The sequence below is a fragment of the Halomonas sp. NyZ770 genome, assembly GCF_020616575.1.
Taxonomy (GTDB): Bacteria; Pseudomonadota; Gammaproteobacteria; order Pseudomonadales; family Halomonadaceae; genus Vreelandella; species Vreelandella hamiltonii.
Genome location: NZ_CP085143.1, coordinates 3,152,993 through 3,267,352, shown reverse-complemented (window position 1 = coordinate 3,267,352; position 114,360 = coordinate 3,152,993). Strand labels below are relative to the sequence as shown.

The following is a 114,360-nucleotide window of genomic DNA, read 5'->3' as shown; positions in this document are numbered from 1 at the left end:
CCAACTGGTACATTAGTCATGACTCAACCCCCTCACCTGGTGGTATTGACCGGATCGGGTATTAGCGCCGAAAGCGGCATCAAGACCTTTCGGGCCAGCGACGGCCTTTGGGAAGATCACCCCGTGGAGGACGTCGCCACGCCCGAGGGCTGGCGGCGCAACCCCGAACGGGTGCTGGCCTTCTACGACCAGCGCCGTGAGCAGATCCGCCGGGCAAAACCCAATGCCGCCCACAAGGCGCTGGCCGCGCTGGAGCAGGAAGGCTTCCGAGTCAGCGTGGTGACGCAGAATATCGACGACCTGCACGAGCGTGCCGGTTCGCGCCACGTGCTGCACCTGCACGGCGAGATTCTCAAGGCACGCTCATCCGTCGATGCCCGGCTGCGCTACCCGCTGCCCAAAGGAGGAATCCGCCTGGGGGAGGTGTGCGACAAAGGCAGCCAGCTGCGCCCGGACGTGGTGTGGTTCGGTGAAGCCGTGCCGCTTTTCGAAGAGGCCTGCGAGCTGGTCAGCCAGGCCGATTTCCTGCTGGTGGTGGGCACCTCGCTGGCGGTGATGCCCGCCGCGTCGCTGTTGACCTACATCGACTACGACACCCCCTGTGCACTGATAGACCCCGATGCCGATGCGCTCAGCCCGCCTGGCGTGCTGGCGATCAACACCACGGCGGGGGAAGGCGTGCCAGCGCTGGTTCACCAGTGGTGCAAGCAGGGGAACTTGCTCTTGCCTTGAGTCAACGACGGGGCGGGGTGAGCGAACCGATGGATGGCAGATTACCGGCGCGCTTCCAGAAACCACGCTTTCATGGCTCCGGTAATCTGGATGAGCTCGACGTCCGTCGCAATATAGGCGGGCATGGTGTAGAGCCAGCGGCCAATGGGGCGCAGCCACACGCCCCGTGCTCTGGCAAACGCGGCCACGCCCGCCAGCGCCTCGCTGCCATGGGTCTCGATCACCGCTGTCGCGCCCAGCACCCGGACATCTGCCACTGCCGGGTGCGCGCGCAGCGCCGTGTCTTCCAGCAGCTCGCGCTGTAGTACTTGGCTGAGCGCGGCGATTTTCTCCAGGTAATACTCCTCTTCGAACACCCGCAGGCTCTCCAGCGCCACGCGGCAGGCCAGTGGGTTGCCCATGAAGGTGGGGCCGTGCATGAAGGCGTGCTGCTGACTGTCGCCAATGAACGCGTCGTGCACTCGGTCGGTAGCCAGCGTGGCCGCATGGCCCAGATACCCGCCGGTCAGCCCCTTGGAGAGCACCATGATATCCGGCGTGACGCCCGCGTGGTCGGCGGCAAACAGCCTGCCGGTGCGGCCAAAGCCGGTGGCCACTTCGTCGAAAATCAGCAGCACGCCAAACTCGTCGCACAGCGCCCGGGCGCCGCGCAGGTAGTGCGGCGAGGTCATGTTCAGCCCGCCTGCCGCTTGCAGCAGCGGCTCCATCAGCAGTGCGGCGATCTCCTGGTGGTGGCGCGACAGCACCTCTCGGAGCGCAGCGAGGTCATGCTCTACCTGGGCTGGCGTGGCATCGAACGGTGCCGTGGGGGCCGGGGCGAAGTGGTGCTGAGGCAGCAGGCTGGCGAACAGGCCGTGCATGCCCTCTTCGGGGTCGCATACCGCCATGCAGCCGGTGGTGTCGCCATGGTACGCCTTCATCAGCGAGAGCATCTTGCGCTTGCCGGGCTGGCCGGTGAGCACCTGATACTGCAGCGCCATCTTCATGGCCACCTCCATGCCCACCGAACCGCTGTCGGAGAAGAACACGTGGTTTAGCCCCGGCGGGGTAATGCGCACCAGCGCCCGTGCCAGCTGGTCGGCGGGGCCGTGGGTCAGGCCCCCCAGCATCACATGGCACAGCTCGCTGGCCTGTTCGCGGATGGCGGCCACCAGGCGCGGGTGGCCGTAGCCGTGAATCATGCACCACCAGGAGCAGGTGGCATCCAGCAGGCGTTCACCGCTTTCCAGTGTAAAGTGGCTGCCGCTACCGCCCACCACCTTGGGGGCCGGTGTCTGGGTCTTGAGGTGGGCGTAGGGGTGCCACACGGGAGAGTTCATGGCGTAGCCTCCTGAGCGGAGAGGGAGAGCAGCGTATCCAGGAAGATAAAGCGCTGCGCGATGTGGGCATCTGCCTGTACCAAATAGGGAATGAGCCCTAAACAGGGGATAGGCAGCGCGCGTTCGAGCAGCGCCACATTGGCCGCAAAGCGTGCGCTATCGCTGGCAAAGGCCGGGTCCACCACGCTGCCCACCCAGCCCGCCAGCGTCACGCCATCGGCGGCGATGGCCTCGGCGGTGAGCCGCGCATGGTTGAGACAGCCGAGTTTCAGCCCGACGACCAGAATCACCGGCAGGCCCAGCGCGCGAGGCAGGTCGGAAAAATCCTCCTCCTCATTGAGCGGCACTCGCCAGCCGCCGGCGCCTTCGATCAGCGTCAGGTCGCGTGGCGTTTGGCTCAGGATAGCGCGCAGCGCTTGAGTCACGCTTGCCACGCGCAGCACCATGCCCGCTTCCAGAGCCGCCAAATGGGGCGCAATGGCGGGGGCAAAGGCCCACGGATTGACCGTCGAGTAATCCACCGGCGGGAAGCTTTGTGCTTGTAACGCCAGGGCGTCACGATTGCGCAAGCCGCTGGGCGCGGCCTCGCTGCCGGAGGCAATCGGTTTCAACCCCAGCGTGGTGTACTGGCGCTGACGGGCAGCACACAGCAGTGCGCTGGCGGCCAGGGTCTTGCCCGCATCGGTGTCGGTACCGGTGATGAAATAGGTGTTGTTCATTTCGCGCTTTCCAGACATAGCGTCAGGCAGTGGTAGCTCACCGGCAGTCCCCGCAGCGTGCGTAGTGTTTCATAGCGCAACCGGGCATCGGTCAGTGCCTGGCGGGTGAGCTGCGCGTTGGGTCTTGCCACCTGAGCGCCCACGCCCTTGATGGAGGCCATGACGGCATTCAGGTCGGGGTAGAAAAAGCGCCGCTGCTCGCACACGTGGTGGGAAAGCCGCAAGCCGCTTCGTGCAATTGCCCGTTGCACGGTGCTGGCGTCCGGCGTTTGCAGCAGGGCCTCGGGCCGCTGCCAGGCGGTGGCCACCTCATGAAGCGTGCCGGGCAGCAGGGTGGTGATGCGCGCCTGCCCGCCAGGGGCAAGCACCCGCGCCAACTCCTGCATGACATCCTCGATGCTCGGGCACCACTGAATCGCCAGATTGGAGAACACCAGCTCAATGCTGGCGTCGTTTTGCGGCAGCGCCGCGGCGTCCCCCAACTGCCAGCGGATAGCCTCGCCATAGGTTGCCTGGGCGTAGGCGAGCATGCCCGGGGCCAGGTCGAGCCCGGTGATGGCGGCCTTCGGGTAACGGGTGGCCAGCCTCTGGGTCCAGTAGCCGGTGCCGCAGCCCAGGTCGAGCACCTGCTGGGCGCTCTTCGGCAGCGTTTGCCAGAGCGCTTCGCCGATATCGCGCTGGGCGCTGGCGAGCGCGTCATAGCGCGGCGCCGCTCGGGAGAAGGCCCGGGCAACGCGGGTCTGCCAGTGGGGGACGGGGGTAGAGAGCAATGGTGAGTTCATCGCGGCACCTGTGTCGCCTGCTCGGCCAGCCGAGCGGCGAGCTGGGCCGGGCGTGAGAGCATCGGGCAGTGCCCGGTGTCTTCCAGCCGCGAGGCCTGTTGGCGAGTGCGGTTTGGCAGCAGCGGGTCCTGGGCGCCTGCGAGCAGGTGGATAGGACAGGGCGGTGCCGCGAAGTGCGCGCGGTTGTCCAGCGTGGCCAGCCATGTCAGGCCTTGGGCCAGGGTGGCAGAGTCCGCGCAGGGCGCGTCGCCCAGCAACCCACGGAGTTGGCGGTGGGCCTCGCGAGCGTTGGGTTCGCCCTGGCACTGCCAGCGTAGAAAGTGGCGCCATGTGGCCATGGCGTCGCGGCGAAAGGCGCGCTGAAAGCTGGCAAGCTCGCCACTGGTCACGCCGCCGTCTTTCGCGTCGTCGTAAAAACGCTGGCCAATACCCAACAAGAGCAGGGCGTGAGGGGGTGACAAATGATCCAACAGTGCCGTGGCCAGCAATCCCCCCAGCGACCAGCCTACCCAAACGGCATCGCTGGGGAGTTGGCTGGCCATGCGCTCGGCCAGTGCGGCAAGGCGAGCAGAGGCGGGGAGCGCTGGCGAAACACCGTACCCGGGCCACTCGACGGTAATCGGCTCGACGGTGTTGGGCCAGTGCGCTTTCAGGGGCTGCCAGATACGGCTATCGATGCCCCAGCCCGACAGCAGTATGAGCTTCATCGCGGCTCCTCGTGCAGGCAGGTCGCGGCCACGTCCAGCAGTCGGTCGATATCGCTCTGGGTATGGCGGGCACTGAGCGTGATACGCAATCGCGCCTCGCCGTTGGCCACCGTGGGCGGGCGTATCGCGCCTACCTGAACGTTGTGTTTATCGCAACGGGCGGCCCAGGCCATGGTGCGCTGCTCGCTGCCCAGCAGCAGCGGCTGAATCGGCGTTTGGGAGTGGCCCAAAGGAAGCCCCAGGGCCGTGGCCTGCTGGCGGAAGTAGTCGATGTGGCGCGCAAGCCGCTGGCGGTGCTCCGGTTCCCGCTGGACGATGGTGAGCGCTTCCAGGGTGGCGGCGGCAATGCCGGGCGGTTGGGCGGTGGTGTACACATAGCTGCGGGCAAACTGAATCAAGTGCTCGATCAGTGCCGCATCCCCCGCCACGAAAGCGCCCGCGGTGCCCAGCGCTTTGCCCAGGGTGCCGACCAGGATTGGCACCTGCTGGCTATCGAAGCCTGCCACGCAGCCTGCGCCGTTTTCGCCGAGGACGCCAAGCCCGTGGGCATCGTCGATCATCAGCCAGGCGCCGTGTTGCTGGCTGAGGTGGGCGAGCTGTTCGATGTCGGCGATATCACCGTCCATGCTGAACACGCCGTCGCTCACCACCAGCTGATGGGTGGCCCGGCTGCGCGCCAGTAGACGCGCCAGATCCTGGCCATCGCGGTGGTGGTAGCGTCGGGAACGGGCGCCGCTCAGCGCGGCCCCGTCGAGTAGCGAGGCGTGATTGAGGCGGTCCTGAAAAATCGCGGTGTGGGAATCCGCCAGCGCTTGCAGCACGCCCAGGTTCGCCATATAGCCGGTGGAGAACAGCAGCGCCCGCTCGCGCCCGGTCCACTCGGCCAGCGCAGCTTCCAAGGCGTCGTGAATGCCCAGGTGGCCGCTGACCAGATGCGACGCCCTGGCCCCGGCACCAAAGCGTTTGGCGCCTTCTGCCTGGGCGGCTTGCACCCGTGGGTCCTGGGCGAGGCCCAGGTAGTCGTTGCCGGCAAAGTCCAGCGCATCGTGGGAGGCGACTCGGCGGGAGCGCCAGCGCTGCCGGCGCTCCCGCTGGTCGCGGGCGGTTGCCAAGCGCTGCTGCCACGCCTCAGACACTGGCATCCACCGCCAGTGCCGCAGCGCGTTCGGCCTGGGCATTGCGCTGAGCCTGCTGGGCCAGCCGCTCGCTATGCTGCGTGTCGTCTTCGCAGGTGTCGCGGCGCTCGGGGTGCAGGCCCAGCTTGGCAAACAGCGCGCGGTCGCGCTCTGCCTGGGGGTTGCCGGTGGTCAACAGCTTGTCGCCGTAGAAGATCGAGTTGGCACCGGCCAGAAAGGCAAGCGCCTGGGTGGATTCGCTCATCTGCTCGCGGCCTGCCGAGAGGCGCACATGGCTCTGGGGCATCATGATGCGCGCCACGGCAATGGCGCGGATGAACGTCAGCGGGTCCAGGTCCTCCGCGTTTTCCAGCGGGGTGCCCGGCACCTTTACCAGCATGTTGATCGGCACCGACTCAGGATGCGGGGAGAGCCTGGCCAGCTGTTGCAGCAGCGCGCTGCGATCCTGGGCGCCTTCGCCCATGCCGAGAATACCGCCAGAACACACTTTCATACCGGCGTCGCGCACGGTGGCCAGAGTTTCAAGGCGGTCGCTGTAGGTGCGCGTGGTGATGATCTCGCCGTAGTAGTCGGGGGAGGTGTCGAGGTTGTGGTTGTAGTAGTCCAGCCCCGCAGCGGCCAGCCGGGTGGCCTGTTCACCATCGACCATGCCCAGCGTCATGCAGGTTTCGAGCCCCAGCGCTTTCACCTGGCGCACCATCTCTTCCACCGCCAGCAGATCCTTGTCCCGGGGGCTGCGCCAGGCCGCTCCCATGCAGAAGCGGCTGGCGCCCGCCTCTTTGGCGGCCTTGGCCTGGGCCACCACTTTCTCTATTTCCAGCAGTTTCTCTTTTTCCAACTGAGTGTTGTAGTGACCCGACTGGGGGCAGTACTTGCAGTCTTCCGGGCAGGCCCCGGTCTTGATCGACAGCAGGGTAGACACCTGCACTGCGTTGGCATCGAAGTGTGCCCGATGCACCTGCTGGGCCTGAAACAGCAGGTCGTTGAAGGGCAACGCAAACAGCGCGTCGATTTCCTCGAGGGTCCAATCTTGGCGCGGAGCGGCATCAGCCGCGTGAGAAGCCGTCGTGTGAGTGGTCACGGGTAAACCTTTTTTAATTTGAAAGTTGACAGGACTCTAGCGGTGAGATGTCAAGGGTGTCAACTTTTAATGATTGGTTGGTTTACTGGAGGGCGGGGGAAGGGAACATTCGTCACGATGCACGGCCTGCTTTATACTCTGCGCCCTTTGATCACCACTGGAGCGCAGATGCCTGACGCGACCTCGCTGCCCCCTGAACATGACGCCTTGACCGACCGCGACCCGGCCACGGGGCACCCGCGACCGCCGCGGCGCGAATTCAAAGCGCGCGGCAGCTTCGTCAAGCGCTGCGAAGGGTGCAATCTGCCCGAGCTGAACTGCCTGTGCCCTTATCAGGTCAAGGCAGAGAGTGACGCCCAGGTGTGGCTGCTGACCCACTCCATCGAGCACTTCAAACCGACCAATACCGGCCGTCTGATTGGTGACGTGCTGACCAACACTCGGGTATTTACCTGGTATCGCACGGCGCCGGACGAGACGCTGGCCGCGCTGCTGCAAGACCCGCGCTATGCGCCGTTCGTGATTTTTCCTGATGACCAGCCGGATTACGCGGAGCGGGTGGTGGGGCTGGAGGCCGTCCAGTCGGTCAAGCAGCAGTCGCGTATTCCAGTCTTCATCATTCTGGACGGCACCTGGCGACAGGCCCGGCGTATGTTCCGCAAGAGCCCTTACCTGGACACGCTGCCGGTATTGCCGCTGCGCACCGAGCGCGAAACCCGCTACCGGCTGCGCAAGCCCGCCTCGAAAGCCCACCTGTGCACCGCCGAGGTGGCCATCGAACTGCTGCGTCAGAGCGGTGATGAAAATGCCGCCAGCGTGCTGGACGACTACTTCGACGTGTTCAACGACAGCTACGCCGAGAGCCGCTACTACCGCAAGATCGAGGAGCCAACGGCGGCCATGACTCGGCTGTTGGCCCGAAAGGCGGGGGATGCGCCGCGCTGATCAAGGCCTGGCGCCGGGGAGCCAGCGCAACAGCACCTTGCGCACCCAGTACCAGCGGTTGATCAGCAGGGCCGCGAAAATCAGCGCGCAGCCGGTGAGCTGAAGCGCCGACATGGTTTCGTTGAACCACCAGGCGGCCAGCAGCGCCGTCCAGACGGCCTCCAGCATCAGAATGACCGCTGCATGGCTTGGCGTGGTCATGCCCTGCGCCTTGATCTGAAGAAAGAACCGCAGTGAGCTGGCCAGCAGCACGCTGGCCAGAAACCAGCCCAGAATCGGGGCATCGAGGGAGAGCGTCTGCTCTTCCACGACCCATGAAACAGCGGTCAACACGATGCCCACGGAAAGCAGCTGCAGCGTCGTCAACGACAGGGCAGGCACATTGCGCACCACCCGCGTATTGACGTTGATCAGCAGCGCGAAGCACAAGGCCGCGCAAAGCATCAGCAGCTGGCTGGCCTCCACCCGAAAACCGGCATTCAGCGATAACAGCGCAAAGCCTGTCAGCGCGACGGGCAGGGCTACCCAGGTGCTGGTGGCGGGACGGTCGCCAAACAGCAGGCGGGCCACCACCGGCACCAGCAGAATGCCCAGGCTGTTGATGAAGGCGCTTTCTCCCAGATGCTGGGAGTGATGCAATCCCAGCACCCAGAAAGCGATGGCCGCACTGAACAGTACGCCTACCAGCAGGCCGCGCCGAATACGCCGGGCAGGCAAATGGCGCAGTGTCGGCCAGGCGAAGCCCAGTAGAATGCCCCCCGCGAGCAGAAAGCGGGTGCCGATGAACAGCAGCGGAGGCATGCCTGCCAGCGCTTCCTTGGAAAATATCCACCCGCCTGCTGCCAGAGTGGTCACCAGCAGCAGCAGGGCATCGGCCTGCCAGGGGGCTTGCCGGATGGTGCTATGGCTCACGCGGCGCCGCCAAACAGCGCCCCGGCAATTCTGAAGCCTGCCACCCAGGTGCCAATGGCCGAACCTATCGTGGCGAGAATGAACACCAGCAGCGTGCGTGACACGCGGTTTTTCCACCAGCCTTTCAGTTGCGTCACGTCATGGCGCAGGGTGGAGAAATCGCGCACCTTGGGTTTGCGCATGTAAAGCTCGACCCCGGCGGCCACGAAACCGGCGCCAATGGTGGGGTTGAGCGACGTCAGCGGCGCAGCAAAGAAGGTCGCGATCACGGTGAGCGGATGCGCCAGGGCAATCAGGGTCGCCCCCCCGGATAGCAGGCCATTGATCAAGAACCACTCCATCACCAGCTGCCAGCCCAGCTCGGTATTACGCGAAAAGCCCACCACGAAGCCTGTGAGGACCAGCGCGGTGATCAGCCAGGGCATGGCTTTCCATAGCTTGGAGGGCGGCGGAGTAGCTTCCAGCGATTCCCGCTCCTGGGTCGGGTTTTCCGGTAGCGGTGTTTCCAGGTGCTCGCCGGTGCCTTTCAGGTGGCCTGCGCCGAGCACGACCAGCACGTTCGAGTAGCGCCCGGGAGGTGCCTCTTCGGCCAGGCGTAGCGCCATGTAGCGGTCGCGTTCGCGGATCAGCGGGGTGTAGAGCGTTTCTGATTCCGCTGCGAATTCGCTGAAGGTGGCTTCCAGCATATCGCCCTCCTTGAGCTTTTCGATCTCCTCCTTGGAGACATCCTGGCGGGAGAGCACGCTGCCAATCAGCCCGGAAAACAGCGAGAAGCGCTGCCACCAAGGCACGTTGCTGTAGATGCGCTTGAGCGTGATGCCCACATCGCGGTCCACCAGCAGCAGCGGCAGTTGGCGAGCACGGCACTCATCCACCGCCGCGCGCATTTCGGCGCCCGGCTGGATGCCTGACTGCTCAGCGATACGCTGCTGGAAGGCACCCAGCGCCAGGCTGGCGGCGACCATGCCGGCCTTGCCCTGCTTGAACACTTGAAACAGGTCCTGCTCGCCCATGGCATCGGGGTTGTCCATGCTGTGATGGCGGGCGTCACACAGCTCGATGGCCACCGCATCGAAATGGCCGGTAGCAATCAATTGGCGCACGTCGTCGGCGCTTTCGGCCGAGACATGGGCCGTGCCCAGCAGGGTGTAGCAGGTGTCGCCCACGGTCACGGTTTTCAGCGGGCCGCTAGTGGAGGGCAGGGGCGGCGTCGGTGGCCGCGTAGTGTCATCGTGGGTCATTCAACAGTCTCGATGTATAAGTATAAAAAGGTGAAAACGTACACAAGCCGTCAATACCGGGGCTCAGTGGTGTATCAACGCCGCCAGAAGGCCGGAGTAAAGAGTACCAGGACGGTGAAAATTTCCAGGCGCCCCATCAGCATGGCCAGTACCAGAATCCATTTGGCCAGGCTGGGTAAGTCGCCATAGTGGCTGCTGGCTTCGCCCAGCGCAGGGCCCAGGTTGTTGAGCGCCGAGCCCACCGCCGACCAGGCGGTCACTTGATCCACGCCGGTGGCCATCACGCCCACCAGCATCAGGAAGAACAGCATGACATAGGCCGAAAAAAAGCCCCATACCGCCTGCGCGATGCTGTCGGGTACGCTGACCTTGCCGACCTTCACCGCAATCACCGCGTTGGGGTGAATCAGGCGCATGACTTCGCGCATGCCCTGCTTGAGAATCAGGATGATGCGGATCACTTTCATGCCGCCAGCGGTGGAGCCCGAGCAGCCCCCTACGAAGGCGGCAATGAACAGCAGAAACGGAATTGCCCCAGGCCAGCCTGAGAAGTCGGCCACGGCGAACCCGGCCGTGGTAGCCACGGAGACGACCTCGAACAGCGCGTGACGCAGGCCGGTGATGTCGTCATAGGTCTTGGTCAGCCACAGGGTAATGACGGTAATCACGGTCAGACCCGTCAGGAACAGCAGCAGAAACCGGGCTTCCGGGTCCTGAAAGTAATGGGTCAGGCGCTTCTCGCGCCAGGCCACGAAGTGGAGGCTGAAGCTCACCGCCGAAATCAGCATGAAGCTGATGCAGATCAGCTCGATGGCGGCGCTATCGAAATAGCCGATGCTCAGGTCATGGGTCGAAAATCCGCCGATGGCGACCGTGGAAAAGCTGTGGCCCAGCGCATCGAACCAATCCATGCCCGCGATCATGTAAGCCACGAAGCAGGCAAAGGTCAAGGTGGCGTAGATATACCACAGCGCCTTGGCGGTTTCGGTGATGCGCGGCGTCAGCTTGGAGTCTTTCAGCGGCCCCGGAATTTCCGTGCGGTACAGGGCCATGCCCCCGACCCCCAAGGTCGGCAGGATGGCCACCGCCAGTACCACGATGCCCATACCGCCCAGCCACTGCAGCTGCTGGCGGTAGTAGCGGATTGACTCGGGCAGAAAATCGATGCCGGTAATGACCGTGGCCCCGGTGGTGGTCAGGCCCGAAAAGGATTCGAAGACGGCATCGGTAATGCTCAGGGCGTCCTCGCCAAACAGCATCAGCGGCAGCGAGCCGAACAGTGCCAGCACGGTCCAGAACATGGCCGCGATGATGAAACCGTCCCGAATGCGCAGCTCCTTGCGCGCCCGGCGGTTCGGCAGGTAGATCAGCAGGCCGGTGATGACGGAAATCGCAATGCCGCTCATGAACGCATGCCAAACGCCGTCGCGAAACCATAGCGACATCAGCATGGGAGGCAGCATGGTGAGGCTGAACAGCATCAGCAGCAGGCCCAAGATACGTAGAATAATCCGCAGGCTCATGGCAGGGAGGGTCTCATTGCTGGCTGGTTCCTAGAAAAACGTCAATCCCACCTGGAAAAGCCGCTCGACGTCGCGGATACGCCGTTTGTCGATCACGAACAGAATCAGGTGATCACCGCTCTCCACGCGCACGTCGCCGTGGGCAATCATCACTTCCTTGCCGCGCACCACGGCACCGATGGTAGTGCCTTCGGGAAGCTCGATCTCATCGATGGTGCGGCCCACCACCTTGGAAGACTGCTTGTCGCCGTGGGCAATGGCCTCGATGGCTTCCGCCGCACCCCGACGCAGGGAGTGCACGTTGACGATATCGCCCCGGCGCACGTGGGTCAGCAGGCTGCCGATGGTGGCCTGCTGCGGGGAGATGGCGATGTCGATATCGCCACCCTGGACCAGGTCCACGTAGGCGGCGTTGTTGATCAGCGTGAGCACCTTCTTGGCCCCCAGCCGCTTGGCCAGCAGCGACGACATGATGTTCACCTCGTCGTCGTTGGTCAGGGCGCAGAAGATGTCGCAATCCTCGATGTTCTCTTCTTCCAGCAGGCGCTTGCTGGTGGCGCTGCCGTGCAGCACCACGGTGCGGTCCAGCCGCTCCGAGAGCGTGGTGCAGCGCTCCAGGCTGTGCTCGATGATCTTGACCTGATGGCTATGCTCCAGATGCTCCGCCAGGCGTTCGCCGATGTTGCCACCCCCGGCAATCACCACTCGGCGGAAGTCGCGCTCCACCTTGCGCAGCTCGCTCATCACCGCGCGGATATCCCGCCGTGCCGCCAGGAAGAACACTTCGTCGTCGGCTTCGATGACCGTGTCGCCCTGGGGGATGATCGGCCGATTGCGCCGGTAGATGGCGGCGACGCGGGTTTCCACGTTGGGCATGTGCTTGCCCAGGAAGGCGAGATTCTGGCCCACCAGCGGGCCGCCGTAGAAGGCTTTTACCGCCACCAGCTGCACCAGCCCCTCGGCAAACTCCAGCACCTGCAGGGCGCCGGGATGCTCGATCAAACGGCGCACGTGGTCGGTCACCACCTGTTCCGGGCTGATCAAGACGTCGATGGGAATGGCTTCGTGGGCAAACAGGCCCTTGCGGGTGAGGTAAGCCGTGGAGCGAACCCGCGCGATCTTGGTGGGGGTGCGAAACAGCGTGTGGGCCACCTGACAGGCGATCATGTTGATCTCGTCGGTGTTGGTCACCGCGATCAGCATGTCGGCGTCTTCACAGCCCGCCTGGCGCAGCACGATGGGGTAGGAGCCCGCGCCGGTGACCGTGCGGATATCCAGCTTGGTGTGCAGCTCGCGTAGCTTGGCGCCGTCGGTGTCGACGACGGTAATGTCGTTTTCCTCGCGGGCAAGGTGCTCCGCCAGGGTGCCGCCGACCTGGCCGGCGCCGAGAATGATGATTTTCATCGCTAAGCATCGGTTCCGTTATGAGCGCCAGCGTTTTATCAGCACGCGGTGTGCGCTGCAACAAAGACGGCGGCCAGTGTAAACCAGCCGCCGTCGAAAAGCAGGTGACGATTACTCCAGCGTGAAGCCGACCTTGATCGTGACCTGCCAGTGGGCAACACGCCCATCTTCTATGTGACCGCGCGTATCGGTCACTTCCAGCCAACGCATGTTGTGCACGCTTTCGGACGCTTTGGCCAATGCGTTCTGAACGGCTTCCTCAATACCTTTTTCGGAAGAGCCGGTAAGTTCGATGTGCTTGTAGGTGTGATGACTCATGTGTTCTCCATCCTTGTCATGAATTCACTGCCTAATGCCCCTGAGTCCAGGCGCTTGCCTTAGGCAGTCTGCTTCTCCAGTCTGGCATAAAAAAAGCCATCGTGACTGTTTTGTGCGGGAAACAGTTGCCTGCCCGGCCCGCTGGGCTCGCCCCAGGCCACATCGTTCGGCGTGGTGGCCCGGGCGTCGGGGGTGCGGGCCAGGAAGGCCTCGATCTGGCCGCTGTTCTCTTCCGGCAGCACCGAGCAGGTGGCGTAGAGCAGCGTACCGCCGGGGCGGAGCAGCGGCCACAGGTTGTCGAGCAGGCGCTGCTGCAGGCTGGCCAACTGACGAATGTCCTCCTTGCGGCGCAGGGCCTTGATGTCCGGATGGCGGCGAATCACGCCCGTGCCGGAGCAGGGGGCATCCAGCAAAATGGCATCGAACGGCGTCCCGCTCCACCAGTCGCGGGTGGTCGCATCGGCATGTTTCAGCTCTGCAGCGAGCCCCAGCCGAGCGAGGGTGTCATCGACACGGGCCAGGCGCTGATTGTCGCTGTCCAGCGCTGTCAGGGCGATATCGAACTGCTCCAGCAAATGGGCCGTCTTGCCGCCCGGGGCGCAGCAGGCATCCAGCACATGGGCGCCGGGCCTGGGCGCCAGGGCCGGGCCCAGCAGAGCGGCCGACAGCTGGGCAGCTTCGTCCTGCACGCTGACGTGCCCCTGGGCAAAGCCGGGCAGTACGGTCACGTCGCAGGGGGTGTGCAGCGTAATGCCGTCCGGGGCGTGCAGACACAGCTCGCCGCCCAACCCCTGCTCGGTGAGTCGAGTGAGGTAGGCTTCACGGTCGTTGTGACGCTGGTTGACGCGCAGCGTCATCGGGCCGGGCTCGTTGTTGGCCTGGGCGATGGCCCGCCACTGATCGGGCCAGGCGCTGCGCAGCTTACCCAGCAGCCACTGGGGATGCTCCAGGGCGACGCTTTCATCACGGTCCACCTCGGCCTGCAGCGCGTCGGCTTCGCGCTGCAGGCGTCGCAGGCAGCCATTGAGCACTCGTGTCGCCCACTCCTTGTCCAGCAGGCGGGCGGCTCCGGCGGTTTCGCCCACGGCGGCGTGGGCCGGGGTACGCATGTAGAGCAGTTGATAAATACCGATCAGGAGCAGGGCCTGAACGTCGGCGTCGCGCTTCTTGAACGGCTGCTTCAGCAGGCGTTGGGCCAGCGCCTGAAGGCGCGGCAAGCGGCGGCAGGTGCCATAGCACAGCTCCTTGAGCAGCGCGCGGTCCCTGGCCACTACGCTGTGCTCGTCCAGCCCCGCCAGGGAGCCCTTGTCGGTGAGGATCGGCACCAGGCTTCTGGCCGCCGCCGCACGCACGTCCAGTCCGCTCCCCGTGGGTGTGCGCGGCAGGTTCATTGGGCGGCTCCTTCCAGTGGTTGGGTTCCTTCCAGCGACTGGCCCAGGCAACGGCCCACGGTCAGCGGCGTTTGGCGAGCGTTCAACAAGTCACGGACGGCCATGGCCTTGCCGCCGGGCAGTTGCGCACGGCTGACGCACAAGACCTCCTGGCCCTGCACACCGCAGGCAATGCGCAGGTGATCTTCACCATGCGCCAGCAGTGTGCCTGGTGGGCAGGCGGGCTGCTCGCCGGGCTCGACGCTGGCCATCAGCAGGCGCAGGCGGTCGCTGCCCAGCGCGCACCAGGCCACGGGCCAGGGGTTGAAGGCGCGAATCTTGCGCGCCAGCTGCTCGGCGGGCTGAGAGAAGTCCAGTTCGGCCTCGGCCTTGCTGAGTTTGGCTGCGTAGGTGACGCCTTCGTCGGGCTGGGCGGTGGCTTGAAGGCTGCCGTTGTCGAGGTTGTCCAGCACGTGGATCAGCGCATTGGCCCCTTGAATGGCCAGGCGGTCGTGCAGGTCGCCGCCCGTGGTGCGCGGCGTGATCGGGGTGCGCACTTCGTGCAGCATGGCGCCGGTATCCAGGCCCGCATCCATCTGCATGATGGTGACGCCCGAGGCGCTGTCGCCCGCTTCGATGGCGCGCTGAATGGGCGCCGCGCCGCGCCAGCGGGGAAGCAGCGAGGCGTGTACGTTGATGCAGCCCAGGCGCGGCGTATCCAGCACTGCCTGGGGAAGCAGCAGCCCGTAGGCCACCACGACCATCACATCGGCGTTCAGTGCCGCCAGCTCGGCCTGGGCCTCGGCGTCTTTCAGGCTGATGGGTTGATACACCGGCAGTGCCTGGGCTTGAGCCAGCTGTTTGACCGGGCTGGGAGTGAGTTTACGTCCCCGACCGGCGGGGCGGTCGGGCTGGGTGTAGACCGCCACCACTTCGTGTTCGCTGTCGAGAAGGGCAGCAAGGCTGGAGGCGGCGAAGTCTGGCGTGCCAGCAAAAACAACGCGTAACGGTGACATGGTGGAGAGCCCTTGAGTGAAAAGAGAAAGTGCTGCCGATGAAACGCAGGAGGGCCGAGAGGCAGCGTTGTCGTCACAGGTAAGCTTGTGGGGCAACGTTGTCAGCTCGGCCCAGGGCCAGATGACGCAACCGGGGTCAGGCGTCGTTCATCTGCTTGTAGCGTTTCTGCATTTTTTTCATGACCCGGTCGCGCTTGAGCGGGGACAGATAATCCACGAACAGCACGCCTTCCAGGTGATCGTACTCATGCTGAATGCAGTGGGCCAGCAAGCCGTCGGCTTCCAGCTCGTAGGGCTCGCCGTGGCGGTCCAGCGCCGTCAGCTTGACCTTCAGGTAGCGCGGTACTTCGGCGTAATACTCAGGAATCGAAAGGCAGCCTTCCGACAGCGGCTCACGCTCTTCGCCGATAGGCTCATAGCGGGGGTTGATCATCACCAGCGGCTGGGAGTTGTCGTCGCTGACGTCCATGACCACCACCCGGCGGTGCACGTCGATTTGCGTGGCGGCCAGGCCGATGCCACGGGCGTCGTACATGGTCTCCAGCATGTCATCCACGAGCTGGCGGACCTCGTCGTCCACGGTTTCCACCGCGACCGCCTTGGTGCGCAGGCGCTCGTCAGGAAATACGAGAATAGGAAGTTTGGCCATGGCGTTACCGTCACCGTTTATGCAGAGTCTTGAAGATGAGCAGGCGCCGCGCTGTGTCGGCGGGCCTAAGTGCTTTATATTGACCACTATATCATGCCATAAGCGTTCCTGGGCACGCGCCGCGCCGTGGCGCCCCCGCAACTGCTTCAAACAATCACCAGGGGATAACGAGGGGAGAACGGATGGTGGCTAGGATGGTAGCTGGAAAGCCGTTTTATCACAGCGTGTTGGGAGTGCTGCTGGCCTGGCTGGCGCTGAGCCCGGCAGCGCAGGCCTGGGAGCGGCTGCGCAGCGATGCACCCGAGCGCTACGAAGTGGTCGCCGGGGATACGCTATGGGATATCTCCGCACGCTACCTGCGCTCCCCCTGGCAGTGGCCCGCACTATGGCAAGCCAACCCGCAGATTCGCAACCCGCATCTCATCTACCCAGGCGACGTACTGGTACTGGGCGATTGCCAGGGTCAGCCGTGCCTGACGCTGGAGCGTGGCCAAGGCGTGGTTCGGCTATCGCCACAAATGCGCAGCGTTCCCGAGCGGGAAGCGATCACGCCCATTCCCATGGACGTGGTGCGCTCTTTCTTGCGCGATCACCGGGTGGTCGAGCCGGGTGAGGATGTTCAGGAGCTGGCCTATGTGGTGGGTGGCGACAACCAGCGGCTGATCAGCGGTGCCGGGGATACGCTCTATGTGCGTGGCGAGCTGCCTGCCCGCCAGCGGCTGGGGATCTATCGCCCCGGCGAGCCTTATCTGGCGGCGGACGGCACCCTGCTGGGCGACGAGTTGATCAGTATCGGCGAAGCGCAGCGCATCAGCAGTGAAGGTGATATTTCACGTGTCGAAGTGCTGAGTGCCAACCAGGAAGTGCGCAACAACGACATCCTGCTGCCGCTGGAAGATATTCCGGTCAGCGAGGCCTTTACTCCCAGAGCGCCGCTGAACCAGGTGGCAGGGCGGATCGTGGCCGTGCCCGGCGGCGTTCGCTTCATTGGCCGGTTGCAGGTCGTGGCGTTGGATGTGGGCACCCAGGATGGCCTGCAGCCCGGCCATGTCTTGCGTGTCGATCAGCAGGGCGAAGTGGTCAACGACCCGCGCACCCAGGAGCTGATTCAGTTGCCCTCCACCGAAGCGGGTCTCGTGATGATCTTCAAACCCTACAGTCACATGAGCTATGCGCTGGTCATGCAGGCTTCCAATGTGTTGGCCGTGGGTGACGTGGTGAGAGCTCCCCAGCACTAGTTTTCGTACTCAGCCTGGTTTTCGTACATAACCTGGTTTTTGTACATAGCCTGGCAAGCCGCAGGGGTACTCGAACGATGAAAAGGAGGTGGCGATGGACGCCAGGGAGTGGCTGGTAATCAATGCATTGCCCGGCATGGGCGCAGCCCGTATTGCACAGCTGGTGGCCCGCTCGCCCCAGTGGCCACAGGGCTGGCTGGCGGCGCTGCCCAGTGCGGCGGCCAATGCCCTCAGATTATGGCTGGCGCAGCCTCAGCGCAGCCCGCTTCAGCAGGTGGTGGAAGAGACCGAGGCGTGGTTGGGCAAGGCGCCCCGTCGTCATCTGCTGCACCGCGACCACCCGGCTTGGCCTGCGCTGCTGAACCAATTGCCGGACCCGCCCGTGGTGCTGTGGGCACAAGGGGATTTGCAGGCGCTGGAGGGCCCGGGCCTGGCCATGGTGGGTACCCGCAAACCGACCGCCGAAGGCAGTGGCCATGCCCAGGCGTTTGCCCGTGAGCTGGCCAGCCGTGGCTGGTGCATCGTCAGCGGTATGGCGCTGGGCGTCGATGGCGTTGCCCAGCGCGCCGCGCTGGCCGCCGGAGGGCATTCGATCGCCGTGCTGGGGTGTGGGGTGGACGTCATTTATCCGGCGCGCCACCGCGAGCTGCACGAGCAGCTGAGCACCCAGCCCGGCGGGCTGCTGCTTTCCGAACACCCACCGGGCACCGTGGCGCGTCCGGCCTTTTTTCCACGCCGCAACCGCATCGTCACGGGGCTTTCGTTGGGAACCCTGGTGGTCGAAGCCACCGAGAAAAGCGGCTCGCTGGTGAGTGCCCGGCTAGCGCTGGAGCAGGGGCGAGAGCTGTTTGCCCTGCCGGGGTCGCTGCATAACGTTCAAGCCCGTGGTTGCCTGCAGCTGTTGCGCAATGGCGCGACGCTGGTGCGCCACGTGGAGGACATTCTGGCCGAGCTGCAGCACTGGGCACCGCATTATTGGCCGATGCTCACGCCCTCGGAGGCAGCCCCTGCCGAGAAGGCCTCGCCTGCGGCCCCCGCGCCGATGTCGCCAACGCCCTCTGCCCAGACAGACCCTGCCCAGACAGACTCTGCCCAGACAGAGCCGCCTGACCGCCTGCTGCACGCGCTGGGACCTTCCCCCACGCCCATCGACTGGCTGGTGCAGAGCACGGGGCTGTCGGTCAGTGAGTGTCAGCAGCGGCTGTTGATGCTGGAGCTGGAAGGGCAGGTGGCCCAGCGTGCGGGTGGCTGGGTTCGGCTGACGGCAGCATGGTAAGATGGAGCTTTCTCGATCTGATGGTTCGATAGCCAGTAGGAGCGTCCATGAAAACGGCGGTTGACGTGAAAGCAGCGGTGCAGGCGCTACGGGAAGGGGGAGTGATTGCCTGCCCTACCGAGGCCGTTTGGGGGTTGAGCTGTGACCCGGACAATGATGAGGCGCTGGCGCACCTGATGCGCATGAAAGAGCGTGACCCGGCCAAGGGCGTCATTCTGGTGGCGGCCAGTATTCAACAGTTCCAGCCCTGGCTGAGCCAGCTACCCCTGGCGCTGCATGCGCCGCTGGCCGCCAGTTGGCCTGGTCCCAATACGTGGCTGGTGCCCGATAACGGCCGTAGCCATGGCCTCGTGCGCGGCGCTCACCAAAGTGTGGCTCTGCGCGTCACCGACCACCCGCTGATGAAAGCGCTCTGTGAAGCCTTTGGCGGGCCGCTGGTGTCCACCTCGGCCAATCGAGCCGGTGACCCACCCGCCATGAGCGCCGACGAGGTTGCCACCACTTTTGGCGAGGAAGTCGCGGCCATCGTGGCCGGAGAGCTGGGAGGCAATGCCAAGCCCAGCACCATCAGAGACCTGCTGACCGGCAAGGTGATGCGCGCTTGAGTCATTAGCGTGCCACTAGTGCCTCGACATCAGCGTCTCGACATCAACGGTTGATGACTTACCATTCACGATTCATCTCACCAGGAGCTACCGTGGCCCACGAACACCTCGACGACGTCAAACACTACCTTCTGGATCTGCAGGATCGGCTGTGCGCCGGTTTGAGCGCCGCCGATGGCCAGGCCACGTTCAGGGAGGATAGCTGGCAGCGTGAAGAGGGCGGCGGTGGTCGCTCACGCGTCATGACCGATGGGCGGGTGTTCGAAAAGGGCGGCGTCAATTTCTCGCATGTTTTTGGTGCTCAGTTGCCCCCGTCGGCCACGGCCGCCCGCCCGGAGCTGGCAGGGCGCAGTTTCCATGCGGTGGGGGTGTCCTGGGTCATGCATCCTGAAAACCCGCATATCCCCACCAGCCACGGCAATGTGCGCTTCTTCATTGCCGAGAAGGAGGGCGAGCCGCCGGTCTGGTGGTTTGGCGGCGGTTTCGACCTCACGCCCTACTACCCTGTATTCGAGGATGTGGTGCACTGGCATCGCGTGGCGCGTGATGCCTGCGCTCCGTTTGGGGAAGGGGTGTACGAGCGTTACAAGGCGTGGTGCGATGACTATTTCTACCTCAAGCACCGGGAAGAGACCCGAGGCGTGGGCGGGCTGTTTTTCGACGACCTCAACGAAGGCGGCTTCGAGGAGTGCTTTGCCTTTCAGCGCGCCGTGGGGGACAGCTTCCTGGCGGCGTACTTGCCCATCGTCGAGCGTCGTCAGGCCGATGCCTGGGGTGAGCAGGAGCGCGATTTTCAGCTCTATCGTCGGGGCCGCTACGTGGAGTTCAACCTGGTATGGGACCGGGGCACCCTGTTTGGCCTGCAAAGCGGTGGGCGCACGGAGTCGATTCTGATGTCCATGCCGCCCCTGGCGCGCTGGGAGTATGACTTCACGCCTGCCCAGGGCAGCCGCGAAGCGCAGCTGCACGATTACCTGGTGCCGCGTGACTGGCTGGGTGAAGCGGGCCAGTCCCCGCAGTCTCAGGCCCAGCCTCAATCGCAACGCCAGCCCAGTGGAGAGGCCTCATGAGCGACCGTTACTGCGTGTTCGGCAACCCCATCGAGCACTCCAAGTCTCCGATGATTCACGCTGAATTTGCCCGCCAGACCGAGCAGGCCATGGAGTACGTCGCGCAGCTGGCCCCCACCGACGGCTTCGCTCGTGCCTGGCAGGCCTTCGTGGTGGCGGGCGGGCGCGGTGCCAATGTGACCGTGCCTTTCAAAGGCGATGCCTTTGCGCTGTGCGACACGCTCAGCCACCGGGCCAAACGCGCGCAGGCCGTCAATACGCTGATCGTCGGCGGCAATGGCCGCACCTATGGCGATACCACGGATGGGGTCGGGCTGGTACGTGACCTTGCCTATCAGGGCGTGACGTTGAAGGGTAAACGCCTGCTGGTGCTGGGCGCTGGCGGTGCCGTTCGGGGCGTGTTGGAGCCGCTGCTGGCGGAAAAGCCCGCCTGCCTGCAGGTGGCCAACCGGACGGCCGAAAAAGCCACTCAGCTGGCCGCTGCGTTCGCCGACCTGGGGCCGATCAGCGGCAGTGGTTACGCGGCCATCGAGGGGCCGTTCGATGTGGTGATCAACGGCACCAGTGCCAGCCTCTCTGGTGCGCTGCCGCCGCTGCCAGAGGCGCTGTTCAGCGAGGGTGCCTGGGCCTACGACATGATGTACGGGGCCGAGCCCACGGTCTTTCTGCGCTGGGCCGAGGCGCAGGGCGCACAGCCGCTGGACGGCCTGGGGATGCTGGTCGAGCAGGCCGCCGAGTCGTTCTTCCTGTGGCGCAACGTGCGCCCCGAGACGTCTCAGGTGCGCACGCGGCTTCGACAGTCATTGACGGGCGGCTAGCGGGGTTTGGTATAGAACCCCACCATGCACATCACCAGCCCCACCACGGAGAGCAGCATGCCTCCGTTCACCAGCAAGGGAGAGCGCTCCAGCCAGGAGACGAACGGCTGGGGCGTCTCGCGGCAGGCGCTTTCCAGGTAGTTCCAGTAGCCCCCTTCGAGATGGCAGGCGCGCACGTCGCCCAGTTCCCAGAAATAGACGCTCAGCAGCACCAGAATCGGCAGTACCAGCAGCAGTAAACCCAGTCGGATCATCTAAACCTCAATGTCAGGAGCGTATATCAGGGGCGTGGGCAGTTGGGCGTGCGGCCGCTTTGGCGAGCTTCTTCGAAGCTGGCCATGGCGGGCTCCATGTTGGCCTGCAGGCCCTGGATGCGCTGCCCCTGGCTTGGGTGCGTCGACATCCAGGCGGGGGGCGCGCCACCGCTGGACGCGGCCTGCATGTTTTCCCACAAAGTCACGCTTTCGCGGGGATCGAAGCCTGCCTGTGCCATCAGCTGCAGGCCGATGACATCGGCTTCGCTTTCATGGCGGCGAGAGAAGGGCAGCGAAATGCCGTACTCGGCGCCCATGCCCAGCACGCCCATCAACTGCTGGCCCGCCGGGGTTTGCATACCGGAGGCGCTGGAAATGACCGACAGGCCAAGCGAAGTGGCGCTTTGGGTCGAGGCGCGCTCGTTGGCATGGCGTGCCAGCACGTGACCGATCTCGTGGCCGACGACCGATGCCAGCTGATCCTGGTTGGTGGCCACGTTCAGCATGCCGGTATTGACGCCCATGTAGCCCCCGGGGAGGGCGAAGGCGTTGGGCTGCTCGGACTCGAACACGCGAATTTGCCAATCCAGATTACGCTGTTCGCCGGGCAGAATGTCGACGATGGCGTTGGTGATGCACTGGACATAGCGATGGCTCGCCTGGTTGGCCGTAGGCACGTCGCGCTGGTACTGCGCGAACGCCTGCTGGCCCATCTGATTGAGCTGGTCTTCCGAGAGCAGCAACAGCTGCGAACGGCCGGTGGGGGACGTGGAGCAGGCAGCCAGAGAGGCGCACAAAGCGGTGACGGCAAAGGGTCGAAGCCAGCGCATAGACGGTTTCCTAATAGACGAGAAGGGATCCTTGCACACAAGATAACCACTGACAGCGGTAAATCAACTCTTATCATAACCTACTCTGAGGGCCACCATGGATGCGCAATTAAGCCAGCGCTTGACGCAGCTACTCGATCACATCGACCACTGGTTGCCGCCAGTGCCCACCCCGGTGAACTGGCAGACCCATGTGGCGGCCATTTGGCAGCGCCACCCGCTGGGCGGCCAACTGGTGCCGGTGCCGCCCCGAGATGGCATGACGCTGGACGACCTGCTGGGCATCGAGAGGCAGAAACTGGCATTGGTCGATAACACCCGCGCCTTTCTGCAGGGGCTGCCTGCCAACCATGCCTTGCTGTGGGGCTCTCGTGGCAGCGGCAAGTCGTCGGTGGTGCGTGCGCTGCTCAACTCTCTGGCCAGCGAAGGGTTACGCCTGATCCAGGTCGACCGCCATGACCTGGCAAGCCTGCCACGGCTGGTCGAGCAGTTGCGCCATCAGCCCCACCGCTTCGTGGTGTACTGCGATGACCTGTCGTTCGAAGGCAACGATGATGCCTACAAGGCGCTGAAAAGCGTGCTGGACGGCGCCTTGACCGGCCCTCCCGAGAACGTGCTGCTGTATGCCACTTCCAACCGCCGACACTTGCTGCCGGAGTCGATGGAGGATAATCAGGGAAGCCGTTTGGTAGGCGAAGAGCTGCACCATGGTGACGCCGTGGAGGAGAAGATCTCGCTGTCAGACCGTTTCGGGCTGTGGCTGGGCTTTCACCCGTTCAACCAGGCAACCTACCTGGAGGTCTGTGAGCACTGGGTCAACCGCACAGGTAGCGGTAACGACTGGGACGATGGCGCGCGGGCGGAAGCCGTACGTTTTGCCACCCTGCGCGGTGGGCGCAGCGGCCGAACGGCGTGGCAGTTTGCGGCCCAGTACGTGGGCCGCAAGCGGCTGCAAGAGGAGCGTCAGCGCGCCGATCAGCGCTGAGGAATCAGCTGCCCATCGGCGCCGACGTTCAAGCGGATGGTCGGCGTCAGCAGGCCTGACGGCAGCGTCATGCCCAGGCCGCGCAGATCCCCAGGAGTGATGGCCAGCTCGCTACCGGGGGGCAGCTCACCCTGGCTTGCCAACTGGCTGGCCAGCTCGATCATGGGCGTCATGCGCTGGGTGTCGGTGGCCAGAATATCGAACGCCACCGGCAGGCGCAGGTTGGCGTCGTCGCCTGGGGTGAGGGTCACGTCCTGTTGATACTGCCCCTGCACGGGGTCGACGCCCGGCATGTCCAGCGTCCAGCGAAACCCGGACATTTCAACGGCAGGCATGCCTGCCGGTAGCCCCAGGCCCATGGCCAGGGTGGCCTGCACTGGCAGGCTGCCAGCGCCCAGGCTCGAAGCCAGCAGGCGAGTCATGTCGCTGGTATCCAGGCCGGCATTCACGCTGTATGGCCCGATGCGTACCTCTTCGACTCCCAGAGAAGTAACGGCCAGCCGGAAGGCAAACAGGCCGGTTTGTGGCAGCGCAAGGCAGCCGGTCAGTAGAGCAGCGAGCAGCAGCAGAATCAGGCTGCGGCCACGGCGAAGGGCATGGTGCATGTGTTTCCCCCAGAGAAAGGGCAAAAGGTCAGTGTAGCGGATGCTCGAAAGCGCCGCTATTTGAGGGCCACCGCCCATGGCTGTCAAGCGGATTCGTTGGCACCGAGCGTCGCGCCGGTCGCAAATCCCGAAAAGCCATCGCCCGCCATATAGGCGGGCGATGCAGGCAAGGCCAGTTTTCGAGCAGCGCCTAGCGGCGGCTCTTGCGGGCTTCCTTGGTGCGGTTCAGCTCGCGTTTCTTGGCTTTCTCCTTGTCGCTGGCACCTGCCATCTTGTCGAAAGGGTTACTGCCTGAACGGAACTCGAAGCGCATGGGCGTGCCGCGTACCTTCAGCACCTTGCGGAAGGTGTTGATCAGGTAACGGCGGTAGGCCTCGGGCAGCGATTCGGTCTGGTTGCCGTGGACCACGATGATGGGCGGGTTGCTGCCGCCCTGGTGGGCCATGCGCAGCTTGATCCGCCGACCGTTGACCATGGGGGGCGGATGCTGGCTGACCGCATCTTGCAGCAGCGTGGTCAGGCGGTTGGTGGACCAGTGGGCATTGGCTGCCTTGAAGGCCCGCTCGATGGAGGGGTAGAGGTCGCCAACGGCCGTGCCGTGCAGTGCCGAGATGAAATGCAGCTCGGCGTAGTCGGCGAAGCCTAGACGGCGCTTGATGTCCGCCCGCATCTTCTCCTTGGCTTCGCTTTCCAGCCCGTCCCACTTGTTCACTGCCAGCACTAGCGCCCGACCCGTGGTCAGGACGTAGTCCAGCAGGTGCAGATCCTGTTCGACCAGACCGCTGCGGGCATCCAGCACCATCACCGCCACATGGCTCTCCTTGATGGCGTCCAGCGTCTTGATGATGGAGAACTTCTCGGCAATTTCACGCACGTTCTTGCGTCGACGTATCCCGGCCGTGTCGATCAGCACATAGGGATGGCCGTTACGCTCGAAGGGGATCTCGATGGCATCGCGAGTGGTGCCTGCTTCATCGAACACTACAACGCGGTCTTCACCCAGCAGCCGGTTGACCAGCGTGGACTTGCCCACGTTCGGGCGGCCAATCACACCGATACGAATGCCTTTCGTGCCGGTGTCGGCAGGAATGGTCGGGTCGCGCTCGGGGAAGGGTTCCAGCACGGTATCGATGAGCAGCGACACGTTGCGCCCGTGGGCGGCGGCGATAGGCCACGGGTCGCCCAGGCCCAGCTTCCAGAAGTCGGCCATGGCAGAGTGCTCTTCGAGCCCATCGGTCTTGTTGACCACCAGCCAGGTTTTCTTCTGATTGACACGCAGGTGATTGGCGATGGCCTCGTCGGCCACGTTGAGCCCCGCCCGGGCGTCCACCAGAAACAGCACGATGTCTGCTTCGTCGATGGCGGCCAGCGATTGCTCTGCCATGGCGGCGTCGATGCCTTCCTCGTCGCCGCTGATGCCGCCCGTGTCGATCACGGTATAGGCCTTGTTACCCAGCATGCCGTTGCCGTATTTACGGTCTCGGGTCAGGCCGGGAAAATCCGCCACCAGCGCGTCGCGCGAGCGGGTAAGGCGGTTGAACAGGGTCGATTTTCCCACATTGGGTCGACCCACTAACGCTATGACGGGTGTCATGGAGTGACTTCCAGGGTTTCCAGGCGACCATTGTTGGCCTGGACATGAATGGTGCTGCCTTCAGTGACAGGGCGCACGCTGATACCGGAGCTGTGGACGCGGGTACGTCCTACCAGATTGCCTTCACGGGCATCCAGCAGGTGCACATAACCTTCGAAATCACCGACCACCAGACGGCCATCCGCAAAGGCGGGAGGCGTCAGCCAGCGATCTTCCAGATCCGTATTACGCCATACTTCCTGGCCGCTATTGGCATCCAGGGCAATGACGTGGCTATTGTCGCTCACCACCAGCAGCAGGTTGCCGACCAGAACGGGAGTATGGCGACTGGAAATGTTGGCTTCCCACAGCGTACCGCCCTGAGTAGCTTCCAGTGCCACCACACGGCCATTGTAGCTGGTGACGAACAGGCGACCATCCGGGCTCAATACCGGTTGACCAGAGAGGTCCACCAGACGTTCGACATCGCTACGGCCACGTGGTGTGGCAATCTGCATTTCCCAAAGGGGCTGGCCGCTGCGGTTATCCAGCGTTGCCAGGCGTCCGTTGGCCGTACCCACGAAGGTGACCGGGTCGATGACCATGGGCGTGCCGGTGCCGCGCAGTGTCAGCGCAGGCTGAGAGCTGGTGTAGACCCAGCGCTCTTCACCGCTGGCGCGATCAAGGGCCGTTATCTGGCCGTCGATGCTCTGTACCAGCAGCAGTTGCTGGTTGGCCTGGGGAGCGGCCAGCACTTCGCTGGACACGCGCGAACGCCAGCTCACGCTGCCGTCACGCTGGCTCAGCGCAATCACTTCACCGTTGCGGGTGCCCAGGTAAACTTGGCCGGCAATGGCGTTGAGTGCACTGGAGATGGGGGTATCCAGCTCGACTTGCCACTCACGCTCACCGCTCTGGGCATTGAAGGCGGCTATCAGGCCGTTGGCATCGGCGGCAAACACGGTATTACCCTCGCGCGCCGGTGCAATCGGGTAGCGGGCACGGCCAAAACCGTCGCCAACGCTGCGCCGCCACTGGCTATCCAGTGACGAGGTTTCGTTGAAGCTACGCAGCTCTTTGGGGGTGTAGGCAGGCTCACCCTTGCTGGCGCAACCCGCCAGCAAGGCCAGCGCAACGGCGCCCAGCGTGGCACGCATCAGCGAAGTGGAAAAACGTGGTTTTAACAGGCTGTTGGTCATCACTGATTCGCCTCCTCGGCGCCGATATCGTCGAGCTTGAACTGCACGCCATAAAGCGGCTGGTTCTGCGTTTGGGCAATCTCCAGCGCGGCTTGCCATGCTTCGCGAGCCTGCTCGGGCTGGCCAAGCGCCAGGTGAGCATCGCCGCGTACGTTGGCCTGTTGGGCGGCCAGCGTGTCGGTGATCGGCTGGTCCAATAGCTCCAGTGCCGCCTCGGGGTTGCCTTCGGCCAGTTCGATACGCGCCAGCCGCAGCCAGGCCAGGCTTTGAACATAACGGCGTGACGAGCCGTTGGCGACGCTGTCGAGGGCTTCTCTGGCCGTTGCCAGGTCGCCTTCCTGTACAGCCAGGCGGGCTTCCAGCAACTGGGCAAGCTCGGCATACAGAGTGCGGCCATACTGGTCGGTCAGTTCACCGATCAGTTCCCTCGCTGCCGCGAGCTGGTCCTCTTCCAGCGAGTTGGCGGCCGTGATGGTCACCAGCTGCTGGTAGCGGGCAGAGGCCGCTTCCGACTGGCCTTCCTGGTAGTTCTGCCAGGCATTCCAGCCGAACACACCGGCGGCAGCCAGCACCGCGCCGGCAATCAGCGACGTACCGTTCTCTTTCCACCAGCGCTTGACGACGTCCAGCTGCTCTTCTTCGCTTCTCAGATCCGCCACGGGCGGCCTCCTATTCAATCACTCAGCCGCCGCAGCGGCTGACAGGTATGCATCGCCCACACGAAACGCTCGGTGGGCAGCGTTTAGTGGGTCGCGTTGCCTGGTGTGGCGGCCAGCAGGTCGCTCAGCGTGCTGGCAAGACTGGCCTGGGCTACCTGTTGCTGCTCACGGTCATCGCGCAGGAATTTCAGGGTGGCCGTTTGCTGAGCCAGCTCGTCTTCACCCAGCAGAATGGCAATGGGCGCGGCGCTCTTGTCGGCCTTTTTCATGCGACTCTTGAAGCTGCCGCCACCGCAGTGCAGCTGCAGGCGCAGGTCGGGCAGTGCGCTGCGCAGCTGTTCTGCCAGGGTGAGAGCTGCCACGGTGGCGCTGTCATCCATCGGCACCAGGTAGACGTCGCAGCCGCCCAAGGCTTCTTCCGGTACCAGGTCGAGAGTTTCCAGCAGCAGAATCAGCCGCTCGATCCCCATGGCAAAGCCCACGGCAGGTGTGGGCTTGCCGCCCAGTTGCTCGACCAGCCCATCGTAGCGGCCACCGGCACAGACGGTGCCCTGGCTGCCCAGCGCCGTGGTGGTCCACTCGAACACCGTACGGCAGTAGTAGTCCAGGCCCCGCACCAGGCGCGGGTTGACCACGTAGGGAATGTTGGCCGCGTCGAGCATGGCCTTGAGCTGCTCGAAGTGCTCCCGCGAAGTCTCGTCCAGGTGATCCATCAGCTGCGGTGCGCCGTTCAGCATCTCGGCCATATCGGGATTCTTGGAATCCAGAATGCGCAGCGGATTGCTGGTCAGGCGACGTTTGGAGTCTTCATCCAGTAGCGCATGGTGCTGTTCGAAGTACGCCACCAGCTTGTCGCGGTAGGCTGCGCGGGCGTCGCTGGAGCCCAGGGAGTTCAGTTCCAGAGTGACATGTTCGAGAAGGCCCAGCTCTTGCCATAAGCGGGCAGAGAGCAGAATGACCTCGGCGTCGATGTCCGGGCCGTCGAAGCCATAGGTTTCCACGCCCACCTGATGAAACTGACGGTAGCGTCCTTTCTGGGGCCGCTCGTGGCGGAACATCGGACCCTGATACCAAAGCCGCTGGGTCTGGTTGTGCAGCAGGCCATGCTCCATGGCAGCGCGTACGCAGCTGGCGGTGCCTTCCGGGCGCAGGGTCAGGCTGTCGCCGTTGCGGTCGTCGAAGGTGTACATCTCTTTTTCGACGATATCGGTGACTTCCCCGATGGAACGGGCAAACAGGGCGGTTTGCTCCACGATTGGCGTACGGATCTCATCAAAGCCGTAGCGCTGCATCAAGTGGCGTACCTTGGCCTCAAAAAATTGCCAGCGAGGGCTGTCGCTGGGCAATAGGTCGTTCATTCCACGGATGGCTTGAATCTTTTTAGCGGCGGACTTGCTCAATGAAAACTCCTTGTCTGGGCGGCAGCGCGAGGCGCAAGGCGTGCCGCCTGTTGCAGGCAACGCAGGTGTCAAACGCTGCGTGCAATCATGTTCTCTTGCTGCTGCTCTTTCTGGCGTACCTTGTCGCGGATCAGCTTTTCCAGGTCATCCACCAGATGGTCGTTACGCAGTTTGCTGGCAGGTTTGCCGTCGATGTAGACCAGGTTGGCGGGTGAACCACCGGTCAGACCGATATCGGTCTCCTTGGCTTCGCCAGGGCCGTTGACCACGCAGCCAATCACCGAGACATCCAGCGGGGTCATGATGTCTTCCAGGCGCTCTTCCAGCTGGTTCATGGTGCTGATGACATCGAAGTTCTGCCGTGAACAGCTGGGGCAGGCGATGAAGTTGATGCCTTTGGCGCGCAGTCTCAGGCTCTTGAGCATGTCGAAGCCGACCTTGATCTCTTCCACCGGGTCGGCGGCCAGCGAGACGCGAATGGTATCGCCGATACCATCCATCAACAGCATGCCGAGGCCAATCGATGACTTGACCGTACCCGAGCGCAGGCCACCCGCTTCGGTAATGCCCAGGTGCAGCGGCTGTTCGATGCGGGTGGCCAGGTCACGATAGGCGGCCACGGCCATGAACACGTCCGAGGCTTTGACGCTGACCTTGAACTCCTGGAAGTCGAGCCGATCCAGGTAGTCGATGTGGCGCATGGCCGACTCGACCAGCGCGGCAGGCGTGGGCTCGCCATATTTCTTTTGCAGGTCCTTTTCCAGCGAACCGGCATTGACGCCAATGCGAATCGGAATGCCGTGCTCTCTGGCCGCACTGACCACCGCGCGGACGCGATCTTCCCGGCCAATATTGCCCGGGTTGATACGCAGGCAGTCCACGCCCAACTCGGCGACCCGCAGGGCAATCTTGTAATCGAAGTGGATGTCGGCCACCAGCGGCACATCGACTCGCTGTTTGATCTTGCCGAAGGCTTCGGCAGCATCCATGTCGGGGACCGACACGCGGACGATGTCGGCACCGGCTTTTTCCAACTGCTGGATCTGACCCACGGTGGCGTCTACGTCCAGGGTGTTGGTGTTGGTCATGCTTTGAACGGCAATCGGGGCATCGCCGCCCACGGCGACGTTACCAACGTGTATCTGGCGCGAGGGGCGACGTTTGATCGGAGAAGGGGCGTGCATAGGACGGGTCACTCTCCTAGAGTAAAGCGGGCAACATTGTTGGCACCGGCGCGTTGCGCCAGGTTGACGGTATCGCCTTGATAGCGCAGCTCGACACCGGTGGCATTACCGATGGTCAGGCGGAAGGGCGGCGTACCCTCGACGCTGGCGGTGGTGCCGGGCGTTTGCAGGCCAACGAAGACGCGCTGGTTGTTGGCATCGAAGATCTCGGTCCAGGACTGCTCGTTGAAGGTCAGTTCCAGCAGATTGGAGTTGGCGACGGGTTCCGGCGCGGCATCTTCCGCGGGCGCTTCCGGCGCCTGTGCCTCGGCGACATCGGTCACCGGCTCGGCGCTGGCGGGTTCAGTGCTGGCATCGGCGTCAGTGCTGGCGTCTTCGTCCTCCATGCTGACTTGAGGCTCGTCGATCATGGGCGGGATCACCACGGGATCGGGCTCGACCATCGGCTCGGCGGGTGGCGGCGTCGCACTGTCGGCGGCATCCTCTTCCAACGTGGAAGACGTGCCCATGCTTGGGGGCTCGCTGCCGCCACGGCTTTGCCACCAGGCAACTGTGACGCCGATCAGGCCCACGATCACCAGAAGGGTGACCAGCTTGAATAACCAGGCGCCCACCTTTGATGGGGGGCGAGTGACGGCAACGGGCGCGATCTTTCGCTCGGTTTCGCTGCTGCCGTGGCGCGCTTGATAGGCATCCAGCACCAGCTTGTCATCCAGGCCCAGGTATTTTGCATAGGCACGCAGGTAGCCACGGCGATAAGCGGTGACAGGAATTTCTTCGTAGTTGTCCTTTTCCAGGCCTTCGACCACGGCGGTGCGCAGATTCAGCGCACGGGCAGCATCAACAATCGGCACGCCCAGCGCTTCACGTTGACGGGAGAGCAGTTCGCCAGCGGTGCTGGTGGAGGTAACGCTATCGTGTAACTGTGTCTCGCTCATGGCTGAGCATCCTTCAAAAAATAGGTGGTCAGGGCACTGATCAAGGGTTCAGCAGGCGTTGGTATTCGGCGGCCGCCGCGCTGTCGCCGCGGGCGAGGGCGATATCTATCGCCATTTCCAACGCTGCCGGGTCGGGGCCAGCCAACTGCAGGTAGCTTTGCAGCGGCTCCCAGGCCTGATCGTATCGTCCCTGCGAAACTTCCAGTTCGGCTAACATTAAATACCCGCGAGTGTTGCGCGGGTCGATACTCTGGGCGCGCTGCAAACGGTCGCGCGCCCTGTCGAATTCGTCAATCGCCAAATAGCACTGACCCAGGTTGGTGAATAGCTGGGCACGATTGGCATATTGGGCATCCTCAGAGGCGGCTTCCAACTGCTCGCAGGCCTCTGGGTAGCGCCCCTGCTGATACAAAAAGGCAGCATAGTTGTTGCGTGCCCGCGTAAACGAGGGCGAGGCGCTCAGCGCCTGCTGGAAATAGCGATTGGCGAGATCGCGCTCTCCCTGCTGCTGATAGACCAGCGCAATCGCCTGAAGTGCCTCTGGGTGGCGAGCATCCAGCTCCAGTGCTCGGTCCAGCGCGCTCAGGGCGCGGGGCAGGTTATCCCGCTCCAGGTAGGCCACCCCCAATTGGGCATAGGCATCGGCGGCATCCGGGTTGCTCTCGTTGAACGTGGGCGTCGAGGTCGCACACCCCGCCAGCAGCAGGCTGCCAGCAAGGACGGACAGCATGGGCACTCTGAAAAAGGAGAAGCACCTGCGATGACCGATCATGTATGTCCTCTTGAACAGTGCGGCCTTGCTCGCACTGATGACGTTAATAAAAAAACGTGACCATCAAAGCGCTGTGTTGTGTGGAAGTCAAGACAGCGGCCTTAGTCTGCATCCAGTTGAACCGATTGAATATAGCGCGCACTGCGCTTGGTGCGGTCTTTTACGCGTCCGACCAGTTGGCCGCAGGCGGCATCGATGTCATCCCCTCGGGTGGTGCGGACGGTGGCGTTGTACTCCAGGTCATAAAGCCATTGCTGAAAACGCATGACCTGGTTGCGCGAGGGCTTTTCATAACCCGAATTGGGGAACGGGTTAAAGGGAATCAGGTTGATCTTGCAGGGCAGCTCCTTGAGAAGCGCCGCCAGCTGTTCGGCGTGTTCCTGCTGGTCATTCACGCCTTTGATCAAGGTGTACTCGATGGTCACCTGACGGTTGTCCGGGCATTTGGCCAGGTAGCGGTGACAGGCATCCAGCAAGGCACGAATGTTGTACTTGCGGTTGATCGGGACGAGTTCGTTACGCAGCTCATCGGTGGAGGCGTGCAGCGAAATCGCCAGGCTGACGTCCATCTCATCGCCCAGTTTATCCATCATCGGCACCACGCCCGACGTGGAGAGGGTGACGCGGCGCTTGGAGAGGCCATAGCCGTTGTCGTCGAGCATCAGCTTCATGGCAGGCACGACGTTGTCGAAATTCAACAGCGGCTCGCCCATGCCCATCATGACCACGTTGGTCACCGGACGGTTGGCGGTATCCCGCCGAGGGCCAACGCTGCGTTGCGCTACCCAGACCTGACCAATGATTTCAGCGGCCGTGAGGTTGCGCTGGAAGCCCTGTTTGCCCGTGGAGCAGAAGCTGCAATCCAGCGAGCAGCCGACCTGTGACGACACGCACAGGGTGCGTCGCTTACCGTTCTCTGCCGGGATCAGAACCGTTTCGACATAGCTGCCATCTTCCACTTCGAGCACCCATTTGCGCGTGCCGTCGCTGGACGTGCCTTCATACACGACGCCTGGGCCGCGAATCTCGGCCACCTGAGCGAGCTTGTCGCGCAGCGGTTTGGACAGGTTGGTCATCACGGCAAAGTCATCGACGCCCTCCTGGTGGATCCACTTCATGACCTGGGTGGCACGGAATTTCTTCTCACCAATGGATGAAAAGAAAGCTTCCATTTGCTCACGAGAGAGCCCCAGCAGGTTCTGGCGTGCGGGCTCCGCCTCCGTGGCGTGGTCAGCGATGGATAGAGAAGACGGTGATGATGGAGCGACAGTGGTGGTCATGGCGGTCAGCGTTCAGAAAGAGGCGGGGGCCAGGCCCCCGCAAAAATGGCCGGCAACGAATGTTGAAACGGCAGCGCTGGTTTAGCGCGGGCAGATTTCGTCGTTACCGAAGAAGTAGCTAATTTCGCGTGCAGCGCTTTCGGCAGAGTCGGAACCATGGACAGCGTTGGCGTCGATTGTTTCCGCGAAGTCGGCGCGGATGGTGCCCGGAGCGGCTTCTTTAGGGTTGGTAGCACCCATCAGCTCACGGTTCTTGGCGATGGCGCCTTCACCTTCCAGCACTTGAACGACGACCGGGCCAGAGGTCATGAAACCGACCAGATCCTTGAAGAAGGGGCGCTCTTTGTGCTCGGCGTAGAAACCACCGGCTTTCTCTTCGGAGAGGTGCAGCATCTTGGCCGCGACCACTTGCAGGCCAGCCTTTTCGAAGCGTGCGATGATGTCGCCGATGGCATTCTTGGCTACGGCATCGGGCTTGATGATGGAAAGAGTACGTTCAGTCGCCATGCAGAGATCTCCTAGAAAGGGATAAAGCAGAAATTGCCGCCCCGGAAAGCCAGGGCGGCACAGGAAAATGTGTCCGGCCTTGTCTGGACGCTATGCCGCAGGCCGAGTGGCCGCGATTATAGCGTCTCACGCAGGGGATGAATACCGATGAGTGACGTCAAAGAGCGCTTAAACGGTAAAGCTTTCACCGCAGCCGCACTGATCCTTGACGTTGGGATTGTTGAAGCGGAAGAAGCGATTGAGCCCTTCGCTGACGTAGTCCACTTCGCTGCCGTCCAGCATCTCGACGGCATCGGTGGCCACGTAGACGCTGGCCCCGTGGGACTCGAAGTGCACGTCATCTGGCTGAGCCTCGTCGGCAAAGTCGAGCACATAGCTGTAGCCCGAGCAGCCGCTGGGTTTGACGGATACCCGAAGGCCAAGCCCCTTGCCGCGCTCTTCGAGGACGCGGTGGATCTGCTCGGCGGCGGCGGGGGAAATGTTAAGCGTTGCCATGGAGCACTCTCCTTGAAAAGTCGGTCGGTCAGCGGCCAGGCGCAGTGGCCTGGCGCGCCGAAGCACGCAGGCCGCTGACGGCGTGGTGCAGTAGTGTCAGTGCGTGGTCGATATCGGCTGGCTGGGTAAACCGTCCAAAGCTCAAGCGCAGCGAAGAGAGCGCCAGCCGACGGGGTGTTCCGATGCCCAGCAGGACGTAAGAGGGGTCGACGCTGGCCGAGTTGCAGGCAGAGCCTGTAGACACGGCAACGTCGCGCAGGGCCATCAGCAGCGCTTCACCATCGACACCCTCGAACGCGAGATTGAGAATATTGGGCACCCCGTGCTGCTGGGGCGAGTTGGGAATGACGCCCTCCAGCGTGCTCAGGCCATTCAGCAGTTGCTCGCGAAGGGCGGCAATATGCGCCTGATCCTGAGCTTGCTGCTGCTGCATGACGGCAAAGGCTTCCCCCATGCCCGCAATCTGGTGGGTGGGCAGCGTGCCGGAACGCATGCCACGCTCGTGCCCGCCGCCGTGAATCAGCGCTTCGACACGCATGTCCGGATGGCGTTTCACGTACAGAGCGCCCACCCCTTTGGGGCCATAGGCTTTATGGGCAGACAGCGACATCAAGTCGATGTGCTGTTCGACCACGTCCAGCGGGATGCGTCCTACCGCCTGAGCGGCATCGGTATGGAAGGCCGCGCCAAAGTCGTGGGCCACGGCTGCCAGCGCCGCGATGTCGTTGATGCTGCCCAGCTCGTTGTTCACTGCCATCAGCGACACCAGTGCGGTGTCATCCCGCATGGCCTCGCGCAGCTGTTCGGGGGTGATGCGCCCGTCCCGCTGGGGCTTGAGCCAGGTGACCTCGAAGCCTTCGCTTTCCAGTGCCTTGGCGGTATCCACCACGGCCTTGTGTTCGATGGACGAAGTGACCAGGTGCATGCCGCGCTGACGGTTGGCGCGCATGAAGCCGATCAGCGCCAGATTGTTGGCTTCGGTAGCACCGCTGGTCCATACGATCTCGCGAGGGTCGGCATGAATCAGGTCGGCCACCTGGCGCCGTGCCTGCTCCACGACTTGCTCTGCCTGCCAGCCCAGCATGTGGCTGCGCGATGCCGGGTTGGCAAACAGCTGGTCGACGGTCAGGTAGCGCGTCATCACCTCGGCCACGCGCTCATCTACCGGCGTAGTGGCGGCATAGTCGAGGTAAATGGGCAGTGAGAGCGTGGCTGTCATGAGTTTGAGTTCCAACGGGCAGTGAATGGCGTCAGGGGGAAGAGGCAAGAATCCCGGCGTCGGCGCGCTGCTTCTGTCGAGCGGCAATACGAATGACGTCCGGGCGCTGCATCAGCTGCGCCAGCGTCACGTCATCCAGGAAGTGGCGTATTTGCCCCGAAAGTTCGCACCACAAGTGATGGGTCAGGCAGGTGTCGCCCTGCTGGCAGTCGGAAAGCCCCTGGCAGCGGGTGGCATCGACGGTTTCATTGACCGCATCGATGACCTGGGACACGCTGATCTCGGCGGCAGGCTTGGCCAGTAGATAGCCTCCGCCAGGGCCACGTACGCTGGTGACCAGCCCGCTGCGCCGCAGCCGCGCAAACAGCTGCTCCAGATACGAGAGCGAGATCTCCTGGCGCTGGGATATATCGCCAAGGCTGGTAGGGCCTTGAGGCGTATTGATCGCCAGGTCCAGCATGGCGGTAACGGCGTATCGGCCTTTGGTAGTCAAGCGCATAACAGGTACCTCGTCGCTGAACCTCAGCGCACTGGCGGCAAGTGTAGCGCCATTATGGAAATCCTGAGTGCTTTGGTCAACTATTGGGGCGCGTGTCGGAGGTTTCGGCGGCGCTGACCTTGTCACTGCGGTGTTTGCCTGACCCAGCGCAGCCCGATTCGCCTTCGTCGAGAATGTCGGCGAAGTCCTCATCCCTGAGTTCGGGCAGTTGGCCGTCACGGTAGCTGGCATCCAGCTTGCGCAGGGTAGAGCACATGCGTTCGATACGCTCGTCCACGGCGTGCATATGGTCCAGCATGGCCTGCATGGAGCGTGCTACCGGATCGGGCATGTCCTGGCTGACGCCGTAGGCATCGAAACCGAATTTCTGGCAGATGGCTTCGCGGCGAGCCGGGTCGATATCCAGCGCTTCCTCTACATCAGGTTCGGCGCGCTTGACGATCTTGCCAGGAATGCCGACCACCGTTGCGCCAGCGGGCACCTCTTTGGTCACCACGGCGTTGGAGCCAATCTTGGCACCGGCTCCAACCGTGAACGGGCCCAGAATTTTGGCACCTGCCCCGACGATCACGCCATCTTCCAACGTGGGGTGACGCTTGCCTTTATTCCAGCTGGTGCCGCCTAGCGTGACTCCTTGGTAGAGCGTCACGTTGTCGCCGACCTGGGCGGTCTCACCGATCACCACGCCCATGCCGTGATCGATGAAGAAGCGCCGACCAATGGTGGCGCCGGGGTGGATCTCGATACCGGTCATCCAGCGGGAGAAGGTAGATACCGTGCGCGCCAGCCACTTGAAGTTCTTCTTCCATAACCAGTGGCCACAGCGGTGCAGCAGCAGAGCATGCAGGCCCGGGTAGTTGGTCAAGACCTCGAGAAAGTTGCGTGCCGCTGGGTCGCGGTCGAATACGCTGTTGATGTCTTCGCGCAGGCGTTGAAACATGGGAGTGTCCTTGGGCGTAAAAGCGGCAGCAGGGCAGGCTGTGCTGGGGTCGGCCCCCAAATGTGGGGGCACCACCGGATAACTTCAAGTTTAGGCCATCGGGCTGGCCGTGGCGCGTATCAACGAGGTGTCGTGTGCTGTTGGGCTGCCTTCTCCGTGGCCGACAGGATACCGCGCAGGATGTTCATTTCCATTTTCTCGGGGCGAGCTCGCAGGTACAGGCGGCGCAGGCGTGCCATCAACTGGCGCGGCTGTGCGGGGTCATGAAACTCGATGGCGATCAGCGTGCGCTCCAGGTGCTCGAAGTACCGCTCCAGCTCTTCGTGGGACGCCAGCGCGGCCTCTTCGTCATCCTCTTGAGCGGGGGGCGCGTCGGCTTGCGTCAGCCAGGCCATGCGACACTCGTAGGCGAGTACCTGTACCGCTGCCGCCAGGTTCAGCGAGCTGAAATCCGCATTGGTGGGAATGTGTACGTGGGCATGGCAGCGCTGCAGCTCGGCATTGGTCAAGCCGCTGTCCTCGCGCCCAAACACCAGCGCGATGCGCGCATTGGCAGGGCGGCACTCGGCTGGCAGGCGTTCGGCCAGCTCTCGGGGAGAGATCATCGGCCAAGGCAGCGTACGTGAGCGGGCACTGGCACCCACGGCCAGGGTGCAGTCGGCCACGGCATCTTCCAGCGTGGCATGAATGGCCGCCTGATGGAGCAGATGGTCGGCCCCTGACGCCCGTGAGATGCTCTCCTGAGTGAGCACGTCGCAGCGGGGGGCGACGAGCGCCAGATCCGCCAGGCCCATGTTGTGCATGGCGCGTGCCACGCCGCCAATATTGCCAGGATGGCTGGTGCCAATAAGAACGATTCGAATGCGGTCAAGCATGATAAGCCCGGTTCACGACGTAAAAAGCGCAGTTTAGCACGAGTCGATGGCATGCCCGAGGGGCCTCTGGTAGAATTGCCCGCCATCAAGGTGTCCTGCGCCTGCCCCCGTTCTTTAACATCACTGTGACAAGGCCCGATCATGAATCCAATGGTCCAATTTACGCTGCGCGCTGCGCGTAGCGCGGTTGAACATTTTCTGCGTGTCCGTGAGCGTATCGAAAACGCCCACGAAGAATTCAATCTCGACCGCCTGCTGGAAGACACGGCCCGCAAGGCCGAAGCCACCATCGTTCAGCAACTGCAGCGCGGCTATCCGCAGCATGGCTTCTCCGGCCGCTACACCCCCCATCAAGCGGGTGAGGGTGAAGGCGAAGAGATCGTTTGGAAGATCGAACCCCTGCATGGCTATTCCAACCTGGCCGTGGCAGGCAAGGGCTTTGCACTCTCAGTGGTGTGTCTGATCAAAGGTCGCCCCGAACACGCGGTGGTGGTCTCTCCCTTTGGCGATGACGAATACATCGCCAGCCGTGGCCGTGGCGCCCAGCACAACGACAAGCGTATGCGCGTGAGCAAGCCCACGGCCATTCCCGGTACCCGCATGGCCATGAGCCTGCCGGAAGCCTGGCTGCGCCCCAGCCATCTGCCTGCCTACCTGACCGTGACGCAGCAACTGGCCCCCCAGGTGGAAACCCTGGTCGCCACGGGCTCTGGCCTGCTGGACATTTGCGAACTGGCCGCTGGCCGCGTCGACAGCGTGTTCGTTCTAGGCTTGGAAGAGCAGGACATGCAGGTCGGTACGCTGCTGCTGAAAGAAGCCGGCGCGCTGATGGGCACGCCCAACGGCCAGCCCACCGTCACCGCAGAAGGCCAACTGATGGCCGCTGGCCCGCGCCTTTATAAAGCACTGATCAAACAGCTGGCGCCTCATTTCTGATAAGCCTTGTGTCACCTGTTCTCGATAACGCCCTGCCGGAATCCCGGCAGGGCGTTTTTCGTTGTGCGCTTGATTTGTTGTCGCGTCAGCGCTCTGATGAGTGCCTCGAGCCATAGGGAGGTAAAACGATGCGTGAACTATCGGCGATAGCCGTTTTTTGTGGATCCAATGCCGGAGGGTCGCCCGACTATGCCAAGGGCGCGGCACGACTGGGTACTCATTTTGCCCACGGCGGTATCAAACTGGTATACGGCGGCACCCACAAGGGGCTGATGGGCGCACTGGCGGATGCGCTGTTGGCAGCTCAGGGGCAGGCCCATGGCGTGATCACCGAACGCTTGCATGCCAAGGGGCACCTGCACCAAGGGCTCCAGACGCATGAAGTGGTGGCCACCATGCGTGAGCGCAAAGGCCGGATGGCGGATCTATCGGATGCCTTCATTGCCTTGCCGGGCGGGATTGGCACCCTGGAAGAGTTCATGGAGGTGTGGACGTTGAATCAGCTGGGCGAAATACAGAAACCGCTTGGTTTGTACAATATCAACGGCTTTTTCGACCCCTTCATGGCCTTTATCGATCATATGATCGCAGAGCGCTTTCTACCTCCAGAGCACCGGGGCGCTATAGTGCTTGAAAGCGACCCGCAAAAGCTGTTGCAGGGACTGCACGACTATCAGCCCACCACGGTGCCCAAATGGCTGCCGTCTGCATGATGCCAGCGTGCTATACGCTGGCCTCCATCTGATCCAGACATTGAGTGAGCTGGTCGGCAAAACGAGCGGCGGCGACCGACAGCGTGCGGCCTCGGAGCTGGGCACAAATCAGTGGGGCCGTGGGCACGTCACGTTCATCGATCGGACGCGAGATGATGGTATTTTCCTGGGCCATGTCGGGTGTGCCGATAGCGATTTGAAAGCCGACACTTCGGTGATCTTGCAGTAGCCCCCGCATCAGTTCGAAGGAGTTGGTCTCGGCGCTGATCTGGGCCTGATGGGTACGGCGTACCAGTATCGGGCTCAGCAGCTCCCTGACCCCCAGCGAAGCGTCGGGCAGTACCAGAGGGTAATTCAGGCACTCGCTCAGTCGAACCTTGGGCTGCTCGGCCAACGGGTGCTGTGCCGACATCAGCGCCACGACGGGCTGGGCCACCATGATGAGCTGCAAGACCTCAGAGCTCATCTTGGGGAACACTACCACGGCCAGCTCCGCTTCAAACGACATCAGCGCTTTCAGGGCTTCGCCTCGATCTGCAATGCGAATCGAAAAAGAGACCCCCGGATGTCGCTCGCGAAACAGGCGGATCTGCTCAGGCAGAAACTTGAGCGCCAAGGCCTGGCTGGCGACGACCGAGACATGGCCCTTGCGCAACCCCTTTAGCCCCTCGATTTCTGAGCGCACCCTATCCAGGTCCGCCATGTGGCGGCGCACGTAATCCAGAAAGATCTCGCCTGCTGCGGTCAGCCGCATGCCCTTGGAGTGGCGCTCGAATATCTGGGTGCCCAGCTCTTCTTCGATTTGCTGGATGCGGCGATCCAGCGCAGAGGGCGTGATGTAGAGCGCTTCCGAAGCGCGCCGTATCGACCCCGCCCTGACCACGGCATCGATGTATTCGAACAGGCGTAAGTGCTTCATGCCTTCTCCTGTGTTGAGTTTTTTAGAACACTATCCGAATTTTTTAGCAATAGATATCACCACAAAAGCGGCGCAGTCTGGAGCAGTCACCAAGGAGACTGTCATGTCCAGTTACCCAGATGCTTCCCACACCGTGATGACTCATGCCCAGCCATCGGTGGTTTCTCTGGTCAGAGAGACACCCGAACCGCAACGCTTGACGCTGATGGCTTCCCCTTGCTCGGTCACCCTCGATCTGGCCAGAAGCGCGCTGGTGGTAGTGGATATGCAAAACGACTTCTGCCATCCGCAGGGCTGGTTCGCCAGCAGCGGCATCGATATTGCTTATGCAAGAGAGATCATCCCCGGCTTGGCAGCGCTGATGGCGAGCGCGCGGCAGCGCAACGTGCCGGTCATACACCTGCACTGGGGAGTGCGCGCCGACACCATGGAGCTGAGCACTGGCCAACTGATGTTCGGTCGTCAGTTTGGCCAGCGCCAGGGCTATGGGGAGCGCTCTGCATCAGGCCACTCCATTTTGGTGCGTGACGAGTGGGGCGCGGCTGCTATCGATGAATTGGCTCCCCTCCACGAAGACATCGTGGTGCACAAGAGCCGTTTCAGTGGTTTTTGGCATACCGAACTGGACGCCATCCTGCGGCGACTGGATATCACCACGCTGCTACTGGCAGGCATCAATACCGAGCGTTGTGTGATGGCGACGCTCCAGGATGCCTCGTTTCTTGGCTACAACGTTGTGCTCATGGAAGAGGCGGTGGCTACACCGTCGCCTGACGTATCGCGACAGGCAGCATTGACGTTGATCAGACAGCTTTACGGGTTCACTGCGCGGGGCTGCTCGCTGGACGAGCAGTAACTCGCTCATCTCGCTGTTCAACTGGAGGTACTTCCATGCACTTATCGACCAAGCACTTATCGACCAAGCACTTAACAACGATGTCGTTGGCTATCCAGGCCTGGCGCCGGGCCATCCTGGTACTGCTGGTTTCCCTGTGGATCGCCCCGGCTTCTGCGGAGACGTCTCTACGAATGGTATTGAACTGGTCGTATCAAGGGCCTCAGGCCTGGTTCTTTCTTGCCCAGGAGCGCGGTTACTTTGCCGAGGAGGGGCTAGACCTGCGCATCGATCAGGGGTCTGGGTCGGGTGCCGCCGTGGGTAGCGTGGCCTCCGGCGCCTACGATGTCGGGTTTGGCGATATCAATGCCTTGATCAACTACGCCGCCAACCATCCGGATGATTCGCCTGTGGGGGTGTACATGCTCTACACCCAACCGCCTTTCACCATTGCCGTGACTTCAGACAGCGATATTCATGAACCCGCTGACCTCGAAGGCAGAACCATTGCCGGACCCGCCAATGACGGCGCCCTGCGACTGTTTCCGGCTTTTGCCGCGCTGGCAGGCATCGATGCGGACAGTGTCGAAATCATGAACATCGAGCCGCGTCTGCGTGAGCAAATGCTCAATCGTGGGCAGGTCGATGCAGCCTTTGGCTTCGTCAACACGGTGCGCTTCAACGCCATGTTGGCAGGTATCGATCCTGACGAGCGTTTGCGCTTCATCCGCTACGGCGACCACGGTATGGACCTCTACTCCAATGCGATCATCGTGTCGCGTCGGCTGGCCGATGAGAACCCCGAGGCAGTGCGCGGGCTGGTGCGTGCCATCAACCGTGGTGTTGCCGACGTACTGGCGGACCCGGAAGCGGGCATGGAAGCCGTCATGGCGCAGGAGCCATTGATCAATCGGCAGGTCGAGACCGCTCGCTTGGCGGCCACCATCGAAGATGAAATGAATCACCCTGAGCTTCCCGAGATCGGCCTGGGCAATATCGATGAAACGCGTATGCAAGAGGCCATCGACATCGTGGTGTCGGCCTATGGGCTAGCGCATGCCCCTGCTCTGGAGGAGGTGTTCCGCACGGATTTCCTGCCTCCTGAAGAAGAGCGCATTTACTCCCTTTACGAATGAGGACCGCGTCATGGACTTGAAACTGAGTAACAAGATCGTTGCGATTACGGGGCCGGTAAAGGGGATGGGAGAAGCCATTACCCGAGCCTTCGCCGAAGAGGGAGCAAAGCTGGCCTTGTTGGCCAGGGATACCCAGGCCGTAGCCTCGCTGGAGCAAGCGCTGCGTGAGCAGGGAGCGGACGTCGTGCTGGTGGCATGTGACATCACGCACTCCGACCAGTGCGAGCGGGCAATGGCGCATATTCAGGAGGCGTTTGGCGATGTGCCGGATGTGCTGGTCAACGTGGCTGGCGGTTCGGGGCCGGTGGGCAAATCGGGCGCGGAAACGACGTTCGAGGAGTTCGAGGAGATCGTGCGTCTCAACATGGCAGGCTGCTTCAACACCATGCGCGCGGTGCTGCCGGGCATGATGGCTCGGCGTAGCGGCAAGATCGTCAATGTGGGTGGCACCTTCGGCATGCGCGGCAAGGCGGGTCGAATGGCCTACTCCGCCTCCAAGTGGGGCCTGCGGGGGATCACCAAAAGCATGGCGCTCGAAGCCGGTCCTTACAACATCAACATCAATATCGTGGCGCCGGGCATGGTCGATGGTGAGCGCTTTCGCAGCAAAGTGTGCCCCGACATGGCGGCAAAGCTGGGTATCAGCGAAGAAGAAGCGGCCCAGAAACATGCCGCCGACTATGCACTGCAGCGCATTTCCACCGCCCAGGACATTGCCGATGCTTGCCTATTCATGGCGAGCGACCGTTCACGACAAATCACCGGCGCCGACTTGCCCGTAGATGGCGGCTGGGCCGCACTTTGACAAGGAATCCTCTCATGACACACGCAGATCTCGTGATTATCAATGGTCAGGTCGTCAGCCATGAAGCCACCCAGCCTGCGGCGATTGCCATCCGCGATGGCAAAATCATTGCCGTGGGCGACGAGGCCAGCATGCCACCCGCCAAAGAGGTATTGGACGCCAAGGGCTTGCACCTGTTGCCGGGGGCGATTGACGTCCATGTGCACTTTCGAGAGCCAGGCTACACCCACAAGGAAACCTGGGAGAGCGGCACGGCGGCAGCGGCCATGGGCGGTGTCACCACCGTCTTCGATATGCCCAATACTCACCCGCCCACGGCAACTCCCGATGCTTTCGAGGATAAACTGGCGTTGGCGAAACAGCAGGCCTATGTCGACTTCGGTATTTATGGGCTGATGGCCGAAGACAACGTCGATCAGCTGGAAGCCTTGGCTGAGAGCGGCGTGATTGGCTTCAAATGCTTCATGGGGAACACCTTCGGCAACCTTCCGTCGCCTTCCACCGGGGCGATGCTGGAAGCATTCGAACGGGTGGCCCCCTATGGCCTGCGCACCTCCCTGCACGCCGAGACCGCCTCCATCATGGCGTGGCGTTACGAGCGCTTGCGCAAGGCGGGCCGCAATGACGCGCTGGCGCACGTGGCAGCGCGCCCGGATGTGGTGGCGGTGGAAGCCGTCTCACGCGCCGCCATTCTGGCCGAATGGACGGGAGCTCGTATTCACGTTCTGCACGTTTCCTCGGCAGCCGAGCTAAGGCCCATGCGTGAGGCAAAACAGCGTGGCGTCGATATCACCAGTGAAACCTGCCCCCACTATTTGATGATGGACACTCATGACTACGCGTCGCTAGGCAGTCTGATGCGCGTGAATCCGCCCATTCGCGAGGCCAAGGATAGCGAAGCACTCTGGGAAGCGTTGCGTGATGGCACGGTCGACATGATTGCCACGGACCATGCGCCCCATACGCCAGAAGAGCAGTACAAGGAGGTGATTTGGGAGGCAGACTGCGGTTTTCCAGGCGTCGAAACGCAAATGCCCTTGATGCTGACCGCTGTCAGCGAAGGGCGTATCACCCTGCAGGATTACGTGCGCATCAGTGCCGTTGCCCCCGCCAAGGCCTGGGGGCTGTATCCACGGAAAGGCGCACTCATGGTGGGGGCGGATGCCGATATTGCCATCGTCGATCTCGAGCGCCGTGACGTCATCGATCAGCAAACGCTGCATTCCCATCGCGCGCGGGCCACGCCATTTCATGGCTGGGCCGTGACGGGAATGCCGGTGCATACCCTGGTGCGTGGGCGCTTTGTCATGCGAGACCGTGCCCTGCAAACCGCCGCCAAAGGCACCGGCATGTCCGTGAAGAGGGTGCAGCAAATGACCCTGCCAACGCTCGTGAATAGTGACAAGACGCTGGCCGCCGAAATGGCCAAGGCGAACGTCCAACAAGGGGAGCTAGCATCATGTTAACCATGTCCGTAGGCAACCAGACGACCGTGACTGCAGAGCCGCCGAGCGAGGCGGGCAGGGAAGCCATCAAGCTGGAGGGAGCGGAGGTCATCTATGGTCGCGGCAAGAAGATGACCCAGGCACTTGCACCAACGCACCTGAAGGTAGAGCAAGGGGAGTTCGTGGCCCTGGTGGGGCCATCCGGATGCGGCAAGTCGACCATCCTCAAGCTGGTCAGTGACTTGCTGGCACCGTCATCGGGGCATGTGCATGTCGGAGGGCGTGAAGTCGGCGCCAAGCGGGTTGGCGTGGGCATGGCCTTTCAAAACCCGACCATGCTGCCTTGGCTGAGTGTGCGTGACAATGTCATGTTGCCCTTGAAAATCGTACCGCCGTTTCGTTCACGCTATCGTCAGGCGCGGAAAGGGGAGTTTCGCGATCGGGCCGAGGCATTGCTGGAAAAAGTCGGCCTGAAGGGGTTTGGCGACAAACAGCCCTGGCAACTCTCCGGTGGCATGCTGCAACGGGCGTCACTGTGTCGGGCCTTGATTCATGACCCGGAACTGCTGCTGCTGGATGAACCTTTCGGCGCGCTGGACCAGTTCACCCGTGAAGAACTGTGGGGAATCCTGCAGAACCTGTGGCTGGAGAGCAAGCCCACGGTACTGCTGGTCACCCACGACCTGCGCGAGGCAGCTTACCTGGGAACGCGTATCTGCGTCATGAGCCCGCGCCCCGGCAAGATCATCGATGATCAGAAAGTCCACCTGCCCAGGCCACGCACCATTCCCATGACCTACGAGCAGGACTTCGTCCAGCTCACGCAGCAACTGCGCGAGTTGATCACCCATACTCGGCCAGATGCCGCCTAGGAGAAGTCCCATGGAACTCGTCGATAAACTACGCCAGAAACTTGCGGCAGCGCTGTTGATTCTGGGCTTCTTCGTCGCCTGGGAAGTCATTTGTCTGGTGTTTGGCGTGCCGGAAATCGTGCTGCCACGGCCTAGTCAGGTCATGGAAACCTTGATTGCACGCTTTCCGCAGTTGCTACCCCATGTCATGCAGACATTGAGCACGACGCTCACCGGTTTTGTCATGGGAGTAACGGCAGGCCTGGTGCTGGGGGCCATCGTTGGCTCTTCGAAGGTGGCCTACGATACGGCTTACCCCCTGCTGGTCGGCTTTTCATCGATTCCCAAGGTGGCGGTGGTGCCGATCTTCGTGCTCTGGTTTGGCAGTGGCACCGTACCCGCCGTGCTGACCTCTTTCATCATCTGTATTTTCCCCGTGGTAGTGAATGTGGCAACGGGGCTGGCGACCACGGAGCCCGAGCTGGAAGACGTGCTCAAATCCCTGGGGGCCAAGAAGCGCGAAATTCTCTGGAACGTGGGCATCCCACGCGCCATGCCCTACTTTTTTGCCTCTCTGAAAGTGGCGATCACACTGGCCTTCGTCGGCACGGTATTGGCAGAAACCATTGCCTCGAACCGAGGCATTGGCAACGTCATGATGATTGCCACCTCCAGCTTCGATGTCCCCCTCGTGTTTTCGGGGCTCTTCCTGCTCGCCATGCTCGGCGTCACCCTATACCTGGTGTTCTCTCTGATCGAGCGCAAGGTAACGGGCTGGGCCATGCGTAAATCAGAGCTGCCTGCGGCTTGAACGTTTCAAGGAGATAACCATGAAAAGTGTTTCATACCTCAAACGCCTGTGGTGGGCATGCCTGTTGATGCCGATGACGGCGAACGCCGAGTTGACGCGAGTCAATTTCACGCTGGACTGGAGTTTTCAGGGGGTACACGCCTGGTACTTCCTGGCCAAGGAGCGCGGTTACTTCGAGGAAGAGGGACTGGATGTACGCATCGATCAGGGCGATGGCTCTGCGGCAACGGTCAGCCGCATCATGTCGGGCGCCTACGATGCTGGTTTTGGCGATATCAATGCGCTGATTCAAAACGCCGCCGAGCGACCCGAACAGACCCCGGTCATGGTCTACCAGATATACAATCAGCCGCCGTTTGCCCTGCTGACGAAAGCCGATGGCCCCATTCAGAGTATCGACGATATCGAAGGGGCCACGTTGGGCGCCCCTGCCGGTAGCGCTTCCACGCGCCTGTTTCCCGCTTTCGCCGAGGCCGCCGGGATCGACCTGGCGCAGGTCAGCATTACCAACGTCGCCCCCAACCTGCAGGAGCAGTTGCTCCATCGAGGTGATGTCGATGGGTCACTGGTCTTCAATGTGACCAGCTACATGAACCTGGTGTCGCAAGGGCATGATCCCGATAGCGACTATCGCTGGTTTCCCTACGGTGACTATGGCGTCGAGGTGTACTCGAATGGCGTGATGGTTTCTCGAACGATGATGCAGGAGCAGCCCGCGGCAGTGGCCGGGTTGGTTCGGGCGATCAACCGTGCCGTGCAGGACGTGATGCAGGACCCGGAGGCGGGCATCGCCGCACTGTTGAAGGAAGAAGGGTTTCTCGACCGGGAAGCGGAAACGCGCCGACTCCAGTTTGCTCTCGACAATGTCATCGTGTCTGACGAATCCAGAGCCATAGGCGTGGGAGCGCTCGATGAGGAACGGTTGGCGCGTTCGATAGACACCATCGTCGCGCTATACGAGTTGCCCACTACGCCGAACGTGGCCGATATCTACAGCGCGGCATTCTTGCCGCCCCTCGATGAGCGCACGCTTTGACGATGCCACCAAGCTCGCCAGAGCGTCGGCAACATCGTTGTACTGGAGAGGCCTTCATGAGCCACCACACCTTTGCTGCCGCACTGCGCGGCAGCGCTTTTCAACTGGAAGGGCCTTGCTCGCTGCAGGTGCGTGACGGGCGCATCGCGGAGGTCACGCGCACGGCACACACGACAGCCACCCGGGAAAAACGGCTGGTCATGCCGGCCTTGGCGAATGCCCATGATCATGGCCGCCCATTGTCCACCAGTTCGTTTGGTGCTGCGGGAAAACCGCTGGAAACCTGGCTGCTGCGCCTGGCCGTGATGCCATCCGTGGACCCTTACGTAGCGGCCTGCGCGGCGTTTGGGCGTGCCGCCGAAGGCGGTTGTGCTGCCGTCATGATGCACTGCACGCGGCCTCAGGGGCTGGACTCGTTGGTCGATGAAGTCAGGAAAGTGGCCCAGGCTGCCCAGGACGTCGGTATTCGACTGACCTTTGCCGTAGGGATGCGTGACCGAAACCCTCTCGTGTACGGCGACCATGGCGCGCTGGCAGCGCAGCTGGCGCAGGAGGAGCAACACGTCATCCAGCGCTACTTCAGCCTGCCATCCATGACCCCGGCTGAGCAGGTCCGGCAAGTCGAGGCCATGGCAGCGTCGCTGGAGGGGTTGGCATTGAATCTGCAGTTCGGCCCGACCGGCGTGCAGTGGTGTTCCGATGAGCTGCTGCGTGAGATAGCCGATGCGTCGGCGCAGAGCGGGCGTCGTGTGCATATGCACCTGCTGGAAACACGCTATCAGCGAGAGTGGGCCGACCATCACTTTCCTCAAGGCATCGTTCAGTACCTCGCCGACATCGGGTTGCTGTCGCCACGCCTTACCCTGGCGCACTGTGTCTGGGCGCGGCCCGAAGAGCTTGAACAGATAGCGGCGGCGGGGGCCACCATTGCCGTCAACACGAGTTCCAACCTGCATCTGCGCTCGGGCATCGCTCCCGTCGGCAACATGTGGCAAACAGGTTGCAAGGTAGCCATGGGCATCGATGGCTGTGCGCTGGATGAAGATGACGATGCATTGAGAGAAGTACGCCTCAATGCATTGCTGCATGCACCGCCAGGTTTTTCCGATGACGCTACTCGCCAGCGAATGTTGACCGCTGCCACCAGCGTGGGGCGCATGTCGCTGGGCTGGGAGCACCCGGCCTTACTGGAGCAGGGCGATGTCGCCGACTGGATCACGCTGGGTCTCGATCGCTTGAATGGAGATGACCTGATGAAGGTAGACAGTGTGGATTTGCTGTTTGCACGGGCTACCCGTAGCCACCTGGACAGCGTGGTGGTCAGCGGCAAGCAGATCGTCGAGCGCGGCAAACTCATGACGCTGGATCTTGAGCAGGTTCACGAGGAACTGCGTGATATGTATCGCCACGCCTTGCACCAGCGCGCTGACCTGCAGTGTGCCTGGCCCGCCATCGAACACCATGTAGCCGCTTACTACCGCGACCGCATGGGATGTTGTTAAGGAGTTAGTCGATGAATCATTTGAAACACTGGCTGGAGCAGCGCGCAGACGAGCAGGTGGCCATGCTTCGGCAACTGGTACAAGTACCTTCAGACAACCCCCCAGGTGATGGTATAGCCCACGCCCAGTGTGCTACCGAATGGCTAGAAAAACTGGGCTTCGAGGTCGAGCAACATCCAGTGCCCAGCGCATTATGTCGGCAGCATGGATTGCAACGAGTCACCAACCTGGTGGTGCGGCATCGTTTTGGACCTGGCCCCGTCGTCGCGCTCAATGCCCATGGGGACGTGGTGCCCGCGGGAGGTGGCTGGAGCAAGGACCCGTATGGCGGGGAAGTCGACCAGGGCTGGCTGTATGGACGGGGAGCCGCCGTTTCCAAAAGTGACTTCGTGACCTATGCCTACGCGCTGAAGGCGTTGATTGATACGCAAGCGCTGGAGACGGGCAGTGTCGAACTGCACTTTACCTACGACGAAGAGACCGGCGGTTTTACGGGGCCTGCCTGGCTGCTGTCCGAGGGTATTTCTCGACCGGATTATGCCGTGTGTGCCGCTTTTTCATATCAGGTGATCACTGCCCACAACGGTTGCCTGCACCTGGAGGTCGTGCTCGAAGGGCGCTCTGCTCATGCCGCCTGGCATCACACCGGTAGTGATGCCATTGAGGCGTCTCTGCCCGTGCTGAGCGCCCTCTATCGCTACCGTGAAACCCTGGCTGAAAAAGTCTCCGCTTACCCTGGGGTCAGTTCTCCGTCGTTGGTGGTCGGCACCATCGAGGGAGGCATCAATACGAATGTGGTGCCCGACCGTGTGGTCATGACCATCGATAGGCGGATCATTCCTGAGGAATCGCCGGATGTCGTCGAGCAAGAGTTGCGGTCGGTGATCGAAGCAGCGGTGCCACAGGGGGATATACGCGTGAGCATCCAGCGACGCCTATTGGCCAAGCCGTTCACCTCGACGCCTGATTCCGAAAAGGTCGCCAGCCTGTTTGCCAGTGAGGCACAAAAGGTGCTGGGAGTTCCCGTAGGTACTGGCGCCATGCCTTTGTACACCGATGCTCGCCACTACAGCGAAGCGGGCGTGCCGACCATCATGTATGGCGCAGGCCCCAAGGACCCGCTCGACGCCAATGGGCACCGTGCAGACGAACGTGTGCCGGTTCACCTGTTGACCGATGCCGCGCTGGTCGTCGCCAATAGCCTCAAGCGACTACTCGCCTGAGCAGCCGCTGACGCAACGAAAAAGGCCTTGTCGCGTAAGCGGCAAGGCCTTTTGCTGAAGAGAGCATTCGCGCCTTACGGCAGCTCTTCTTCCTCTTCATCGCTCTCTTTCTTGGTCGGGATCAGGTCTTCCCGAGAGAGCTTGAGCGGGATCAGCAGGGCGCCAGAGATATAGATGGAGGAGAAGGTGCCCACCACGATGCCAACCAATAGTGCGATGGCGAAGTTCTCGATCATGTCGCCGCCCAGCAGCAGCAAGGCCAGCAGCACCAGGATGGTGGTACCCGACGTTGCCAGCGTACGCGAGAGCGTGGCATTGATCGCTTCGTTGATGATTTGCCCCATGTTGTCGATCCGCGACGTGCGAATGGACTCGCGGATACGGTCGTACACCACGATGGTATCGTTGAGGGAATAACCGATGACCGCGAGCAGTGCGGCCAGTACCGTCAGGTTGAAGTCGAGCTGGAACAGCGCGAAGACACCCACCACGATGATCACGTCGTGCATCAGCGCCAGCAGAGCGCCGACGGCGAACTTGTACTGAAAGCGCAAGGCCACGTAGACCATCACGACGCCGAGGGCCACCAGCATGCCCATGCCGCTCTGGTCGCGCAGTTGCTCACCTACCTGAGCACCCACGAACTCCGCGCGCACCAGATTGACGTCAGCGCCTTCGGCGCGCAGCAGCCCGACGATCTCGCTGCCGATGTCGGGGTCAAAGGCCTGCTGCAGGCGAATCAGAATTTCGGTAGAAGCACCGAAGGTTTGTACGGACACATCCTGAAAGCCGCTGTTTTCCAGCAGTTGGCGGATGGCATCCAGTGACGGTGCGGCACCGTAACGTACTTCGACCAGGGTGCCGCCCGTAAAGTCCAGCCCCAGGTTGAGCTGCTGAAAAACGATGGCACCGATAGAGACGATCAGCATCACCGCCGAGACGATGAACGCAAGGTTGCGTCGTCCCATGAAGTCGATGCGTAGCTGCGATAGGGGTTTCATTACCACCTCTTCAATTCTGTGCGGAGCGCGTATGTCTGCTTCACGAGATCAGATCCAGAGCTTCTTGACGGGCTTGCTGCCATAGGTGAGGTTGACCATGGCTCGTGTGACCATCAAGGCCGTGAACATCGAGGTCAAGATACCGATGGAGAGCGTTACCGCGAAGCCTTTTACCGGGCCAGTGCCAATCGAGAACAGGATGATGGCGACCAGCAGGGTGGTGATGTTGGCATCCACGATCGAGGTGAAGGCACGCTCGTAACCCGCATGAATGGCTTGTTGAATCGACAGACCGTTGCGCAACTCTTCGCGTATACGTTCGAAGATCAGTACGTTGGCATCTACCGCCATACCCAGGGTCAGCACGATACCGGCAATGCCCGGCAGGGTGAGGGTGGCCCCCAGCATCGACATCACGGCAATCAGCAGGGTCAGGTTGAGCGCCAGCGCCACGTTGGCAAATACGCCGAACACCTTGTAGCGCACCAGCATGAACATCACCACCAGCAACAGGCCAATCTGGACCGAGAGCAGGCCGCGTTCGATGTTGTCCTGACCCAGGCTCGGGCCGATGGTGCGTTCCTGCACGAAGTAGATGGGCGCAGCCAGAGAGCCTGAACGCAGCAGCAGGGCCAGTTCGGCAGCTTCGGTGGGCGAGTCGAGCCCGGTAATGCGGAAGCTGTTGCCCAGCGCGCTCTGGATGGTCGCCAGGCTGATCAAGCCGCGCTCCGTGTAAGGCTCGCGAATGATGGTCTGCTCGCCAGTCTCCGGGTCGGTCTCGACGCGGTCTTCGCTCTTGTGCTCGATGAACAGCACCGCCATGTTGCGCCCGATGTTGGTGCGCGTGGCGCGGTTCATCAGCGTACCGCCAGTGCCATCCAGGTTGATGTTGACCTGTGGGCGGCCATTTTCATCGAAGCTGTGGCTGGCGCTGGAAACGCTGTCACCGGTAATGATCACGTCCCGCATCAGGTCCGCAGAACGGCCGCTGTCGTTGCGGAAGTCGAAGCGCTCGGTTTCCATGTCGGGCGTGTCGTTACGTGCTTCCAGACGGAACTCTAGGTTGGCCGTGGCGCCGACGATGCGCTTGGCTGCCACTGTGTCCTGAATGCCGGGCAGTTCGACCACGATCTGGCTGGGGCCCTGGCGCTGTACCATCGGCTCGGCCACGCCCAGCTCGTTGACACGGTTACGCAGGGTGGTCAGGTTCTGGTTGACCGCATAGTCCTGAATTTCGCTGACCGTCGCGTCGCTCAGCGACATGACCAGGCTGGAAGCGCGGCCATCGCCCTGGTTGCTGTAATCGAAGTTGGGGAAGTCGCGGCTGATCACTCGACGCGCAGCGTCACGATCTTCGCTGCTGGCAAAATCGATGGACAGCGAACGCTCGGCGATCTCCGTATTGCGGTAACGGATACGCTCGCTACGCAGCAGTTCACGGATGGCGCTGGCATTGACCTCCAGGCGCTGGCTCAGAGCCGCTTCCATGTCCACTTCCAGCAGGAAGTGAACGCCGCCGCGCAAGTCCAGACCCAGCGTCATGGGCGTGGCGGAGAAGGCCTGCAGCCAACCGGGCGTGGCTTCCGCCAGGTTCAAGGCAACGGTGGCGCCGCTACCCAGCACGTCAGCCGCGATATCCCGAGCATTCAGCTGGTCATCGTTGCTTTGCAAACGAATCAACCACTGCCCGTCGACCTCTTCCACGGCCTTGATGGCAATGTCGTTGTCGTTCAGCGCTTGTTCGACGCGATTGATTTGCCGCTCATCGAGCATGTTGCCTTGGGCATCGCTCACCTGAATGGCGGGATCGGCGGGAAATAGATTGGGAAGTGAATAGATAAGGCCAACCACCAGGACGACCAGTATCAGCAGATACTTCCACAGGGGGTAACGGTTGAGCATGCAAGCCCTGCCTTCAATTACAAACGGAATCGCTGTGCACAGACAAGCTGTGCACAGCAACGTTCACCATCGACGCTACCATGTCACCCCTGCCGGGGTGGCTGGCACGGAGTCGGCAGGGGGGAGGTGCGAGCGTTAGATGGACTTAATGGTGCCCTTGGGCAGTACGGCAGCCACGGCATTCTTCTGCACGTTGACTTCGGTACCTTCCGATACTTCCAGGGTCAGGAACTCATCGCTGACTTTGGTCACGCGGCCTACCAGGCCACCACCGATGACCACTTCATCACCCTTGGCCAGGCTGGAGACGAGCTGACGGTGCTGCTTGGCACGTTTTGCCTGGGGGCGCCACAGCAGGAAGTAGAAAATCAGCACAAAGCCGACGAGCATGACGATTTGCGCAATACCACCGCCAGCGGCGGCTTCCTGGGCATGGGCTGGTGAGATGAAGAAATCCAGCATTGCAGAGAACTCCTGAGTTAGAACAATGGGTGAACCGGTTGACGCCACTCAGCATGGCCGGTGGCGGTTAGTTATCAGGTTTCAGGTCCCGCAAGGGGAGGCACCGGCAAGCCGCGCCGTGCATAGAAGCCTTCCACAAAGGTCGTCAATGTACCCGCTTCGATTGCTGCGCGCAAATCAGCCATGACGCGCTGGTAGTAGCGCAAGTTATGGATGGTGTTGAGCATCGAGCCGAGCATTTCGTTGCAGCGGTCCAGGTGATGCAGGTAGCCACGGGAAAAATTCTGGCAGGTGTGGCAATCGCACTCTTCATCCAGCGGACGCGTGTCGAAGCGGTGCTTGGCATTGCGGATCTTGACGATGCCGTCCGAGGTGAACAGGTGCCCGTTACGCGCATTGCGGGTCGGCATGACGCAGTCGAACATGTCCACGCCGCGGCGTACGCCCTCGACCAGATCCTCGGGTTTGCCGACCCCCATCAGGTAACGCGGGGTGTCGTCGGGCATCCAGGTGGGCAGGTAGTCGAGGACCTTGATCATCTCTTCCTTGGGCTCACCCACCGACAGGCCGCCGATGGCCAGGCCGTCGAAGCCAATGTCCAGCAGCCCCTTGAGCGAGCGTTCGCGCAATTCAGGGTACATGCCGCCCTGAATGATGCCGAACAGCGCCGAAGGCGAATCACCGTGTGCCGTGCGTGAGCGCTTGGCCCAGCGCAGCGACAGCTCCATCGACTTCTCGGCCTCTTCGAAAGTGGCTGGGTAGGGGGTGCACTCATCGAAGATCATCACCACGTCAGAGCCCAGCGAGCGCTGCACGGCCATGGACTCTTCCGGCCCCATGAACACTTTGCTGCCGTCCACCGGCGAGCGGAAATGCACGCCTTGCTCGGTGATTTTGCGCATCTCGCCCAGCGAGAAGACCTGAAAGCCGCCTGAGTCGGTGAGGATCGGCTTGTCCCACTGGGCGAAATCGTGCAAGTCGCCGTGGGCTTCGATGACATCGGTGCCCGGTCGCAGCCAGAGGTGGAACGTGTTGCCCAGGATGATTTCCGCGCCGATCTCTTTCACCGACTCGGGCGTCATGCCCTTGACGGTGCCGTAGGTACCCACCGGCATGAAGGCTGGCGTTTCTACCGTGCCCCGTGGGAAGTGAAGGCGGCCCCGGCGCGCACGGCCGTCTTCCGCAAGGCGCTCAAAGCGCATAAAGCATTCGTTTCGCATCACAATCGCTCGTTGATCTATCGGGTGGCACAGCGCTAGCGGGTGAGCAGCATGGCATCGCCATAGCTGAAAAAGGCGTAGCGCTCTTCTACCGCCGTGCGGTAGGCGTGCATGATGTGGTCATAGCCTGCAAAGGACGACACCAGCATCAGCAGCGTCGACTCGGGCAGGTGAAAGTTGGTGATCAGTGCATCGACACAGCGCCACTGGTAGCCAGGGTAGATAAAGATATCGGTATCGCCGCTGAACGGGGCGATCTCGCCGTCGCTGCTTTTCATGCAGGCACTCTCCAGGCAGCGCACGCTGGTGGTACCTACCGCCACCACGCGCTTGCCGGCCGCCTGGGTATCACGCACCTGCTGGCAGGTGGCTTCGGTGACCTCGATCCACTCGCTGTGCATGTGGTGTTCGAGGATATTGTCGACGCGCACGGGCTGAAAGGTGCCTGCGCCCACATGCAGGGTCACGAAGGCACTTTGAATGCCTTTTTCGGCCAGTGCATCCAGCAGCGGCTGATCGAAGTGCAGCCCCGCCGTAGGAGCGGCCACGGCACCGTCGCGGCGCGCATACACGGTCTGATAGCGTTCGCGGTCGCTCAGCTCGTCTTCCCGAGTGATGTAGGGCGGCAGCGGCATATGGCCGTGCTGCTCCAGCAGAGCAATCATCGGCGTGTCGCCCAGAAAGCGCAGCTCGAACAGCGCATCGCGGCGGCCTTCCACCACGGCATGAATGTCGCCTTCGAAGATCAGCTCGGTGCCCGGCTTGGGCGACTTGCTGGAACGCAGATGGGCAAGCCCACGGTGGCTGTCCAGCGGGCGTTCCAGCAGCATCTCGACTTTTCCGCCACTGGCCTTGTGGCCGTGCAGGCGTGCCGGTATCACTCGGGTGTCGTTGAATACCAGCAGGTCGCCTGGCTCCAGCAGCTCCAGCAGATCGGGAAAGCGACGATGCGCCAGCGCACCGCTCTGGCCATCCACACATAGCAAGCGGCAATCGCTGCGCTGCTCGGACGGATAGCGGGCAATCAGCTCATCGGGTAGCTCGAAATGGAAATCTGCTCGCTGCATGGGGAGTGCTCTTTCGGTGGTCAAACAAGCCGCCTAGGATAGCGCTTTAGACGCATAAAGTCAGTCGATGTGATTGACCTTGCAGGTTAACTCCGTATAATGCGCCTCCTATGCCGGTGTGGCGGAATTGGTAGACGCAGCGGATTCAAAATCCGCCGCCTTTACGGGTGTGCCAGTTCGAGTCTGGCCACCGGCACCAAACATGAAGGGCCTGACGTTCAACGTCAGGCCCTTTTTTGTTCTGTCCAAAGTGTCCTTTCGTGTCACAGTATTCTGCCCGAGAGCGCCCATGTGTTTTCTAATGCTCTTAAACAGGGCATTACCCCCTCTTTTTTCAGGTTTCTTTCCTACTTCTTTATGAAATACTTGACCCCATTTGAATGGCGCCTTTCCGTGAGGCTGCCGGGGCGATGTTCGCCTAACTAACTAGAAAAAGCATTCGCCATGGGCGCTTGCGAACCTTCAGTGGAGATGTGCTCAATGGCGATGTCATCAGCCGATATTCTCAAGTCGACGCAGCCTGGCGTTGTCAACGGTCATTTGCTCAATGGCGTCAGGGTCAGCAGCGTAGAGGCTCAGGGCGCTTGGCAAGCACTTGCCGACACCCGTAGCGACGTATCGCGCATTGAGATACCGGCGGACCCCCATGAGCGTGTGGCCTTCGTGCGCCGCTGGATGGAAAAGAACCAGAAGACCCTCAAGCAAGGCGGTATGGCCGCTACATTGGTGCTGCCCTTGCTCGCCCAGCAGGCCTTGGCCGACAAGATGGTGCCAGTGAATGACCTGCAAGGCGTGTCAGAAGTCATTCGCCAGCCCAACGGCAGCCTCACACTGATGATGAACAGCGGCCAGCGTATCGAATTGATGGCGGCAGACGTGGCGCTGGCCAACGGACGTGTCGTGGTCGATGTGGACGCTCTCATGCAACAGCTCGGTAATGACAGCGGTCTTTTGGTGCCGCTCAGTCAGCTACCGGATGTGCAAACCTGGGAGCTGTTGCCTGACGGGAACGCTCTGGTGACGATGGCCGATGGGTCGCAGGTCGTGGTGCCACGCTGGGCGGTGGTCGAGCAGGGTGACCTGTTGTTGATCAGCCCCAGCGATGCCCTGCAGCAAGGCATTGCCGCTGGAGAAGATTTCGGTAATTTACTGTTCGTGCCAAGCGCCTCGTTTACGTCGGCACCATCGGGCGCCGCTGCCGCGGCGGGGACCACTGGCTCGAACAGTGCGCCGGTCAGCTCGTTTGCCGATATCCCACCATGGCTCTATATCGGTGGTGGTGCCATTGCGGTAGGTGCGGCGGCTGCCGGTGGTGGTGGCGGCGGTGGCAGCTCGCCACCACCTGAGCCAGCACCAGAACCAGAGCCAGAACCAACGCCAGAGCCGCCTGTAACGGTGAGCGGTTATGTCATTGATGGCTATATTTCAGGCGCTACCGTTACACGAGCGCTTGACGCTAATAGTGTGACGACCAATCGAGAAGGCTTTTTTGAGGGCTTGCAGGGCAGCGGTATCTTGACCGCGACTGGCGGGGTCGATATCTCGACCGGTCTGCCTTTTGTCGGTGAGCTGCGGGCGCCTGAGGGGGCGACCGTCATTACACCGCTCACCACTATGATGGTACAACTGGCTCAGCAGTTTAATTTGAATGATGCGGACGCCCAAACGGCTATTAAAACGGCGTTAGGACTCGACCAGCGTATTGACCTGGTGAACACTGACCCACTGGCTGAGTCGTCGCCGAACGCAGACTTGCTTATTGCCGGTGTCAAGGTTTCGAGTTTGTTGGCCATGGCTGCGACGGCAGGTATCAGTAATGAGGATGCTCTGTCTCTGCTGGCTGAGGCGTTTAATGAGGCTGATGATGTCGATGCGCCACTCAGTAATCAGGAAATGGCCGATTTACTGGGTTTGCCGACAATTGCAGGCCAAGTGACGCAGGCGCTGGATGCCATTGATGCGGCGGGTGAAAATCTGAATGTAGAGGCCTATCGTGAAGGTGTGCGTAACCCGCTGCGCGATGCACAGCGTGATGCGCAAAACCCTGATAGCAGCCTATCCGACACTATTGAAACCCGTGCCGACCTACCCTATTTGACGTTACAGCAAGCCGTTACGCTGTCACAAAATAACGAATTACCCTCTCAGTATTTGCTTAATCCGGACCAGCCCTTTGCGTCCGGTAATCTCGGGCTAACGGTGGCAGCTGACCGCTTGGTGCTTGTGCAGCAAATTCTGGAAGGTGACTACGATGCTGATAGTGCCCCCATCGCGCTTGAAGATATATATACGTGGGCTATTCGCGCACGTGTAGAAGATGTATTGGTGACAGGTGGTCTTGAGCGCCCAGCGGTATTGGGTGCCACACGTGTCATGGTAACCAACGACACCATTAGGCCTGACCAGTTTGCAGATTTAAACACGCTGGATAACTTTGTGTTGGGCAACACGATAGTACCTTATCGTTTGGAGCAGGCGCTTAATACATCTGAAATGCCTGCGAATTATACTCTTGACCCAGATACTCTACTGCTCAAAAACGACTTGACGCTTCGCGAAGCAGCGGAGTTGATTGATGCAACACGTTTGCTGATAGACCGTGCAGTTAATGCCGAAGAAGATGGTTTGACGCGAGAGATGCTGCTTGACTGGACTGTTTTGGATAGCTTCCAAAACGTTATTAGCGCGTCCAGCGCTGATCCTCAGTTGAATGAGGCGGGGCGTGTGAGTGTGACCGAATCCATAATTACACCGGCTCAATTTTCACAGCTGAGCAGGCTTGATAATTTTGACCTGGGTGTCACAGACGTTATTTATACCTTGGAGAATGCGTTGGCGGTAGAAACATTGCCCGCTAATTATGTTCTCGATTTAGATGCTCCATTGGATGCTGGTGTGGTCACTGTTTCTCAGGCGATTGCATCATTTGCGGATGTCTCTCGGGTTTTGCAAGGAGCTAATAATCAACCCCCTGTGTCATTGTTCCAGTGGTCGGTTAGTGACACAGCAAGTGCTATTATTGATAGTATTGAAGAGAGCGCCGTTACTGGGGCCAACCCTGTCGTGATTAGTGATCGTGCCATCACTGTAGAAGAGTTTGAGCTTCTTAATGGTCTGGATAATTTCCAGTTGGGAGAAACCGTCGTAAGTTATACGCTTTCTCAAGCGGTTAACGCAGCGGTGATTGCGGAAAATTACGATATTTCAGATAGCTCTGTGTTAAATGCAGGTAGTTTGAGTGTCGTAGAGGCAGAGCAGTTGCTGAGCTCGGTAGAGTTGATTTTGTCAGGTGCTATGAACGCACAGTCCTTAGACGCGGACCAGCTCTTTAATTGGACTGTTGTAGATAGTGCGGATAATATTTTAAGTGCGGATAATGTGCCGCACCTGCTGAGAGCAACGTCAGTTAGCGTCAGTGATGACTTAATCACACTGTCAGAGTATGAAAGCCTCCTTGGTTTAGATAGTAACTACATAAGGACTGGCGAAGTCGTCGAATACACGCTGGAAGAAGCTATCCGAGCGGATGATAGAGGAACCTTGCTGAATGGCTATGCGATTAGTGTAGACAGCCTGCTTGACGCAGGGGAGGTGAGTGTTGCGGAAGCACAAGAGGCCTACCTACAGATCACTGAACTGGTAGACAGTGCTGAAAATCGTGACAGCTTAGGCGAGCGTCTACCTTTCCATTGGGTAGTCGTTGATGATGCCACCGTGATTATTGAAGACTTGTTCGAGAATCACGTTGCGTTAGCTGATCAGGTGTTTGTTTCAAATGCTGAAATTAGCCAGCCAGAATATGAGCGTCTTATCGAGTTAGAAAATTTCGACTTAGGCTCCACGGTCGTGCGATACACGCTTGAAGGTGCCGTCAATACAGATGTTGCGTTACCCGATAGCTATTTATTAGAGACAGATACCTATGCACCAAGTGAGCTGAGTGTTGCTCAGTCTCGCTCGACTCTTGAGCGTGTGGAGTTGGTTGTAGGTAGTGCTGATAATGCTGATAGTTTAAATGTCGACGAGCTTTTTAATTGGATCGTTCAAGATAGTGCAAGTGCCGTTCTAGCAATCGAGCAAGGTGCTGCTTTCATGGTTGGTGCTGACGAGATTCGTCTTACTGATCAGCAGATTACAGTTGATCAATTCGAATCTTTATTGGCGATTGAAAATGATAATCGGGGTTATCAGCGCGGCAATGAACAGGTTGAATACACCCTCGGCCAGGCATTTGAGCGAGGCCCCGATGATGTGGTAGATAATTATCTTATCAATACACAGCCGCAGCTTGTTCTGGAGTCCCTGGCAGCGGAAGATGCCATCGAGAATCTGTCTATCGTTCGCGAGTTGTTAGGTGGGGCAGAGAACTCGCCTGACCTGAGTAGCGTTTACTCCTGGAGCATTCTGGATAGCTACAACAATATTCAGTCACGCTTGGGTGCTTCTGCTCCTGACGGCCTCCAACTTGCTGAAAGTGTTGAGGTGACAGACGAAACGCTGACAGCAGCTCAATATGAGCAACTGATGGGTAGATTAGATAATTTCAGTTTAGGGGAAGAGGTAACCGTAGTTTACGCTGATATCAATGATGCACTTCGAGCTCAGTCGGCGGATATATTAGCGCCTGATGGTCGCTTCGTGCTGAATGATACTGCAACACCTTTTGTAGCGAAACTCGTCGTTGAAGAGGCTGCAAACGAGCTAACAAATGTGCGTGCAGTATTAGAAGCGGGTCGAAATGTAGAGAGTGATAACGAGACCGCTCAACGTCTGTTTGACTGGACGGTGAACGATACGGCAAGCAATATTATTCAAGCTATTGCACAAGATCATATTGTCTTGGCCGATCGTGTTCAAATTACGGATGCGCAGTTGACTTATGAACAGTACCAGTCACTCATTGGTCTTGGCAACTACGATTACAATAGTGATCCGGTGGAGATTTTGTATACGCTTGAAGAAGCGTTAGAAATCATTGAGTCAGAAGGGGTGGAGGCGCTTGTCAAGGGAGAAGAGGGCAATAGTGCAGGCTACCGTCTTGCTGATACAGAACTGTCGATTGGTGTTTTGACGGCGGAAGAAGTAAGACCCATTGTAGAGAGCGCCGTACTCGCCCTTTCAGGTGCGAACGCCCCTGTTCCCGCGGTGAATGAGCTGCTGAAATGGAGCGTTATCGACTCAGCTTCTGCCTTGTTGGCTACCCAATCGAATAATCAGTTTCCTTTGTATTTGACAGGCGCAGAACAGGTGTCGGTCAATAATGATATTCTCGCCATTGCAGACCTTCAGCGGTTACAACGGCTGAGTAATTTTGAGCTGGAAGATACGCCTGTCAGATTTATCTTTACCCGCAACTTGACGCTTGGTGATATCGAAAACATTGCTGATAGCTATGAAATTGTGGCAAGCAGGGTTGAAATACCCAACTTCTTACTTACTAGCGTGCCTAATGCTGAGACACGTTATCAGGCTACACAAGCCATTGTAGATGGAGCGCTTAATCGTCAAGCGGTGAGTGTTGAAGCACTGCAGACGTGGAGCATCACGAGCGCTCAGCCAGACGAGCTTCTTGCTGCGGGCGCCGCTCCGTGGATCAGCGGAGCGGACACGATTACATTGGATCTGGGTAGTAGTGCATCTCTGACTCCTGAGCAGTACGAGGCCTTTGTTACCTTAGGCAACGTAGATCTCGATAATGTTAATGTCAGCTATTCGCTAGAGGAAGCGATTGCTGAAGTCAATGCAGGGGGGGAGCTGCCCGGCAGTAATGAGGGGCGTCCGGGTAGCTATGAAATTAATGCTGGACAGCCATTCGATGCCGCATCGTTAGTGGTCAGTGAAGTAGAGTCTCTGTTAGTGACGGTAGAGGAGATTCTCTCAGGGGCAAGCAATGCTGAAAGTCTCGACCGTGAAACGCTGTTAAATTGGGTAATCGAAGATAGTGTTGATCAAGTGCTCAACTCAATAGGTAGTGAGGCTTTGTCTGCCGCTAGCAGTGTTCGGGTGAACGTGGACGAAATTAGCTTCCAGGACTTTGAAGTGCTCAGCGAGCTACCCAACTTTGACCAAGAAGGGCTGACCGTCACGTACCCACTAAGTGCTTTGATACAGCGCTCTCTGGATGGCTTAAGTCTTCCCGAGAATTATGCCTTGCAAACGGATCAAGCATCGTTCTTTGATGCAGGGGCGTTGGATGCTCGGGCAGCCGAGCGGTTGTTCGAGACATCGACATTACTCTTGGAGGGAGCGGTCAATAGCGATACTCCTCTATCGTCATTAGCCACTTGGGTAGTCCAGGATACCTATGCGAATATTTATACACTCAATGTAGCGGGTAATAATGGTGTTCCTGCTGAATTCTTGATCGATGATGCAGCAAGTATTGTCATTATTGATGACCCGCTCGAAAGTGATGATGAGCAAGACCTGAATATCACTTTTACGGTCAACGGCTATACCCACCAGCCAGGCGCCGCACCGGGGGGGAGCGTCACGCAGCTATCCAAAACGTTTAATGTTGACGGCCAAGCGGCTGACGGTATTGAGCTGATCACGGATTTCCGAGTAGGAAGTGAACCAGGCTTCGATCAGCTGTTCATCGACCTGACGGCCAATGAGTTCGATGCGCTGCGCGGTGATGAGCCTGGCTTTGAGCGCTATGACGATTTGACTGCGTTAGGTGAGGATATTGCGTTTGCCGTATTTACCACTGAAGAGTTCATGAATGGCACGGCAGGTTGGCTGGATCAACTTGGCCTGAACAGTGACGAAGTGGTGTACCTGTTGGCAGGTAATGGAGACACCCCCGACATTGAAGATGATGCTCAGCTATTCCGTGTTGAGCTCACAGGCAGTGACTTCGATACCCAGTTACTCGCCAACTTCGAAAATCTGGACCTCAACGGCTTCCTCGAAGAGAACTGGAATACCAACTACAGCATCACTTGATGCATGCGAAAGCCCCTGCAGTGGCAAGATAGGCCTGGCAGGGGCGGGCTTGTGTTGGTGTGCAGCGTAAATCATGCCACTATCAGCGCGTGGCCAGGCAATTGGCTGGCCACGCATGTCATCACTTCATCAACCCAATGTCGCGGGAGACAACCCCATGGGCGTGACCTATCACGAAAGCAATGCGCGTATGAGCCAAGTGGCTGTTCATAACGGAACCGTCTACCTCGCGGGCCAGGTGCCAGCCGATGCCACGGTGGGCATGCGTGGCCAAACCGAGCAGGTGCTGGCGCGTATCGATGAGCTGCTGGCGCAGGCGGGCACTTCCAAAGAGCACCTGATCTCTGCGCAGGTATGGGTCACCGACATGGCCGAGTTCGCGGAAATGAACGAAGCGTGGGAAGCCTGGGTAGTACCGGGTCGTCCGCCGGTGCGCGCTGCGCTGGAAGCCAAGCTGGCCAAGCCCGAGTGGAAAGTGGAAATCATGGTCATCGCGGCACTGCCCAACGCCTGATCGGTTGCTTCAAGGCTGTCACGAGGGGGCGTTAACCGAGCGTTAACGCCCCCTCGATTTTTATTCTACGATCGTTTTATAGTGGAGCCTCCTTCTCTCACTTCCCGAACGGTACGGTCATGGTCCAGTTCGAGCTGCATAGCCGCAATCTGGCGCAAGAGCAGGTGGCGCACACCCACGATTTTCACCAGTTGATACTGGCCACGTGTGGCGTGACGGAACTGTCCATGGAAGGCCAGGGGGAGCGGGTGACCGCTCGCCGGGGCTGCTTGATCCCTTCGTCACGCCATCACGAGTATCAGGGCGATGGCAGCAACCGAACCCTGGTGCTGGATATCCCCGTGCAGCACTTGGCCACGCTGGAAAAGGGCAGTGAGATCGAGCGGCTATTCGATAAACCGCGCTTCTTTACCGTTCCCCCCGCCTTGAACCAGCTCACCCACGCGCTGGCCCATCAGTTGGAACAGTGCCCAGCCCTGCAAAACGAAATTGCCGCACTGTTACTGCGGGCGCTCTACATGTACCTGCAGGATGCACCGCTCCAGACGGCAGCCCAGATGGGCGCGCGCTGCATCAGTGAGCGGCTGGACCTGGAGCGCCTGGATGCCTGGCTCGATCAGCACCTGGCCGATGACATTCGTGTCGAGCAGATGGCCGCACTATGCGCCTTGAGTCCCGGCCACTTTCATAGCTGCTTTCGTGAGCTGACCGGGGTGACGCCGCTGGCCTATGTGCAGCGCAGGCGGCTGGAGCATGCACGTACTCTGGTACGCCATAGCGCCATGAGTCTTGGTCATATCGCCATGTTGGTGGGCTTTCGCGACCAGGGCAGTTTTTCTCGCGCCTACCGTCGTTCCTTCGACATTTCCCCTTCGTCGGATCGCTAGCGTCTGAAACCTCGGCCTACCTGACTTACGGGCAAACTTGCCAGAGTTTCGGGCAAGCAACCGCTGCTGCATCGTCGTAGTCTCAAGAGAAGTTCGATGACGCTGGAGAGCGCTGATGCTACCACCCTCGTTTTATCCCCATGCCCACACGCACGCGGTGGCCTTTGCTACCCATCGGGTCATTGTGCAAGGCCTCGTCTATCACCTGCAGGGGGAGTGGGCATGAAGGTCATTTCTGCCAAGGAAGTCGAGCAGTTTCTAGCCTGGCCAGGCCTGATCGAGCGCCTGCATCACACCTTCGTGAACGGGGTGGAGTCGCCACCGCGCCACCATCACGCCATGCATCGGCCGGACGGCGAAGCCACCATGCTGCTGATGCCCGCCTGGGAAGCCGCAGGCTATATCGGGGTGAAGATGGTCAACGTGTTTCCGCAAAATGCCGAACACGGCCTGCCGGCCATTTCCGGCCTTTACCTGCTCAGCGAAGGTCAACACGGCCAGCCGCTGGCGTGCATCGATGGCAGCGAACTGACCCGCCGCCGCACTGCCGCTGCTTCTGCGCTGGCGGCTCAGGTGCTGGCCAGGGAAGACGCCGAAACGCTGCTGGTGGTGGGGTCCGGCAAGCTGGCCCCCATGGTGATCGAAGCCCACGCAAGCGTCAGGCCCATCAAGCGCGTGCTGGTCTGGGGGCGTAACCCTCACAAGGCAGCCGCCATTGCCGAAGAGTATGCAGACCGCTTCGATACCCAGGTCGTCGACACCTTGGCCACCGCCGTGGCAGAGGCCGACATCGTCAGCTGCGTGACGCTCTCCACCCAGCCCATCATCCGGGGCGAGTGGCTGACCCCAGGCACGCACCTGGACCTGATCGGCGCCTTTCGTCCGCAAATGCGCGAAACCGATGCCGAGTGCCTGCGCCGTGCCCAGGTGTTCGTGGATACCTACGCGGGGGCACAAGGCGAGGCGGGCGACATCCTGCAGGCCATCGAGGAAGGCGCCTTCCAGTTCGAGGATATCCAGGCGGAGCTGGCCGACGTCTTACGCGGTGAGAAGCCCGGGCGCACCAGCCCGCAGGCCATCACGCTGTTCAAGTCGGTGGGCGCCTCTCTGGAAGATTTAGCCGCGGCGATCGAGCTCTGGGAGTCGTTACCCGCTACGCTGAAGTAGCGCTTGCTAGCTCCAATGGCCAAAGGACGGTGACCATGAAGTGTTTTTATCATCCTGATCAGGCGCTGCATGCGCCGCCCACTTTCCTGCTGCGTGGCCAGCCGGCGCCTTCCCCGGAAGGGCCGGTGCGGGCCGAGCTGCTCACTCAGGGGTTGGCAAAGGTGGGCTTGGCGCTGGTGGCCCCGGGCGCGTCGGACTCGCCCCAGCTGCGCCAGCGGCTGGCGCAGATTCATACGCCGCGCTACCTGACCTTTCTGGAAACGATCCATGCCCGCTGGCAGGCGTTGCCCAACGCCGCCGCGCTGGTGGCACCCAACATTCACCCCTGCGGCGGCGGCCACCACTACCCCCGCCACCCCATCGGCCAGGCGGGCTGGCACCTGCACGACATGGCTTGTCCGCTCAGCGCCACCAGTTTCCAAGGCGCATTGGCCTCGGCGGCCACTGCAGAAGCAGCCGCGGAAGCCGTGTTGGCAGGGGAGACGTTTACCTATGCGCTGTGCCGCCCACCCGGCCACCATGCCGGGCCTGAGCGGGCAGGCGGCTTTTGCCTGCTGAACAACGCGGCGCTGGCCGCGACCGTGCTGCGTGAACGCTTTGCCAGAGTGGCGATCATCGATGTGGATTTGCACCACGGCAACGGCACCCAGGACATTTTCTACGCCAGAAACGATGTATGGACCGGTTCCCTGCACGCCGACCCCAGCGACTTCTACCCCTTTTTCTGGGGCGGGGCCGACGAAGAAGGTAGCGATGACGGCGTGGGCGCCAACGTGAACCTCCCCCTGCCGGTGGGCAGCGACGGTGAGGTCTATCTGGACGCGCTGGCGATTTTGATCGATCACTTGCAGCGTTTCGAACCGGATGCGGTGGTGGTCGCTCTGGGGCTGGATGCCCATAAGGCAGACCCGCTGGCGGGATTGAGCGTGGAAACCGAAGCGTTTATCGAGGTAGGCAAGCGTCTGGCCGCGCTGTCGCTCCCCATGGTGATCGTGCAGGAAGGCGGCTACCCCACCGAACATCTCAGCGCCAACCTGGCGGCCTTCATGGAGGGGTTTAACGCATGAGCGGTACCGGCTTCTACTGGCACGAACGCTGCTTCTGGCACGACCAGGGGGCCATCGGCGTGTTCTCGGCGCCGGGTGAGTTCTTGCAGCCCCAGGCCGCCTCGGAAAGCCCCGAAAGCAAGCGGCGGCTGAAAAACATTCTGGAAGTCAGCGGGCTGATCGACGAGCTTTACGTGGTCAAGCCGCCCGCCGCCACGCTGGAAGACCTGCTGCGCTTTCACACGCCGCGCTACCTGGAAGAACTTCAGGCAGGCGATGCGGCAAGGGGCGGTAACGGCGGCGACAGCGCGCCCTACATGCCGGGCAGCTGGGCCGCCGCGACCCACTCGGCGGGCTTGGCCATCGCCGCCGTAGACGCCGTCGCCCGGGGCGAAGTACGCAACGCCTACGCCCTGTGCCGCCCGCCGGGCCATCATGCCGAAGCCGATCAGGGCCGTGGGTTCTGCCTGTTAGGCAATATTCCCGTGGCGGTGATGCGTGCCCAGGCGCTGGGCCAGGCCAGTCGCGTGGCGATTCTCGACTGGGACGTACACCACGGTAACGGCCAGCAGGCTGCGTTCTATCGCGACCCGAACACCTTCACCATCTCAATACATCAGGCAGCCAACTACCCACTGGAGAGCGGCGCTTTCGAAGAGCAGGGGGAGGGCGCTGGAACCGGGACGAACCTCAACCTGCCGCTGCCCCCTGGATGTGGCCTGGGGGCCTATGCGTATGCCATGGAAAGGCTGGTACTGCCTGCGTTGGAAGCCTTTCAGCCCGATCTCATCATCGTTGCCTGTGGCTACGACGCCTGTGCCAAGGACCCGCTGGGCAAGATGCTGCTCAACAGTCAGGCCTTCGCCACCATGACGGCGCAAGTAAAGGCCGTGGCGGAGCGCTGTTGCGCTGGCAAGCTGGTGATCGTGCACGAAGGCGGCTACTCCGAAGGCTACGTGCCGCTCTGCGGCCATGCGGTGGTCCAGACGCTGGCGAGCAGCACGACCGCCGTGTTCGACCCGCAAAACGACGAAATCGCCGCCTGGGGTTATCAGGCGCTGCAGCCGCACCAGCAGGCATTGATCGATACCTGGCAACGACAGTGGGAGCAAACCACCCGATGACACCTCTTCATGATCGAGACGGCTGGATCTGGCAGGACGGCCAGTGGCTTGCCTGGCGAGATGCCAGGGTTCATGTGTTCACCCATACGCTACATTACGGGATGGGCTGCTTCGAGGGCGTGCGGGCCTACGCCGGTGCGCAAGGCCCGTGCTTGTTCCGGGTGGAGGAGCATACCCGCAGGCTCGTGGAAAGCGCCCACGCGCTGGATATTCCGCTGCCGTTTCGCGAAGCCGAGCTGATCGATGCTCAGTGCAAAAGCATCACCAAAAACGGCTTGCAGGATGCCTACCTGAAGCCCACCGTGTTTCTGGGTTCGGAAGGCCTGGGGCTGCGCGCCCAAGGGCTGACCACCCATGTGATGATCGCCGCCTGGGATTTGGGGCCGTACCTTTCACCGCAGGCCGCGCCCCATGGATTGCGTGCCTTGACCTCTTCCTGGGCGCGCCACCATGTCAACATCAGCCTGTGCCGCGCCAAGACCAGCGGCCACTACGTGAATTCGATGCTGGCGCTCAACACGGCGGTCAAGGCCGGGTTCGATGAGACCATCATGCTCGACCCCGAAGGGTACGTGGCCGAGGCCTCGGCGGCGAATGTCTTCCTGCTGCGCGATGGCGTGCTGCACACCCCGGAAGTCACCTCTTGCCTGCAGGGCATCACCCGAGACAGCGTCATACAGCTGGCCCGCGACGTGCTGGGCATCGAAGTGAAAGAGCGGCGTATCACCCGCGATGAGCTGTACACCGCCGACGAAGCCTTCCTGACCGGCACTGCTGCCGAAATCCTGCCGCTCAGGGAGCTGGATGGACGACGCATCGGCCATCGTGCCGAAGCGCCGCCGCCCAGCGAGCCGATACCCGCCCACAGCGTCACGGCGCAGCTGCAGCAGCTCTATCGCCAGGTGGTACGCGGCGAGCTGGAGGCCTACCAGCACTGGCTGACCCCGGCATGAGAGGGGAGTGGCGCCGGGGCCTGCGCGGCTAGCCGTGCTGTCGAAGCGCCTTTTCCAGCGCCGCCAGCCTGCCCGGCTGCAGTGCCTCTTCTACTGCCGTGATGCGAATCACGTTGGCCAGTTGCGGGTGCGCAAGGCGGGCCACCAGCACGCCATCGTCCAGCAATTCCTGATGCACGGCGGCGGCCAATTCGGCGCTGGATAGGCGGATGCCGACGAAGTTGGTGGCGCTGGGCAGCAGGTCTGCGCCCAGCGCCGTGAAGTGCAGCGCCAGCTGTTCACGGCGCGCTTTGACATCCGCAATATGCTGCTGCACTTCCTCGGGGTGGTCGAGCACGACCTCGGCGGCGGCCTGGGTGAAGGAAGAGACCGCGTAGTGAATACGTACTTTCATCATCATCGCCAGCACGTCGGGCTCGGCAATTGCGTAGCCAATCCGCATGCCCGCCAGGCCATGGGCCTTGGAGAGCGTGCGCAGGCGAATCACCCCCGGCAGCGCCTGGCCCAGAAACTCACTTCCCGCATCGTCACGAAAATCCCCGTAGGCCTCATCCAGCAGCAGCCAGCAGTCGTTGGGTAGCGCCTGGCGAAACTTGAGAATGGCGCTATCGCTGTGCAGGTGGCCGCTGGGGTTGTCCGGGTTGGCCAGGTACACCAGCCGCGCTTGCTCCTGATGGGCTGCTGCCGCCAGCGCTTCCAAGTCGGGGGCGAGCACGCCAGGCGCTTCATGGTAGCTGGGCTCGACCAACCGGCAGCCCTGGCCCTGGGCAAAGTACCCGAAGGTGGGGTAGGTGCCTGCGGTGCTCACCACGGTCTCGCCCACGGTGCAGGTGGTGCGCAGTGTCAGGGCGATCAGGCTGTCGGCACCGGCGTCCACCAGCAGGTGGTCGAGGGGAATGTCTTGCTGGGCGCTGATGCGCTGGCGAACGCCCAGCGCTTCGGCATCGCCATAGCAATACACGTGTTGTGCCACGGCATCGCCGAAGTGTTCCCGTAGCGCACGGTGGGGCATGTCCAGCCCCTCGTTGGAGCCCAGGCGGTGAGGGATCTCACGGCCGAGCCGCCGCTCCAGCACCTTGATGCCGGGGAAAGGGTTCACGGGGCCAACGCCCGTCAGGTGGTCGGGGTAGCGGGGCATAATCAGGTCCTGATCAGTTCAATGTTCAACGCAATATTTTGCCACGGTTCAGCAGCTTATGAGGGTCGAGTGCCTGCTTGAGGGTGTGCATCAGCGCAACCTCCTCTGCCGAGCGGCAGGTCTCCAGCCATGGGCGCTTTTCCAGGCCGATCCCATGTTCGGCAGACACCGAGCCGCCCAGCGCCGCCAGGGGTTGATACACCAGGGTCTCGACCTCCCGGCGTACCGCCAATTCATGACTGCCCACGCACACCGAAATATGCAGGTTGCCATCGCCCAGGTGGCCAAAGACCACGAGCCGGGCATCGGGCCAGCGCTGGGTCAGCTGGTGCTCAAGGGCATCGGTGTAGCGCTGCATATCGGCAATCGGCAGGCTGACATCGAACGTCAATACCGGGGTCATGGCCTTGACCAGGCCTTCGATGTCTTCACGAATGGCCCACAGGCCGTCTCGCTGTGCCGCTGACTGAGCCAGCACCGCATCGACGATCAGCTCGTTCTCCAGCGCGCTCTCCAGGGCCTCTCGGAACTGGGTCGTATTGCGCTCGGCATCGCTGCCCAGGGATTCGATGATGACATAAAAAGGATGGCTGGTGGCAATGGGGGGCGTGTGGCGTCCCGAGGTTTCCGTCAGCAGGCGGTAATGGTTCTGCCACATGACCTCGAAAGCCCCCAGGCTACCGCCCAGCGCCTTGCCCATGTGGCGGAGCAGGGCCGTCAAGGCCTCGAACGAGGGGCAGGCCACCAGCGCGGTTTGTTCGCTGGGCGTGGGCGGCTGCAAGCGCAGCACCGCGCGGGTCACGATACCCAGCGTGCCTTCACTGCCAATGAACAGCTGCTTGAGATCGAACCCGGCATTGTTTTTCAGCATGCGGTTCATGGAGCTCACGATACGGCCATCGGCCATCACGGCTTCCAGCCCCAGCACCTGCTGGCGCATCATGCCATAGCGGATCACCCGCACGCCCCCGGCGTTGGTGGCGATATTACCGCCAATCGTGCAACTGCCCCGGGCGCCCAAATCCAGCGGGAACTGCAAGCCCGCGTCGCTGGCGGCTTCTTGTACCCGCTGCAAAGGGGCACCGGCCTGGACGGTCAGCGTACCGCCAACGTGGTCGATCTCTTCGATGGCGGTCATGCGCTCCAGTGAAATCACCAGCTCCTCTTCGCTGGCGTCGGCGCCATGCACCAGCCCGGTCAGCCCGCCGTGGGTCACCACCGGCTGTCGGACCTCGTGGCAAGCGCGCATCACCTCGGCCAACGCTTGGGTGCTGGCCGGGCGCACGATGGCACCGGCAAGGCAAGGCGCGCCGGTCATCCAGTCGACGCGGCGGCTACGCACATCGTCTCCGGTGAGTACGTGCGCAGTGCCGACGATGGCGCGAAGCGCCTCCAGGGTAATCTGCATGCCTGTTTCCTTACGTGACGTTCCATCGTTGTGTGAATAAAGTGTTTGAAGACAGTTGTTTGAAGACAGTGGTGTGAATCAAGACGTATAAATCAACGCTGATGAACCAGCGTGTGACGCATCAAAGGCTAATCAGGCCGACGCGGCGGCAGGCGCTTCGCGCCCCGGAATCGCATCGAGCAGCGAACGGGTATAGGCCGCCTGGGGGGCCAGAAATATCTGCTCGGCGCTGCCTTGCTCGACGATGCGCCCATGCTGCATGACGACGATGCGATCACAAATCTGGGCGGCCACCCGCAAGTCGTGGGTGATGAACAGCAGTGACAGCGACAGCCGCTGTTTCAGCGATTCCAGCAGCTCCAGCACCTGCGCCTGAATGGAGACGTCCAGCGCAGAGACCGCCTCATCGGCCACGATCAATTCAGGGTTGAGCGCCAGCGCTCTGGCAATGCCGATACGCTGGCGTTGGCCGCCTGAAAACTCATGGGGGAAACGCGTCACCGCACTGGCACCCAGCCCCACCAGCTCCAACAGCTCACCGGCCTGGCGGAGCGCGGCGGCCTTCGGGGTGCCGTTGGCCATGGGGCCTTGGGCGATGGCCATGCCGACCCGAGTGCGCGGGTTCAAGGACGCATAAGGGTCCTGAAAAATCATCTGCACCCGGTGGCGTTCGCGGCGCAGCGCGCTGCCGCTCAACTGCGAAAAATTGACCCCATCCAGCAGCAGCTCGCCATTATCCGGGTGCTCCAGGCGCACCACGCAGCGGCCAAGGGTCGATTTGCCCGAGCCGGACTCGCCCACGATACCCACGGTCTCGCCTTTGGCCAGCGTCAGCGATACGTCATCCAGCGCGCGCACTTCCCGAGTGGCCTTGAACCAGCCCCCGCGTGAACGAAACACCTTGTTGAGCCCCTTGATCTCCAGCAGGGGCGCCGAGGTGGCAGGTTCCCGGTGAGGGGGAAGGGCGTTGCTGGGAATGGCGGCGATCAAGGCCTGGGTATACGCATCCTGGGGGTTCTTCAGCACATCCCGGGCATTGCCGATTTCGACGATGCGGCCATGGCGCATGACGCAAACACGGTTGGCGATTTCCGCCACCACGCCAAAATCGTGGGTGATGAACATGACGGCCATGCCACGCCGCTGTTGCAGGTCACGAATCAGCGCCAGAATCTGCGCCTGGGTGGTCACATCCAGCGCCGTGGTGGGCTCATCGGCAATCAACAGCACCGGTTCGAGCGCCAGCGCCATGGCAATCATCACCCGCTGCCGCTGCCCGCCGGAAAGCTCGAAGGGGTAGGCGCTGATGGCCTTCTCTGGCTGCGGGATACCCACTTCCACCAGCAGTTCCAGCGCCCGCGCCTGGCGCTGCCGGGGGCTGAGCTGGCCATGGGCCTCGAACACTTCGGCAATCTGTGCGCCCACGCGCATCAAGGGGTTCAGCGCCGTCATTGGCTCCTGAAAGATCATGCCGATCTTCAGGCCGCGCAGCGTTCGGTGCTGCTTTTCGCTCAGGGCCAGCAGGTTCTGGCCTTCGAACGTGACGCTGCCCTGCACGGGGCGAACGCCCTTGGGCAGCAGGCCCATGACCGTGTTGGCGGCCATGGACTTGCCCGACCCGGACTCCCCGACCACGCACATGATCTCGCCACGGTTGACGCTATAGCTGACATTCTCCACCGCCAGCGGTCGGTCTGCGCCTTTGGGCAGCGCCACGCTCAAGCCTTCGATCTGTAGTACGGCGGGCGCATCGTCCTGGCCAGCGGATTGCACGACATCGTTCATGGCAGGCTCCTAACGCTCACGGGAAAGTTTGGGGTTCAGCGCATCGTCCAGCCCTTCACCGACCAGGTTGAGTGCCAGAACGGTCAGCAGAATGGCCACGCCAGGGAAGAAGCTCAGCCACCATGCCTGGCGAATCACGGTACGCGCGGCACCGATCATGTAGCCCCAGGACATGACGTTCGGGTCGCCAAGCCCCAGAAACGAGAGCGACGACTCCAGCAGAATCGCCGTGGCCACCATGAGCGAGGCCAGCACGATGATGGGCGAGAGCGTATTGGGCAGGATCTGGCGCAGGATGATGGTGGTATTGGACTGGCCGACCAGCCGAGCGGCCTCGACGTACTCCCGGTGGCGCAGCGACATGAACTCTGCCCGCACCAGGCGGGCCACGGGCGGCCAGCTCACCAGGGCAATGGCCAGCACGATGGAGGTCACGCTGGGCTGCATGATGGCCACCAGCACGATGGCCAGGGCAAAGTTGGGGATGGTCTGAAAAAACTCGGTGATGCGCATCAGCACGTCATCGATCCAGCCACCGTAATACCCGGCAATGGCCCCCAGCGGCACGCCAATCAGCAGCGCCACGCTGGTGGACACCAAGCCAATCAGCAGCGATACCCAGGCGCCATGCATCAGGCCCGCCGCCACGTTGCGGCCCATGGTGTCGGTGCCCAAGGGGAACCCCTCCTGCGAGAACGGCGGCAGGAAGGGGCGCTGCACCATGCGCCAGGGCGATTCGGGAAACAGCAGCGGGGCAAGAAGGGCCATGGCGATGATCACCAGCAGAATGACCAGCCCCACCAGCGCCCCGCGGTTCTGGGCGAAACGTGCAAAAAAGCTCATGAGGCCCCCTTGATGCGTGGGTCTGCCAGGCGATACACCAGATCGGTGAGAATGTTGAACACGATCACCAGCGCCGCAGAGAAGAAGAAAATACCCAGCAAGAGGTTGTAGTCACGCTGTTGCAGCGCTTCGAACATCAGCCTGCCGATGCCGGGCCAGGCGAACACGGTTTCGGTGAGGATCGCGCCGCCCACCATTTGCCCGGCCTGCAGGCCCGCCAGCGTGATGATGGGAAGCAGAGCGTTGCGCAGCACATGGCGGCGCTGGATGACGCCCGGCTTGAGCCCCTTGGCCCGGGCCGTTTTGACATAGTCCTGCTGAGCGGCATCCAGCATGGAGGTGCGCGTCATGCGGGTGTAAATCGCCATGAAAAAGAGCGCCAGGGTCGTGGCAGGCAGCACCAGGTGTTTCGCCACGTCCAGCGCCAGGGCCAGCCCGGTATGGCCAGCGCCCACGGTGTACAACCCATAGGCAGGCAGCCAGCCCAGGTACACCGAGAACACCACCACGGACATCAGCGCCACCCAGAACAGCGGCGTTGCGTAGAACACCAGTGCCAGCGCCATGATCAGCGAGCCCGATGGCTTCTTGGCTCTGGCCGCCGCCATGGAACCGGCAATGATGCCCAGCACCAGCGAGAGCACAAAGGCGGTACCGGTGAGCAGCAGCGTGGCGGGCAAGCGCTCCATGATCAGGTCGAAGACGGGCGTGCCCAGCCGGTAGGAGTAGCCAAAATCCAGCATGGCAATGCCAGAGACGTAGCGCCATAGCTGCACGTAGATAGGCTGGTCGAGGCCGAAGCGCACGCGCAGCTGGTCGAGAAACTCCTGGTCGGCGGCACCGGCTTCCCCGGCCAGAATGGCCGCCGGGTCGCCGGGGGCCATCTGAATCAGGAAGAAGTTGAAGATCACGATCAAAAAAAGGACGATCACGGCTTTGAACAGCCGCATGACGATCAAGCGGGCATATAACATGAGCATATTCCTGACATAGCTGAAACACCCGGGTCGCCATGGCGGCCCGGGTGGCACCTACCTAGCGGTCCAGCCAGGCATCCTTGAAGCCATCGTTCACGCCGACCCCTGAGGTCACCAGGTCCTGAACATCACAGCGGTAAAGGGTGGGGAAGCCAAGCTCCATCAGCCAGCCAACCGGAACATCCTCATGCAGAATTTCCTGCACTTCACGGTAGAGGGCTTCGCGCTCCTCATCAGGAAACGCCGTGGCGGCGGCATTGAACAGCTCATCTACCCGCTCGTTCTCATAACCCTGAACGTTATTCCAGGGGGAGCCCTTGGCGATGTTGTCAGACAGGTAGGTACGTGAAATGCCCAGCGCAGGGTCGCCGTACTGGAAAAGATAGGTAAAGGCCAGGTCGTAATCCCAGTCACCCAGGCGCTGGTTCCAGCCGCCCACGTCGGTGGCCTGGGTGCGGACGTTGATGCCAACTTCACGCAGGTTCTGCTGCACGGCTTCTGCCCAGCGGGTCCAGGTCTCGCCGTAAGGCAGCGGTAGAATGGTGATCTCTTCGCCGTCGTACTCCATTTCTGCCAGCAGCTCCCGAGCGCGCTCGGGGTTGTGGTCGTAGGGCTCCAGGCCGTCATACTGGAAGCTGGCATTCGAACCAAAGGCCGACAGCGGTACATTGCCCAGCCCATTCCAGAGCACGTCGCGGGCAAATTCGCGGTCCATGGCGTACATCACGGCCTGGCGGAAGCGCTTGTCGGCGGTGGGGCCTTCCCGGTTGTTCATCCACAGCATGGCAAAGGGGCTGAAATACTCATGGCCCTGTTCGGTCATGCAGACGTTATCCATGGCCGAAAGGCGCGGAATATCGAAGTTTTCCACGGTGCCGCTGGGCAGGACATCGATGGTGCCATTCTCGAAGGCCACGGCCCGAGAGCCGCCATCGGGAATCACGTGCCAGTTGACCCCATCCAGGTAAGGCAGGCCCTCTTCGTAGTAGTCGTCGTTTCTGACCAGCTCGATGACCGTGCCACGCTCCCAGTTGGCGAACTTGAACGGCCCCGTGCCAATCGGGTGGCCATTGTGCTCGTTATTGCGGAAGTCGGTGCCTTCGTACAAGTGCCTGGGCACCATGGTGAAGGTGCCCGCCTCGAACGAGATCAGGAAGGGGCCGAAGGGCTCGGTCAGGGTAAACACCACCGTGTGGTCGTCGCTGGCCTCGATGCTTTCCACATGCTGTAACACGGCCCGTGCGCTGGGGTTCAACTCACGGTGGAAAACATCGGCAGAAAACACCACGTCGTCGGCGGTGAAGGGCTCTCCATCGTGCCAGGTGACGTTATCGCGCAAGTGGAAGGTATAGACCCGGCCATCGTCGCTGACCTCCCAGGACTCGGCCAACTGGGGCATGGGCTCCAGGTCGGTGGTGTAGCGCAGCAGGCCTTCATAGATATTGCCCGCCACGGTACGCGTGGGGGCGTTCTGAATCATGCCCAGTACCAGCCCCGGCGGCTCGGGTTGAATGATGGTGTTGACCGTTCCACCGGATTGCGGGTCTGCGGCCAGCACGGATGTGGAACCCAGCGCAAGCGTGACGGCAGAGAGTGCCAAAGCCAAAGGTGTTTTCATGTTTCCTGCTCCTCGGTTTATTGGTACGTAAAAGCTTTACGTCGTCGTTAGTCGAGCGAGGCGTGACGTGTCTGGGCCTGATTGTGGTGTTTGTTGGCGGCCCTTTTTGACCATAGCAGCGGCTGGTAAAACTGTCGACAGTCGTCAATCGTCCGTCGACAAGTGCGGTTTTTTTGTCATACTCAAGCCATGTCATGGCGACCAAGAGTAGACTTTATGGCCCCTTTGCCAACGGCGCCGCAGGCGGTTATCCAGCAGCACAATCTGGTCGAGCAGGTGGCGGACTACCTGACCCAAGCAATTATTCAGCAACACTTTTTACCCGGCGAACGGCTTTCTGAAGTGCAGCTTTCCCGCGCGCTGGGGGTGAGCCGTGCGCCGGTCCGTGAAGCAGCGCGCTTGCTGGAGAGCCGCGGTTTGCTGATTTCGAAGCCGCGCAAGGGCTTCTTCGTACGTGCGTTGAATACCGTTGAACTGGAGGATGTCTTCGACCTGCGGCTGTGCATGGAGCGGCACGCCATTCAGCGCCTGTGCGAGCGTTACACGCCCGAGGCCGAACAGGCCTTGAAGCAGCAGGTAGCCGTGCTGTGCGAGGCTGCCGCCGGCAACGACGGCACGCGCCGCATCGAAGAAGACCTGACGTTCCACCGCCTGATGCTGCACTACGCAGGCAACGAGCGTCTGCTGCGGGCCTTCGATGACCTGGCCCATGAATTACGCCTCTGCATCGCGCTGATCACCAAAACCCATGAAGCCCCCGAGACCATCGCCACCAGCCATTTCAAGTTGCTCGACGCCCTGGCCACGGGCCGCCCGGAAGCCTGCCGCGAGGCCATCGATTTTCACATCGGGGTAGCCAGAGACTTCGTGGTGAAGGGGGTGGGCGAGAGTGAGAGCGAAAGCGAAAGCGAGAATGGAGACCCGGCCAATGAAGACCTTCTTTCACGCTGAACAGCGCCTGCACCATCCGCGCACCTACTTCTCGCGGGGCAAGATGCGCGCCCCGCAGGAAGTACCCGAACGCGCCACGGCGCTGCTGTCGGCCGTGCACCGGCTGGGGTTTGATGTGCAGGCTCCCATCGACCACGGCGTCGCGCCGTTACGGGCCGTGCACTCGCTGGCCTACCTGCGTTTTCTGGAAAGTGCTTATCGGCGCTGGCATGCGCTGGACGAAGACTGGGGGGACGAAGTGATCTCCAACATCTTCGTGCGCTCGCCCAACGCCCTGCGCGGTATCCTGGCCGAAGCGGCACGTTACCTGGCCGATGGCAGCGCGCCAGTGGGCCAGCACACCTGGCACTCGGCGTACTGGTCGGCGCAAAGTGCCGTGTCCGGGGCGGAGGCGTTATTGGCTGGGGAGCGCTTCGCGTATGCTCTGTCACGCCCGCCGGGCCACCATGCGGGCATCGACTCCGCCGGTGGTTTCTGCTTTCTCAACAATGCCGCCATTGCTGCCCAGCATCTCACCGCGCGGTTTCCGCGCATCGTCGTGCTCGACCCGGATATGCACCACGGTCAGGGCATACAGGAGATCTTCTACCAGCGCGACGATGTGCTCTATATCTCCATCCATGGCGATACCACCAACTTCTACCCGGCGGTTTCCGGCTTCGAAGAGGAGCGCGGGGAAGGGGCCGGGCTGGGCTACAACCTCAACCTGCCCATGCCCCACGGCTCGGCAGAAGCGGTGTTTTTCGACCGCCTGGCCCAAGCCTGCCAGGCCATTCGCCTGTTCGAGCCCGATGCGCTGGTGCTGGCGCTGGGGTTCGATATTCATGAACGCGACCCTCAGGCCAAAGTAGCGGTATCGACACCAGGTTTTGGCGAGTTGGGACGCACCATCGCAGGCCTCGATGTGCCCACCCTGGTGGTACAGGAAGGCGGCTACTACCTGGAAGGGCTGGAAGCCAACGCGGTGAGCTTTTTTGAAGGATTGCTGGGAGCGAAAGAAAGAAGGGAGAACGATTAAGCCAGTATTTCCAACCCCTTTTCGGCCACCAGGTTTAGCAGCTTGAGCGAAGGACCATTGGGTTTTTTCTGGCCTTGTTCCCACTTCTGGATGGTAGACACGCTAGTGTTCAGGTATGCGGCGAACACGCCTTGGCTGGCGTGATTCCTGGTGCGGATCTGCTTGATCTGTATGGCTGTATACTCTTTGACAGGCGGCAGGCAGAGCGCATCGAACTCACGCAGCGTGGTGTCTTTCATCACACCCGCCGTGTGCAGGTCTTGAGCCGTTTCATGCACCATATCCAGAATTGATTTATCCATCGTTTTTAACCTCGATCAATGCGCCATACCTGATGGCTTCGGTCAATGCCGTGTCATTATAATTCTTATCATCCATGTGTGGCACTCGGTGCTATATATGACTTGCCCTTTTTGAACCGCGTAGCTGCTTTGGTCTGTGTCTGGCAAGATAGCGTTTTCGGACGTTAAACGATCAAGGACACGGCATGGCGCATCTGCTACGCATCGTGATGATTCACGGCCACCTGAACGGCGTGGTCGAACTCAGTGTGGACGGTCACACCAATATTTGCGGCACCAACGCGTCGGGTAAAACCACGCTCCAGCGGCTGGTGCCGGTGTTTTACGGCGAGCTGCCCAACAAGGTGGTGCCGAAAACCCGCATGAAATTCGATGCGTTCTATTTGCCCCATCGCAACAGCTACCTGGTATACGAATACCGCCGCGAAGCGGGCAACGTGTGCCAGGCGGTGCTGACCCGCAAGCAGGAAGGCGGCGTGGAGTATCGCTTCGTCGGCGCGCCTTACCGCCCGGAAGACTACCTGGTCGAGACCGAGCAGGGCCCGCTGGCGCTGGACTACACCCAGTGGGCCAGCGGGCTGCGCCGCAGCGGTACGCCGGTGTCGCCCAAGCTGGGGGCCACCTCCGAGTTCCGCTCGGTGATCCAGAACGACTTTACCCAGCTCCACGGCAACAGCCGCGATGGCCTGAAGCTGCGCCAGATCGCCGCCCAGTTCAGCCTGGTCAATCCCGAGCGGCGCATTCGCCATATCGAAAAGCTGGTCTCGGCGGTGCACGCCAAAGAGGGCAAGATGGACACCCTCAAGACCATGCTGGCGGCGATTTTCGAAGAGGACGGCGTCGAGCTGCCGGTTACTCGCATTCGCAGTGCCAAGGCCCGCGAGTGGATTCACCAGATGCGCCAATCCATGCGCCTGGAGCCGCTGCAGGCCGCGTTGGCCAAGCTCTCCGGCATCGACCGTGAACTGGCCGAGCTCGATACCACCCTGTGGCAACTCAAACCCCAGCTGGCCGCCGACCGCGAACAGGCCCAGCGGCAGGTCGCCGACCTGGAAGGCGAACTCAACCGCCACCAGCGGGAGTTTCAGGCCGAAGAGCAGGCCTACGGCGAACGGCGGGATGCGCTCAACGACCAGCACAGCGAAGTGGCAAGCCAGCTGCAGCACGCCCAGCACCGCCTCAACGACCTGCAAACCCGCTTCGAGCAGTACGCCGATGCCGACATGCCCGGCCTGGAGCGGGACATCAACGCGCTGCCCCAGTGGCGCGAACAGCGCGACCAGTTGCAGCAACACCTGCAAGTGATGCAGGACGCAGTAAAGGAAAGCCAGGCGCGCCTGGATGGCCGACTGCGCGAACTCTCCGAAAACCTCGCCCGCCAGACTCAAGAGCACCAGGAACTGATCGACGCGCTGGTGGAAGAGAAAGCCGAGCGTCGCGAGCAGCAGTGGCAAACCGAACAGCAGCATAACGAGCGCTACCAGCAGGCCCGCCAGCGGCTGGAGAGCGAGTATCAGGCCCAGCTGGAGCTAGGCGTCGAGCAGCTGGCCGAGCTGAAGGCCCAGCTGGCCATGCCCAGCCAAACCCGCGAAGAAGCCCAGGAGGCCGAGCTGGCCCAGGCGCGGCTGGACGATGCCCAGCAGGCCCGCAGCGCGGCCGGGGCCACCCTGGAAGCGCTGCGCCGCGAGCTGGAAGCCCACAAGCGCGAGCGCGACACCGCCGAACAGCATCTCGTGCAGTGCCGTCAGCAGCGGGAGCGTGCCGAGCAGCACTGCTACACCCTTTACCAGCAGCAGACCCCCGAACAGGGCAGCCTGCGCCACTTCCTGCGCTACCACCGCCCCGGCTGGGAACAGCAGCTTGGCAAGGTGATCGCCCCGGAACTGCTGGAGCGCCGCGACCTCGCCCCCCAACTGGCCGACAACGCCAGCGACGACCTGTTCGGGCTGGCGCTGGACCTTTCCGCCATCGCGCTGCCCGACTACGCCCAGGACGAAGCCAGCCTGCTGGCCGCCATCGAGGAAGCCGAGAGCGCCAAGGCCCGAGCCCACACCGCCTGCACCGCCGCTGAAAAGGCCCTCAAGCAGCACAACGAGCGGGTACAGCAGGCCGATGAAGCCCAGGACACCGCCCGCTTGGCCCACCAGCGCGCCGAGCAGGAGGTGGAGTACGCCCTGGAAGCGCGCCGCCAGCAGCAGGCCCGCCACGCGGAAAGCCAGAAAGCCCGCCGTGCCCACATCGAAGCCGCCCTGGCCCGCCAGGAGCAGGCCCAAACCGAGCTGCGCGACGAGAAGCGCGACGCCCTGGCCGAGCTGGCCGAAACCCACCAAGGCCAACTGCTGGAACTCAAGGCCGACGCCCAGAGCCAGCTCGACAGCCTCGATGCCCAGCTACGCACTTACAAACAGCAGCTCAGCGATGCCAACGCCGAACACCAGCGCCAGCGCGCCGAGCTGGAAGAGGCCTTCAGCCAGGAGCTGGCCGAACAGGGCGTCGACCCCGCCCAGCTCAAGGCCACCCGAACCCGCCTGGAAGCGCAGAACGAGCGCATTCGCAAAACCGCCGCCCGCCAGGAGGAGCTGGCAGAGTACCAGCGCTTCATGCGCATCGAGTGGGGCCAGCACAAACCCCAACTGGTGGCGGAAGAGGCCGAGCTGGCCCAGCGCGACCAGCAGCTCAAGCGCGACAAAGCGCATCTGAAAAACGCCTTCCACGCCGCCAGAGAGGCCCACCAGCAGGCGGTGAACGGCCTGAAGGCCCAGCGCGACAGCGCCCGTGGCACCCTGGAAGCCCTGACACCGCTGCTCAACCAGCTGGAAAGCCTGGAGCTGGTGGCCGAAGGCGCGCCGCTGGAAGCCAGCCTGGGCGATGTGGACGAGCGCATCGAGCGCACCCGCCAGGCCCTGGCCAGCCGCCACCAGCAGCTGGAGCAACTGCGCCGAGGCTGTCTGGACGTCGAAAGCCAACTGATCAAGGACGCCAGCAGCGGCTTTGCCGATGCCCTGCAAAGCGAGCGCGACAAGCTGCCCAGCGACAGCCCCCGGCTACTGCTGCCGCTGCTGCGCGGCATGCTCAAACTGCTGGAAGACCAACAGCAGCAGCTGATTCAGGAAGGCCGCAACCTCAGCGACGACCTGGACAAGTTCTTCATCGTCTTCCGCGACCTGAACCGGCGCATCAGCGCCCAGAGCCGTCGGCTTTCGGAGGAGGTCGCCGACGACCTGCGCCTGGAAGGCATCACCAAGGCGGAAGTACGCATTCAATCCACCATCGACGAGCTGGGCTTCTGGGAGCCGCTCAAACTGTTCGCCCAGCGCTACAAGGCGTGGCGGGAGTCCGGCCAGACGCTGCCCAGCGACGACTACCTCAACGCCCTGGCCGACGTGGTCGATTTGCTGCGCAGCGACCAGCAGTACAGCTTCGAAAGCCTGCTGCGCCTGGAGCTGCACCTGAACGAAGGCGGCACGGACCTGGTGATCAAGAACGACCGCCAGTTGCTGGAGTCCTCCAGCCATGGCATGGCGTATCTGATTCTGTGCAAGTTCCTGCTGGCGTTTACCCGCCTGCTGCGGGGCGATGCGCACATCGCCATCCACTGGCCCATCGATGAGATCGGCACCCTGGCCTACCACAACGTCGAAAAACTGTTCGATGCCTGCGACAGCAACCGCATCCATATCGTCGGGGCCTTCCCCAACCCGGAATCCGACGTACTGCTGCTGTTCGCCAACCGCTACCTCATCGAACGGGACGCCCAGCAACAGCGCCAGCTCAAGCGTATCGAGCCGCGTCTCAGCGCGCTGGCGCAGAAAATCAAGCAGCGCCAACAGGAGGTGAGCGCATGATCGAACACGGCCCCCTGCTCGAACGCCTGCTAGCAGGCGATTTCATCTGCGCCATCAGCGACGACAACGCCTACCGCCACCTGGCCAACGAAGAGACCCGCGAGGTCATCGACGCCTACCTGCGCCCGCTCAATCGGCGGCTGGCCAGCAACGAGGATGCCAGCGTCTACTTCCTGGCCTGGCGGCAGCTCAATGACACCGCCCGGGAGCAGCTCTCCCGCCAGCTCGCCGATACGCTCAACAGCCTGCTGCCCATGCTGGAGTGGCTGCAACTGGTACAGGAAGCGCTGGGCCGCGACGCCCTGGCCGCCCCTGGCGATGTGCTCAAACCCGCTGAGTTCAGCGCCAAGTGCGAAGACAACCAGAGCCTGCGCGAGCGCCTGGAACGGCTGGCCACGGACAGCTTCTTTGGCTCCCAGAGCGACCAGCTGGATGCCCAGGTGAAGCAGATCTTCAAACGGCTGAAAGAGCACGGCTACCTGATGCAGCCCCACAGCGAACGCCAGGTGTTCGTGGTGACCGGCAAGATGGACTACCTGGTGGACGTGGTGCGCTTCATCCGCGACGAAGAGAAACTGCCCATCAATGCCGACGAAGAGACGGGCACGCAGGAGGCCCTGCTGTGAGTAGAAGTATGGGCAATGGGGCGAGCAGTGGCGTGGGCGAGTTGGAGAGCCGCCTGCTCAAGACCGGCGCGGAACGCCTGGCACTGCTGGGCAAGCACGCCGAACGGCTGATGCTGGCCTACACCCGCGACGACGTACCGCTGGAAGGCCTGAGCGACGGCGCACTGCGCAAGCTGCTGGCCGCCCGGGTGCTGTGGCGGCCCGACGAGCAGAGCGGCGTCAAACTCTCGCCCAAGGTGCGCGACCTGATCGCCGAAATGCTCGCCGACGAAACCCGCCGCCACGTCAATGCCGACGTGGCCGAAACCCTGGAGCTGATTCGTACCCAGGTCGACAGCTACCGGGAAGCTCGCAGCAAGGGCGAACACTGGCGCCAGGAACAACAGCTACTGCGCCTGCGCCAAGAGGTAGACGACCTCAACGGCCGCTTTGCCGACGCCATCGACAGCCTGTGGCAGCGGCTCAACAGCGATTTCGGCTTCGTCAGCCAGCTCAACGACAAGATCCGCGAGAACGACCGCGCCCAGAAGCAGATCGTGCGGCTGCTCGACGGCCTCGCGCTGATCGACTTCGACGAGCTGATCGCCCTGGTGGGTAGCGACGGCAGCCTGCGCAAGCTGCTCATCAGCCAGCTCCAGAACCGCCTGAGCCACCACTACACCAGCCTGCGGGAAGTGCAGCGGCGGCTGATCGAACTCATGGCCCGCTTCCGCAAGCAGCAGGCCCGCAGCCGCCTGATGTCCGGCATGGCCGCCTTCATGCGCGAACACCCCGGCTTCGTGCCCGGCAACTACGCCCAGCGCAGCGAGGTGCCCGCGCTGTTCAACCGCGCCGCGCCGCTCAACCCCGCCGCCGCCCCAGCGCTGGACCGCCCCCTGGACACCCGGGTACTGGCCGAGCTGCTGCACGAGCTGCCCGCCCCGCGCCACGCCGCGCAAAACGTGGCCGTGGCCAACCCCGTGCAGCTCGCCGAAGAGAGCATGGCCGCCGCCCGCCAGCAGGCCCTCAAGCTGGACGTCGAACGCTTCTACCTCGCCGTGCTCGACCAGCCGCCTGCCGAGCCGGTCAGCGCCCTGGCCTACCTGCAACAGAGTGGCCTGGAGTGGGCAGATGAAATATGGCTGTTTCAGGTGATCGCCGAATACCAGGGCCTGCCGCGCCGCGAGCAGCAGGCCTTTCGCCTTCATCAGGAAGAGAGCAAGGCCAGCGCCTATAACGACCTGCGGCTGATTCATGATGTGGCCCTGGCGGTGGCGGTATGAACTTGCCCAGCCGCGCACGGGCAGGGCTCAACGGCGTGGCCCGGGAACTCAACCGCCAGCCCACGGTGGAGAAGCCCCGCCGCCAGTGGGTGGAAGACGTGGTGGCCTGGTGCCGCCAGCAGGATATCGATCTCGGCATGCGGCTTTCCAGCCAGGCCCTGCGCTTCGATGCCGAGCTGCTGGCGCAGATCGATAACGTTCTGGCCAGCGCCCACCTCGCCCCGCTGGGCCGCTCGCTCAGCGGCCTGAGCAGCGCCGCCCAGGCCAAAGAGGGCGTAGAGGAGGACAAAGCCACTCGCGAAGGCCCCCGCGCCTGGCGAGTACTGCTCAGCCTGCCGCCCCAGCCCACTCCGGGGCTTTCCCACGAGCCGCGCTGCAGTCGCGATGTGGACGTTCGCCACCTCACGTTGGGGGCCTTCGGCGCGCTGGTGCAGGTGGAAAACCTCGACAGCTTCTACGCTTTCAACCCGAACATCAGCGCCCTCAGCGGCTACGCCCAGCCGCTCATCGCCTACCGAGGCGACAGCCACTATGGCGGCGGCTTCGCCCACCTGGCCGAGGTATGGCGCAAAACCCGCAGGCCGCACCTCTACGCAGGCGACTTCGACGCCAAGGGCGTTACCCTGGCGCTGGACAGCGGCGCCACACACCTGCTGCTCCCCGACATAGCGTGGCTCAGCCAACACGCCACCCCCCTGCACCAGCCCGCCGGGCAGCTCCCCTACCAACGGCGCCTGCGCCAACTCCACGTCAGCCTACCGCCCCAACACCCGCTAAGGCCCTACCTCACGCTGCTGGAAAAACAGCGCGGCCTCAAACAGCAGTGGTTTGAGGGGGAATTGGTGGCGGTGGGGGTTGGTTAGCGGATTGGTTTCTGCCTCTTGGCTGGGAGAATCAGCCGTGCAGTGCTTTGCTTGCGGTTTGGTGAGGCAGAGCAGAACGTGCCAGCGTGCAACTTTGGGCTGTTCCGGCTACTTTTTCTTTGCTTTCAGGCGAATCGGTGGGGTAGAGTCGATTGAGGTGGCTACATAACACTCAATGAATGAGCGGTCAGGTTTATTAAAATTATGTAGCCTTCCAGGTAGCCAGTGTTTTTAAAATCAATTAATGGAAAATGCAAGGAATATTGATGAGTCTCGAAAAAGAAATAAAGACAGCTAGGAAAGAGATAGTATCTGACGGGTATGATATGTCCTTGGGTGAGGTCATGAATTTGTATAAAGATGGTGAGCTAAGGATAAACCCTGAATTTCAAAGGCTATTTCGTTGGGATATTACTAGAAAAACAAGGTTCATTGAGTCGATATTGTTAGGCATCCCGATACCCCCAATTTTCGTTTTTCAGGACAAAGATGGAAATTGGGAGTTAATTGATGGTCTTCAACGTCTTTCAACTATTTTAGAGTTTACAGGGATTTTAAAAGACCCAGAAGGCAAGAAAGTAGAGCCCAGTACGCTTGAGGGGACTAAGTTTTTGCCAAGCCTATCTGATAAGCGATGGCAGGTATGGGTAGACGGGGATGCTGCGATTGATAAATCGATGCAAATGCAGGTGAAACGGGCTAGGATACGCGTTGAGATTTTGCTTAAAGAAAGTGATGAAAATGCCAAGTATGAGCTTTTTCAGCGTTTAAATACAGGGGGTGCACAACTATCACAGCAGGAAGTTAGAAATTGTATCGCTGTTATGATTAATCCTGATTTGTATAATCTTTTGATTAAGCTTTCCAAAAATGATGATTTTGTTGAAACGACAAATCAAACAGAGAGCGCTGTAGAAAAGCAGGCAGGGGTTGAACTTGTTCTTAGATATTTTGCATTTAAGCACCACCCTTATACAAATGGTTTAGATGTTCATGAGTACCTTGACTCTGCGCTGGTAGAAATATCTAAGAATGAAGAAATTGATTGGGAAAAAGAGGAGGAAGAGTTCGATAAAACATTCAGCTTGCTAAATGAGTCACTGAGTGATAAAGCATTTAAACGCTGGGATGGTAATAAGTTTAGTGGGAAGTTCTTAATGTCACTTTATGAAACTATTGCCTTTGGTGTTTCTCAAAATATCGATGAAATTACTAATCAGGGTAGAAGCGATCAAAAGGAGTTTGTCATTTCTAGAGCGAAGGAGCTTTGGACTGACCCTGTTTTCGAGAAAAATTCTGGTGCAGGAGTGAGAGGGACAACACGCCTTTCAAAGCTCCTTCCAATGGCTAAAGGTTTCTTCAAGCCATGAGTAAAATTAGAACGATTGACCAGCTTCAAACTATCTTGGATGGTGAGTTTTCATGGCGATTGAAAGAAATTGCAAATTTAAAGATTGTTGTTCGGTCGTCTGATAAGCTCAGCAGAAACACAGCCGTCAGAGCTGCAATACCTTTGTTGTATGGACATTGGGAAGGTTTTATAAAAAACGCATCAACGCACTACTTAGACTACGTAAATGGACAGTCATTAACTTATAGAGAGCTGAAGTCTTGCTTTGTAGTTTTTGGTGTTAAAAGAAGAATTAATGATTTGGTTAGTTCTAAAGATTCTTCTGTCTCTATCGCTACTTTAGATTTTTTACGGGATGAGCTTGATGAAAGAGCGAAGCTGAAAATTGAATCGGCGATTCGGACTGAATTTAACTTGAGTTCAAAGGTATTTGCTAATATTGCTAAGTCCATTGGTATTGATACTCAAGGTTATGAATCCAGGTACCACCTCATCGACGAGAGTTTGTTGAACAGGAGAAACCATATAGCGCATGGTGAATATTTAGATGTCGACTCAGAAGGGTTTCGAGAGTTAGCAGATGAAATACTTTATTTGCTACGTTCATACAAGACAGATATAGAAAATGCGGTCTCGCTTGAAGAATATAAGCTAAGTGCATAATAATTGCTTCCAATGTAATGTCAAAAACCGTATTTTTTATTACTCGCTGCGCTAAAGTGCTAATAAAAGCTGTTCCTTGGGTGCAGCTGGAAACGTTATTCTTGTCTTCATGCTAATTGCTATAATCACATATTGCATCAGCCGCATTTACAGTATGTATATAGGGGTTAGTTAGGTTTGTTAGTTATTTTAAAAGTGCAGTGGTTTAAGTTTGGCTGGATGATGTTTATTGTTTTAATTGTAAAGGGAGTGTATAGGCGTGGTTACGAGCAAGTTATGAACCTACTTTTCCTCGGCACTTCCGCCGGTGTGCCTACCAAACAACGCAACGTCTCCGCCATCGCCTTGCAAGGGAGCAAGGGCAAGGGCTGGTATCTGGTCGATTGCGGGGAGGGCACTCAGCATCAGGTGTTGCACACCAGGCTGTCGTTTCATTCGCTGAAGGCCATTTTGATTACCCATGTGCACGGCGACCACTGCTACGGGTTGCCGGGCATTCTGGCCAGTGCGGCCATGGGTGGGCGCACGGCGCCGCTGACCCTTGTGGCACCCAAGGGTATCCAAGCCTGGCTGGAAGCTACCTGTGCGGTCACCCAGCTCTGCCTGCCCTTCGCGCTGGAGTTCATCTGCGCCGATGACCTGCCCAGCATCGAATTCGAGAACATGGCGGTGGAAACGAGTGCGCTTTCCCATCGCGTGCCGTGCTACGCCTATACGTTCACCGAGCGCAACGTGGAGGCCGCCCTGGATGTGGATAAATTGGATCGGCACGGCATTCCCAGAGGGCCGTTGTGGGGGCAGTTGAAGCAGGGGAGGGAGGTGGCATTCGAAGGCAAGCCGCTGCGCAGCCAGGATTACCTGCTGTTCAAACACGCCCCCAGAAAAGTGGTGATTGCCGGGGACAACGACCGGCCTGAGCTGTTGGCGCAGGCGTGCGCTGGGGCGCAGGTGCTGGTTCACGAGGCCACTTACACCGAAGCGATGGCTGAGAAAGCCGGTGAGGTAGGGCATAGCTACGGCAGGCAGGTGGCGGCGTTTGCCGAGCAGGTCGGCTTGCCCCACCTGGTGCTGACTCACTTCAGCCCCCGCTACCCGCTCATTTCCCATACCGTGCCTGCCATTGAGGATATCCAACGCGAGGCACAAAGCGTTTACTCAGGCGCGCTCTTCCTGGCGCAGGACTTTAGCGAGTACCACCTGGATAAAGCGGGCCATGTCACCGAGCAAACCCAGGAGCCGCCTGGTTAATCGTTGCTTGCAAGTGAGTTTGGCGTTGGACTTGGCGGTGCGGTCTCGGCATAGTGCCCTTCGAAGAGTACGACTTAAGTCGCTGGGTAAAGGGCTGACGTACCGCTGCATTCCACCATGAAGGGCCATGACCAGCATGTCTGAGCAAGACAGTATCTATGAAAGCATCGCGTCGCGCATGAACGGGTTTCTGTACCGCTGCCGCAACGATGAGCACTACACCATGCTGAACCTGAGCGGCAGGGTTCAGGAGCTGACGGGCTATACCAGTCATGATTTGATCGGCAACCGCCAGCAATCTTACGTGGCGTTGATTTACGCTGAGGATGCGCCGGGGCTGGATCAGGCCATCGAGCGGGCCATCGCTGCCGATAAGAACTGGCACGCCGATTATCGGGTGCGCTGTAAAGATGGCCGCCTGCGCTGGGTGAGCGAGTACGGCGGTGCCGTGAAAGATGACGAGGGAAACGTCATCTGCCTGGAAGGGGTGGTCACCGACATTCAGCAGCGGCGGCAAAGTGAAGAGCAGCTGGGCACCATCAGCCGCGACATTGCCACTGAAACCGAGAAAATTGCCCATTCACTGAAGATGCTGCAACTGCTCAGCATCAACGCGGGGATCGAAGCGGGGCGGGCAGGCGAGGCTGGCAAAGGTTTCGCGGTGGTTGCCGAGCACGTGCGCCGCCTGGCGGATGACACCAGCAGCTCGGCAAAAGTGATTACGGGATTGATGAAGCAATTGAGAGAATTGCAGGATTGAAAGAGTTGCAGGATTGATCGGATTTTCGCACTGAAAGGGATACCGTCATGCGTAGTTTCGACCTGAGCGATGAGAGCGGCGTACTGAGAACGTCCATCGCCGTCACGCTGGTGATTGCGGGTCTGGGCATCGGCTTTGGCCTGATGTCGGGGTCGTTTTCGATCATGTTCGACGGCATCTATGCCCTGGTGGATGCCAGCATGAGCCTGCTCTCGTTGCTGGTGGTGAACCTGATTACCTCGTTCGTGTCGTCGAAAGGGCTGTCGCGCAAGCTGAGGGAGCGCTTTTCCGTGGGCTTCTGGCACCTGGAGCCCATGGTGCTGGGCGTTAATGGCACGCTGCTGATTGGCGTGGCGGTGTATGCCCTGGTCAACGCCATCAGCAGCCTGCTGGAAGGCGGGCGCGAGCTGGAGTTTGGCTGGGCAATCGTCTACGCGGTGATCACCCTGGTGGCGTGTGTTTCCACTGCTATCGTGGAGGCTCGCGCCAATCGCCGTATCGGCTCTGACTTCGTGCGCCTGGACGTGCGGGGCTGGATCATGTCGGCAGGCATCACGGCGGCGCTGCTGGTGGCGTTCTCGCTGGGCTATCTGGTGCAGGGCACGTCGTGGGAGTGGATCTCGCCCTACATCGACCCGGCGGTGCTGGCGGTGGTGTGCGTCATCATCATTCCGCTGCCGATTTCTACCGTGCGCCGCGCGTTGGCGGATATCTTCCTGGTCACCCCGAGCGCCTTGAAGCAGCATGTGGATCAAGTGGCACAGGCTTTCGTGCAACAGCACGGGTTTACCACCTACCGCGCCTACATTGCGCGGGTGGGTCGCTCCAGGGAAATCGAACTCTATTTTATCGTCCCCGCCGATGCGCCCCCGCGCACCATTGGCGAATGGGATACCCTACGTAACGAAGTCAGTGACTTGCTGGGCGACGAAGGGCCGCACCGCTGGCTGACGGTCGTGTTTACCGGAGACCTGGAGTGGGCGGATTGAGGCAGTGGCATGGCCATAACTGCCGGATGTTACCCATGATGAATGAACCCAAAGGAGACACTCCATGCAAAAGGTAAGAATCGATCTGGTATCCGATGTGGCCTGCCCGTGGTGTGCGGTTGGCTATCGGCGCCTGGAGCAGGCGTTGGAGGTGCTCGCTGGCGAGATCGAGATCGAGCTGGTCTGGCAGCCTTTCGAACTGAATCGGGACATGCCGCCCGAGGGCGAGCCGATTCTGGAGCATCTGTGCCGCAAGTACGGCAAGGATGCGGCCACCATGGAACAGTCCCAGCGCGAGATCATGGCCGCCGCCGAAGCGCTTGGCCTGAATTTCCGTGGCGCGCTGGAGCGCCGGGCGAACAACACCTTCGCCGCGCACCGTGTGCTGGCCTGGGCCGGAACGCAGCACCAGGAAACGGCGCTGCAACTGGCGCTGTTCGAGGCCTACTTCGGCGAGGCGAAAAATCCCGCCGACCCCTTGGTGCTTCGCGAAAAAGCTATCGAGGTGGGGCTGGATGGCGACACCGCCGAGGCCATCGCCCGTTCTGACCAATACGCCGAAGAAGTGCGTGAAGCCGAGCAGCGCTTCATGGACATGGGCGTCAGTGCCGTGCCGGGCTTCATTCTCGATGGCCGCTACCTGATTTCCGGCGCCCAACCCGCCGATGTGCTGGTCGATGCGCTGCGTCAGGTGGCCGAGGAAAACGCCAGCGGCTAATGTGTGGGAAGCGCTGCCTGAAGTATGTGGCATCGGAATCTTGTGGACGACGAAGGTCTGCGCCGCTGGCTGACCGTCGTGTTTACCGGAGATCTGGAGTAGCCAGGTTGAGCTTTCACAACCAACAATGCAACGAGTAAGGGAGTCATGATGCCAAGGATGCAAATGCGCCCGCTGATGGCCAGCTTGTTGGCGCTCTTGGGGCTATGGATGGCGCTACGTCCATTACCGGATGCCGCCTTTTCTCTATCGATCGCTCTGGCTGGCCAAGAGGACATTTCTTCAAGCGTATTGATGGCTCAGGTTGTGCATTTTTTTAGCAATACTCTGATCGGACTGAGCCTTATTCTGTGGCGTGAGGCATTGAGCCGATGGCTGGTGCCGCAAGGGTCAGGTGTATTGGTAAGCCCCCGAGCCTGCATGGCGGTGGGGACAGCGCTCATGGGTATTTATTTTGTCGCTGCTGGCACGGTGCTGTTGGGGGAATTTCTCGCGCAACAGCGGCCAAACGCTAGCGCTTACTTATTAGGGCGTGGGGGGACCTCCGTGGTCGTGGGAGCCGTTTTGCTTTTAAGCTCAGCGGGGGGCAGCCGGTTATGGGCGCTACTGTTAAAACTGCGAAGTGCCGGATGGCGGTAAGCATGTGAGCCTCTGATAGAGTCCGAAGCCTGGTCTGCTGCCTTCGCAATACACTCTCTTTCTTGTGACCAAAAGGTGGAAGTGCATCCATGAAAACCATCGGCTTGATCGGCGGCATGAGCTGGGAGTCCACCCAAACCTACTACCGCCTCGTCAACCAGCATGTGCGCACGGCACTGGGCGGGCTGCATTCTGCCAGGGTGGTGCTGTACAGCGTGGATTTTGCCGACATCGAGGCGCTGCAGCATCAGGGCAACTGGGAGGCGACTGCCGAGATATTGGCAGCGGCGGGCAGCGCGGTGGAGGCCGCGGGGGCCGATTGTCTGGTGCTGTGTACCAACACCATGCACAAGGTTGCCGAGCCGCTGGAAGCGGCGGTCTCCATTCCGCTATTGCATATCGCTGATGCCACGGCCCAGGTGCTGCAACGCCAGGGCATTACCTGCGTAGGTTTGCTGGGCACCCGGTTCACCATGGAACAGGCGTTTTATATCGAGCGTTTGCAGCGCCACGGTATCGAAGTGGTGGTGCCCACCGAACCACAGCGCGAGCGCGTGCACGTGGTGATCTACCAGGAGCTGTGCCTGGGCGTGGTGAAATCAGAGGCCAAAGCCGACTACCTGGCGATCATCGAGGCGCTTGCCGAGCGCGGCGCGCAAGGGGTGATTCTAGCAGCCTGTCGGTCTTTCCGTTGCACCGTGAGATACTGACCACCGTCATCGCCGAGCTGAGAAGATCGCCATGAGCCGCTTCATCCCTGTGGATCGCCAGACCGATTACCTGCTGCCGCCTTCGGTAGACGAGTGGTTGCCCGATGGTCACCTGGCGCGGTTCGTTGTCGATGTTGTCGAACAACTGGACCTCTCGACGTTGACCCGGCGTTACATGGGGCGGGGTTCCAAGGCACATCACCCGGCGGTGCTACTGAGCCTGCTGATCTACGGCTACGCCACCGGGGTGGTCTCCAGCCGCAAGATCGAGCGTGCCACCTATGACTCGGTGGCGTTCCGCTACCTGGCCGCCAATACCCATCCCGACCATGACACGCTGGCCACCTTTCGCCGCCGCTTTCTGCCGGAACTGGAACAGTTGTTCGTACAGGTGCTGCTGCTGGCCCGCGAGATGAAGCTGCTCAAGCTTGGCACCATCGCCCTGGACGGCACCAAGCTCAAGGCCAACGCCAGCAAGCACAAGGCGTTGTCGTATGGCCATGCCAAGAAGCTGGAGGCACAGTTCAGGGCAGAGGTGAAAGCGCTGACCGAGCGGGCCGAGTCGGCGGACAAGGAGGACGCGGCCGACGGCATGGATATCCCCGCCGAGATTGCCCGCCGTGAAGCCCGCCTGGCGGCCATCGCTGAGGCGAAGGCCAAGATCGAGGCGCGCGCCGAGGAGCGGGACGCCACCGAGCAAGCCGCCTATCAGGAAAAGGTGGCGCGGCGGGAGGCGCAGCGCAAGGCCGGCAAGAAGCCCCGTGGGCGTGACCCCGAACCGCCCACTGGTGGCCCGCGTGACAAGGATCAGATCAATTTCACCGACCCGCAGTCGCGCATCATGCCGGTCACCGGCAAGGGGTTTGATCAGTGCTACAACGCCCAAGCCGCGGTTGATACCGAGAGTCTGCTGGTGACCCATGTCCACGTCACGCAGGCGACCAATGACAAGCAGCAAGTCATGCCGCTACTGACGGCCTGGCAAGGTTACCCGGAAACGCTGGGAAAACCTGACCACCTGCTGGGTGATACCGGCTACTTCAGTGCCAGCAATATCCAGGCCTGCCATGACCATGGTATCGAACCGCTGTTGGCGATGAAGCGAGACGTCCATCACCTTCCGGTCTTTGAACGTTTCGCCGCGGATCCGCCTGCCCCGGAGAGCGAGGACCCCGTCGAACAGATGGCACACCGCTTGAAGACGCAGGCGGGCCGAGCGCTCTACGCATTGCGCAAACATACCGTGGAGCCGGTCTTCGGGATCATCAAACACGTGATGGGGTTCCGGCAGTTCTCGCTACGCGGACTGGATAAGGTCAGCGGCGAGTGGCGATTGGCCACCATGGCGTGGAATATCAAGCGGATGCACCGGTTGACGGCGGGCTGAGGGCTCGCCGCGCCCAACCGGCCAGCAGGCAAGGCGTCAGAACCGCCTTGCAGAAGCTGAGGGGCAGGTTAAGAGCCACACAACAGCACCAACACCAACACCAACACAGGGGGGGGTGAAGAACCCACGCCTCAGCTCATCCATTAACCTCAAGTCCGACAGACTGCTAGGCTGCACCGAAATCGGCCTGCTGGTTCAACAGGCCGACACTCCCGTGCCGCTCTTCGATACGACCGAGATCCATGCAGAGCAGGCGGTGCAGTGGGCGCTGGAAAGCCGCTAGCGAGATTGGCCTTCCAGGCGCTGTGTCACTCCAAAAACGCCCGCAGCGTATCGCTGGCTTGCTCGATGGCCACCACGCCATCCAGGTGGCCTCGGTTGCCTTCCAGCGTTTCTAGCGTCACCTCAGTACCGTCGGCTTCGATCAGCTCGGCGGTGCGGCGTACGCCCTCGGGGGCGAAGACCAAATCGTTCTCGCTATACAGCATCAATGTGGGGGCTTCGATGGCGGCCAGCCCCGCTTCCAGCGAGTCGCCGTAGCCAGCCATGAAGGTCTGGTTGGCGCGCACCAGGTAGAGCAGGTGGTTGGCATCGGAAAGCGCCGCACGGGCGGCGGCGATGTCATCCAGGGTTTGTTCGATGGCATAGCGGGCGGTGATGTCCTGAGCGGGGTCGCGCGCGTCGTCGGCCCAGTCGCGGTTGAATGCTTCGTTGGCCCACTGCCAGTGGTTGGCATTGAGCGTCACCAGCTTCAGCGCCTCTTTGAGCCCGTCGGTGGGCGGCTCGCCGTCGTAATAGTCGCCTTCGTTCCAGCGGGCATCCAGGCGAATCGGCGCGGCCCAGGCGCTGAGCGTGGCCAGCAGCCACGGGTCGGCCACACCGCCACCAATCACGGGAATCAACCGCTCGACCCGCTCAGGGTAAGCGCTGGCCCACTCGATGGCCTGCAAGGCACCCATGGAAGCGCCCATGACCGCATGCAGTGATTCAATGCCCTGGCTTTCCAGCAGGGCGCGCTGCACCTCGACAAAATCACGGATGGTTACGACCGGAAAATCCATGCCCCAGGGCTCGCCAGTATCGGGGTTGAGGGTGGCAGGCCCCGTGGTGATCACGTTCGGGTCGTTCGCCCCCAAATTGACCAGCGTATCGGAAGAGATGATGTAGTACTCATCGGTATCCAGCGGCTTGCCAGGGCCAATGATGGCATCCCAGTAGCCGGTAGCCTCACCCTCGGCCTCGTAACGGCCTGCGGCGTGGCTGGTGCCTGAGAAGAAGTGCGTAATCAGAATGGCGTTATCGCGCGCCTCGTTCAGCTCGCCGTAGGCTTCCCAGCCCACCGCCACGTTGGGAATCGTCTCGCCGCCCTGGGTGGTAAAGCTCTCGATCTCGAACCGCTGCTTCTCGACCACGCCATCCCAGGCCCATAAGGGCGTGGCCAGCAACAGGCCAATGCTGGTGAACGAGGCGGCCGTTACTAGCGCGAATGGTTGCTTGCGTCGCATGCGCTTTCCTTTTTTGAGGGGTTATTGTGGTTGTTTTAGGGCTGCTTTCCGCAGCCACTCCCTCAGCATAGTCAGCTTCAGCCCACCTTGAACGGATTCAACCCATTGGCCTGCTGCATCATCATACGTTTGGCAAACGGCACTCGCTCGGCGAGGTGCAGGCTGAGATCACCCAGTTGGCGGAGCGGCTTGGCCCCGGTGAAGAGGTGGTGGAAGCTGTCGGTGGCGGCAATCATCGCCTGGTTGGCCAGACGCCGGTGGCACTCGAAACGGTGCAGGCTGATGTGGTCGCCAGGGTCACGGCCTTTGATGATCAGCTCGGCCAGGGTGTCGGCGTCGTGCAGGCCGATGTTCAAGCCTTGACCTGCCAGCGGGTGTACCACGTGGGCGGCGTCGCCGATCAGCGCGAGCCGTTTGCCGATGTAGCGTTTGGCGTGCTGGCGCTTGATAGGGAAACTGGCCCGTGCCACCACCCGGGTCAATTTGCCCAGCCGTTTGGGGAAGGTGGTTTCTATGGCGTGTTGCAGGGCGTCGTTGGAAAGCTGTTCGCGGGCCTTGGTGGCCTCATCGCTGTCGTACCACACCAACGAGGCGCGGTGGCCGAGCAGCGGCAGCATGGCCAGCGGGCCTTTGGGGGTAAAGTACTGCCAGCTGACATCCTGCTGGGGAAGCTCGGTCTCGACGTTGATGATCATCGCCCGCTGGTGGTAGTCGTAGCTGCTGGTGGAGATGCCTGCCAGCTCACGCAGGGTTGAACGTGCGCCATCTGCGGCCACCATCAACCGGGCGCTGAGGGTCTTGCCGTTGTCCAGCTCCAGCAGCCGATGGGTGCTGGCGGCCAGCGTACTCACCGGGGCACACTGGGTGTAGCATGTGACGCTGGGAAGCTGCTCCAGGCGTTGCCAAAGGGCGTACTGCAGGGCGCGGTTTTCGATGAAAATCCCGAAATCGTTCATGCCGCTGTCGTGGGCCGAGAACAGCGAGTGACCGCTGCCATCCAGGTTGGAGACATCGATGTGCCGGAACGGGCAGCAGCGCTCTCCCGGCAGGACCGCACCGCTGGCTTTCACGAACGCCAGCGAGCGGGCGTTGAGTGATGAAATACGCAGGTCGTAATCGCCGCTGGGGGGCGTGGGAGCGCTGGCGCGCTCTACCAGGCCAACCGACATGCCCGCCTGGCCCAGCCTGGCCGCCAGGGCCGCGCCCACCATGCCGCCACCAACAATGACAATCTCGTGATCCCACTGCATGAGAGGCTCCTTAATCCGCTATCGAGGGCACATTGCATGTGCTTATATTGTCCTACAGTATCGTTGACTTGTCGCAGTATTGCCTAGGGTGATCCATTGACGCAGGCCGTGGAAAGTGTCGAAAAACGAGAGAGCAGCCAGGTGGCCGGGGAAGCACTGGCCGCCTTTATCAAGCGCTACCCCAAGCTCTGGGTGATTACCGGGGCGGGCGTCAGCACCGACAGCGGCATCCCCGATTACCGCGATGCCGATGGCCAGTGGAAGCGCCCGCCGCCGGTGCAGCACGGCGATTTCATGAGTTCCTTCGCCGTTCGCCAGCGCTACTGGGCGCGAGCGCTGGTAGGCTTCAAGGCCATGCGTGAAGCCCAGGTGAGCGGCGCGCATCGTGCGTTGGCGAAGCTCGAGGCCATGGGCCATGTGGAGCTTCTCGTCACGCAAAACGTCGACCGCCTGCACCAGCGGGCGGGCTCGAAAAAAGTGATCGATCTGCACGGCAGGGCAGACGTGGTCGCCTGCATGGCCTGTGGCTACCAGATGATGCGCCACGCCATGCACAGTGAAATGGCCCGCATGAACCCCGCCTTCGCCGCGCTGGAGGCCCGCCACGCGCCGGACGGCGATGCGGATCTGGAAACCGATTTCTCCACCTTCAAGGTGCTGGACTGCCCGCGCTGCCGGGGCATCCTCAAACCGCAGGTGGTCTACTACGGCGATGTGGTTCCTCCGGCGCGGCGCCTGGCGGCTCAGGAGGCGCTGCAACGTGCCGACGCGGTGCTGGCAGTGGGTACGTCCTTGATGGTCTATTCCGGCTACCGGTTCTGTCGCGATGCCCACGCCATGGGCTTGCCCGTGGCCTCGCTGTCGTTGGGCGTGACCCGCGCAGATGCATTGCTGACCCATCAGTGGCGCGCACCGCTGACGCCGGTATTGGAGCAGGCAGTGGCCTGCTTGCAGAACGCTTAACGCGCTTTAGATACCCAAGGGTTGCCCTCGCTCCACAACCGCCAGGGGGCGTCGCGGTCGGCGGGCTGGGCGTAATCGATGCCCACGCGTGGGCCGCTGGCAACGGCGCCGGGTGGTTCGCCCGGTGAAATCCATAGCCCGTCCGTGGGGGCGTCGCGTTGCGTCATGTCGTGGCCGTAGAGGGCGTTGTCGATACGCAGTGCACGGGTGAGTTTGCCGGGGCCGTTGCTGAGATTGCGCCCCGCCACGCTGCGCCATGCCCGCATGGCAGGCTCGCCGATCACCGGCTCTACCGCTCGAATCAGTACTGCGCAGGGGTTGCCTTCCGGCTGTGTCACCACGTTCAGCAGCCAGTGCATGCCGTACACCAGATACACGTAGGCGTGGCCGGGTGGGCCAAACATCGCCTCGGTGCGCGGGGTTCGGCGCCGATGGGCATGGCAGGCGGAATCGTCCGAGCCCCGGTAAGCCTCGGTTTCCACGATGCGTGCTGCCATGAGTTCGCCATCGAGCTGGCGCACCAGTAAACAGCCTAGCAAATCGCGGGCGACCTCCAGCGTATCGCGATTGTAGAAGGCCTGGGGCAGGGGAGTGAAAGCCTCTTGTTCCATCGGTAATTTAATACGGGTTAAAGCGTCTCTATGCGGCATGCTATCGCCCATTACTTGAGTAAGCTGCTAGGGTATTCTGTAGGTCATTCATTGAACAGCGGAGTTGCCCGTGCTGACTTTCGAACACCAGTTCGCCACCTTGCCAGAACCGCTCTGGGCGGCCTGCCAGCCCACGCCCGTGGCGCAACCCACCCTGATCGCATTCAACGAACCCTTGGCCGTGGCGCTAGGCATGCAAACGCGGCCCGACGATGCCACGCTGGCCCAATGGTTCAGCGGTAATCGGCTACCGCCAGGGGCCGAGCCTAGAGCGCTGGGCTATGCCGGGCATCAGTTCGGTAATTTCGTGCCTCAGTTGGGCGATGGCCGAGCGCTGCTGCTGGGGGAAGTGGTGGATCAGCAGGGCCAGCGGCAGGACGTGCAGCTCAAGGGCAGTGGCCGCACGCCGTTTTCACGAGGCGGGGATGGACGCTCGCCGCTTGGCCCGGTGCTGCGGGAATATCTGGTGAGCGAGTTCATGGCCGCCGTGGGCGTGCCCACCACTCGGGCGCTGGCGGCCGTGACCACGGGGGAGCGCGTGATACGCCAGATGGCCGAGCCGGGGGCCATCCTGACCCGCGTGGCTCGCAGCCATATCCGCGTGGGCACGTTCCAGTTTGCTGCCGTGCGTCGCGATGAAGCGGTGCTGAAAGCGCTGGCCGACCATGTGATTGCTCGCCACTACCCAGCGGTGGCCAATGCTGACGATCCGTACCTTGCCCTGCTGGAAGCCGTTACCGCCCGCCAGGCGGCGCTGGTGGCGCGCTGGATGAGCCTGGGCTTTATTCATGGCGTGATGAACACCGACAACTGCAGCATTGCTGGCGACACTATCGATTACGGCCCCTGCGCGTTTATGGAACAGTTCGACCCGCAGAAGGTGTACAGCTCCATCGATCAGGGCGGGCGCTACGCTTTTAACCACCAGCCGGGCATCGCCCAGTGGAACCTGGCCCGCTTTGCCGAAACCCTGCTGCCGCTGATGCGGGAAGAGGGCGAGGCCGTTGTAGAGCAGGCCACCGAGGTGCTTCGCGGCTTTACCGCTCGTTTTGGCGCCGAGCAGTGCCGCCTGCATGCCGACAAGCTGGGCCTTGCCCCGGAAAGCGACCGCGCCGTAGCGCTGATGGAGGCACTGGAAACCCAGATGCATCAGGGCCGCATGGACATGACCGCGACGTTCGACGCGCTGACGCACTATGCCAAAACGCTGACGCACTATGCCAAAACGCTGGGTGCCCAAGCCTTGAGCACGGGCATCCCAGCCCACTCCCAAAAAGAGGCGTTGCTGGCGCTGACCACTCAGCCAGATGGCCTTGCGGCTTGGCTGGCCGACTGGGAGAACGCCCAGCAAGCCAGCCAGCAGTGTGAGCGCCTGGAGGCCATGCGCCGCGCCAACCCGGTGGTGATTCCCCGTAACCATCGCATTCAAGCGGTGATCGACGCGGCAACAGAAGGTGATTTCGAGCCTTTCCACACGCTGCTCGCGGCGGTCACTCAGCCCTTCGATGAATCGGAAGCCGCGCGCCAACTGGCCGCCCCTGCCACGGCCAGTGAGCAGGTGCTGCGCACTTTTTGTGGTACGTGACGGCGGCACACCCTGTGATAAACTGTGCTTTTTTACAGGTAAGGGCGGAGGCAAGGTCGGCCTGTGCGCAAAATCATTCACTGCGACTGTGACTGCTTCTATGCGGCGGTCGAGATGCGCGACAACCCCGCGCTGGCGGAGATTCCCATTGCCATTGGCGGCAGTGTGGAGCAGCGCGGGGTGGTGGCCACCTGTAACTATCCTGCCCGCGCGTTTGGCATCCACTCCGCCATGCCCATGGCTCAGGCGCTCAAACGCTGCCCCCACCTCACGGTGATTCGTGGCGATATGGCAAAGTACAAGGCCGTGGCACGCCAGGTGTTTGCCATCTATCGCGATGTCACCGAACTGATCGAGCCGCTCTCGCTGGACGAAGCCTTTCTGGACGTCTCGGACGTCACGCAGTATCACGGCAGCGCCACCCGCATGGCAGAAGCCATTCGCCAGCGGGTGAAAGAGCAAGTCGGCATTACCGTGTCGGCGGGGGTGGCACCCAACAAGTTTCTCGCCAAGATCGCCAGCGACTGGCGCAAGCCCGATGGGCTGTTTGTCATCACGCCAGACGACATCGACGCCTTCGTGCAGCAGCTGCCGGTGAAAAAGATTCATGGGGTGGGGCCGCGCACCGCTGAAAAGCTGGCCGAACTGGGGATTCAAACGGGGGCGGATCTGCGCGCCCGGCCGCTGACCGAGCTGGTGGAGCGCTTTGGTCGCTTCGGCCATCGGCTGCACGAGCTTAGCCACGGGCGAGATGAGCGACCGGTCAAGACCCACCGCGAGCGCAAGTCGATCAGCACCGAACAAACCTACTCTCGAGACTTGCCGACCCTCGACGCCTGCCGCCATGAGCTGCCAGAGCTGATCAGCGACCTGGAGCGCCGCTACGCACGCCTCGACCCGGCCCCCGCCGTGCGTGGGCTGATGGTGAAAGTGAAGTTCAACGACTTCACTCAAACCACCGTCGAACACGCCGACCCGGCGCCCGATCTGGAGCAGTTCGAAACCTTGCTGAACGTGGGCTGGGCCAGAGGTGAACGCCCCGTGCGCCTGTTGGGGGTGGGGTATCGGTTGGCGGAAGAGACGGCAGTCCAGCAGCTCTCGCTGTTTTAATTAGCCGGTTAACCCTTGGGTGGATTGACGGGTACTCAGGCTCGCGTTAAAACAGTTGTATGATAGGGCCTGCGTGACAGCCCTTATGTGATAGTCCTTATGTGATCGCCCCCGAACCGCCAGATGACCCACGAGCCCGCCATGCCTGCCGATGCCACCCAACGCCCCCGTTTAGTGTTTGCCCATGCCAACGGCTTTCCCGGCTTGAGTTACCGCAGCCTGTTAGACCCGCTGGCGGAATCGTTCGATGTTCACCCGCTGGACCGCTTGGGCCACCACCCGGATTACCCGGTGAACCACAACTGGGGCAACCTGGTAGAGGAGCTGTTGAGCTACCTGCCCGACACCGATGCACCGCTCTTGGGGGTGGGGCATTCACTGGGCGGCACGCTGATGGCCATGGCTGCCGACAAGCAGCCGGAGCGTTTTCGCGGTGTGATCATGCTCGACCCGCCGCTGATGCTGGGGCCAGACGCCTGGGCCATGAAAGCGGCCAAGCGCTTTGGGTTCATGGACCGTATCACCCCAGCGGGTAAAACCAAGGGGCGGCGCACGGTGTGGCCCAGCCGTGAGGCCATGGCGACCTCGCTGCGGCGGCGAGGGCTGTTTCGTCGCTTTACCCCCGAGGCACTCAACGACTACATTGAAGCAGGCACGCGACTATTGGACGACGGCAGCGCCGAGCTGACTTTCGACCCGCGCATCGAGCTGGAGATTTTCCGCCACCTGCCGGATCACCTCTCCGGCTTGCCCCAACGGGTAGGCGTACCCGTACAGCTAGTGGCTGGGCTGGAGTCGCACTTGATGACGCCATCGCGGGTCAAGCGCATCGCCCGCCGGGGGTTGCCGGTCAGTACGGTGCCGGGCACCCATATGTTTCCCATGGAGCACCCGGAGGAGACCCGCTCGGCGATTCTGGCCGCGTGGCAGCAGTTTCAAACAGCGTCGTCATAGGGCGCTCAAGGAGTCGATATGTACCTTTCCGTACAGCTGAGCTACTACCCGCTGGCCGATGATTTCAAGCCCGTGGTGAAAGAAGTGGTCAAACGCCTGGAGGCCACCGGGTTGGAAGTACACCCCAACCGAATGAGCACTCAGGTATTTGGCGAGTTCGATGAGGTGATGGCGGCACTCGGCGAGGTGATGAAGTGGTCGTTCGAGACCCACGGCAAAGCCGTGTTTACCGCCAACTTTTTGGAAGGAGATCGGCGGCCCCGGTAAATGAAACCCTCTCGCGCGTGATGTTCTTCATAGGGCTAAAAAAGCTCAATAGCTTGCTCAGCGTTTCCATCCCCCGTTCGCTGCGCTGGGTCCATGGGTGGCCATAGCTTAAGCGGATGCAGTGGCGAAACTGCTGGGTCGCGGAGAAAATCGGCCCAGGCGCGAGGCTAACGCCATGGTCGAGCGCTATACGAAACAGCTGAAGCGAATCGACGTGTTCGGGAAACTCCACCCAAAGGAAATAACCGCCCTTCGGGCGGGTAATGCGAGTTCCTGATGGAAAGTAGCGATCTGCTGCTGCCAGCATGCTGGCTTGCTGGGCTTCCAAGGCATGGCGTAGCTTGCGCAAATGGCGGTCGTAGGCACCGTGTTGCACGTAGTCAGCAATGGCGGCCTGGGCGGGGATTGAGGGGGAAATGGTGGTCATCAGCTTTAGCCGCGAGATCTCCTGAGCATAGCGACCGCCCGCTACCCAACCCACCCGATAGCCGGGTGCCAAGCATTTCGAAAAAGAGCTGCAGTGAATCACCAGGCCCTCATCATCAAAGGCTTTCACGGGGGTGGGTGGCGTGCTGCCAAAATAGAGCTCGGCATATACGTCATCCTCTAGCATGGGCACTTGGTACTGCTTGAGTAACTGGTAAAGCGTCTGCTTGCGCTCGTTGCTTAGGCTGGCACCGATGGGGTTCTGCAGGTGGCTCATAAACCAGCAGGCTTTGATGGGCAGCGCCGCTAATCGCTCTGCCAGCACCTCCAGGTCAATCCCTTCCCGAGGGTGAACCGGAATTTCCACCGCGCGAAGCTGGAGCCGCTCCAGTACCTGCAAGCTGGCATAAAAAGCAGGCGACTCAACGGCGACCAGGTCCCCCGGCTTGGTCACGCACTGCAGGGCAAGATTGAGCCCCTCCATCGCCCCATTGGTAATTACCAGCTCGTCCATCGGCAATTGAATGCCGCCCAGCACGTAACGTAAGGCAATTTGCCGACACAGGTCGGTATGCCCGGTGGTCATCTCGGCCACCACCTGTTGGGGCGAAAGTGCCCGCAACCCGCGCGTCATGCTGATACTCAAGCGAGAGAGCGGAAACAGTTCCGGGCTCGGGAAGGCCGAGCCAAACGGCACCGTTTGGTCATCCTGCAGTGAATCCAGCACCGAAAACACCAGCTCGCTGACCTTCACTTCTGCTGGGTCGGTGGGGCGTAGCGTGACGCGGGGTTCGTTGATCAGGCGCCGCGCATGTTCACGAACAAAGTAACCCGAGCGTGCCCGTGCGATGATCAGCCCTTGGTTTTCCAGTAAATAGTAGGCCTGAAACACCGTCGAAGGGCTAATGCCGTGATGGCGGCTCGCCTGGCGCACGGATGGTATGCGCTCGCCAGGGCCCAGTACGCCCTGGCGAATCAGTGTGGCTATTTCGTCGGCAAACTGTTCATAGCGTTTCATGGCTTAAATCCGCGGGTGCTAGGCGCTGGTGCTTTGGGTGATCGACAGGATCGATACTCTCAATCAACAGCATATCAAAACTGATACGGCTTTTTTCTCTAAAACTGCATCTGTTTTACTGGTTGTCCAGAAGGGCATAGTGGCAGCTCATTCGGTGAAGCCTCTCGACCGTACAGCTTGCCATTCTCTCTTTCCTGGATATTGGTATGACGCAACGCATTCCACTGCAAGACCTGACCACCGATGCAGCCGTTGAACACCATTCGCCTCAGGTGAAACCTGCTGGTCACTTGCCATCCAGATCTGGGCATATCTATGTGCGAGAGATACGGGGGTTTTTCCAGCGCATAAGGCGTTATTCCAACTGGCTGCTGATCGCGCTCTATGTGGGCCTGCCGTGGCTCCAGTGGGGTGACCGCCCCTTGGTGTGGTTTGACCTCTCTGCCCAGGAGTTTCACCTCTTTGCAGCGACGTTTTACCCCCAGGACTTTATCCTGCTGACCTGGATTCTGGTGCTGTGCGCCTTTGGTCTGTTTTTGATCACGGTGGCAGCGGGGCGAGTGTGGTGTGGTTATAGTTGCCCACAAAGCGTATGGACGTTTCTGTTTATTTGGTTTGAGCACCGCCTGGAAGGACCAAGACACCGTCGGATACGCCGCGATAATGCACCTGGCACGCTGGAGTCGTTATGGCGAAAAGGCGCCAAACATACCGCTTGGCTACTGATTGCGCTGGTAACGGGCATCACCTTCGTGGGTTACTTTACGCCGATGGTTGGGCTCGTGAAGGATCTCCTCAGCCTGGAGGTACACCCTTGGGCGCTTTTCTGGATTGGTTTTTTCACCCTGTTTACCTACCTGAACGCTGGCTGGTTGCGCCATCAGGTATGCCTGCACATGTGCCCCTATTCACGCTTTCAGTCGGTGATGTTCGATAGCGATACGCTGATCGTTTCTTATGATGCCGCCCGTGGTGAACCGCGTCGTGACCATCGAAAAGAGGTTGCGAAAGCGGTTGTTGGAGACTGTATCGATTGCGAACTGTGCGTTCAGGTATGCCCCACCGGGATCGATATTCGTGATGGCCTGCAGTATGAGTGTATCGGCTGTGCGGCATGTATCGATGCCTGCGATGGCGTGATGGCGCGTATCGATAAGCCGCTGGGCCTGATTCGCTACACCACCGAGCGCGCGTTGAAGGGCCAGCCTACGCGGTTTTGGCGCCCTCAGTTGTTTGCTTGTACGGCCGTTCTGCTGTCTATGGTGATTTTGCTGATGGGGTTCTTGATCGCTCGAGTGCCTATTGATGTAGATATTGCTCGAGATCGTCAGACGCTATTTGAAAGTACGGCCGAGGGGCGCATTATCAACTACTACACCGTGACGCTGCGCAACCAGGATACGCAGGAGCAGCGATACGCGTTATCTGCCACTGGTTTGCCAGGTCTGCGCTTGCAAGGTGCCAGCACGCTCATCCTGGCCGCTAATGAGACGAGGCAGCTACGCGTATCGCTCGATGCTGAGGCGTCAGTGATGACCCAGCCGAGTCACCCGGTGGTGCTGCATATCACTGTGTTGGATGAGCCCGCGATTTACTACAGCAAGGAAACGCGGTTTTTAGGACCGACTCGTCAGTAAGCGTGAGGCCAGACAGTAATGAGGAAAGATACATGATGACCATGCTGATTTTTTTGATGATATTCGTGGGCATAACAGCCGCTTGGTATCAGATTTACCAAATGCATTTCAAGATCAATACCCCTGACGAAACGGCGCTCTCGGGCAATAAAAGCAGGCAGATGGATACGCTCACGGCAGCTCTCGAGCGGTCATCGGATGAGGTGGATACTCCACGATTTGATGAGGCGGCGACGCGTATCTTTGGACCTGGGGTCAACCTGGAAGCCCTGCGTATTGCGTTCTCTCAGGAAGGGCGCAACCGCTATGGTGTACCACTTCTGCGACGTAAGAGAGTGCTCATGAGCGGTCCGATGTGTCCGGCAGAAGAGGGAGGTATTCGCGCTCGCCATCTGCGGCTGTTCAAGACGAGGTTGCCCTCTATCGATGTCAGGAAGGGATGCATACTGGCGGTCATCGCGAACTGCGGAATCGTACAGCTATTGGCGGCAATGAGTGTGTATACCATTCACTACTCTGTGGACGTATCGGCATTTGCGTGGGTCAATCAACCGGTGATGATCCTATCGGCGATATGGGGTGTGGTGGTCTTGAATATCCTGATCTTCAAGCTCGATACCTATCTTCATGATCTTTATCAGGCGAGACAGTTGAATCAGCTAACGCCCCTGTTCAACTAAAAATAAGCCGTGTGAAACGACAACGCCGCCTCATGGGCGGCGTTGTGGGTAGTGCAACATACTCAGATCAGCGATTCCAGGCAGGACTCGATGATGTCCAGGCCTTCGTTCAGCACATCGTCTTCGATGGTGACGGGCATCAGGAAGCGGATGGTGTTGCCGTACATGCCGCAGGAGAGCAGGATCAGACCCTCTTCACGGGCTTTTTTGCACAGCGCCGCCGCCAGCTCCGGGTTCGGGGTGCGGTCGGTCTTGTTGTTGACCAGTTCGAAGGCGGCCATGGCGCCCATGTTGCGCACGTGGTCGATGCAATCGAACTTGTCTTGCCACTCGTTGAAGCGCGACGCCAGCTTCTCGCCCAGTGCCTGGCTTTTCTCGAGGATGTTCTCCTCTTCGAAGATTTCCATGACGGCCAGCGCTGCGGCACAGGCAGTGGGGCTGCCGGTGTAGGTGCCGCCCAGGGAGTTGGGGCCAGAGGCGTCCATCACCTTGTCGGTACCGACGATGGCCGAGATCGGCATGCCGTCGGCCATGCTCTTGGCCATGGTCATCATGTCCGGCTCGACGCCGCTGTGCTCGATGGCGAACATCTTGCCGGTGCGGCCAAAGCCCGACTGCACTTCGTCGATGATCATCAGCATGCCGTGCTCATCGCAAATTTCGCGAATCTTCTTCAGGAAGCTGGTCGGGGCGGGGTAGAAGCCGCCTTCACCCAGTACTGGCTCAAGAATGATGGCGGCAGTGTCTTTGGGGTTGGCGTCGGTTTTCAGCGTCATCTTCAGGCCGCGAATCGCTTCGTCTTCGCTGACGCCGTGGTAGGGCACCGGGTAGGGCGCGCGGAATACGGTGCCAGGCATCGGGCCGAAATCGGTCTGGTAGGGCGCGACCTTGCCGTTCATGGCCATGGTGTAGAAGGTACGGCCGTGGTAGCCGCCATCGAAGCAGATCACGTTGGAGCGGCCGGTGGCGGCGCGGGCAATCTTCACCGCGTTTTCCAGCGCTTCGGCACCGGAGTTGGCCAGCATGACTTTGGCATGGCCGCGTACGGGAACGAGATGGCTGAGCTTTTCGGCGACCTTGACGTAGCCTTCATAGGGCATGACCGTTTGGCAGGTGTGCATGACCTTGTCGAGCTGGGCTTTTACCGCCGCGACGACCTTCGGGTGGCGATGCCCCACGTTCAAGACACCGATACCGCCCGCGAAGTCGATGAAGCGGTTGCCGTCGGCGTCCCAGATCTCAGCGTTTTCGGCGCGGTCCGCAAAGGCGGTGGCGGGGCTTGCAGCGCCCGCCGCGACGTATTTCTGCTTTAGTTCGTTTAGCTCGGCATTGCTCATGGCTCAACTCCTTTGGGTTGGGGTGTGCTTGTCAGCATCTTGTAAGCATAGTGCGCATCTCGACATCGTGTGCATCAGCGTGTATCACACAGATGACGATGCGATGACGACGCGATTGCGTCCTGCCTGCTTGGCCTGATACATGGCCTTGTCTGCCTGATCCAGCATCCGAGTGCTGGAGCCTTTACTGTAACATGCGATGCCCGCCGACAGCGTCACGGTGAGCTGGTGCTGGGTATAGGGCGTTTGTGCCACCTCTTGGCGGATGCGCTCCAGGGCGGTTTGAGCCCCTTCGGCGTCGATCTCCGGCATGATGATCAGGAACTCTTCGCCTCCCAGACGTATCTGGACATCCGTGGTGCGCAGCTGTTGGTTGACCACTTGCGTCAGCTCTTGGAGCACGCCGTCGCCGGCGCCATGCCCATAGGTGTCGTTGATCTGCTTGAAATCATCCAGGTCGAAGAGCGCAATGCTCAGCGGGTTGCCGTAGCGCTGGCAGCGTTCGATGGCTTCCTCCAGCTTGGCAAGCCCCTGGCGACGGTTTAGCAGGCCGGTCAACTCATCGTGGTGCGCCAGATACTCCAGGCGCTCATTGGCTTGCTTCAGGCGCTCTTCCAGCCGCTTGCGCTGGGTGATATCGACGATGAACGTGACCTTGCGGGCCAGGCCATCATCGCCCTCTATGCGAGCGGCTTCGGCGATGATGGTGCGCACTTCGCCATTCTTGCAGCGCACTTCCCACTCCTGGCGCAGCTCGTGCGTATCGTTGCCTTTGATGAAGACATCGTGCAGCTGGCTGATCTGTTGGCGATACGCTTCGGGCACCACGATGGTGAAGTGCTGACCAATCAGCTCCTCTTCCTGGTAGCCGTAGAACTGGCAGTAGGCCGGGTTGACCATCTCGAAATGACCATGGGGGTCGGTGATGCAGATACCCAAGGGTGCCGTCTTGATAACGTTCTCCGTATTGCGCTTCGAGCGGTGTATCAGTTGGTACAGCTGGTCGGTGCTAATCGCGTTCATTCAGCGCTCCGTGCCTGACGATATCTCGTGACGTAGTGCTTCCAGCATAGGCGTAAGCCCAGTGGCCAGCTCGCCAATCATGGGCTTTGCATACAAGAAGCCCTGTTGCCGGGTGATGCCTGCCCGAGCCAGCCACAGCGCTTCCTGGCGTGTTTCCACGCCTTCGGCAATCAGCGTCATGTCCAGTTCCCTGGCCAGCAGGATGATCGCATTGAGCAGGGCCTGACGACGTGGGTGCTGATCGCAGTTCATGACCAGCTCACGGTCGATCTTGAGCTTGTCAGGTGCCAGAACGGTCAACAGATCCAGGTTGGCATAGCCGTTGCCAAAGTCGTCCAGGGCCGTTTTGAAACCCATGTTGCGGTAAGCATCGATGATGTTGCACAAGTGTTGGCGGTCGCGTACCCGCTCGGTCTCGGTGATCTCGAAGATCAGTTTGTCGGTGGGCCATCCCACCCGTTGAGATACCTCCAAGGTGGCTTGAATGCAGGCTTCGGGTTCATATACGGCGTTGGGCAGGAAGTTGATGGAGAGATCGGTCTCCATGCCCAGCTCGCTGGCCAGTTCGATGGCACGGACCCGGCACGCCTGATCGAAGCGATACAACAGGTCGTCGGTCACTTGGGACAGGATGCTCCAGGCAGAAGCGCCATCGAGGCCGCGAACCAGGGCTTCATGGGTCACCACGCGGGCCTGGGAAAGGTCGACGATGGGTTGGAAGGCCATGGTGAACTCAAAGGGCAGCTCGCCTTCACAGCGTTTACACACTCCGTTCACTCGCGCACAGTTAGCCATGCCGTTACCCCATGTCGTCTTTCATTCGGCCGACGGGTCACGTCGCCTGGATTGGAAATCGTCGAAAAGCACGTGCTCGCATTGGCAACGTGCTGCCAAGAGTTAAGCTTAGTCTAGCGATAACGGCATTGTCTGTATAGGTTTTGTATAGAGTGGCGATGGCAGACAAAAAAAACGCCCGGCTGGGCGTTTCAAGGGGTACTACATCGACATAGGTTCATAATTAAAGTGGGTAATAGTTAAAGTGGGTCATATTCGCAAGAGAGCAGTACTAGATGATGCCTGCCGCGCGAAGCGCCGCGCGCTGCTCGTCACTGATGCCAATGGCATCCAGCACGCTATCGGTGTGCTCGCCCAGGGTCGGGGGAGCGCTCTGGGCACTCAGTGACTGCCCGTTGATACGAATCGGGTTGGCGACGAGATTGACTTCGCCTGCCAGTGCATGGGGCAGCGTCTGCTTGAGCCCGCGTGCCTTGACATGAGGATCGTCGAACACGCGATCAAGGGTATTGATAGGCCCGCAGGGCACACCGACCGCTTCGCAGGCTGCCAGCCAGGTATCGGTAGGCTGTGCTGCCAGGGCGAGCGCCAGGATCGGCACCAGCGCTTCGCGATGCTGTACACGACTGCCATTGGTGGCAAAGCGTTCGTCTTGCGCCAGGTGTGGCTGGTCGATGACCTGGCAGAAGCGTTTGAACTGTTCGTCGTTGCCGACGGCCACGATCATGTGGCCATCGGCGGTAGCAAACGCCTGATAGGGCACGATGTTCGGGTGCGCATTGCCCAGCCGCTGGGGTACCTGGCCGGAGGTCAGGTAATTGAGTGCCTGGTTGGCCAGCACACCTACCTGTACGTCCATGAGCGCCAGGTCGATATGGCAGCCTTCGCCACTATCGCGGCGCTGGTATAGCGCTGCCAGCACCGCATTGGTGGCATACAGGCCCGTGAAAATGTCGGTAATGGCGACCCCCACCTTGACCGGGCCGCCACCGGGTTCACCGTCGGGTTGGCCGGTCAGGCTCATGAGGCCGCCCATGGCCTGAATCATGAAATCGTAGCCCGCTCGATGGGCGTAGGGGCTTTCCTGGCCAAAGCCGGTAATGGAGCAGTAGACCAGGCCAGGATTGAGTGCTTTCAGGCTCGCGTAGTCCAGGCCGTACTTTTTCAGCCCGCCGACCTTGAAGTTTTCCAGCACCACGTCCGATTGGGCCGCCAACTGCTTGATCAGTGCCTGGCCTTCGGGCTTGGCCATATCGACCGTCACCGAGCGTTTTCCGCGATTGGCGCACAGGTAGTAGGCCGACTCGTTGCTGCCGGAGAGCCAGGGTGGCCCCCAGTGGCGCGTGTCATCGCCGCTTTGGGGGCGCTCTACCTTGATCACCTCGGCACCCATGTCGGCCAGCATCTGCCCGCACCAGGGGCCTGCCAGTACCCGAGAGATATCGAGTACCTTGATGCCTGCCAGGGGCTTTGCGACTGTGCTCATGGGGTGCCTCGCTGAGTGATGACGACGTTAGAAGAACGACTGAATGCCGGTTTGTGCGCGGCCCAGAATCAGTGCGTGCACATCGTGCGTACCTTCATAGGTATTCACGGACTCCAGGTTCACCATGTGGCGGATCACGCCGTACTCGTCGGAGACGCCATTGCCACCGTGCATGTCGCGCGCCACCCGGGCGATGTCCAGTGCTTTGCCACAGTTGTTGCGTTTGATCAGCGAGATCATTTCCGGCGCCCAGTTGCCGCTGTCCATCAGGCGGCCCACCTGCAGGGCGGCTTGCAGGCCCAGGGTGATTTCGGTCTGCATGTCGGCCAGCTTCTTCTGGATCAGCTGGTTAGCTGCCAGCGGGCGGCCAAACTGCTTGCGGTCCAGGGTGTACTGACGGGCAGCGTGCCAGCAGAATTCAGCGGTGCCCATCACGCCCCAGGCGATGCCGTAGCGTGCTTTGTTCAAGCAGCCGAAAGGACCTTTCAGGCCGCTGACGTTGGGCAGCAGGTTATCTTCGGGAACGAAGGCGTTGTCGAGGACGATTTCGCCGGTGATCGATGCACGCAGAGAGACCTTGCCTTCGATTTTCGGGGTGGAGAAGCCTTCGGTGCCACGCTCGACGATGAAGCCTTTGATCTGGTTATCGTGGGCAGCGGACTTGGCCCAGACCACCGCGATATCGGCAATCGGGCTGTTGGTGATCCACATTTTCGCGCCGGTCAGGCGGTAGCCACCATCGACTTTTTCCGCTCGGGTGATCATGGAGCCCGGGTCAGAGCCATGGTCGGGTTCGGTCAGGCCGAAGCAGCCCACCATCTCGCCACTGGCCAGCTTGGGCAGGTATTTCTGTTTCTGCCCTTCGGAGCCATACGCTTCGATGGGGTACATCACCAGCGATGACTGCACGCTCATGGCCGAGCGGTAGCCGGAATCGACACGCTCCACTTCACGGGCGATCAGGCCATAAGCCACGTGGTTGACGCCCGCGCCGCCGTATTCCGGGGAAACCGTGGCGCCCAACAGGCCCAGCTCGCCCATCTCGGACATGATGTCACGATCGAAACGCTCTTCGCGGAAAGCGCTCAGCACACGTGGTTGCAGGTTTTCCTGGCAGTAGTCGTGGGCGGCGTCACGAATCTGGCGCTCTTCATCGGTGAGCTGGTATTCGAGAAGCAGCGGGTCGTCCCAGTTGAAGCGTGTCATGGCGTTGAACTCCGAAAGATGATCTTGTTGAGCCCAATGTATCGCCGTTATTTAAAAATATCTACATTTTTTTAAAACGCAGAATTTAATCGCCCGGCATTCAATCGATGCCGCGGGCTTGCAGTACCCGTGTGATGATAGGCACCGGGGTCATCAGGTGGTCGCGCATCAGGTCGGCCGCCTGCTCGGTGTTGCGGGCGAGAATGACGTCGACCAGCGCAGCGTGCTCCTGGCGCTTGATGTCCAGCGCCTGGGGCGACATGACGGTCTCTTGCAGCCACAGGTGGCGATAGCGCTCTACCTGATCGAACAGGGTGTTGCGCATCTGCAGCAGGTGGGGGGAGTTGCAGCCGCTGGCAATGGCGGTATGGAACGCCTTGTGGCGTAAATCCCAGCCGTCCAGCAGTTCGTCGGGGGAGCTGACGTCGGTGACTTTGGCCAGGCGGTGTGCCGTGGCCAGGACGTTGGCTTCCCAGTCGTCGTCGCCACGTTCGATGGCGAGGCGCAAAATCAGCCCTTCCAACTGAGCGCGAGCGTCGTAGATATCGTTCAGTTCGGCCAGCGACATGGCCGCCACTCGGTAGCCCCGTTGGCTGATGGCCACGACCAGCCGGTCGGCGACCAGCTGTGACAGCGCTTCACGCAGGGGGCCGGTGCTCACGCCATAATACTCTTTCAAACGGCTCATCAAGAGCTTCTCTTCGGGGGCATAGCGGCCACGAATGATGTCCTGCTTGAGCGCGTGGTAAGCGCTAATCGCTAGGTTCTGGCGCGGTGCATCGTGCTCCATGGGGACTCCTTGGATCAGTGTGGCTTAGACCAATGTAGGGGCGTGGCGGTCAACGTAGAATAACGGCTATTATCAATAAATTTTGAAAATTTGGCACAGGTAACGACATTCATGTGGGATTTCATCATTGTCGGCGGCGGCATACTGGGTTTTTCCACCGCCATGCAGTTGCAACAGGCCTACCCGGACAAACGCTTGCTGGTGTTGGAAAAGGAAGCAGGCCCCGCTCAGCATCAAACCGGCCATAACAGCGGCGTGATTCATGCTGGGGTGTATTACACGCCAGGAAGCCTGAAAGCGAAGTTTTGCCTGGAGGGTAACCGTGCGACCCGCGAGTTCTGTGACCAGCATGGCGTGCGTTACGACATCTGCGGCAAGCTGCTGGTGGCTACCAATCCGCTGGAAAAGCAGCGTATGGAAGCGCTCTGGGAGCGCACGGCGGCCAACGGTCTGGAGCGGGAGTGGTTGGAGGCCGCGGCGCTCAAGGAGCGAGAGCCCAACATTACCGGTGTGGCGGGCATTTTCGTGCCTTCCAGCGGCATCGTGAACTATGCCGAAGTCACCCAGGCGATGGCCGCCGAGTTCACCCGGCTGGGCGGCGAGATTCGCTTCGATCACTGCGTGACGGGCCTTGACGAGCGGGCCGATGAGGTCGTGGTGACCACCGAGCACGAGACCTTCACCAGCCGCTATCTGGTCTCCTGCTCGGGGTTGATGGCCGACAGGGTGATCCGCATGCTGGGCAAGGACCCCGGCTTCACGATTTGCCCCTTCCGTGGCGAATACTACCTGCTTCCCGAGCGCCACAACCGCATCGTCAACCACCTGATCTACCCGATTCCCGACCCCGCCATGCCTTTTTTGGGTGTTCACCTGACCCGCATGATCGACGGGACGGTCACCGTTGGGCCCAATGCGGTGCTGGCGCTCAAGCGCGAAGGGTATCGCAAGCAGGACATGTCGCTACGCGATATGGGGCAGATGTTCAGCCACCCAGGCATCCTGAAAGTGCTGGGCAAGCATCTCAAGCCTGGGCTGGTGGAAATGAAAAACTCGCTCTACAAGCGCGGCTATCTGGAGCTGGTACGCAAGTACTGCCCGAGCCTGACCCTGGAGGATTTGACCCCTTACCCGGCGGGCGTACGCGCTCAGGCGGTCTCCAACGATGGTCGGCTGGTGGATGACTTCCTGTTCGTGAATACTCCGCGCACGGTCAACGTGGGCAATGCGCCATCGCCTGCGGCGACCTCGGCGCTACCCATTGGTGCGCATATCGTGGAGCAGGTGAAAACGTTGTTGGATTAGTATCTAACGCGACTGCCGTGCTAACGTTTAAATACCGTTCTCGGCGCCGCTGACGGCGGCGAGAAACTGGCTCCTTACCTCCTTTACGTCAACCATAATCAATAAGTCCAAGCAGGACGGAGGCAATTCCAATGAAAAAACTAAAATATACCGTTGCAGCGACCATGATGGCGGCTGCTCTGCCCGCCAGCGCTCAGCAGCTCTCCATCGCGACCGGCGGTACCGGCGGCGTTTACTACCCGATCGGTGGTGGCTTTGCCGAAATGATCAACAACCATATCGATGGCGCTCAGGCGACCGCCGAAGTGACCGGCGCTTCCGTCGAGAACATGGGGCTGATCATGCGCGGTGATGCCGATCTGGCCTTGGTCCTGGCCGATACCGCTTATCAGGCCTATACCGGTACGGGTGATTTTGAAGGTCGTCAGATCGAGAATACCCGCGCACTGGCCTCGGTCTACCCGAACGCGGTGCAGCTCGTGACGCTGGCCGAGTCGGACATTCACAGCATTGCGGATCTGGCTGGCAAACGCGTCTCCGTGGGTGCGCCGGGTAGCGGCACCGAGCTGAACGCGCGTGCTCTGCTGGAAGCCAACGGCGTCAGCTACAGCGACTTCACTCCCCAGCGCCTGAACTTCAACGAAACCGCCGATGCCATCCGTGATGGCGATATCGACGCCGGTTTCTGGAGCGTTGGTCCGCCCACCAGCTCGATTCTCAACCTTGCTGCCACGCGCGATATTCGCCTGATCGGCCTGTCCGATGAAGAGATTGCCAACGCCCAGGAAGTGGAAGCGGTGTTTGCGCCTTATGAACTGGCCGCGGGCATGTACGACGGCATGGACGAAGCGGTCCAGACCATTGGTATTCCCAACGTACTGGTCGTCAATGCCGATATGGACGAAGAGCTGGCCTACCAACTGACCCACCTGCTGTTCGAAAACATCGATGAGCTGATCGCCGTTCACCCGGCAGCCAACGACACTACCGTCGAGTTCACCATGGGCTCTACGCCAGTGCCGCTGCATCCGGGCGCTATCCGCTACTTCGAAGAAGCCGGTGCGGATATCCCTGACAACCTGCGCCCGTAATCGCGGAGCCGCTATGCGGTGGTATTTTCCACTGGTGGCGCTTCTCACGATGAGCGGCATGTGCGCCGAAGCGGGGGCTACCCCTGCTTCGGCGTCGCAGCGTCTGGTCGTCACGACCGCAGACCATCAGGCGCTGCTGGATGTCGCGGCACCCAGCGGCAGCCGCTGGTGCATCCAGTGGCAGCACTCGGTAAAGCATTTCACGGTCCTGGACTGCTACCGTAATGCGGCAGGAACGCTGCAGCTGGAGCGTAGCCATCAGCCGGATTTTGCCGCTGGGCTCGGGCATGTCCTGGGACGTGGCGAGCAAGTGTCGGATGGGGAGGGTGGCTACTGGATCAATGAGATTAACGAATCGGTGCCCAATAACCGCTACGCACTACGGGTGGGGGCTCTCGCGGTAAACCATCAGGTGGTCTGGCCCGATGGTGAGCATGCCGCGTGCAGCTTGAGCGAGCGGGTGGCTGGGCAGCGTGTCACGATTCAACTGATGGAGGCTCGCGACGTCTTGCCCCATGACGATATCTGTCAATGAAAGCTGTTGCCAAGCACATCACATAAAGCCGGGTGTACCACGCCTGGCGCTATTACATAACGTATAAG

General features: G+C 61.2%; 106 protein-coding genes and 1 tRNA gene (1 of these 107 running past the window's edge). 53 read left to right on the top strand and 54 right to left on the bottom strand.

The annotated features are described in order from the left end of the window. Positions 1–16 carry the 3' end of a bifunctional isocitrate dehydrogenase kinase/phosphatase gene (gene aceK, locus LG409_RS15095; protein WP_227407034.1) on the top strand. It extends 1,751 nt beyond the left edge of the window, so only the last 16 of its 1,767 coding nucleotides appear in the window; its start codon lies off the left edge, out of view; it ends in the stop codon at positions 14–16. Positions 17–18: 2 nt separating this feature from the next. After that, positions 19–732: an SIR2 family NAD-dependent protein deacylase gene (locus LG409_RS15090; RefSeq protein WP_039180396.1), complete on the top strand. Its 714-nt coding sequence runs from the start codon at positions 19–21 to the stop codon at positions 730–732. 41 nt (positions 733–773) lie between these two features. Here the strand turns inward: LG409_RS15090 and bioA are convergent, their stop codons facing one another. The 6 genes from bioA to bioB are packed head-to-tail and all read right to left on the bottom strand — an operon-like array spanning position 774 to position 6,476. Further along, entirely contained in the window at positions 774–2,051 is a 1,278-nt protein-coding gene (gene bioA / locus LG409_RS15085) for an adenosylmethionine--8-amino-7-oxononanoate transaminase (RefSeq protein WP_227407033.1), read from the bottom strand. Beyond that, on the bottom strand, positions 2,048–2,770 hold the full coding sequence (gene bioD, locus LG409_RS15080; protein WP_227407032.1) for a dethiobiotin synthase: 723 nt from the start codon (positions 2,768–2,770) through the stop codon (positions 2,048–2,050). The genes bioA and bioD overlap by 4 nt, the downstream gene beginning before the upstream one ends. Next, positions 2,767–3,552, bottom strand: coding sequence for a methyltransferase domain-containing protein (locus LG409_RS15075; protein ID WP_039180388.1), 786 nt, complete (start codon positions 3,550–3,552; stop codon positions 2,767–2,769). The genes bioD and LG409_RS15075 overlap by 4 nt, the downstream gene beginning before the upstream one ends. Beyond that, on the bottom strand, positions 3,549–4,259 hold the full coding sequence (locus tag LG409_RS15070) for an alpha/beta fold hydrolase (RefSeq protein WP_227407031.1): 711 nt from the start codon (positions 4,257–4,259) through the stop codon (positions 3,549–3,551). The genes LG409_RS15075 and LG409_RS15070 overlap by 4 nt, the downstream gene beginning before the upstream one ends. Beyond that, positions 4,256–5,401: an 8-amino-7-oxononanoate synthase gene (gene bioF, locus LG409_RS15065; protein ID WP_227407030.1), complete on the bottom strand. Its 1,146-nt coding sequence runs from the start codon at positions 5,399–5,401 to the stop codon at positions 4,256–4,258. The genes LG409_RS15070 and bioF overlap by 4 nt, the downstream gene beginning before the upstream one ends. Beyond that, positions 5,388–6,476 carry a biotin synthase BioB gene (gene bioB / locus LG409_RS15060; protein WP_227407029.1) on the bottom strand — a complete coding sequence of 363 codons (1,089 nt, stop codon included), beginning with the start codon at positions 6,474–6,476 and terminating at the stop codon, positions 5,388–5,390. The genes bioF and bioB overlap by 14 nt, the downstream gene beginning before the upstream one ends. A gap of 168 nt (positions 6,477–6,644) precedes the next feature. On the opposite strand from bioB, the gene LG409_RS15055 reads away from it, so the two are divergent. Next, a complete protein-coding gene (locus LG409_RS15055; protein WP_227407028.1) occupies positions 6,645–7,421 on the top strand; it encodes a tRNA-uridine aminocarboxypropyltransferase in 777 nt (258 codons plus the stop codon). On the opposite strand, the gene LG409_RS15050 is transcribed toward LG409_RS15055, so the two are convergent. The 8 genes from LG409_RS15050 to def form a co-directional block, all read right to left on the bottom strand. Next, entirely contained in the window at positions 7,422–8,333 is a 912-nt protein-coding gene (locus LG409_RS15050; protein WP_227407027.1) for a DMT family transporter, read from the bottom strand. After that, positions 8,330–9,574 (bottom strand): TraB/GumN family protein, encoded by a 1,245-nt coding sequence (locus LG409_RS15045; protein WP_227407026.1) that lies wholly within the window; start codon positions 9,572–9,574, stop codon positions 8,330–8,332. The genes LG409_RS15050 and LG409_RS15045 overlap by 4 nt, the downstream gene beginning before the upstream one ends. Before the next feature lie 74 nt (positions 9,575–9,648). Further along, positions 9,649–11,097 (bottom strand): TrkH family potassium uptake protein, encoded by a 1,449-nt coding sequence (locus tag LG409_RS15040; RefSeq protein ID WP_227407025.1) that lies wholly within the window; start codon positions 11,095–11,097, stop codon positions 9,649–9,651. Between the two features lie 30 nt (positions 11,098–11,127). Continuing rightward, positions 11,128–12,501 carry a Trk system potassium transporter TrkA gene (gene trkA / locus LG409_RS15035; RefSeq protein ID WP_227407024.1) on the bottom strand — a complete coding sequence of 458 codons (1,374 nt, stop codon included), beginning with the start codon at positions 12,499–12,501 and terminating at the stop codon, positions 11,128–11,130. A 111-nt stretch (positions 12,502–12,612) separates the two neighbouring features. Continuing rightward, on the bottom strand, positions 12,613–12,819 hold the full coding sequence (locus LG409_RS15030; protein ID WP_016914940.1) for a dodecin: 207 nt from the start codon (positions 12,817–12,819) through the stop codon (positions 12,613–12,615). Between the two features lie 59 nt (positions 12,820–12,878). Next, positions 12,879–14,210 (bottom strand): 16S rRNA (cytosine(967)-C(5))-methyltransferase RsmB, encoded by a 1,332-nt coding sequence (gene rsmB / locus LG409_RS15025; protein WP_016914939.1) that lies wholly within the window; start codon positions 14,208–14,210, stop codon positions 12,879–12,881. Further along, a complete protein-coding gene (gene fmt / locus LG409_RS15020) occupies positions 14,207–15,205 on the bottom strand; it encodes a methionyl-tRNA formyltransferase (protein ID WP_227407023.1) in 999 nt (332 codons plus the stop codon). Before fmt ends, rsmB begins: the two co-directional genes overlap by 4 nt. Before the next feature lie 136 nt (positions 15,206–15,341). Continuing rightward, positions 15,342–15,854, bottom strand: coding sequence for a peptide deformylase (gene def, locus LG409_RS15015; protein WP_016914937.1), 513 nt, complete (start codon positions 15,852–15,854; stop codon positions 15,342–15,344). Positions 15,855–16,048: 194 nt separating this feature from the next. Between def and LG409_RS15010 the strand changes: the two genes are divergently transcribed. From LG409_RS15010 to aroE, 5 genes are all read left to right on the top strand, one after another. Next, positions 16,049–17,092: a LysM peptidoglycan-binding domain-containing protein gene (locus LG409_RS15010; protein WP_227407022.1), complete on the top strand. Its 1,044-nt coding sequence runs from the start codon at positions 16,049–16,051 to the stop codon at positions 17,090–17,092. A gap of 94 nt (positions 17,093–17,186) precedes the next feature. Continuing rightward, on the top strand, positions 17,187–18,368 hold the full coding sequence (gene dprA / locus LG409_RS15005; protein ID WP_227407021.1) for a DNA-processing protein DprA: 1,182 nt from the start codon (positions 17,187–17,189) through the stop codon (positions 18,366–18,368). A gap of 47 nt (positions 18,369–18,415) precedes the next feature. Next, positions 18,416–18,973, top strand: coding sequence for an L-threonylcarbamoyladenylate synthase (locus tag LG409_RS15000; protein WP_227407020.1), 558 nt, complete (start codon positions 18,416–18,418; stop codon positions 18,971–18,973). Between the two features lie 92 nt (positions 18,974–19,065). Continuing rightward, a complete protein-coding gene (hemF, locus tag LG409_RS14995; protein ID WP_189462718.1) occupies positions 19,066–20,043 on the top strand; it encodes an oxygen-dependent coproporphyrinogen oxidase in 978 nt (325 codons plus the stop codon). Beyond that, complete coding sequence (aroE, locus tag LG409_RS14990) at positions 20,040–20,861, top strand: shikimate dehydrogenase (RefSeq protein ID WP_189462719.1); 822 nt, start codon at positions 20,040–20,042, stop codon at positions 20,859–20,861. The genes hemF and aroE overlap by 4 nt, the downstream gene beginning before the upstream one ends. Here the strand turns inward: aroE and LG409_RS14985 are convergent. Both LG409_RS14985 and LG409_RS14980 read right to left on the bottom strand, forming a co-directional pair. Continuing rightward, positions 20,858–21,115, bottom strand: coding sequence for a hypothetical protein (locus LG409_RS14985; RefSeq protein ID WP_016914931.1), 258 nt, complete (start codon positions 21,113–21,115; stop codon positions 20,858–20,860). The two genes, aroE and LG409_RS14985, sit on opposite strands and share 4 nt — an antisense overlap. A gap of 26 nt (positions 21,116–21,141) precedes the next feature. After that, positions 21,142–21,945: a M48 family metallopeptidase gene (locus tag LG409_RS14980; protein ID WP_039180348.1), complete on the bottom strand. Its 804-nt coding sequence runs from the start codon at positions 21,943–21,945 to the stop codon at positions 21,142–21,144. A 97-nt stretch (positions 21,946–22,042) separates the two neighbouring features. Between LG409_RS14980 and LG409_RS14975 the strand changes: the two genes are divergently transcribed. Then, positions 22,043–22,930, top strand: a complete 888-nt coding sequence (locus tag LG409_RS14975; RefSeq protein WP_039180345.1) for an ATP-binding protein — start codon at positions 22,043–22,045, stop codon at positions 22,928–22,930. On the opposite strand, the gene LG409_RS14970 is transcribed toward LG409_RS14975, so the two are convergent. The 15 genes from LG409_RS14970 to trmJ all read right to left on the bottom strand — a co-directional run bounded on the left by LG409_RS14970 (position 22,921) and on the right by trmJ (position 37,075). After that, complete coding sequence (locus LG409_RS14970) at positions 22,921–23,535, bottom strand: hypothetical protein (protein WP_039180342.1); 615 nt, start codon at positions 23,533–23,535, stop codon at positions 22,921–22,923. The two genes, LG409_RS14975 and LG409_RS14970, sit on opposite strands and share 10 nt — an antisense overlap. Before the next feature lie 190 nt (positions 23,536–23,725). Continuing rightward, positions 23,726–25,129 (bottom strand): ribosome biogenesis GTPase Der, encoded by a 1,404-nt coding sequence (gene der, locus LG409_RS14965; protein ID WP_039180340.1) that lies wholly within the window; start codon positions 25,127–25,129, stop codon positions 23,726–23,728. Then, entirely contained in the window at positions 25,126–26,307 is a 1,182-nt protein-coding gene (bamB, locus tag LG409_RS14960) for an outer membrane protein assembly factor BamB (RefSeq protein WP_096922147.1), read from the bottom strand. The genes der and bamB overlap by 4 nt, the downstream gene beginning before the upstream one ends. After that, positions 26,307–26,966: a YfgM family protein gene (locus LG409_RS14955; RefSeq protein ID WP_096922148.1), complete on the bottom strand. Its 660-nt coding sequence runs from the start codon at positions 26,964–26,966 to the stop codon at positions 26,307–26,309. Before LG409_RS14955 ends, bamB begins: the two co-directional genes overlap by 1 nt. An 83-nt stretch (positions 26,967–27,049) precedes the next feature. Further along, positions 27,050–28,366 carry a histidine--tRNA ligase gene (hisS, locus tag LG409_RS14950; protein WP_096922149.1) on the bottom strand — a complete coding sequence of 439 codons (1,317 nt, stop codon included), beginning with the start codon at positions 28,364–28,366 and terminating at the stop codon, positions 27,050–27,052. A 68-nt stretch (positions 28,367–28,434) separates the two neighbouring features. After that, the gene (ispG, locus tag LG409_RS14945) at positions 28,435–29,550 is read right to left on the bottom strand and encodes a flavodoxin-dependent (E)-4-hydroxy-3-methylbut-2-enyl-diphosphate synthase (protein ID WP_039180327.1); all 1,116 of its coding nucleotides are present in this window, start codon (positions 29,548–29,550) and stop codon (positions 28,435–28,437) included. 8 nt (positions 29,551–29,558) lie between these two features. Next, positions 29,559–30,488, bottom strand: coding sequence for a RodZ domain-containing protein (locus LG409_RS14940; protein WP_227407019.1), 930 nt, complete (start codon positions 30,486–30,488; stop codon positions 29,559–29,561). Positions 30,489–30,528: 40 nt separating this feature from the next. Continuing rightward, positions 30,529–31,260, bottom strand: a complete 732-nt coding sequence (gene pilW, locus LG409_RS14935; RefSeq protein ID WP_144982379.1) for a type IV pilus biogenesis/stability protein PilW — start codon at positions 31,258–31,260, stop codon at positions 30,529–30,531. Positions 31,261–31,361: 101 nt separating this feature from the next. Beyond that, positions 31,362–32,540, bottom strand: coding sequence for a 23S rRNA (adenine(2503)-C(2))-methyltransferase RlmN (gene rlmN, locus LG409_RS14930; protein ID WP_227407018.1), 1,179 nt, complete (start codon positions 32,538–32,540; stop codon positions 31,362–31,364). Between the two features lie 81 nt (positions 32,541–32,621). Beyond that, entirely contained in the window at positions 32,622–33,047 is a 426-nt protein-coding gene (gene ndk / locus LG409_RS14925; protein ID WP_039180317.1) for a nucleoside-diphosphate kinase, read from the bottom strand. A gap of 168 nt (positions 33,048–33,215) precedes the next feature. Beyond that, entirely contained in the window at positions 33,216–33,542 is a 327-nt protein-coding gene (locus LG409_RS14920) for a HesB/IscA family protein (RefSeq protein WP_016914918.1), read from the bottom strand. Positions 33,543–33,570: 28 nt separating this feature from the next. Beyond that, a complete protein-coding gene (locus LG409_RS14915) occupies positions 33,571–34,761 on the bottom strand; it encodes an aminotransferase class V-fold PLP-dependent enzyme (protein WP_227407017.1) in 1,191 nt (396 codons plus the stop codon). A 31-nt stretch (positions 34,762–34,792) separates the two neighbouring features. Continuing rightward, positions 34,793–35,260: a Fe-S cluster assembly transcriptional regulator IscR gene (gene iscR, locus LG409_RS14910; protein ID WP_039180312.1), complete on the bottom strand. Its 468-nt coding sequence runs from the start codon at positions 35,258–35,260 to the stop codon at positions 34,793–34,795. 76 nt (positions 35,261–35,336) lie between these two features. After that, positions 35,337–36,200 carry a serine O-acetyltransferase gene (cysE, locus tag LG409_RS14905; protein ID WP_039180308.1) on the bottom strand — a complete coding sequence of 288 codons (864 nt, stop codon included), beginning with the start codon at positions 36,198–36,200 and terminating at the stop codon, positions 35,337–35,339. 119 nt (positions 36,201–36,319) lie between these two features. Beyond that, complete coding sequence (gene trmJ, locus LG409_RS14900; protein ID WP_144982376.1) at positions 36,320–37,075, bottom strand: tRNA (cytosine(32)/uridine(32)-2'-O)-methyltransferase TrmJ; 756 nt, start codon at positions 37,073–37,075, stop codon at positions 36,320–36,322. Between the two features lie 141 nt (positions 37,076–37,216). On the opposite strand from trmJ, the gene LG409_RS14895 reads away from it, so the two are divergent. Together LG409_RS14895 and LG409_RS14890 are read left to right on the top strand one after the other, a co-directional pair. Next, complete coding sequence (locus LG409_RS14895) at positions 37,217–38,011, top strand: inositol monophosphatase family protein (protein WP_039180303.1); 795 nt, start codon at positions 37,217–37,219, stop codon at positions 38,009–38,011. A 128-nt stretch (positions 38,012–38,139) separates the two neighbouring features. Next, entirely contained in the window at positions 38,140–38,724 is a 585-nt protein-coding gene (locus tag LG409_RS14890; RefSeq protein WP_039180300.1) for an LOG family protein, read from the top strand. Positions 38,725–38,734: 10 nt separating this feature from the next. Here the strand turns inward: LG409_RS14890 and LG409_RS14885 are convergent, their stop codons facing one another. After that, complete coding sequence (locus LG409_RS14885) at positions 38,735–39,643, bottom strand: LysR family transcriptional regulator (RefSeq protein WP_039180298.1); 909 nt, start codon at positions 39,641–39,643, stop codon at positions 38,735–38,737. Positions 39,644–39,746: 103 nt separating this feature from the next. On the opposite strand from LG409_RS14885, the gene LG409_RS14880 reads away from it, so the two are divergent. From LG409_RS14880 to LG409_RS14840, 9 genes are read left to right on the top strand one after another with little or no spacing between them, the layout of a single operon-like run. Then, entirely contained in the window at positions 39,747–40,499 is a 753-nt protein-coding gene (locus LG409_RS14880) for a cysteine hydrolase family protein (protein ID WP_227407015.1), read from the top strand. A 35-nt stretch (positions 40,500–40,534) separates the two neighbouring features. After that, complete coding sequence (locus tag LG409_RS14875) at positions 40,535–41,614, top strand: ABC transporter substrate-binding protein (protein WP_227407014.1); 1,080 nt, start codon at positions 40,535–40,537, stop codon at positions 41,612–41,614. A gap of 10 nt (positions 41,615–41,624) precedes the next feature. After that, positions 41,625–42,419: an SDR family NAD(P)-dependent oxidoreductase gene (locus LG409_RS14870; protein WP_039180292.1), complete on the top strand. Its 795-nt coding sequence runs from the start codon at positions 41,625–41,627 to the stop codon at positions 42,417–42,419. Positions 42,420–42,433: 14 nt separating this feature from the next. Continuing rightward, complete coding sequence (allB, locus tag LG409_RS14865; protein ID WP_039180290.1) at positions 42,434–43,885, top strand: allantoinase AllB; 1,452 nt, start codon at positions 42,434–42,436, stop codon at positions 43,883–43,885. Continuing rightward, positions 43,879–44,736, top strand: coding sequence for an ABC transporter ATP-binding protein (locus LG409_RS14860; protein WP_144982364.1), 858 nt, complete (start codon positions 43,879–43,881; stop codon positions 44,734–44,736). The genes allB and LG409_RS14860 overlap by 7 nt, the downstream gene beginning before the upstream one ends. A 10-nt stretch (positions 44,737–44,746) precedes the next feature. Next, positions 44,747–45,526 carry an ABC transporter permease gene (locus tag LG409_RS14855; RefSeq protein ID WP_039180287.1) on the top strand — a complete coding sequence of 260 codons (780 nt, stop codon included), beginning with the start codon at positions 44,747–44,749 and terminating at the stop codon, positions 45,524–45,526. Positions 45,527–45,545: 19 nt separating this feature from the next. Continuing rightward, positions 45,546–46,562 carry an ABC transporter substrate-binding protein gene (locus tag LG409_RS14850; RefSeq protein ID WP_039180283.1) on the top strand — a complete coding sequence of 339 codons (1,017 nt, stop codon included), beginning with the start codon at positions 45,546–45,548 and terminating at the stop codon, positions 46,560–46,562. Positions 46,563–46,618: 56 nt separating this feature from the next. Further along, positions 46,619–48,064, top strand: a complete 1,446-nt coding sequence (locus LG409_RS14845) for an amidohydrolase family protein (protein ID WP_039180281.1) — start codon at positions 46,619–46,621, stop codon at positions 48,062–48,064. An 11-nt stretch (positions 48,065–48,075) separates the two neighbouring features. Beyond that, the gene (locus LG409_RS14840) at positions 48,076–49,287 is read left to right on the top strand and encodes a M20/M25/M40 family metallo-hydrolase (RefSeq protein ID WP_039180280.1); all 1,212 of its coding nucleotides are present in this window, start codon (positions 48,076–48,078) and stop codon (positions 49,285–49,287) included. A 74-nt stretch (positions 49,288–49,361) separates the two neighbouring features. On the opposite strand, the gene secF is transcribed toward LG409_RS14840, so the two are convergent. From secF to queA, 5 genes are all read right to left on the bottom strand, one after another. Beyond that, entirely contained in the window at positions 49,362–50,288 is a 927-nt protein-coding gene (gene secF / locus LG409_RS14835) for a protein translocase subunit SecF (protein ID WP_039180277.1), read from the bottom strand. A 48-nt stretch (positions 50,289–50,336) separates the two neighbouring features. Continuing rightward, entirely contained in the window at positions 50,337–52,190 is a 1,854-nt protein-coding gene (gene secD, locus LG409_RS14830; RefSeq protein ID WP_039180276.1) for a protein translocase subunit SecD, read from the bottom strand. 135 nt (positions 52,191–52,325) lie between these two features. Beyond that, entirely contained in the window at positions 52,326–52,652 is a 327-nt protein-coding gene (gene yajC, locus LG409_RS14825) for a preprotein translocase subunit YajC (protein WP_016914910.1), read from the bottom strand. A 74-nt stretch (positions 52,653–52,726) separates the two neighbouring features. Beyond that, positions 52,727–53,854, bottom strand: a complete 1,128-nt coding sequence (gene tgt, locus LG409_RS14820; protein WP_039180272.1) for a tRNA guanosine(34) transglycosylase Tgt — start codon at positions 53,852–53,854, stop codon at positions 52,727–52,729. 53 nt (positions 53,855–53,907) lie between these two features. After that, the gene (gene queA / locus LG409_RS14815) at positions 53,908–54,939 is read right to left on the bottom strand and encodes a tRNA preQ1(34) S-adenosylmethionine ribosyltransferase-isomerase QueA (RefSeq protein WP_144982356.1); all 1,032 of its coding nucleotides are present in this window, start codon (positions 54,937–54,939) and stop codon (positions 53,908–53,910) included. 112 nt (positions 54,940–55,051) lie between these two features. On the opposite strand from queA, the gene LG409_RS14810 reads away from it, so the two are divergent. From LG409_RS14810 to LG409_RS14775, 8 genes are all read left to right on the top strand, one after another. After that, positions 55,052–55,138: transfer RNA gene (locus tag LG409_RS14810), tRNA-Leu, on the top strand. 281 nt (positions 55,139–55,419) lie between these two features. Continuing rightward, complete coding sequence (locus LG409_RS14805) at positions 55,420–61,887, top strand: calcium-binding protein (RefSeq protein ID WP_227407013.1); 6,468 nt, start codon at positions 55,420–55,422, stop codon at positions 61,885–61,887. Positions 61,888–62,044: 157 nt separating this feature from the next. Then, the gene (locus LG409_RS14800; protein WP_227408133.1) at positions 62,045–62,401 is read left to right on the top strand and encodes a RidA family protein; all 357 of its coding nucleotides are present in this window, start codon (positions 62,045–62,047) and stop codon (positions 62,399–62,401) included. Positions 62,402–62,520: 119 nt separating this feature from the next. After that, on the top strand, positions 62,521–63,288 hold the full coding sequence (locus tag LG409_RS14795; RefSeq protein ID WP_227407012.1) for a helix-turn-helix transcriptional regulator: 768 nt from the start codon (positions 62,521–62,523) through the stop codon (positions 63,286–63,288). 222 nt (positions 63,289–63,510) lie between these two features. After that, positions 63,511–64,455, top strand: coding sequence for an ornithine cyclodeaminase family protein (locus tag LG409_RS14790; RefSeq protein WP_227407011.1), 945 nt, complete (start codon positions 63,511–63,513; stop codon positions 64,453–64,455). A gap of 35 nt (positions 64,456–64,490) precedes the next feature. Then, complete coding sequence (locus LG409_RS14785; RefSeq protein WP_227407010.1) at positions 64,491–65,522, top strand: histone deacetylase family protein; 1,032 nt, start codon at positions 64,491–64,493, stop codon at positions 65,520–65,522. After that, positions 65,519–66,625, top strand: a complete 1,107-nt coding sequence (locus LG409_RS14780; RefSeq protein ID WP_227407009.1) for a class II histone deacetylase — start codon at positions 65,519–65,521, stop codon at positions 66,623–66,625. The genes LG409_RS14785 and LG409_RS14780 overlap by 4 nt, the downstream gene beginning before the upstream one ends. Further along, positions 66,622–67,578, top strand: coding sequence for a branched-chain amino acid transaminase (locus LG409_RS14775; protein ID WP_227407008.1), 957 nt, complete (start codon positions 66,622–66,624; stop codon positions 67,576–67,578). Before LG409_RS14780 ends, LG409_RS14775 begins: the two co-directional genes overlap by 4 nt. A 28-nt stretch (positions 67,579–67,606) precedes the next feature. Here the strand turns inward: LG409_RS14775 and LG409_RS14770 are convergent, their stop codons facing one another. From LG409_RS14770 to LG409_RS14745, 6 genes are all read right to left on the bottom strand, one after another. Then, positions 67,607–68,716: a pyridoxal phosphate-dependent aminotransferase gene (locus tag LG409_RS14770; RefSeq protein WP_227407007.1), complete on the bottom strand. Its 1,110-nt coding sequence runs from the start codon at positions 68,714–68,716 to the stop codon at positions 67,607–67,609. Between the two features lie 25 nt (positions 68,717–68,741). Continuing rightward, positions 68,742–70,124, bottom strand: coding sequence for an FAD-binding oxidoreductase (locus LG409_RS14765; protein WP_227407006.1), 1,383 nt, complete (start codon positions 70,122–70,124; stop codon positions 68,742–68,744). Positions 70,125–70,256: 132 nt separating this feature from the next. After that, on the bottom strand, positions 70,257–71,909 hold the full coding sequence (locus LG409_RS14760; protein ID WP_227407005.1) for an ABC transporter ATP-binding protein: 1,653 nt from the start codon (positions 71,907–71,909) through the stop codon (positions 70,257–70,259). A 9-nt stretch (positions 71,910–71,918) separates the two neighbouring features. Further along, entirely contained in the window at positions 71,919–72,752 is an 834-nt protein-coding gene (locus LG409_RS14755) for an ABC transporter permease (protein WP_016914894.1), read from the bottom strand. After that, positions 72,749–73,726, bottom strand: coding sequence for an ABC transporter permease (locus LG409_RS14750; protein ID WP_227407004.1), 978 nt, complete (start codon positions 73,724–73,726; stop codon positions 72,749–72,751). The genes LG409_RS14755 and LG409_RS14750 overlap by 4 nt, the downstream gene beginning before the upstream one ends. A gap of 61 nt (positions 73,727–73,787) precedes the next feature. Beyond that, a complete protein-coding gene (locus LG409_RS14745; protein ID WP_227407003.1) occupies positions 73,788–75,347 on the bottom strand; it encodes an ABC transporter substrate-binding protein in 1,560 nt (519 codons plus the stop codon). 216 nt (positions 75,348–75,563) lie between these two features. Between LG409_RS14745 and LG409_RS14740 the strand changes: the two genes are divergently transcribed. Together LG409_RS14740 and LG409_RS14735 are read left to right on the top strand one after the other, a co-directional pair. Next, on the top strand, positions 75,564–76,298 hold the full coding sequence (locus LG409_RS14740; RefSeq protein WP_227407002.1) for a GntR family transcriptional regulator: 735 nt from the start codon (positions 75,564–75,566) through the stop codon (positions 76,296–76,298). Next, entirely contained in the window at positions 76,276–77,316 is a 1,041-nt protein-coding gene (locus LG409_RS14735; RefSeq protein WP_227407001.1) for a histone deacetylase family protein, read from the top strand. The genes LG409_RS14740 and LG409_RS14735 overlap by 23 nt, the downstream gene beginning before the upstream one ends. Here LG409_RS14735 and LG409_RS14730 read toward each other — a convergent pair. Beyond that, positions 77,313–77,618: a helix-turn-helix domain-containing protein gene (locus LG409_RS14730; RefSeq protein WP_039180230.1), complete on the bottom strand. Its 306-nt coding sequence runs from the start codon at positions 77,616–77,618 to the stop codon at positions 77,313–77,315. The two genes, LG409_RS14735 and LG409_RS14730, sit on opposite strands and share 4 nt — an antisense overlap. 185 nt (positions 77,619–77,803) lie before the next feature. Between LG409_RS14730 and LG409_RS14725 the strand changes: the two genes are divergently transcribed. From LG409_RS14725 to LG409_RS14665, 13 genes are all read left to right on the top strand, one after another. Continuing rightward, on the top strand, positions 77,804–81,463 hold the full coding sequence (locus LG409_RS14725) for an ATP-binding protein (RefSeq protein ID WP_227407000.1): 3,660 nt from the start codon (positions 77,804–77,806) through the stop codon (positions 81,461–81,463). Further along, complete coding sequence (locus LG409_RS14720) at positions 81,460–82,089, top strand: condensin complex protein MksE (RefSeq protein WP_227406999.1); 630 nt, start codon at positions 81,460–81,462, stop codon at positions 82,087–82,089. The genes LG409_RS14725 and LG409_RS14720 overlap by 4 nt, the downstream gene beginning before the upstream one ends. 8 nt (positions 82,090–82,097) lie before the next feature. Continuing rightward, positions 82,098–83,351 carry a hypothetical protein gene (locus tag LG409_RS14715; protein ID WP_227408132.1) on the top strand — a complete coding sequence of 418 codons (1,254 nt, stop codon included), beginning with the start codon at positions 82,098–82,100 and terminating at the stop codon, positions 83,349–83,351. Next, a complete protein-coding gene (locus LG409_RS14710) occupies positions 83,348–84,214 on the top strand; it encodes a DUF7281 domain-containing protein (protein WP_227406998.1) in 867 nt (288 codons plus the stop codon). The genes LG409_RS14715 and LG409_RS14710 overlap by 4 nt, the downstream gene beginning before the upstream one ends. A gap of 266 nt (positions 84,215–84,480) precedes the next feature. After that, positions 84,481–85,584 (top strand): DUF262 domain-containing protein, encoded by a 1,104-nt coding sequence (locus tag LG409_RS14705; RefSeq protein ID WP_016914885.1) that lies wholly within the window; start codon positions 84,481–84,483, stop codon positions 85,582–85,584. Then, the gene (locus LG409_RS14700; protein WP_081195301.1) at positions 85,581–86,228 is read left to right on the top strand and encodes an MAE_28990/MAE_18760 family HEPN-like nuclease; all 648 of its coding nucleotides are present in this window, start codon (positions 85,581–85,583) and stop codon (positions 86,226–86,228) included. Before LG409_RS14705 ends, LG409_RS14700 begins: the two co-directional genes overlap by 4 nt. A 276-nt stretch (positions 86,229–86,504) precedes the next feature. Next, entirely contained in the window at positions 86,505–87,476 is a 972-nt protein-coding gene (locus LG409_RS14695) for a ribonuclease Z (protein WP_227406997.1), read from the top strand. Positions 87,477–87,603: 127 nt separating this feature from the next. Beyond that, complete coding sequence (locus LG409_RS14690) at positions 87,604–88,236, top strand: PAS domain-containing protein (RefSeq protein ID WP_319799330.1); 633 nt, start codon at positions 87,604–87,606, stop codon at positions 88,234–88,236. A gap of 47 nt (positions 88,237–88,283) precedes the next feature. Then, entirely contained in the window at positions 88,284–89,225 is a 942-nt protein-coding gene (locus LG409_RS14685; RefSeq protein WP_227406996.1) for a cation diffusion facilitator family transporter, read from the top strand. 64 nt (positions 89,226–89,289) lie between these two features. Then, positions 89,290–89,943: a DsbA family oxidoreductase gene (locus tag LG409_RS14680; RefSeq protein ID WP_227406995.1), complete on the top strand. Its 654-nt coding sequence runs from the start codon at positions 89,290–89,292 to the stop codon at positions 89,941–89,943. A gap of 728 nt (positions 89,944–90,671) precedes the next feature. After that, on the top strand, positions 90,672–91,292 hold the full coding sequence (locus LG409_RS14675; RefSeq protein ID WP_227406994.1) for an aspartate/glutamate racemase family protein: 621 nt from the start codon (positions 90,672–90,674) through the stop codon (positions 91,290–91,292). A 31-nt stretch (positions 91,293–91,323) separates the two neighbouring features. Continuing rightward, positions 91,324–92,679, top strand: coding sequence for an IS1182 family transposase (locus LG409_RS14670; protein ID WP_016913619.1), 1,356 nt, complete (start codon positions 91,324–91,326; stop codon positions 92,677–92,679). Between the two features lie 115 nt (positions 92,680–92,794). Further along, on the top strand, positions 92,795–92,962 hold the full coding sequence (locus tag LG409_RS14665) for a hypothetical protein (RefSeq protein WP_446719083.1): 168 nt from the start codon (positions 92,795–92,797) through the stop codon (positions 92,960–92,962). Positions 92,963–92,987: 25 nt separating this feature from the next. Here the strand turns inward: LG409_RS14665 and LG409_RS14660 are convergent, their stop codons facing one another. Both LG409_RS14660 and LG409_RS14655 read right to left on the bottom strand, forming a co-directional pair. Continuing rightward, positions 92,988–94,184 carry an E22 family MetX-like putative esterase gene (locus tag LG409_RS14660; RefSeq protein ID WP_227406993.1) on the bottom strand — a complete coding sequence of 399 codons (1,197 nt, stop codon included), beginning with the start codon at positions 94,182–94,184 and terminating at the stop codon, positions 92,988–92,990. 77 nt (positions 94,185–94,261) lie between these two features. Beyond that, complete coding sequence (locus LG409_RS14655; protein ID WP_227406992.1) at positions 94,262–95,434, bottom strand: UbiH/UbiF/VisC/COQ6 family ubiquinone biosynthesis hydroxylase; 1,173 nt, start codon at positions 95,432–95,434, stop codon at positions 94,262–94,264. A gap of 96 nt (positions 95,435–95,530) precedes the next feature. Between LG409_RS14655 and LG409_RS14650 the strand changes: the two genes are divergently transcribed. After that, positions 95,531–96,397 (top strand): NAD-dependent protein deacetylase, encoded by an 867-nt coding sequence (locus LG409_RS14650; protein WP_227406991.1) that lies wholly within the window; start codon positions 95,531–95,533, stop codon positions 96,395–96,397. Here the strand turns inward: LG409_RS14650 and LG409_RS14645 are convergent. Further along, entirely contained in the window at positions 96,394–97,008 is a 615-nt protein-coding gene (locus LG409_RS14645) for a DNA-3-methyladenine glycosylase (protein ID WP_227406990.1), read from the bottom strand. The genes LG409_RS14650 and LG409_RS14645 overlap by 4 nt on opposite strands. Before the next feature lie 109 nt (positions 97,009–97,117). Between LG409_RS14645 and LG409_RS14640 the strand changes: the two genes are divergently transcribed. From LG409_RS14640 to LG409_RS14625, 4 genes are all read left to right on the top strand, one after another. Then, positions 97,118–98,632 carry a protein adenylyltransferase SelO gene (locus tag LG409_RS14640; RefSeq protein WP_227406989.1) on the top strand — a complete coding sequence of 505 codons (1,515 nt, stop codon included), beginning with the start codon at positions 97,118–97,120 and terminating at the stop codon, positions 98,630–98,632. 63 nt (positions 98,633–98,695) lie between these two features. Then, a complete protein-coding gene (gene dinB / locus LG409_RS14635; protein ID WP_096922306.1) occupies positions 98,696–99,742 on the top strand; it encodes a DNA polymerase IV in 1,047 nt (348 codons plus the stop codon). Between the two features lie 141 nt (positions 99,743–99,883). Beyond that, positions 99,884–100,696 (top strand): alpha/beta fold hydrolase, encoded by an 813-nt coding sequence (locus tag LG409_RS14630; RefSeq protein ID WP_227408131.1) that lies wholly within the window; start codon positions 99,884–99,886, stop codon positions 100,694–100,696. Between the two features lie 18 nt (positions 100,697–100,714). Beyond that, a complete protein-coding gene (locus LG409_RS14625) occupies positions 100,715–100,963 on the top strand; it encodes a YkoF family thiamine/hydroxymethylpyrimidine-binding protein (protein WP_016914871.1) in 249 nt (82 codons plus the stop codon). Here LG409_RS14625 and mapR read toward each other — a convergent pair. Then, positions 100,923–102,407 (bottom strand): GntR family transcriptional regulator MpaR, encoded by a 1,485-nt coding sequence (gene mapR, locus LG409_RS14620; RefSeq protein ID WP_319799329.1) that lies wholly within the window; start codon positions 102,405–102,407, stop codon positions 100,923–100,925. The genes LG409_RS14625 and mapR overlap by 41 nt on opposite strands. 206 nt (positions 102,408–102,613) lie before the next feature. Here mapR and ccoG point away from each other — a divergent pair, with 206 nt between their 5' ends. Together ccoG and LG409_RS14610 are read left to right on the top strand one after the other, a co-directional pair. After that, complete coding sequence (ccoG, locus tag LG409_RS14615; RefSeq protein ID WP_193460908.1) at positions 102,614–104,044, top strand: cytochrome c oxidase accessory protein CcoG; 1,431 nt, start codon at positions 102,614–102,616, stop codon at positions 104,042–104,044. A gap of 32 nt (positions 104,045–104,076) precedes the next feature. Further along, complete coding sequence (locus LG409_RS14610) at positions 104,077–104,724, top strand: hypothetical protein (protein WP_144982226.1); 648 nt, start codon at positions 104,077–104,079, stop codon at positions 104,722–104,724. Between the two features lie 62 nt (positions 104,725–104,786). Here the strand turns inward: LG409_RS14610 and gabT are convergent, their stop codons facing one another. The 6 genes from gabT to csiR form a co-directional block, all read right to left on the bottom strand. After that, positions 104,787–106,061 (bottom strand): 4-aminobutyrate--2-oxoglutarate transaminase, encoded by a 1,275-nt coding sequence (gene gabT / locus LG409_RS14605; RefSeq protein WP_189462766.1) that lies wholly within the window; start codon positions 106,059–106,061, stop codon positions 104,787–104,789. A gap of 84 nt (positions 106,062–106,145) precedes the next feature. Beyond that, entirely contained in the window at positions 106,146–107,084 is a 939-nt protein-coding gene (locus LG409_RS14600) for a sensor domain-containing diguanylate cyclase (protein WP_096922319.1), read from the bottom strand. Further along, positions 107,085–107,879 (bottom strand): EAL domain-containing protein, encoded by a 795-nt coding sequence (locus LG409_RS14595; protein WP_096922322.1) that lies wholly within the window; start codon positions 107,877–107,879, stop codon positions 107,085–107,087. A gap of 271 nt (positions 107,880–108,150) precedes the next feature. Further along, entirely contained in the window at positions 108,151–109,365 is a 1,215-nt protein-coding gene (locus tag LG409_RS14590; protein WP_039180133.1) for a CaiB/BaiF CoA transferase family protein, read from the bottom strand. A gap of 27 nt (positions 109,366–109,392) precedes the next feature. After that, on the bottom strand, positions 109,393–110,571 hold the full coding sequence (locus tag LG409_RS14585; RefSeq protein WP_227406988.1) for an acyl-CoA dehydrogenase: 1,179 nt from the start codon (positions 110,569–110,571) through the stop codon (positions 109,393–109,395). A gap of 100 nt (positions 110,572–110,671) precedes the next feature. Continuing rightward, the gene (csiR, locus tag LG409_RS14580; protein WP_016914862.1) at positions 110,672–111,361 is read right to left on the bottom strand and encodes a DNA-binding transcriptional regulator CsiR; all 690 of its coding nucleotides are present in this window, start codon (positions 111,359–111,361) and stop codon (positions 110,672–110,674) included. Between the two features lie 111 nt (positions 111,362–111,472). On the opposite strand from csiR, the gene lhgO reads away from it, so the two are divergent. The 3 genes from lhgO (at position 111,473) to LG409_RS14565 (ending at position 114,292) form a co-directional block, all read left to right on the top strand. Beyond that, complete coding sequence (gene lhgO / locus LG409_RS14575; RefSeq protein ID WP_039180126.1) at positions 111,473–112,666, top strand: L-2-hydroxyglutarate oxidase; 1,194 nt, start codon at positions 111,473–111,475, stop codon at positions 112,664–112,666. A gap of 131 nt (positions 112,667–112,797) precedes the next feature. Continuing rightward, entirely contained in the window at positions 112,798–113,757 is a 960-nt protein-coding gene (locus LG409_RS14570) for a TAXI family TRAP transporter solute-binding subunit (protein WP_039180122.1), read from the top strand. A gap of 13 nt (positions 113,758–113,770) precedes the next feature. Beyond that, positions 113,771–114,292: a DUF1850 domain-containing protein gene (locus LG409_RS14565; protein ID WP_039180119.1), complete on the top strand. Its 522-nt coding sequence runs from the start codon at positions 113,771–113,773 to the stop codon at positions 114,290–114,292. Positions 114,293–114,360 lie beyond the last annotated feature (68 nt).

What these genes read in the sequence shown, in the direction of transcription:
- LG409_RS14755 (WP_016914894.1), bottom strand. Translation starts at nt 72,752, where the DNA reads ATGAGCTTTTTTGCACGTTTCGCCCAGAACCGCGGGGCGCTGGTGGGG.
- LG409_RS14685 (WP_227406996.1), top strand. Translation starts at nt 88,284, where the DNA reads ATGCGTAGTTTCGACCTGAGCGATGAGAGCGGCGTACTGAGAACGTCC.
- LG409_RS14895 (WP_039180303.1), top strand. Translation starts at nt 37,217, where the DNA reads ATGAATCCAATGGTCCAATTTACGCTGCGCGCTGCGCGTAGCGCGGTT.
- LG409_RS14585 (WP_227406988.1), bottom strand. Translation starts at nt 110,571, where the DNA reads ATGACACGCTTCAACTGGGACGACCCGCTGCTTCTCGAATACCAGCTC.
- rsmB (WP_016914939.1), bottom strand. Translation starts at nt 14,210, where the DNA reads ATGAACCTGCCGCGCACACCCACGGGGAGCGGACTGGACGTGCGTGCG.
- LG409_RS14780 (WP_227407009.1), top strand. Translation starts at nt 65,519, where the DNA reads ATGAGCGGTACCGGCTTCTACTGGCACGAACGCTGCTTCTGGCACGAC.
- LG409_RS14920 (WP_016914918.1), bottom strand. Translation starts at nt 33,542, where the DNA reads ATGGCAACGCTTAACATTTCCCCCGCCGCCGCCGAGCAGATCCACCGC.
- LG409_RS14645 (WP_227406990.1), bottom strand. Translation starts at nt 97,008, where the DNA reads ATGGAACAAGAGGCTTTCACTCCCCTGCCCCAGGCCTTCTACAATCGC.
- LG409_RS14795 (WP_227407012.1), top strand. Translation starts at nt 62,521, where the DNA reads ATGGTCCAGTTCGAGCTGCATAGCCGCAATCTGGCGCAAGAGCAGGTG.
- LG409_RS14845 (WP_039180281.1), top strand. Translation starts at nt 46,619, where the DNA reads ATGAGCCACCACACCTTTGCTGCCGCACTGCGCGGCAGCGCTTTTCAA.
- LG409_RS14980 (WP_039180348.1), bottom strand. Translation starts at nt 21,945, where the DNA reads ATGCGCTGGCTTCGACCCTTTGCCGTCACCGCTTTGTGCGCCTCTCTG.
- LG409_RS14660 (WP_227406993.1), bottom strand. Translation starts at nt 94,184, where the DNA reads ATGCGACGCAAGCAACCATTCGCGCTAGTAACGGCCGCCTCGTTCACC.
- LG409_RS14885 (WP_039180298.1), bottom strand. Translation starts at nt 39,643, where the DNA reads ATGAAGCACTTACGCCTGTTCGAATACATCGATGCCGTGGTCAGGGCG.
- LG409_RS14870 (WP_039180292.1), top strand. Translation starts at nt 41,625, where the DNA reads ATGGACTTGAAACTGAGTAACAAGATCGTTGCGATTACGGGGCCGGTA.
- LG409_RS14720 (WP_227406999.1), top strand. Translation starts at nt 81,460, where the DNA reads ATGATCGAACACGGCCCCCTGCTCGAACGCCTGCTAGCAGGCGATTTC.
- LG409_RS15070 (WP_227407031.1), bottom strand. Translation starts at nt 4,259, where the DNA reads ATGAAGCTCATACTGCTGTCGGGCTGGGGCATCGATAGCCGTATCTGG.
- der (WP_039180340.1), bottom strand. Translation starts at nt 25,129, where the DNA reads ATGACACCCGTCATAGCGTTAGTGGGTCGACCCAATGTGGGAAAATCG.
- LG409_RS14700 (WP_081195301.1), top strand. Translation starts at nt 85,581, where the DNA reads ATGAGTAAAATTAGAACGATTGACCAGCTTCAAACTATCTTGGATGGT.
- LG409_RS14940 (WP_227407019.1), bottom strand. Translation starts at nt 30,488, where the DNA reads ATGAGCGAGACACAGTTACACGATAGCGTTACCTCCACCAGCACCGCT.
- pilW (WP_144982379.1), bottom strand. Translation starts at nt 31,260, where the DNA reads ATGATCGGTCATCGCAGGTGCTTCTCCTTTTTCAGAGTGCCCATGCTG.
- tgt (WP_039180272.1), bottom strand. Translation starts at nt 53,854, where the DNA reads ATGCGCTTTGAGCGCCTTGCGGAAGACGGCCGTGCGCGCCGGGGCCGC.
- LG409_RS14570 (WP_039180122.1), top strand. Translation starts at nt 112,798, where the DNA reads ATGAAAAAACTAAAATATACCGTTGCAGCGACCATGATGGCGGCTGCT.
- LG409_RS14710 (WP_227406998.1), top strand. Translation starts at nt 83,348, where the DNA reads ATGAACTTGCCCAGCCGCGCACGGGCAGGGCTCAACGGCGTGGCCCGG.
- LG409_RS14985 (WP_016914931.1), bottom strand. Translation starts at nt 21,115, where the DNA reads ATGATCCGACTGGGTTTACTGCTGCTGGTACTGCCGATTCTGGTGCTG.
- lhgO (WP_039180126.1), top strand. Translation starts at nt 111,473, where the DNA reads ATGTGGGATTTCATCATTGTCGGCGGCGGCATACTGGGTTTTTCCACC.
- LG409_RS14850 (WP_039180283.1), top strand. Translation starts at nt 45,546, where the DNA reads ATGAAAAGTGTTTCATACCTCAAACGCCTGTGGTGGGCATGCCTGTTG.
- LG409_RS15010 (WP_227407022.1), top strand. Translation starts at nt 16,049, where the DNA reads ATGGTAGCTGGAAAGCCGTTTTATCACAGCGTGTTGGGAGTGCTGCTG.
- LG409_RS15090 (WP_039180396.1), top strand. Translation starts at nt 19, where the DNA reads ATGACTCAACCCCCTCACCTGGTGGTATTGACCGGATCGGGTATTAGC.
- LG409_RS15045 (WP_227407026.1), bottom strand. Translation starts at nt 9,574, where the DNA reads ATGACCCACGATGACACTACGCGGCCACCGACGCCGCCCCTGCCCTCC.
- LG409_RS14610 (WP_144982226.1), top strand. Translation starts at nt 104,077, where the DNA reads ATGATGACCATGCTGATTTTTTTGATGATATTCGTGGGCATAACAGCC.
- LG409_RS14680 (WP_227406995.1), top strand. Translation starts at nt 89,290, where the DNA reads ATGCAAAAGGTAAGAATCGATCTGGTATCCGATGTGGCCTGCCCGTGG.
- LG409_RS15040 (WP_227407025.1), bottom strand. Translation starts at nt 11,097, where the DNA reads ATGAGCCTGCGGATTATTCTACGTATCTTGGGCCTGCTGCTGATGCTG.
- secD (WP_039180276.1), bottom strand. Translation starts at nt 52,190, where the DNA reads ATGCTCAACCGTTACCCCCTGTGGAAGTATCTGCTGATACTGGTCGTC.
- trkA (WP_227407024.1), bottom strand. Translation starts at nt 12,501, where the DNA reads ATGAAAATCATCATTCTCGGCGCCGGCCAGGTCGGCGGCACCCTGGCG.
- ispG (WP_039180327.1), bottom strand. Translation starts at nt 29,550, where the DNA reads ATGCACGCCCCTTCTCCGATCAAACGTCGCCCCTCGCGCCAGATACAC.
- LG409_RS14770 (WP_227407007.1), bottom strand. Translation starts at nt 68,716, where the DNA reads ATGCCCCGCTACCCCGACCACCTGACGGGCGTTGGCCCCGTGAACCCT.
- cysE (WP_039180308.1), bottom strand. Translation starts at nt 36,200, where the DNA reads ATGTTTCAACGCCTGCGCGAAGACATCAACAGCGTATTCGACCGCGAC.
- LG409_RS14805 (WP_227407013.1), top strand. Translation starts at nt 55,420, where the DNA reads ATGGCGATGTCATCAGCCGATATTCTCAAGTCGACGCAGCCTGGCGTT.
- LG409_RS14860 (WP_144982364.1), top strand. Translation starts at nt 43,879, where the DNA reads ATGTTAACCATGTCCGTAGGCAACCAGACGACCGTGACTGCAGAGCCG.
- LG409_RS15030 (WP_016914940.1), bottom strand. Translation starts at nt 12,819, where the DNA reads ATGAGTCATCACACCTACAAGCACATCGAACTTACCGGCTCTTCCGAA.
- LG409_RS14695 (WP_227406997.1), top strand. Translation starts at nt 86,505, where the DNA reads ATGAACCTACTTTTCCTCGGCACTTCCGCCGGTGTGCCTACCAAACAA.
- bioD (WP_227407032.1), bottom strand. Translation starts at nt 2,770, where the DNA reads ATGAACAACACCTATTTCATCACCGGTACCGACACCGATGCGGGCAAG.
- LG409_RS14705 (WP_016914885.1), top strand. Translation starts at nt 84,481, where the DNA reads ATGAGTCTCGAAAAAGAAATAAAGACAGCTAGGAAAGAGATAGTATCT.
- allB (WP_039180290.1), top strand. Translation starts at nt 42,434, where the DNA reads ATGACACACGCAGATCTCGTGATTATCAATGGTCAGGTCGTCAGCCAT.
- LG409_RS14765 (WP_227407006.1), bottom strand. Translation starts at nt 70,124, where the DNA reads ATGCAGATTACCCTGGAGGCGCTTCGCGCCATCGTCGGCACTGCGCAC.
- rlmN (WP_227407018.1), bottom strand. Translation starts at nt 32,540, where the DNA reads ATGACCACCACTGTCGCTCCATCATCACCGTCTTCTCTATCCATCGCT.
- aroE (WP_189462719.1), top strand. Translation starts at nt 20,040, where the DNA reads ATGAGCGACCGTTACTGCGTGTTCGGCAACCCCATCGAGCACTCCAAG.
- LG409_RS14735 (WP_227407001.1), top strand. Translation starts at nt 76,276, where the DNA reads ATGAAGACCTTCTTTCACGCTGAACAGCGCCTGCACCATCCGCGCACC.
- ccoG (WP_193460908.1), top strand. Translation starts at nt 102,614, where the DNA reads ATGACGCAACGCATTCCACTGCAAGACCTGACCACCGATGCAGCCGTT.
- LG409_RS14690 (WP_319799330.1), top strand. Translation starts at nt 87,604, where the DNA reads ATGACCAGCATGTCTGAGCAAGACAGTATCTATGAAAGCATCGCGTCG.
- csiR (WP_016914862.1), bottom strand. Translation starts at nt 111,361, where the DNA reads ATGGAGCACGATGCACCGCGCCAGAACCTAGCGATTAGCGCTTACCAC.
- LG409_RS14890 (WP_039180300.1), top strand. Translation starts at nt 38,140, where the DNA reads ATGCGTGAACTATCGGCGATAGCCGTTTTTTGTGGATCCAATGCCGGA.
- LG409_RS14915 (WP_227407017.1), bottom strand. Translation starts at nt 34,761, where the DNA reads ATGACAGCCACGCTCTCACTGCCCATTTACCTCGACTATGCCGCCACT.
- LG409_RS14875 (WP_227407014.1), top strand. Translation starts at nt 40,535, where the DNA reads ATGCACTTATCGACCAAGCACTTATCGACCAAGCACTTAACAACGATG.
- queA (WP_144982356.1), bottom strand. Translation starts at nt 54,939, where the DNA reads ATGCAGCGAGCAGATTTCCATTTCGAGCTACCCGATGAGCTGATTGCC.
- LG409_RS14565 (WP_039180119.1), top strand. Translation starts at nt 113,771, where the DNA reads ATGCGGTGGTATTTTCCACTGGTGGCGCTTCTCACGATGAGCGGCATG.
- LG409_RS14600 (WP_096922319.1), bottom strand. Translation starts at nt 107,084, where the DNA reads ATGAACGCGATTAGCACCGACCAGCTGTACCAACTGATACACCGCTCG.
- LG409_RS14715 (WP_227408132.1), top strand. Translation starts at nt 82,098, where the DNA reads ATGGGCAATGGGGCGAGCAGTGGCGTGGGCGAGTTGGAGAGCCGCCTG.
- LG409_RS14880 (WP_227407015.1), top strand. Translation starts at nt 39,747, where the DNA reads ATGTCCAGTTACCCAGATGCTTCCCACACCGTGATGACTCATGCCCAG.
- LG409_RS14725 (WP_227407000.1), top strand. Translation starts at nt 77,804, where the DNA reads ATGGCGCATCTGCTACGCATCGTGATGATTCACGGCCACCTGAACGGC.
- LG409_RS15055 (WP_227407028.1), top strand. Translation starts at nt 6,645, where the DNA reads ATGCCTGACGCGACCTCGCTGCCCCCTGAACATGACGCCTTGACCGAC.
- bioF (WP_227407030.1), bottom strand. Translation starts at nt 5,401, where the DNA reads ATGCCAGTGTCTGAGGCGTGGCAGCAGCGCTTGGCAACCGCCCGCGAC.
- LG409_RS14675 (WP_227406994.1), top strand. Translation starts at nt 90,672, where the DNA reads ATGAAAACCATCGGCTTGATCGGCGGCATGAGCTGGGAGTCCACCCAA.
- fmt (WP_227407023.1), bottom strand. Translation starts at nt 15,205, where the DNA reads ATGTCACCGTTACGCGTTGTTTTTGCTGGCACGCCAGACTTCGCCGCC.
- iscR (WP_039180312.1), bottom strand. Translation starts at nt 35,260, where the DNA reads ATGCGCTTGACTACCAAAGGCCGATACGCCGTTACCGCCATGCTGGAC.
- LG409_RS14800 (WP_227408133.1), top strand. Translation starts at nt 62,045, where the DNA reads ATGGGCGTGACCTATCACGAAAGCAATGCGCGTATGAGCCAAGTGGCT.
- LG409_RS14655 (WP_227406992.1), bottom strand. Translation starts at nt 95,434, where the DNA reads ATGCAGTGGGATCACGAGATTGTCATTGTTGGTGGCGGCATGGTGGGC.
- LG409_RS14670 (WP_016913619.1), top strand. Translation starts at nt 91,324, where the DNA reads ATGAGCCGCTTCATCCCTGTGGATCGCCAGACCGATTACCTGCTGCCG.
- LG409_RS14790 (WP_227407011.1), top strand. Translation starts at nt 63,511, where the DNA reads ATGAAGGTCATTTCTGCCAAGGAAGTCGAGCAGTTTCTAGCCTGGCCA.
- bioA (WP_227407033.1), bottom strand. Translation starts at nt 2,051, where the DNA reads ATGAACTCTCCCGTGTGGCACCCCTACGCCCACCTCAAGACCCAGACA.
- mapR (WP_319799329.1), bottom strand. Translation starts at nt 102,407, where the DNA reads ATGAAACGCTATGAACAGTTTGCCGACGAAATAGCCACACTGATTCGC.
- gabT (WP_189462766.1), bottom strand. Translation starts at nt 106,061, where the DNA reads ATGAGCAATGCCGAGCTAAACGAACTAAAGCAGAAATACGTCGCGGCG.
- LG409_RS14970 (WP_039180342.1), bottom strand. Translation starts at nt 23,535, where the DNA reads ATGCACCATGCCCTTCGCCGTGGCCGCAGCCTGATTCTGCTGCTGCTC.
- trmJ (WP_144982376.1), bottom strand. Translation starts at nt 37,075, where the DNA reads ATGCTTGACCGCATTCGAATCGTTCTTATTGGCACCAGCCATCCTGGC.
- LG409_RS14775 (WP_227407008.1), top strand. Translation starts at nt 66,622, where the DNA reads ATGACACCTCTTCATGATCGAGACGGCTGGATCTGGCAGGACGGCCAG.
- LG409_RS14740 (WP_227407002.1), top strand. Translation starts at nt 75,564, where the DNA reads ATGGCCCCTTTGCCAACGGCGCCGCAGGCGGTTATCCAGCAGCACAAT.
- LG409_RS15075 (WP_039180388.1), bottom strand. Translation starts at nt 3,552, where the DNA reads ATGAACTCACCATTGCTCTCTACCCCCGTCCCCCACTGGCAGACCCGC.
- LG409_RS15000 (WP_227407020.1), top strand. Translation starts at nt 18,416, where the DNA reads ATGAAAACGGCGGTTGACGTGAAAGCAGCGGTGCAGGCGCTACGGGAA.
- LG409_RS14785 (WP_227407010.1), top strand. Translation starts at nt 64,491, where the DNA reads ATGAAGTGTTTTTATCATCCTGATCAGGCGCTGCATGCGCCGCCCACT.
- bamB (WP_096922147.1), bottom strand. Translation starts at nt 26,307, where the DNA reads ATGACCAACAGCCTGTTAAAACCACGTTTTTCCACTTCGCTGATGCGT.
- def (WP_016914937.1), bottom strand. Translation starts at nt 15,854, where the DNA reads ATGGCCAAACTTCCTATTCTCGTATTTCCTGACGAGCGCCTGCGCACC.
- LG409_RS14840 (WP_039180280.1), top strand. Translation starts at nt 48,076, where the DNA reads ATGAATCATTTGAAACACTGGCTGGAGCAGCGCGCAGACGAGCAGGTG.
- LG409_RS14630 (WP_227408131.1), top strand. Translation starts at nt 99,884, where the DNA reads ATGCCTGCCGATGCCACCCAACGCCCCCGTTTAGTGTTTGCCCATGCC.
- yajC (WP_016914910.1), bottom strand. Translation starts at nt 52,652, where the DNA reads ATGCTGGATTTCTTCATCTCACCAGCCCATGCCCAGGAAGCCGCCGCT.
- LG409_RS14750 (WP_227407004.1), bottom strand. Translation starts at nt 73,726, where the DNA reads ATGTTATATGCCCGCTTGATCGTCATGCGGCTGTTCAAAGCCGTGATC.
- LG409_RS14625 (WP_016914871.1), top strand. Translation starts at nt 100,715, where the DNA reads ATGTACCTTTCCGTACAGCTGAGCTACTACCCGCTGGCCGATGATTTC.
- LG409_RS14590 (WP_039180133.1), bottom strand. Translation starts at nt 109,365, where the DNA reads ATGAGCACAGTCGCAAAGCCCCTGGCAGGCATCAAGGTACTCGATATC.
- secF (WP_039180277.1), bottom strand. Translation starts at nt 50,288, where the DNA reads ATGAAACCCCTATCGCAGCTACGCATCGACTTCATGGGACGACGCAAC.
- ndk (WP_039180317.1), bottom strand. Translation starts at nt 33,047, where the DNA reads ATGGCGACTGAACGTACTCTTTCCATCATCAAGCCCGATGCCGTAGCC.
- dprA (WP_227407021.1), top strand. Translation starts at nt 17,187, where the DNA reads ATGGACGCCAGGGAGTGGCTGGTAATCAATGCATTGCCCGGCATGGGC.
- LG409_RS14760 (WP_227407005.1), bottom strand. Translation starts at nt 71,909, where the DNA reads ATGAACGATGTCGTGCAATCCGCTGGCCAGGACGATGCGCCCGCCGTA.
- LG409_RS14730 (WP_039180230.1), bottom strand. Translation starts at nt 77,618, where the DNA reads ATGGATAAATCAATTCTGGATATGGTGCATGAAACGGCTCAAGACCTG.
- LG409_RS14855 (WP_039180287.1), top strand. Translation starts at nt 44,747, where the DNA reads ATGGAACTCGTCGATAAACTACGCCAGAAACTTGCGGCAGCGCTGTTG.
- LG409_RS14745 (WP_227407003.1), bottom strand. Translation starts at nt 75,347, where the DNA reads ATGAAAACACCTTTGGCTTTGGCACTCTCTGCCGTCACGCTTGCGCTG.
- LG409_RS14975 (WP_039180345.1), top strand. Translation starts at nt 22,043, where the DNA reads ATGGATGCGCAATTAAGCCAGCGCTTGACGCAGCTACTCGATCACATC.
- LG409_RS14595 (WP_096922322.1), bottom strand. Translation starts at nt 107,879, where the DNA reads ATGGCTAACTGTGCGCGAGTGAACGGAGTGTGTAAACGCTGTGAAGGC.